Source organism: Streptomyces sp. NPDC057438 (genome assembly GCF_042802995.1).
In the GTDB taxonomy this organism is placed as follows: domain Bacteria; phylum Actinomycetota; class Actinomycetes; order Streptomycetales; family Streptomycetaceae; genus Streptomyces.
This window is the reverse complement of record NZ_JBHVDD010000032.1, coordinates 1-90,471: the sequence shown is the minus strand read 5'-3', so window position 1 is coordinate 90,471 and position 90,471 is coordinate 1. Positions and strand designations below refer to the sequence as shown.

At 72.3% G+C, this 90,471-nt stretch carries 74 protein-coding genes; 28 read left to right on the top strand and 46 right to left on the bottom strand.

The genetic code is table 11. The features are described from left to right. Nucleotides 1-44: 44 nt before the first annotated feature. Together ACFU5F_RS19720 and ACFU5F_RS19715 are read right to left on the bottom strand one after the other, a co-directional pair. Nucleotides 45-1,292, bottom strand: coding sequence for a cytochrome P450 (locus tag ACFU5F_RS19720; protein ID WP_383888676.1), 1,248 nt, complete (start codon nucleotides 1,290-1,292; stop codon nucleotides 45-47). Nucleotides 1,293-1,384: 92 nt separating this feature from the next. Further along, complete coding sequence (locus ACFU5F_RS19715; protein ID WP_383888674.1) at nucleotides 1,385-2,710, bottom strand: FAD-dependent oxidoreductase; 1,326 nt, start codon at nucleotides 2,708-2,710, stop codon at nucleotides 1,385-1,387. A gap of 488 nt (nucleotides 2,711-3,198) precedes the next feature. Here ACFU5F_RS19715 and ACFU5F_RS19710 point away from each other — a divergent pair, with 488 nt between their 5' ends. Both ACFU5F_RS19710 and ACFU5F_RS19705 read left to right on the top strand, forming a co-directional pair. Further along, a complete protein-coding gene (locus ACFU5F_RS19710; protein ID WP_383888671.1) occupies nucleotides 3,199-5,394 on the top strand; it encodes an MMPL family transporter in 2,196 nt (731 codons plus the stop codon). A gap of 111 nt (nucleotides 5,395-5,505) precedes the next feature. Next, nucleotides 5,506-6,066, top strand: a complete 561-nt coding sequence (locus tag ACFU5F_RS19705; RefSeq protein ID WP_383888669.1) for a TetR/AcrR family transcriptional regulator — start codon at nucleotides 5,506-5,508, stop codon at nucleotides 6,064-6,066. A gap of 66 nt (nucleotides 6,067-6,132) precedes the next feature. Here the strand turns inward: ACFU5F_RS19705 and ACFU5F_RS19700 are convergent, their stop codons facing one another. Beyond that, nucleotides 6,133-7,056 (bottom strand): LysR family transcriptional regulator, encoded by a 924-nt coding sequence (locus ACFU5F_RS19700; protein ID WP_383888666.1) that lies wholly within the window; start codon nucleotides 7,054-7,056, stop codon nucleotides 6,133-6,135. Nucleotides 7,057-7,126: 70 nt separating this feature from the next. Between ACFU5F_RS19700 and ACFU5F_RS19695 the strand changes: the two genes are divergently transcribed. Continuing rightward, nucleotides 7,127-8,167, top strand: coding sequence for a cyclase family protein (locus ACFU5F_RS19695; RefSeq protein ID WP_383888663.1), 1,041 nt, complete (start codon nucleotides 7,127-7,129; stop codon nucleotides 8,165-8,167). Nucleotides 8,168-8,176: 9 nt separating this feature from the next. After that, nucleotides 8,177-8,641, top strand: a complete 465-nt coding sequence (locus ACFU5F_RS19690; protein WP_383888660.1) for a GNAT family N-acetyltransferase — start codon at nucleotides 8,177-8,179, stop codon at nucleotides 8,639-8,641. On the opposite strand, the gene kstD is transcribed toward ACFU5F_RS19690, so the two are convergent. After that, entirely contained in the window at nucleotides 8,638-10,437 is a 1,800-nt protein-coding gene (gene kstD, locus ACFU5F_RS19685) for a 3-oxosteroid 1-dehydrogenase (RefSeq protein WP_383888657.1), read from the bottom strand. The genes ACFU5F_RS19690 and kstD overlap by 4 nt on opposite strands. A gap of 255 nt (nucleotides 10,438-10,692) precedes the next feature. Here kstD and ACFU5F_RS19680 point away from each other — a divergent pair, with 255 nt between their 5' ends. Then, on the top strand, nucleotides 10,693-11,595 hold the full coding sequence (locus tag ACFU5F_RS19680) for an alpha/beta fold hydrolase (protein ID WP_383888654.1): 903 nt from the start codon (nucleotides 10,693-10,695) through the stop codon (nucleotides 11,593-11,595). A gap of 81 nt (nucleotides 11,596-11,676) precedes the next feature. Here ACFU5F_RS19680 and fxsT read toward each other — a convergent pair whose 3' ends face one another. The 5 genes from fxsT to ACFU5F_RS19655 form a co-directional block, all read right to left on the bottom strand. Further along, entirely contained in the window at nucleotides 11,677-15,627 is a 3,951-nt protein-coding gene (gene fxsT / locus ACFU5F_RS19675) for an FxSxx-COOH system tetratricopeptide repeat protein (RefSeq protein WP_383888651.1), read from the bottom strand. Next, entirely contained in the window at nucleotides 15,624-16,955 is a 1,332-nt protein-coding gene (locus ACFU5F_RS19670) for a TIR-like protein FxsC (protein WP_383888649.1), read from the bottom strand. The genes fxsT and ACFU5F_RS19670 overlap by 4 nt, the downstream gene beginning before the upstream one ends. Before the next feature lie 97 nt (nucleotides 16,956-17,052). Next, the gene (locus ACFU5F_RS19665) at nucleotides 17,053-17,826 is read right to left on the bottom strand and encodes an AAC(3) family N-acetyltransferase (protein ID WP_383888646.1); all 774 of its coding nucleotides are present in this window, start codon (nucleotides 17,824-17,826) and stop codon (nucleotides 17,053-17,055) included. Next, the gene (fxsBH, locus tag ACFU5F_RS19660) at nucleotides 17,819-19,975 is read right to left on the bottom strand and encodes a radical SAM/SPASM protein FxsBH, inactivated beta-hydroxylase extension form (protein WP_383888643.1); all 2,157 of its coding nucleotides are present in this window, start codon (nucleotides 19,973-19,975) and stop codon (nucleotides 17,819-17,821) included. The genes ACFU5F_RS19665 and fxsBH overlap by 8 nt, the downstream gene beginning before the upstream one ends. A 97-nt stretch (nucleotides 19,976-20,072) precedes the next feature. Then, nucleotides 20,073-20,252 (bottom strand): hypothetical protein, encoded by a 180-nt coding sequence (locus ACFU5F_RS19655; protein WP_383888640.1) that lies wholly within the window; start codon nucleotides 20,250-20,252, stop codon nucleotides 20,073-20,075. A gap of 229 nt (nucleotides 20,253-20,481) precedes the next feature. Between ACFU5F_RS19655 and ACFU5F_RS19650 the strand changes: the two genes are divergently transcribed. Next, a complete protein-coding gene (locus ACFU5F_RS19650) occupies nucleotides 20,482-21,396 on the top strand; it encodes a DUF4231 domain-containing protein (protein WP_383888638.1) in 915 nt (304 codons plus the stop codon). A gap of 27 nt (nucleotides 21,397-21,423) precedes the next feature. On the opposite strand, the gene ACFU5F_RS19645 is transcribed toward ACFU5F_RS19650, so the two are convergent. From ACFU5F_RS19645 to ACFU5F_RS19625, 5 genes are all read right to left on the bottom strand, one after another. Further along, nucleotides 21,424-21,915: a hypothetical protein gene (locus tag ACFU5F_RS19645; protein WP_383888635.1), complete on the bottom strand. Its 492-nt coding sequence runs from the start codon at nucleotides 21,913-21,915 to the stop codon at nucleotides 21,424-21,426. Between the two features lie 322 nt (nucleotides 21,916-22,237). Continuing rightward, nucleotides 22,238-23,275 (bottom strand): rod shape-determining protein, encoded by a 1,038-nt coding sequence (locus ACFU5F_RS19640; RefSeq protein WP_383888690.1) that lies wholly within the window; start codon nucleotides 23,273-23,275, stop codon nucleotides 22,238-22,240. A gap of 262 nt (nucleotides 23,276-23,537) precedes the next feature. Next, the gene (locus ACFU5F_RS19635; RefSeq protein WP_383888631.1) at nucleotides 23,538-24,989 is read right to left on the bottom strand and encodes a carboxyl transferase domain-containing protein; all 1,452 of its coding nucleotides are present in this window, start codon (nucleotides 24,987-24,989) and stop codon (nucleotides 23,538-23,540) included. Next, the gene (locus ACFU5F_RS19630; RefSeq protein ID WP_383888628.1) at nucleotides 24,982-26,511 is read right to left on the bottom strand and encodes an acyl-CoA synthetase; all 1,530 of its coding nucleotides are present in this window, start codon (nucleotides 26,509-26,511) and stop codon (nucleotides 24,982-24,984) included. The genes ACFU5F_RS19635 and ACFU5F_RS19630 overlap by 8 nt, the downstream gene beginning before the upstream one ends. A gap of 214 nt (nucleotides 26,512-26,725) precedes the next feature. Further along, nucleotides 26,726-27,805, bottom strand: coding sequence for a MerR family transcriptional regulator (locus tag ACFU5F_RS19625; RefSeq protein ID WP_383888625.1), 1,080 nt, complete (start codon nucleotides 27,803-27,805; stop codon nucleotides 26,726-26,728). Between the two features lie 146 nt (nucleotides 27,806-27,951). On the opposite strand from ACFU5F_RS19625, the gene ACFU5F_RS19620 reads away from it, so the two are divergent. The 3 genes from ACFU5F_RS19620 to ACFU5F_RS19610 all read left to right on the top strand — a co-directional run bounded on the left by ACFU5F_RS19620 (nucleotide 27,952) and on the right by ACFU5F_RS19610 (nucleotide 32,411). Then, nucleotides 27,952-28,908 (top strand): DUF3152 domain-containing protein, encoded by a 957-nt coding sequence (locus ACFU5F_RS19620; protein ID WP_383888622.1) that lies wholly within the window; start codon nucleotides 27,952-27,954, stop codon nucleotides 28,906-28,908. A gap of 42 nt (nucleotides 28,909-28,950) precedes the next feature. After that, nucleotides 28,951-29,862 (top strand): RimK family alpha-L-glutamate ligase, encoded by a 912-nt coding sequence (locus ACFU5F_RS19615; protein ID WP_383888620.1) that lies wholly within the window; start codon nucleotides 28,951-28,953, stop codon nucleotides 29,860-29,862. Between the two features lie 149 nt (nucleotides 29,863-30,011). Beyond that, nucleotides 30,012-32,411 (top strand): ATP-binding protein, encoded by a 2,400-nt coding sequence (locus ACFU5F_RS19610; protein ID WP_383888617.1) that lies wholly within the window; start codon nucleotides 30,012-30,014, stop codon nucleotides 32,409-32,411. Here ACFU5F_RS19610 and ACFU5F_RS19605 read toward each other — a convergent pair. The 12 genes from ACFU5F_RS19605 to ACFU5F_RS19550 form a co-directional block, all read right to left on the bottom strand. After that, nucleotides 32,389-32,838, bottom strand: coding sequence for an ATP-binding protein (locus ACFU5F_RS19605; protein ID WP_383888614.1), 450 nt, complete (start codon nucleotides 32,836-32,838; stop codon nucleotides 32,389-32,391). The two genes, ACFU5F_RS19610 and ACFU5F_RS19605, sit on opposite strands and share 23 nt — an antisense overlap. Next, a complete protein-coding gene (locus tag ACFU5F_RS19600) occupies nucleotides 32,835-33,788 on the bottom strand; it encodes an MEDS domain-containing protein (protein ID WP_383888611.1) in 954 nt (317 codons plus the stop codon). The genes ACFU5F_RS19605 and ACFU5F_RS19600 overlap by 4 nt, the downstream gene beginning before the upstream one ends. Nucleotides 33,789-33,948: 160 nt before the next feature. Next, a complete protein-coding gene (locus ACFU5F_RS19595; protein WP_383888610.1) occupies nucleotides 33,949-34,584 on the bottom strand; it encodes a hypothetical protein in 636 nt (211 codons plus the stop codon). Continuing rightward, nucleotides 34,541-35,392 carry an FkbM family methyltransferase gene (locus tag ACFU5F_RS19590; RefSeq protein ID WP_383888608.1) on the bottom strand — a complete coding sequence of 284 codons (852 nt, stop codon included), beginning with the start codon at nucleotides 35,390-35,392 and terminating at the stop codon, nucleotides 34,541-34,543. Before ACFU5F_RS19590 ends, ACFU5F_RS19595 begins: the two co-directional genes overlap by 44 nt. Beyond that, nucleotides 35,389-35,646 carry a Trm112 family protein gene (locus ACFU5F_RS19585; protein ID WP_383888605.1) on the bottom strand — a complete coding sequence of 86 codons (258 nt, stop codon included), beginning with the start codon at nucleotides 35,644-35,646 and terminating at the stop codon, nucleotides 35,389-35,391. The genes ACFU5F_RS19590 and ACFU5F_RS19585 overlap by 4 nt, the downstream gene beginning before the upstream one ends. Continuing rightward, a complete protein-coding gene (locus ACFU5F_RS19580) occupies nucleotides 35,643-36,560 on the bottom strand; it encodes a hypothetical protein (protein ID WP_383888688.1) in 918 nt (305 codons plus the stop codon). Before ACFU5F_RS19580 ends, ACFU5F_RS19585 begins: the two co-directional genes overlap by 4 nt. 15 nt (nucleotides 36,561-36,575) lie before the next feature. Further along, nucleotides 36,576-37,334: a methyltransferase domain-containing protein gene (locus ACFU5F_RS19575; protein ID WP_383888602.1), complete on the bottom strand. Its 759-nt coding sequence runs from the start codon at nucleotides 37,332-37,334 to the stop codon at nucleotides 36,576-36,578. Beyond that, nucleotides 37,331-38,797: a condensation protein gene (locus tag ACFU5F_RS19570; RefSeq protein ID WP_383888601.1), complete on the bottom strand. Its 1,467-nt coding sequence runs from the start codon at nucleotides 38,795-38,797 to the stop codon at nucleotides 37,331-37,333. Before ACFU5F_RS19570 ends, ACFU5F_RS19575 begins: the two co-directional genes overlap by 4 nt. Continuing rightward, nucleotides 38,794-43,233 (bottom strand): alpha-(1->3)-arabinofuranosyltransferase, encoded by a 4,440-nt coding sequence (locus ACFU5F_RS19565; RefSeq protein WP_383888686.1) that lies wholly within the window; start codon nucleotides 43,231-43,233, stop codon nucleotides 38,794-38,796. Before ACFU5F_RS19565 ends, ACFU5F_RS19570 begins: the two co-directional genes overlap by 4 nt. Continuing rightward, entirely contained in the window at nucleotides 43,230-43,973 is a 744-nt protein-coding gene (locus ACFU5F_RS19560; protein WP_383888598.1) for a class I SAM-dependent methyltransferase, read from the bottom strand. The genes ACFU5F_RS19565 and ACFU5F_RS19560 overlap by 4 nt, the downstream gene beginning before the upstream one ends. Nucleotides 43,974-44,074: 101 nt before the next feature. Next, nucleotides 44,075-45,226, bottom strand: a complete 1,152-nt coding sequence (locus ACFU5F_RS19555) for a glycosyltransferase family 4 protein (protein ID WP_383888595.1) — start codon at nucleotides 45,224-45,226, stop codon at nucleotides 44,075-44,077. Between the two features lie 329 nt (nucleotides 45,227-45,555). Next, on the bottom strand, nucleotides 45,556-46,533 hold the full coding sequence (locus tag ACFU5F_RS19550; RefSeq protein WP_383888592.1) for a DUF3068 domain-containing protein: 978 nt from the start codon (nucleotides 46,531-46,533) through the stop codon (nucleotides 45,556-45,558). A gap of 210 nt (nucleotides 46,534-46,743) precedes the next feature. Between ACFU5F_RS19550 and ACFU5F_RS19545 the strand changes: the two genes are divergently transcribed. The 4 genes from ACFU5F_RS19545 (at nucleotide 46,744) to ACFU5F_RS19530 (ending at nucleotide 50,124) form a co-directional block, all read left to right on the top strand. Next, nucleotides 46,744-46,896 (top strand): hypothetical protein, encoded by a 153-nt coding sequence (locus ACFU5F_RS19545; RefSeq protein ID WP_383888589.1) that lies wholly within the window; start codon nucleotides 46,744-46,746, stop codon nucleotides 46,894-46,896. 3 nt (nucleotides 46,897-46,899) lie between these two features. Then, entirely contained in the window at nucleotides 46,900-48,141 is a 1,242-nt protein-coding gene (locus ACFU5F_RS19540; protein ID WP_383888586.1) for a helix-turn-helix domain-containing protein, read from the top strand. Between the two features lie 340 nt (nucleotides 48,142-48,481). Then, entirely contained in the window at nucleotides 48,482-49,255 is a 774-nt protein-coding gene (locus ACFU5F_RS19535; RefSeq protein ID WP_383888584.1) for an IclR family transcriptional regulator, read from the top strand. Next, complete coding sequence (locus ACFU5F_RS19530; protein WP_383888581.1) at nucleotides 49,252-50,124, top strand: SMP-30/gluconolactonase/LRE family protein; 873 nt, start codon at nucleotides 49,252-49,254, stop codon at nucleotides 50,122-50,124. Before ACFU5F_RS19535 ends, ACFU5F_RS19530 begins: the two co-directional genes overlap by 4 nt. Before the next feature lie 110 nt (nucleotides 50,125-50,234). On the opposite strand, the gene ACFU5F_RS19525 is transcribed toward ACFU5F_RS19530, so the two are convergent. The 3 genes from ACFU5F_RS19525 to ACFU5F_RS19515 are packed head-to-tail and all read right to left on the bottom strand — an operon-like array spanning nucleotide 50,235 to nucleotide 52,977. Next, nucleotides 50,235-51,626, bottom strand: coding sequence for an MAB_1171c family putative transporter (locus ACFU5F_RS19525; RefSeq protein ID WP_383888579.1), 1,392 nt, complete (start codon nucleotides 51,624-51,626; stop codon nucleotides 50,235-50,237). Beyond that, nucleotides 51,623-52,357 (bottom strand): toxin-antitoxin system, toxin component, encoded by a 735-nt coding sequence (locus ACFU5F_RS19520; protein WP_383888576.1) that lies wholly within the window; start codon nucleotides 52,355-52,357, stop codon nucleotides 51,623-51,625. The genes ACFU5F_RS19525 and ACFU5F_RS19520 overlap by 4 nt, the downstream gene beginning before the upstream one ends. Further along, nucleotides 52,354-52,977 carry a transcriptional regulator gene (locus ACFU5F_RS19515; protein ID WP_383888574.1) on the bottom strand — a complete coding sequence of 208 codons (624 nt, stop codon included), beginning with the start codon at nucleotides 52,975-52,977 and terminating at the stop codon, nucleotides 52,354-52,356. The genes ACFU5F_RS19520 and ACFU5F_RS19515 overlap by 4 nt, the downstream gene beginning before the upstream one ends. Before the next feature lie 222 nt (nucleotides 52,978-53,199). On the opposite strand from ACFU5F_RS19515, the gene ACFU5F_RS19510 reads away from it, so the two are divergent. Both ACFU5F_RS19510 and ACFU5F_RS19505 read left to right on the top strand, forming a co-directional pair. Continuing rightward, the gene (locus ACFU5F_RS19510) at nucleotides 53,200-54,714 is read left to right on the top strand and encodes an alpha-N-arabinofuranosidase (protein ID WP_383888571.1); all 1,515 of its coding nucleotides are present in this window, start codon (nucleotides 53,200-53,202) and stop codon (nucleotides 54,712-54,714) included. A gap of 116 nt (nucleotides 54,715-54,830) precedes the next feature. Beyond that, on the top strand, nucleotides 54,831-55,289 hold the full coding sequence (locus ACFU5F_RS19505) for an RrF2 family transcriptional regulator (protein WP_383888568.1): 459 nt from the start codon (nucleotides 54,831-54,833) through the stop codon (nucleotides 55,287-55,289). 66 nt (nucleotides 55,290-55,355) lie between these two features. Here the strand turns inward: ACFU5F_RS19505 and ACFU5F_RS19500 are convergent, their stop codons facing one another. Continuing rightward, nucleotides 55,356-55,874, bottom strand: coding sequence for an ATP-binding protein (locus ACFU5F_RS19500; RefSeq protein WP_383888565.1), 519 nt, complete (start codon nucleotides 55,872-55,874; stop codon nucleotides 55,356-55,358). 366 nt (nucleotides 55,875-56,240) lie between these two features. On the opposite strand from ACFU5F_RS19500, the gene ACFU5F_RS19495 reads away from it, so the two are divergent. Further along, on the top strand, nucleotides 56,241-56,555 hold the full coding sequence (locus tag ACFU5F_RS19495) for a hypothetical protein (RefSeq protein ID WP_383888562.1): 315 nt from the start codon (nucleotides 56,241-56,243) through the stop codon (nucleotides 56,553-56,555). A 23-nt stretch (nucleotides 56,556-56,578) separates the two neighbouring features. Here the strand turns inward: ACFU5F_RS19495 and ACFU5F_RS19490 are convergent, their stop codons facing one another. The 9 genes from ACFU5F_RS19490 to ACFU5F_RS19450 all read right to left on the bottom strand — a co-directional run bounded on the left by ACFU5F_RS19490 (nucleotide 56,579) and on the right by ACFU5F_RS19450 (nucleotide 68,656). Continuing rightward, nucleotides 56,579-57,841 carry an ABC transporter substrate-binding protein gene (locus tag ACFU5F_RS19490; RefSeq protein ID WP_383888559.1) on the bottom strand — a complete coding sequence of 421 codons (1,263 nt, stop codon included), beginning with the start codon at nucleotides 57,839-57,841 and terminating at the stop codon, nucleotides 56,579-56,581. Nucleotides 57,842-58,191: 350 nt separating this feature from the next. Further along, on the bottom strand, nucleotides 58,192-59,958 hold the full coding sequence (locus ACFU5F_RS19485; protein ID WP_383888556.1) for a pyridoxal phosphate-dependent aminotransferase: 1,767 nt from the start codon (nucleotides 59,956-59,958) through the stop codon (nucleotides 58,192-58,194). A gap of 206 nt (nucleotides 59,959-60,164) precedes the next feature. Beyond that, entirely contained in the window at nucleotides 60,165-61,310 is a 1,146-nt protein-coding gene (locus ACFU5F_RS19480; protein ID WP_383888553.1) for an aldose epimerase family protein, read from the bottom strand. Next, nucleotides 61,279-62,523 carry a multiple monosaccharide ABC transporter permease gene (gene mmsB / locus ACFU5F_RS19475; protein ID WP_383888550.1) on the bottom strand — a complete coding sequence of 415 codons (1,245 nt, stop codon included), beginning with the start codon at nucleotides 62,521-62,523 and terminating at the stop codon, nucleotides 61,279-61,281. Before mmsB ends, ACFU5F_RS19480 begins: the two co-directional genes overlap by 32 nt. Continuing rightward, the gene (gene mmsA, locus ACFU5F_RS19470) at nucleotides 62,520-64,070 is read right to left on the bottom strand and encodes a multiple monosaccharide ABC transporter ATP-binding protein (RefSeq protein WP_383888547.1); all 1,551 of its coding nucleotides are present in this window, start codon (nucleotides 64,068-64,070) and stop codon (nucleotides 62,520-62,522) included. The genes mmsB and mmsA overlap by 4 nt, the downstream gene beginning before the upstream one ends. Before the next feature lie 42 nt (nucleotides 64,071-64,112). After that, nucleotides 64,113-65,225 carry a multiple monosaccharide ABC transporter substrate-binding protein gene (gene chvE / locus ACFU5F_RS19465; protein WP_383888544.1) on the bottom strand — a complete coding sequence of 371 codons (1,113 nt, stop codon included), beginning with the start codon at nucleotides 65,223-65,225 and terminating at the stop codon, nucleotides 64,113-64,115. Nucleotides 65,226-65,361: 136 nt separating this feature from the next. Then, nucleotides 65,362-66,330 (bottom strand): hypothetical protein, encoded by a 969-nt coding sequence (locus ACFU5F_RS19460; RefSeq protein WP_383888541.1) that lies wholly within the window; start codon nucleotides 66,328-66,330, stop codon nucleotides 65,362-65,364. A 134-nt stretch (nucleotides 66,331-66,464) separates the two neighbouring features. Continuing rightward, on the bottom strand, nucleotides 66,465-67,502 hold the full coding sequence (locus ACFU5F_RS19455) for a zinc-binding dehydrogenase (protein WP_383888538.1): 1,038 nt from the start codon (nucleotides 67,500-67,502) through the stop codon (nucleotides 66,465-66,467). After that, nucleotides 67,499-68,656: a mandelate racemase/muconate lactonizing enzyme family protein gene (locus ACFU5F_RS19450; protein ID WP_037725160.1), complete on the bottom strand. Its 1,158-nt coding sequence runs from the start codon at nucleotides 68,654-68,656 to the stop codon at nucleotides 67,499-67,501. The genes ACFU5F_RS19455 and ACFU5F_RS19450 overlap by 4 nt, the downstream gene beginning before the upstream one ends. Before the next feature lie 429 nt (nucleotides 68,657-69,085). Here ACFU5F_RS19450 and ACFU5F_RS19445 point away from each other — a divergent pair, with 429 nt between their 5' ends. The 6 genes from ACFU5F_RS19445 (at nucleotide 69,086) to yjfF (ending at nucleotide 76,536) form a co-directional block, all read left to right on the top strand. Beyond that, a complete protein-coding gene (locus ACFU5F_RS19445) occupies nucleotides 69,086-69,949 on the top strand; it encodes a hypothetical protein (RefSeq protein WP_383888534.1) in 864 nt (287 codons plus the stop codon). Between the two features lie 425 nt (nucleotides 69,950-70,374). Beyond that, nucleotides 70,375-71,424, top strand: coding sequence for a LacI family DNA-binding transcriptional regulator (locus ACFU5F_RS19440; RefSeq protein WP_383888531.1), 1,050 nt, complete (start codon nucleotides 70,375-70,377; stop codon nucleotides 71,422-71,424). A gap of 141 nt (nucleotides 71,425-71,565) precedes the next feature. Beyond that, on the top strand, nucleotides 71,566-72,576 hold the full coding sequence (locus tag ACFU5F_RS19435; protein ID WP_383888528.1) for a substrate-binding domain-containing protein: 1,011 nt from the start codon (nucleotides 71,566-71,568) through the stop codon (nucleotides 72,574-72,576). A gap of 242 nt (nucleotides 72,577-72,818) precedes the next feature. Next, nucleotides 72,819-74,360, top strand: coding sequence for a sugar ABC transporter ATP-binding protein (locus ACFU5F_RS19430; protein WP_383888525.1), 1,542 nt, complete (start codon nucleotides 72,819-72,821; stop codon nucleotides 74,358-74,360). Between the two features lie 11 nt (nucleotides 74,361-74,371). Continuing rightward, nucleotides 74,372-75,502 (top strand): ABC transporter permease, encoded by a 1,131-nt coding sequence (locus ACFU5F_RS19425; RefSeq protein ID WP_383888685.1) that lies wholly within the window; start codon nucleotides 74,372-74,374, stop codon nucleotides 75,500-75,502. Continuing rightward, a complete protein-coding gene (yjfF, locus tag ACFU5F_RS19420) occupies nucleotides 75,502-76,536 on the top strand; it encodes a galactofuranose ABC transporter, permease protein YjfF (RefSeq protein ID WP_383888522.1) in 1,035 nt (344 codons plus the stop codon). Before ACFU5F_RS19425 ends, yjfF begins: the two co-directional genes overlap by 1 nt. A 92-nt stretch (nucleotides 76,537-76,628) precedes the next feature. Here the strand turns inward: yjfF and ACFU5F_RS19415 are convergent, their stop codons facing one another. Beyond that, entirely contained in the window at nucleotides 76,629-77,078 is a 450-nt protein-coding gene (locus ACFU5F_RS19415; protein ID WP_383888520.1) for a GNAT family N-acetyltransferase, read from the bottom strand. 40 nt (nucleotides 77,079-77,118) lie between these two features. After that, nucleotides 77,119-77,556: a MarR family winged helix-turn-helix transcriptional regulator gene (locus ACFU5F_RS19410; RefSeq protein ID WP_383888517.1), complete on the bottom strand. Its 438-nt coding sequence runs from the start codon at nucleotides 77,554-77,556 to the stop codon at nucleotides 77,119-77,121. Nucleotides 77,557-77,682: 126 nt separating this feature from the next. Here ACFU5F_RS19410 and ACFU5F_RS19405 point away from each other — a divergent pair, with 126 nt between their 5' ends. Beyond that, complete coding sequence (locus ACFU5F_RS19405) at nucleotides 77,683-78,705, top strand: NADP-dependent oxidoreductase (RefSeq protein ID WP_383888514.1); 1,023 nt, start codon at nucleotides 77,683-77,685, stop codon at nucleotides 78,703-78,705. Between the two features lie 123 nt (nucleotides 78,706-78,828). Here the strand turns inward: ACFU5F_RS19405 and ACFU5F_RS19400 are convergent, their stop codons facing one another. Then, entirely contained in the window at nucleotides 78,829-79,998 is a 1,170-nt protein-coding gene (locus tag ACFU5F_RS19400) for a serine hydrolase domain-containing protein (RefSeq protein ID WP_383888511.1), read from the bottom strand. Between the two features lie 188 nt (nucleotides 79,999-80,186). On the opposite strand from ACFU5F_RS19400, the gene ACFU5F_RS19395 reads away from it, so the two are divergent. The 3 genes from ACFU5F_RS19395 to ACFU5F_RS19385 all read left to right on the top strand — a co-directional run bounded on the left by ACFU5F_RS19395 (nucleotide 80,187) and on the right by ACFU5F_RS19385 (nucleotide 82,900). Further along, on the top strand, nucleotides 80,187-80,765 hold the full coding sequence (locus tag ACFU5F_RS19395) for a TetR/AcrR family transcriptional regulator (RefSeq protein ID WP_383888508.1): 579 nt from the start codon (nucleotides 80,187-80,189) through the stop codon (nucleotides 80,763-80,765). 45 nt (nucleotides 80,766-80,810) lie between these two features. Beyond that, on the top strand, nucleotides 80,811-82,004 hold the full coding sequence (locus tag ACFU5F_RS19390; RefSeq protein WP_383888505.1) for a GDSL-type esterase/lipase family protein: 1,194 nt from the start codon (nucleotides 80,811-80,813) through the stop codon (nucleotides 82,002-82,004). 68 nt (nucleotides 82,005-82,072) lie between these two features. After that, on the top strand, nucleotides 82,073-82,900 hold the full coding sequence (locus ACFU5F_RS19385; RefSeq protein WP_383888502.1) for an EI24 domain-containing protein: 828 nt from the start codon (nucleotides 82,073-82,075) through the stop codon (nucleotides 82,898-82,900). Nucleotides 82,901-82,934: 34 nt separating this feature from the next. Here the strand turns inward: ACFU5F_RS19385 and ACFU5F_RS19380 are convergent, their stop codons facing one another. Together ACFU5F_RS19380 and ACFU5F_RS19375 are read right to left on the bottom strand one after the other, a co-directional pair. Next, the gene (locus ACFU5F_RS19380) at nucleotides 82,935-84,254 is read right to left on the bottom strand and encodes a pyroglutamyl peptidase (protein WP_383888682.1); all 1,320 of its coding nucleotides are present in this window, start codon (nucleotides 84,252-84,254) and stop codon (nucleotides 82,935-82,937) included. 149 nt (nucleotides 84,255-84,403) lie between these two features. Beyond that, on the bottom strand, nucleotides 84,404-85,000 hold the full coding sequence (locus ACFU5F_RS19375) for a TetR/AcrR family transcriptional regulator (RefSeq protein ID WP_383888679.1): 597 nt from the start codon (nucleotides 84,998-85,000) through the stop codon (nucleotides 84,404-84,406). 112 nt (nucleotides 85,001-85,112) lie between these two features. On the opposite strand from ACFU5F_RS19375, the gene ACFU5F_RS19370 reads away from it, so the two are divergent. Further along, nucleotides 85,113-87,575: a glycoside hydrolase family 3 protein gene (locus tag ACFU5F_RS19370; protein ID WP_383888500.1), complete on the top strand. Its 2,463-nt coding sequence runs from the start codon at nucleotides 85,113-85,115 to the stop codon at nucleotides 87,573-87,575. 6 nt (nucleotides 87,576-87,581) lie between these two features. Here ACFU5F_RS19370 and ACFU5F_RS19365 read toward each other — a convergent pair whose 3' ends face one another. Continuing rightward, nucleotides 87,582-88,571, bottom strand: coding sequence for an aldose epimerase family protein (locus ACFU5F_RS19365; RefSeq protein ID WP_383888497.1), 990 nt, complete (start codon nucleotides 88,569-88,571; stop codon nucleotides 87,582-87,584). 33 nt (nucleotides 88,572-88,604) lie between these two features. Next, nucleotides 88,605-89,504 carry an SGNH/GDSL hydrolase family protein gene (locus ACFU5F_RS19360; protein ID WP_383888494.1) on the bottom strand — a complete coding sequence of 300 codons (900 nt, stop codon included), beginning with the start codon at nucleotides 89,502-89,504 and terminating at the stop codon, nucleotides 88,605-88,607. Nucleotides 89,505-89,778: 274 nt separating this feature from the next. Here ACFU5F_RS19360 and ACFU5F_RS19355 point away from each other — a divergent pair, with 274 nt between their 5' ends. Continuing rightward, nucleotides 89,779-90,273: a DUF3145 domain-containing protein gene (locus ACFU5F_RS19355; protein ID WP_383888491.1), complete on the top strand. Its 495-nt coding sequence runs from the start codon at nucleotides 89,779-89,781 to the stop codon at nucleotides 90,271-90,273. The last annotated feature ends 198 nt before the right edge of the window (nucleotides 90,274-90,471 follow it).

Below are 90,471 nucleotides of genomic sequence, written 5' to 3'. Positions count from 1 at the left end.
GGGGAGTTGCGTACCGCGTGGAGAAGGCGTCGTACGAGGCTCCGTCACCAGGTGACGGGCAACGCGGTGATGCCGTGGACGAGCATCCCGGACGGCCGGGGCAGCTCCTCCGGCGCCACGGCCAGCTTGAGTGTCGGGAAGCGCTTGATGAGCGTGCCGATCGCTATCTGGAGCTCCAGCCGGGCGAGGCCGGAGCCGATGCAGTAGTGCGGGCCGTGGCTGAAGGCGAAGTGCGGGTTCGTCGGCCGGTGGAAGTCGAGCCCGTCCGGGTCGCTGAACTGGTTCGCGTCCCGGTTGGCCGACGCCAGGCCCGGCAGCACGGCGCTGCCCGCCGGAATCAGCACGCCGCCGAGCTCGACGTCCTCCGTGGCGATCCGGAGCAGCGCCTCGTCGCCGGGCGGGTAGGCGCGCAGCATCTCCTCCATGGCGTTGCCGATCAGCTCCGGCTCGGCGCGCAGGGCGGCCAGTTGCTCGGGGTGCGTGAGCAGCGCGACCACGCTGTTCGCGATCTGGTTGACCGTCGTCTCGTGGCCGGCCACCAGCAGGCTGATGCCCAGGAAGATCAGCTCCTCGTGGCTGAGCCGGTCCCCGTCCTCGTCGTGGATCTGGACCAGCGCCGAGAGCAGGTCCTCACCGGGGTTCTCGCGCTTGGCCTCGACGAGTTCGGAGAGGTACGTGAACAGCCCGATCTGGGCCTCCAGCATCTCGTCCTTCGTCCGCGAGGTGGTGGCCAGGAAGGCGCTCGCCCAGGCGGCGAACTTCTCCCGGTCGTCGAAGGGCACGCCCAGCAGCTCGCAGATCACGATCACCGGGAGCGGGAAGGCCAGGGCCGGGATGAGGTCCAGCGGGCCCTCCTGCTCGGCCATCGCGTCCAGCAGGGCGTCCGTGTGCTCCTGGATCCGCGGGCGCAGGGCCGCGACCCGGCGGGCGGTGAACTCCCTGGAGACCAGCTTGCGCACCCGGGTGTGCTCGGGCGGGTCCATGTTGAGCAGGCTCTTGAACTTCTGCGGGGCTGCTGCCAGCCGGGGGGCGCCGTCCTCCAGCGTGGCGGCCCGGCTGAACCGCTGGTCCGACAGGACGGTGCGGACCTCGTCGTACGTGGTGACCAGGAAGGCCTGGTCGCCGCTGGGCATCCGCACCTTGGACACGGGGCAGGTCTCCCGCAGCTCCTTGTACACCGGGCAGGCCTGCATCGCGGAGGGCCGCTCGAAGGGGTAGGGGCGTACCGCCTCGTCGTCGTGGGCGGAGTGCGCGGGAGCCGTGTCGGGTGCTGTCTCGGGCTGTGCGGTCATGGTGGTGAGTCCTCTTCGTAGCACGTCGGGGTCAGGCTGCGGGGTCGGGCCGGAGCAAGGTCCGGAGCAAGGCGCGGGGCAGGGCGGCGGGGTCAGACCTCGGACGGGTCGGCCGCGAGGCGGGCGGCGGGCGCGGTGGGCGTCGTGGGCGCCACCCGCACGACGGTGCGGCCGGTGCGGTGCGCCTCCTGGAGCGGGTAGTAGATGCCCGCGACGATCCGCCGCTTCAGGGCGTCGTTGGAGCTCACCAGCCGGTAGGCGAGCCCCCGCAGCGCCACCGGCACGGTGCCGGAGAGCGCGAACGCGCGTTCCTGGCGCAGCTGCAGGTCACGGGAGCGGGCCACGGCCTGCTCCCGCTCGTGCTGGAAACGTTCGGTGGCCTTCAGCAGCGCCGGCCGCTGGTCGCCGGAGCCCCGCAGGACGGGAGCGACCAGGGGCGCGAGCATCACGGCGTCGGTGATGGCGTGGTTCACGCCTTGCCCGAGCACCGGTGTCAGCGTGTGCGCCGCGTCGCCGATGAGGACCAGGCCGGGCATGGACCAGCGGTGCACGACCGTGGTGAAGATGTCCAGCATGGAGGTGTCGGACCAGCTGGTGACGGACTCCCGCACCTCCTGGGAGATCTCGGGGGCGAGCTCGTCGATCCGCTCGTACAGCGCGGGCAGACCCTGCCCTCGCATCTCCCGCAGGCCGCCCTTGGGGATGTTGAAGCCGACCCGTACCAGGTCGGGCACGGTGGGGATGAACAGGCCGTGCCGGTTCCCCAGGATCCGCACCCGGTAGGTGTGCGGGTCCCAGACCTCGGGCACCGGCACCTTGAACCAGACGAAGTCCCGCTCCAGCGGGATCTTCTCGTACGGCAGGCCCGCCATCTGACGCACCTTGCTGAACCGGCCGTCCGCGCCCACCGTCAGCGCGGCCCGCACCTCGACGTCCCCCTCGGGGCCGCGGACCCGGACACCGGTCACGGCCTCGCCGTCCCGCAGCAGTTCCACCGCGGTGCTCCGCCGCAGCAGGGTGAACCCCGGAAGCGAGGCACCCTCCTCGGCCAGCGCCGTCAGCAGCGGCGGCTGCGGAAGCTCCATCGGGTAGCGGCACGGCTGGTCGAATCCGGAGAAGTCGGCGTCCAGCACCACCCGGCCGCCGTCCATGATCTGCATCCGGCGGGTTTCCAGGGTCTGGTCGCGGACCTTGTCCAGAATCCCCAGACGTTCCAGCAGCCACACCGAGTCGGGTGAGATCGACTCACCGCGGAAAGAGCGGTCGAAGTGGCCGCTCTGTTCCACGACGACGACCTCGACCGAGCGGCGGGCCAGTTCGAGGCCGAGTGTCATCCCCGCCGGTCCGCCGCCGATGATGCACACCTGGGTGCGCACCGCCGCGTTCCCGGCCGGCCTGGCCCTGTCAGATCCCGTCACGGGCTGTCCCTCCTGCACGTCGGCCCCTCGTCGGGGAGAAGTCGGCCTCACGGCCCAGGGGGAGGCCCGACGGCGTCGCGCGCCGTCGGCCGCCTCCCCGGCGGCTCCGCCCGGGGCCCCCGGGGCGGAGCCGCACCACGCCGTGGCGCGGATCGGCCGGACACGGGGCGGTCCCGGCCGAGGCTCGTCGTACGCGGCGCCGCCATGCTTCGGGCGCCTCCTAAAGCCGGTCTTGCGTCCTTCGCCGCCGCGCGGGCCCGACAGGGCCGCCGCACCAGGCCGACGAGGGCTGTCGCCGGGACTTCAGCGGAAATACAGCGCCGTGCCCGATCCTGGCCGTCGCGCGTGACGGTCGGCGGGAGCGTTCCGGCCGATGCGGATCACCGCGCCCGCCCGCGCGCCCCCCACCAGCCCGTCCCGGGCAGCCAGCGCATCCTCCACGGCCCTGCGGATCACGGCCCGCAGACGGGAGGAAGAAGGAAGGAATCATGTTCTCCGCTCTGGGCTCGGCCCTTCACCGCCGAAGGATCGCCGTACTCCTCCTGTCCCTCCTGGTCACCGCCCTGGCCACGGTCTACGGCGGCACCGTGGCGGAGAAACTCTCCAACGGCCTGTCCGACTACGACGATCCGGGCGGCGGCAACGTCGCCGCTCGCGAGATCATCGAACGGGCCACGGGCAGCGACCCCCAGCAGGGCCACGTCCTGCTGGTACGCACCGACGAGCGGATCGGGGCCACCACCGCCCCGCCGAAGGCGGTCACCGCCGCCGTGGAGCTGCTGCGGTCCCGCCCCGAGGTCGAGGCGGTGGTGGACTACACCTCCCCCGACGGCGCCGCGCTCATCGCCCGTGACGGCCGCAGCACCGTGGTCGTGGGTGCCGTGGGGTCGCTGACGGACGCCGAGAGCGTACGGGCCGAGGCGGCCCTGCAGAAGGCCATCGAGGACGACCCGGCCCTGCGCGGCCGCACCTGGCTCGGCGGCGCCACCCCCGGCCACGTCCAGGTCGCCGAGGTCTCGGACACCGACCTGACCCAGGCCGAACTCCTCGCCACCCCGGTGATCCTGGTGGTCCTCTTCGTGGTCTTCCGGGGCCTGGTCGCCGCCCTGATCCCGTTGCTGGGCGGCATCGTCTCGCTGCTGCTGACCATGGCGGGCCTGCGCGTCGCCACCGAGTTCATGAACGTCTCCACCGGCGCGATGAGCCTCGCCTTCGCCCTGGGGCTCGGCCTGTCCATCGACTTCGGCCTGCTGCTCGTCTCCCGCTACCGCGAGGAACTCGCGGAGCGGGGACCGGGCGCGGAGGCGGTACTGCGGACCGTCGCCACCGCGGGCCGCACCGTGCTGTTCAGCGCCCTCACGGTGGCCGCGGCGCTCGCCGCGCTGACCGCCTTCCCGCAGCCCTATCTGCGGTCCATGGGCCTGGCCGGCGTCATCACCGTGGTGTCCGCGGCCCTGTTCGCCCTCCTCGGTCTGCCCCCGCTGCTGGCCGTCCTGGGCAGGCGGGTCAACTCCCTCGCCCCGCGCCGCTGGCAGCGCACGGCCGGTGCCGCGCGCGCCACCGAAGGGCGCTGGTACCGCGTCGCGCAGACCGTGATGCGCCGCCCGGCGGTGTTCGCGCTCCTCGCCACGGCGGTGCTGCTGGTGATCGCCTCGCCGCTGCTGGGCGTCCGCTTCACCGGCGTGGACCCCACGCTGCTGCCCCAGGAGACCAGCGCGGGCAAGGTGGCCGCGGTGCTCGACGAGGAGTACGACTCCCGGGCCACCTCGCCCCTGCAGATCGTCCTGGAGACGGACGGCGCCCCGGACGCGTCCCGGCTCGGCGACTACACGGAACGGATCGGCGCCGTACCCGGTGTCGAGGCGGTGGGCACCCCCGTCGAACTGGACGACCGGCACTGGGAGATCGACGCCGTCCTCGCGGAGGACCCCCTGTCCGACACGTCCCTCGACGCCGTCGGCACCGTCCAGGACCTGGCTGCCCCGTACCCCGCCCGGTACACCGGCCGGACGGCGGACTTCCTGGCACAGCGTCAGAGCATCGCCGACAGCCTGCCCCTGGCCGGCGGCATCCTGGTCGGTGTCACCCTGTTGCTGCTTTTCGCCTTCTCCGGCTCGGTGGTGCTGCCGCTGAAGGCCCTGCTGATGAACCTGCTGTCCACCGGGGCCGCGTTCGGCTTCCTGGTGTGGGTGTTCCAGGACGGCAACCTCGGGTTCTCCGCGCAGACCGGGCTGGAGGCGACCACACCCGTCCTGGTCTTCGCGCTCGCCTTCGGACTGTCCACGGACTACAACGTCTTCCTGCTGAGCCGTATCAAGGAGGCCCGGGCGCAGGGCCTGGACAACCGTGAGGCGGTGGCCCAGGGGCTGTCCCGCACCGGCGGGATCGTGACCTCGGCGGCCGTCCTGTTCTGTGTGCCCGTGGGCGCGCTGGCGATGTCCCGCCTGGTGTTCATCCAGGAACTGGGCCTGGGCGCGGCGTTCGCCGTCCTCATCGACGCGACCGTGGTCCGGGCCTTCCTCGTCCCCTCCCTCATGGCCCTCCTCGGCGCCGCCAACTGGTGGGCCCCGTCCCCGCTGCGCGCTCTGCACCGCGCGCTCCGCCTCGACCGGATGGACCACGCCGACACCCCCGAGCCCGCCCCCGCGCCGGCTCCCGACAGGGCGTCCGCAACCGTCGGCTGACGAGAGCCGGGCGGTACGGCCCGGGCCCGGGTGCCGTCCGAGGCCCCGGGCCCGGGTGTCCCGTGATCACCGAAGTACGACGCGTCCACGACGACGAAAGGCCGCCCGCCCATGCCGAAGGTCAGCGAGGCCCACCGGGACGCCCGTCGCCGGCAGATCCTGGACGCCGCCCGTGCCGTGTTCGCCGAGAAGGGGTTCGTGCGGGCCTCCACCGGCGACATCGTGGCGCGGTCGCGGCTGTCCAGCGGCGCGATCTACAGCTACTTCCCGAGCAAGGACCACCTCGTCCGGGCCGTGTGCGAGGACACCATCGGCCGGGCGCTGGAGCAGGTCACCTCGCCGGACCTGTCCGCGTCGCCGCAACGCGTCCACGGCACCGGCGACGGGCGCGAACACGCGCGGCTGATGGCGCAGATCTGGGGCGAGGCGGCCGTCTCCCCGAGCCTGGCGGAACAGGTCCGCGGCCATCTGGCCACCGCCCACGAGAAGGCCGCCGGCCTCATCCGCGACGAACGCGGCGGGCACGGCCTCTGCGACGACGCGCACGCCACCGGCGCGGCGAACGTGCTCCTGGCCCTCCTCACCGGGTACACCCTGCGCCTGGCCATGGGCGACGAGGCGAACCCCGACGCGTACGTCCGGGCGATCCACACCCTCATCAGAACGCCCTGACGCCCCCGTTGGGCGGCCGGGCCGGCGCGGACACCGGTCGCGGCGGATCCGGCGTCGCCGACCCGGTCAGGGCGCGGGCGGCAACCCCAGCCGCACGGCGGCGAGTCGCAGGGCCTCGACCAGGGCCGACGTCCGGGGCTGCGGGCCGGACGGCGAGGCGGGCCAGACCGCGGCGATGCGGCGGTGGCCCGCGACCTGGACCGTCGGGAGGGCCACGGTCTCCGGCGGGGCGTCGGTGAGGGCGAGCGTGGGGACGACGGCCGCGCCCAGGCCCGCCCGGACCAGGGCGAGCGCGGTGGGGAACTCCAGGGCCGTGTGCGCGCGGCGCGGGGTGAAGGCGTACTGGGCGGAGATACGGTCCAGTGCCCGACCGCAGGCCGTGCCGGCCGGGGCGGCTACCCAGGGACGGTCGGCCAGATCCCTGACCGAGCGGGGCGACGGCGACCAGTCGGCGGGGGTGATCACCCGGTACGCGTCGTCGGCGACCGCCGCGGACGCCAGGTCGCGCCCCTGCTCGGCCGGGCCGGGATCGGCACCGTCGTACTCGACGACCAGCAGGTCCAGGCCGCCGGTGCGCAGGTCGCGCAGGGCCCCCGGGCCCTCCGCCTCCACCACCCGCGGTTCCAGACCCGGATGGGTGCGGGCGAGCGCGTCGAGGGCGGGGACGAGCAGGTGGCACACCGCGGAGGAGAACGCGGCGACCGTCACCGGCCCCGTCGAACGGCCCGTCAGCTCGGCGAGTTCCCGGCGGGCCTCGGCGAGCTCGTGCTCGATGCGTCCGGCCCGCGCCGCCAGCAGTCGCCCCGCCGGGGTCAGCCCCGCCCGGCGCCGCGAACGGTCCACCAGCGGCTGGCCCACCTCCCGCTCCAGCTGCGCCAGATGCTGTGACACGGCCGAGGGCGTCAGATGCAGCACCTTCGCCGCGTCCACCACTCCGCCGCGCAACGCCACCGCACGCAGGACGCGCAGCCGACGGGGGTCCAGTTCCATAAGCCGTACTGTAGCGCCGCTTCAGTAAGTCTTGCTTGTGGTGAAGTGGCACTGCAGGGAGGATGAGGGCATGAGTGAGTACGGCGATGACCAGGGCGGGAACGGCGGCGCACGGCACGGGGGCGACGGCCGGAGCACGCACGGCGAGCAGTGGCGGATCCGGTTCGACGCCGAGGTGACCTTCGGCAACGGCGGCGGGCTGCAGACCCGGGGCTTCCTGCTGGACGTGCCGGACCCGGAGATCGGCGACGGCGACCTGGCCGAGCTGTTCGTCCGGCATCTCGGGCTGCTCATGGTCGACAAGGTGCACGTCAGCGGCCGGGAAGCGGTACGGGAGCCGCACAAGGGCTCGCGGGGGGTGGCGGGCACCGCCGCCGGACCGGGGAGGTCCGCGCGGGGGACGGGCGGCCGCCGGGTCGTCGACCTCAGCCACTCCATCCGGCACGGCATGACCACCTACCCCGGCCTGCCCGGCCCGGAGATCGGCGACCACCTGAGCCGGGAGGCGTCACGCGCGGTGTACGCGCCCGGCACCGAGTTCGCCATCGGCCGTATCTCGATGGTGTCCAACACCGGCACCTACATCGACAGCCCCTTCCACCGCTTCGGCGGCGGACACGACCTCGCCGCCCTGCCGATCGACACGTTCACCGACCTCGACGGCGTCGTCGTCCGCGTCCAGGACACCGGGAGCCGGGCCGTGGGCCGCGAGGCGCTGCTGCCGTACGACCTCTCCGGGCGGGCGGTGCTGATCCACACCGGCTGGGACCGGCACTGGGGCACGGACCGCTACGGGCACGGCCACCCCTACCTCACCGCCGACGCCGTCGACCTGCTGGTCGGACAGGGCGCCGCCCTCGTCGGCATCGACTCCCTCAACATCGACGACACCGACGACGGCACCCGCCCCGTCCACACCGGCCTGCTCGCCGCCGGTATCCCGGTCGTGGAGCACCTGCGGGGCCTGGAGCAACTGCCCCCGCAGGGCTTCCGGTTCCACGCGGCGCCCCCGGCCGTCGAGGGCATGGGCACCTTCCCGGTACGGGCGTACGCGGTGCTGGACGACCCGTGCGGCGCGGATCGCGCGCAGGTCCCCTCACGGGAGTCCTAGGCTGACCGGGTGACCGATCTCGACATCAAGCGCGTGGACGGCACCGCCGGCGACGAGGAACTCGAAGCCTGGCGGTACGTCCACAATGCGATCATCCCCACGCACCCGCTCTCGCTCGACGACGTCCGGCAGCGGGCCGCGCGCAACGAGCTGGAACTCGCGTACGCCGACGGCGTGCTCGTCGGCAACTCCACGGTCCGCCCGCCCGACGGGGACCCGGCGACGGCCACCGTCATCGCGCGCGTGCTCGCCGAACACCGCGGGCGCGGATACGGCGGGCGGCTGTACGAGCGGGCGGTGCGGCGGGCGCGGGAACTGGACGCCCGGGTGATCGAGACCTGTGTCCTCGCGTCGAACGAGGACGGCCTGCGGTTCGCGCTCGGCCGCGGCTTCGTGGAGACCGAGCGCTACCTGCTCGACGGCGACACGATCCCGTACATCGACCTCCGCCTCGCGGAGGCGCCGGCCTCCTAGAGCTTCCCCGCGATGTCCAGCGCGGCCACGTACCCGAACGTCATCGCGGGCCCGATCGTCGACCCGGCGCCCGCGTAACTGCGGCCCATCACGGCGGCGCTGGCGTTGCCCGCCGCGTACAGGCCGGCGATCACCGAGCCGTCCGGGCGCAGGACGCGGGCACGGGCATCGGTGAGGAGGCCGCCCTTGGTGCCGAGGTCGCCCGGGACGATGCGCAGGGCGTAGTAGGGCGGCAGCCACAGGGGCGCAAGACAGGAGTTCGGGCGCACGGACGGGTCCGTGTAGTAGTGGTCGTAGGCGCTGTCGCCCCGCCCGAAGTCCGTGTCGTCCCCTTGCCGGGCAAGGGAGTTGAAGCGGTCGACGGTGGAACGGAGGGCGGCGGCGGGGACACCGATCGCGCCGGCCAGCGCGTCGACCGTCCACGCCTTGTGGACGGCCCCGGCGTCGTACCACTCGTCCGGGAACGGGAAGGTCGGCACGATGTCCTTGAACAGGTACCGGTTGCGGTAGTTCTGGTCGACGATCAGCCAGGCCGGGATGTGCGAGGCGGACGGCGTGTCCTTCTCGTACATGGTGTGGACGACATCGCTGTACGGCCCCGCCTCGTTGACGAACCGCGCACCGGCCCCGTTGACCAACAGCCCACCGGGCAGGGTGCGTTCGGCGAGACAGAACCAGGCCTGCCCCGGGGTGTCGATGGCCGGACCCCACCAGGCGTCGTCCATGAGCGCGAGATCGGCACCGGCCCGCCGGCCGGCCCGGATCCCGTCCCCGGTGTTCTCCTTCGCCCCCACCGTCCACCGCGTCCCCACGGGCTGCTCCTGGTACTGCGCCCGCATGGCCGCGTTGTGCTCGAAGCCACCGGAACCGATGATGACGCCGCGCCGGGCACGGACGAGTCCGGGGGAGCCGTTGCGGCTGACGACCACACCGGTCACGGCCCCGTTCTCCGTGGACAGGTCGGTCAGCGGGGTGTCGAGCCACACCGGGACATCGGCGCGGAGCAGCCCGGCCCGCAGCCCGCCCGCCAGTGCCTGCCCCATGGTGAGCGGCTTCTGCCCGAGCAGCGCGGCCTTCGTGCCCCGGGCGAGGCACTCGGTGGCGACGGCCAGCCCCTTCGCGCTCACGGTGGTCAGCGCGAGCCACTTGTAGTCGGCGCTGAACACCACCATCCCGGCCGGCGTGGCCAGATAGGCGGGATTCAGCCGGGCCAGCTCCTCGCCCAGCAGGTTCCCGTCGAACTGGTCCGGCTCGATGGACCGCCCGTTCGGCAACCCGCCCGGCAGCTCGGGGTAGTAGTCGCTGTACCCCTCCATCCACCGGAACCTCAGCGGGCTGTTGGCCATGACGAACGACAGCATGGCGGGCCCGTGGTCGAGGAACGCCTTCTGCCGGTCGGCGGGCACCTCGTCCCCGACCACGGCCGCGAGGTACCGCGCCGCCTTGGCCGGCGTGTCCGGCACCCCGGCGGCCTTGATCACACTGTTGTTGGGCAGCCAGATCCCGGCCCCCGACCGCGCCGCGGACCCGCCGAAGGTCGGTGCCTTCTCCACGACGACACAACTCAGCCCCTGCTTGGCCGCCGTGAGCGCGGCGGTCATCCCGGCGGCACCGGAGCCGACGACGACCACGTCGTAGGTGCCGAGGAGGGGCGGGGCGGCGGCGACGGCCGGACTTTCCACGACCACACCGGCCGCGACGGCGGCCCCCGCCCCCGCGGCCGTACCGAGCACCCGCCGCCGACTGGGGCCGACCCCCGCCCCCGTACGTCTCTCAGGATCCGCGCTCTTGGACATGCCGGACGCTCCAGCCTCACGAAGGGACGGTGGCCGTGCCGCCGCCCCGGCGGCGACGGTCCCGTGCGCCCCCGGGCGGTGTGCGGAGCCTCGAATCTGACGGGAAGGGGTGGTGAAGTCAAGGGTTTCACTGACGCCTCATCAGATGCCTTTGCTCCAGCCCCATTTGACCTGCATATTCGTTTCGCGGGGTAGGCGCGTGGGAAATCTTCCGGCAGCGTGGTCCCGGTCCGCGGACCGAGGGAGGGGGACGCTGTGCATGACCTCGTACGGACGCCGGACCATGTCCCGACGGCCGACGGGCGGCGGTTGCGGGTCGAGTGCGCGGGGGATCCGGACGGACGGCCGGTGTTCCTGCTGCACGGGATGCCGGGGAGCAGGGTGGGTCCGCGCCCCCGGTCCATCTTCCTCTACCACCGCGGCGCTCGGCTGATCAGTTACGACCGCCCCGGGTACGGCGGTTCGGACCGGCGGCCGGGACGGCGGGTCGCGGACGTCGTGGGGGACATCGAGGCGGTCGCCGACGCACTGGGTCTGGACCGCTTCGCCGTCGTCGGCCGTTCCGGCGGGGCCCCGCACGCGCTGGCCTGTGCCGCTCTGCTGCCGCACCGGGTGACCAGAGCGGCGGCCCTGGTGACCCTCGCGCCCCAGGACGCGGAAGGGCTCGACTGGTTCGCGGGGATGGCCCCGCACAACGTCCGCGAGTTCCGCTCCGTGCTCACCGACCCCCGCGGCTTCGTCGCCCAGCTGATCCCCCGGTCGGCCGCCATCCGCTCCGACCCCGCCCGGCTGCTCGACGAACTGCGCGGTGATCTCACGGACGAGGACCGGGCGATCGTCTCGGACGACGGCATCCGGTCGATGCTGCTGCGCAACTACCACGAGGCGCTGCGGACCTCTCCGTACGGCTGGATCGACGACGCGCTCGCACTGACCGGCCCCTGGGGGTTCGACCCGGCGGAGATCAAGGTGCCCGTCCTGCTCTGGCACGCCGGCAAGGACGTCTTCACCCCGTCCGCCCACTCCTCCTGGCTCGCCGACCGCATCCCCGGCGCGCTCACCGTCTACGAACCGGCCGCCGCCCACTTCGCCGCGATCCGAGCCCTGCCGGACGTCCTGAGCTGGCTCCTCACGGCCACGGCGCCGGCGGCGGCGTGAACGGGCGCCTCACGCGCTGCCCCGTGGCCCTGCCCGTCCCGGCGGCCCCGCACCCGCCGACGCCGCCGTCCCGCCACGCCGTCACACCGCCAGCGGCTCCAGGTCCCGGTACACCCGCCGCCGCTGCCCGACCAGGCGGGTGATCCCGTTGCCCTCACCCAGCTTCTGGCCGAGCCGGCGCAGCTCGGCGAGGGTCGCCTCGCGCAGACGCTGCGCCTCCTCCTCCCGGCCGAGGGAACGCAGCGTCAACGCGGAGTTGCTGATGACGGCGAGTGTCTCGGGGTGCTGGGGACCGAGGACGGACTTCAGGACATTGCGGGCCGGCTCCTCCAGGGCCCAGGCCTCCTCCGCGCGGCCCTTCTCCGCCAGCACGTTGGCGTGGTTCGCGCGGGCGAAGAGGGTGTGGGGATGCTCGTCGCCCAGCGTCGCCGCCATGCGCTCCGTCACCTGCTGGAACACCTCCTCGGCCTCCTCGGAGTCACCGCAGGCCCACAGATAGATGCCGAGGTTGTTGAGCGCGGCCTGCGTGTAGGGGTGCTCCCTGCCCGGCACCTTCACATAGTGCTCCAGCACACTCCTGACGGTCTCCCGCGCCCGGTCGGGCTCGTCGGCGGCGTACAGGTCGGCCGCCAGGTTCAGCTCGCAGGCGAGCGAGTCGGGGATCGGCTCGGGAAACTTGTCCCTGGTGTACTGCGTCCGGTACTGGGTGAGCGTGGCACGGGTCAGCCGGTGCGCGTCCACGAACTGGCCCGCCCGCCTCAGCGACACGGCGAGCGACTTGGCGCAGCTGAGCGTGCCGGGGAAGTCCTTGCCGAGAACCCGCTTGTGGATCTCGTACGCCTCGGACAGCACCGCCACCGAATCGGTGTACCGGCCGACCTCCCGCAGATCGCGGCCGAGCCCCTGGGCCGAGATCAGCGTGTAGGGGTGGTCGGGGCCGAGGACCTCCCGGCGGCGGGTGTAGGTGTCCTGGTCGACGTCGCGGGCCTCGTCGTAGTGACCCACCATGCGCAGGGCGAGCGCGAGGTTGTTCGCGGCGTTGAGCGTCCTGCCGTGCGACTCGTGGAAGATCTGGCTGAACCCCTGGTGGGCCTCACGGGCCAGCTTCACCGCCTTGGTGTACTCGCCCAGCGCGGCCAGGTCGCTGGCGAGGCTGGAGGTGGTGACGTAGGTGTGGGGATGGGTGGGGCCCAGCACCCTCAGCTGCCGCTCGCGCACCTCCTCGTCGATGTCGCGCGCCTCCACGAAACGCCCCTGTGTGCGCAGCACGTTGGCGAGCTGCCCGTGCAGGTACATGTACTGCATGTCGTCCTCGCCGAGCGTCTCCTTCCAGTACGTCAGCAGGTCCTCGGCCAGCCTCCGCGCTCCGGGGAAGTCGCCGCGCTTCCACAGATAGCGGACCCGGTCGATGAGCAGCCGACGCGGCTCGACCTCGTGACAGTCGCGCAGCTCGGAGGCGTTCAGATGCGGCCAGATGATGGCGAACCGGGGCCAGGTCTCGGCATCGTCGATGGGCTCGTCCCCGGGCGGACGGGCGCCGACGAGCATCGCGTGGACCACGTGCCGGGCCCGCCGCTGCTCCTTCTCGGTGAGCCGGGAGCGGATCACGGCCTGCACCAGCCGGTGGACCTGGATGCTGGTGCTCGCCTGGTCGACCTTGGCGAGGGCGAAGCGGCCGATCTCCCGGATGACCCGGCCCAGCATCAGGCTCTCCTGGAGGCTCGGGTCGACCTTCTTCAACTCGTCGAGCATCTCCCGGCTGTACAGCAGGTGGGAGGAGATCGGCTCGGGAGCCATGAAGGCGCACAGCTGCAGCAGCCGCACCGAGGCGGGGGAGCGCTCTCGCAGCCGGGTGATGGAGATGTTCCAGGTCGCCGCCACGGTCTCGGGATAGTCGGCGGGCTGGTTGAGATCGAGGACACCGGTGGTCTGCTCGTTCAGCTGCCGCAGATACTCCTCGATGGGCGTGGCGGTCTCGGCCAGCCAGGCCCCCGCCTGCTCCACGGCCAGTGGCAGGTCGCCCACCGCCTCCGCCACGCGGTCGGCCTCCTCGGCGCTCAGCCCGGGGGCGCGCCGGGAGAGGTGTTCGACGCTGTCGGGCCGGGGGAAGACGTCGACGGGCAGCGAGGTGCCCCGCTGCTCCCAGGTCTGGTTGCGGGAGGTGACGAGGATGTGCCCGCCGCCGCCCTGCGGGAAGAACCGGGTCAGCTCCTCGGGGCTGTCGGCGTTGTCGAAGACCAGGATCCAGCGCTTGGTCGGCACGCCCTCGGCGAGCATCCGTACCGTCTCCTGGCTGACCAGTGTCATGTCGTCGCCGCCGGGCGCGTGGATACGGGCGCCGAGTTCGGCGAGGGCGGAGGAGACGCCGTCGCCGTGCTCGGCGGAGATCCACCACACCAGGTCGTAGTCGGCCATGAAGCGGTGCACGTACTCCAGCGCGACCTGTGTCTTGCCGACACCGCCGAGACCGAACAGGGTCTTGGGCTGGCTCCCCACGGCCGACACCCCGCCGCGCAGCTGCTCGCGCAGCTCGTCGAGGATGCGGCTGCGGCCGGTGAACGTGGTGTTGCGCTGCGGCGCGTTCCACACGGCGGGAGCGCTCCCCGGGAAGCGGGGCTCCACGACACCGAGGTCGTCGGGCCGCTCCGGCAGCTTCAGCGCGCCGAGCAGGGCGGAGACGCACTGGGCGGCGTCGAACCGGTACAGGTCCACCGGTTCGTGGTCGACGTACACGTCGGGGAGGCGGACCTCGTCCACGCGCAGCGGCACCATGGTGGCGCGCGGCACCGCCAGGGCGGTGTCGGCCAGGGAGCGCCAGACCGACGGGGCGTGCCGGGACTTCTGGAAGGCGTGGGACAGCAGCAGGAGGGCCCGCGTGGCGGGGTCCAGACGTTCCGGCGGCCCGGTGGACACGTCGTGCAGGGTGACATTGCAGCCGGTCTGTCTGAGGACGGCCTCGACCCAGTCCGCCCACATCCGGTTCTCCGCCGCGTACACGAGGACGATGTCCGTCATCGGCTGCCGCCGGGTGAATGCCTCCAGACAGCGCTGCCGCACCGGTTCCGGCACCGGTGGCAGTGCGGTGACCTCGCCGTCGGAGATCACCTTCGTCAGCCGTTCGAAGGCGGACAGCAGGGAGTTCGCGATGTTGCTCTTGTCACCGACGGTCGCGAGCGTCTCCTCGTACGCGTAGAACGGGACGTACGGGATCTCCATCGCGCCCCAGTAGGCGTCCTGCTGTTCGGCGCCGAGTTCCTCGCCGTCGGAACCTCTGGGCAGCCCCTCGAACCGCAGCCGGGCCAGCGCCCGGCCCGCGTCGACCTTCCTCTTCTCGCCCTCGTCGATGCGCATCAGCACCGGCAGCACCCTGATCCGCCGCTTGTGCTGGCCGCCCTCGACGCTGCGGGCCACCGCCGCCGCCCCGTCCAGGGACTGACCGCTGAGCGTGAAGCAGTCGACGAGCACGTCGGGCATCTGGATGGTGCAGATGTCCGCGCTGTCCGACAGACCCGTGCGGCTGTCGATGAGGACGTAGTCGTAGGCCGCCTTCATGTCCTCGCGCAGGGCGTCCAGGAACTGGCCGCCGCCGAGCCGTTCGTAGAAGTTGTCCCACTCGAACGACGACACGGTCGCCGAGTACTCCCGGTTCCGCCGGCCGGCCGACAGGAAGTCGAGCGAGCCGCCCTCGGGGAAGGACAGCCCGAGCCGTTCGGGGCCGAGGGACACGGCGTGCTGCTCGACGCGGGCGAACTCCCGGTGCCAGGGGCCGGTGCGCGGGCCGCCGGTGGTCGCGGCCCAGCAGTATTCGGTGATCATGTCGAGGACGCCGGTGGTGGAGGCGAGGACGCTCTGGTCGAGGAACGGCTGGAAGAAGCGGTCGAGCCCCGGTGCCTCCAGGTCCCAGTCGACGGCGAGCACCCGCTTGCCGTTGGCGGCCAGGATCCAGGCCGCGTTGGCGAGGGCCATCGTGCGGCCCGTACCCCCCTTGTACGAGTAGAAGGTGATGATGCGTCCGTCCTTACGGGCCGTCATGCTTCTCCTCCGTGGTCGGAATCCGCATCGGGGTAGGCCGGATCGGCGAGGCTCAGCCGGGGCCTGGGTGGGACCGGGCCGGGGGGCGGGTGGGCCTTGGCGTGTCTGAGGAACTGCCGGGTCGCCTGGGCCACGACCACCGGCAGGATCTCGGTGAACTGCTTGAGGGTGGGTACGCCGTTGACCGCCGCCCAGCACTTGGCGCGGCGTCCCCTCTCCAGGATCACCGGCAGGGTGTCCTCCAGCTCCTCCTTCAGCCGCTCGCCCTGTTCGCCGCGGCACTGCAGGTCGAGACGGTTCCAGGGGACGATCGCGCCGACCCACGGGTGGGCGGCCGAGTCGAATGTCTTGAGCCGGTGGCGCCGCTCCCGGTCGAGCAGCGCCCAGCGGTCGAGCAGGAGGATCCCCGGATGGGGCTCGGGTTGCTGCCCCGCCCCGTCGGCCTCGGACTCGGCCGTGGTGAGGGCGTCGGTGCCGGGGTCCGGGAGATCGAAGTCCGACACGGTGATCCGGTAGTCGAGGGACCGGATCAGTTCCTCGGCCAGCGCGGAGAGCGGGCGCCGGGACTCACTGTGGTACGGGTTCCACTCCGTGGCGTCCTCGCCGTAGGGGACGGCGTCCCGGCCCTCCGGCACCGAACTCCGGCTGGGCGCCACCACGGTGAGGTGGATACGGCGCGGCCCCTCGCCGTGCGGCCGGAACGCGCTGTGCGTCGACTCGTACGGCCGGGGCCGGCTCGACGGCAGCGGGGTGTTCTCGGCGACCTGCACGATCCGCTGGGCGAGACCGAACACGATCTCCTCGTACTCGTCCCGCAGCCGCTTGAGCTTGATCAGCCCGTAGATGCCGTACGACGAGTAGCGCTCGCCGAACTTGGAGCGCTCGACCTGGATCTGCCGGACGGACTCGGGGAGGTTCTCCAGGTCCATGCTCGTCCACAGGACCGGGACGATGGCCGGGATGTCACCGAGGCCCGCGGTGCGGGCCTCGCGGATGCGTTCGTCGAAGGCGAACCACTCGCGCCCGCAGTTGTCGCTGGCGAAATAGCGGGGAGAGTACAGCGGGACGAACACCCGGCAGTGCGCGAGATTCTCACTGAGCCGGTCCGGCCAGCCCTCCCCGGACCGCATCTCCCGGTCCAGGAATCCCGCGGGCGTCCCCCGCGGATGAGCGGTGAGGGCCAGGACGTCCGCGCACAGATCCTTGTAGAGCAGGTGCACCCAGTGATCGGGGTCGCCGCTGTCGGGACCCGAGGACGGCGTGTGCGCGTAACTGAGAAAGAAGTACGGCCGATTGTCCGGAGCCCGCCCCCGCGCAGATGTGTCCACACGCCCCCCGCCTTTCGATGCCTCGTGCCCCCGCCCAGGCGCCCTCCAGCCGGAACCAACAATGTGCCCGATCAGCACCCCTGGCACATGGATCGGTTCACGTCATTTCAGAGCGATATCCGGACATCAGATGCTGTGCCGTATCGACAGCATCGCGCATTCCGAACGCAAACGTCGGTTTTCCCGCGAACTCCCTTTCCGCGAACAAAGCATGCGGTAGGCGAGCACCGATCACCCCGAAGTCACCGTCGTACAGGGAGAGATCCCGGTATTCGATCCAGTTGCCCTTGTCCTCCACCACACAGCGGTACGTGCGGGTGGGCGGCGGCGGGCTCATCCGGTACTCGGCGAGATGGAAGGCGGTGCACACCTCGAACCCGACCCGGAGCAGCAGGACCTGGGCGTCGGCCTGGTACAGCGCCGCCATCGGGGACCGCTCGCCGAGGTGGCAGTACGGATCGTGGCCGTCGAGCAACTCCTCGGCGCGGCGCCCGATCGCGGCGAAGGAGGTCTGCGGATGCGCGCTGCGCACCGCCCCGGGAGTGGTGCGCACGCACTCGGCGAGGGCGCCCATGGCGGGGCAGGGGGTGGCGTTCGGTTCGAACGGGGGCATCGACGCGCGGAGCTCGGCCCTCTCCCGCTCGGTCATCCCCTCGGTCCGGCGGTGGTACGCGGGGGAGGTGTCGGAGTTCTCCGGGGTGAACGCGGGGACGACGAGCGTGCCCTCGGGGCCGAGCGTGTCCAGCAGGACGTTCCGTACCTCGGTGGGGCTCAGTCCGGTGCCGTGCAACGACGAGTGGACCATCAGGACACCACCCGGCCGGATCCCGATGGCGGCGAGCATGCCGCGCAGTTCGGCCGTCTCAGCCATGTACCACCGCCAGTTCCGTACGCAGCTCGTCGACCAGATGGAGGCCGCTCGACGTGAGGTGGTGCCCCGAGGAGCGGACGAGTCCGTCGAGGACGTCCCGTGCCCGGCGCCGCAGCGACTCGGCGGTGTCGTGCGGAGCGTCGGCGAGGTGTCCCACGCACTCGCTCGCCTCGTCGAGCAGCCGGTCGGCGGAACTGCCCGGCACGCTGAGATCGGTGACCTCCCGCAGAGCGGCGAGCCTGGATCTGCGGCCCAGGAGCGGCAGTTGCCGCAGGAACGCGTCGGGCTCGAAGTCGACGGCCACCCCGAGCGCGCCGAACGCGTGCGTGCCGAGCCGCAGCCCCGAGCCCGGGACGAGAGGGGTGACCGTGGTGGCGACGAGCGCGTCGGCGTTCTTGCGCCAGCCCGGCTCCCGCGCGTCCAGTGCCTCGTGGGCCGCGCGCAGTCGCTTCGCGAAGAGCGCCAGGTCGCTCGGGGGCAGCGGGTCGGCGGCCCGTGCCTCGAAGCGGTCGCGGTGCGGATCGGCGTCGTCGAGGAGAAGCGTCGGCCCGTCGGTGAGTTCCACCGTCGTGAGCGGCCGCCATGCGACGGTGAGTTCCGTGCCGTCCTCCCCCGTGCCGCGCACCTCGAGACCGCTCGTCGTGATCAGGCACTCGACCCGTCCGGGGCCCGAGAGCCGCAGAGTGCCGAGGGTCGGCAGGTGGAGATCAGGACCGGGCTGTTGCCAGGCGAGGGTCGCCTCCGCACCCGCCGACACGAGGGCCGCGGTGACCGCCGCCATCAGCCGGGGGAGGTCGGCGGGGCTGTCCAGGCAGCTGCGCAGGACGGCCCGCAGGTACGGGTGGGCGAGGACGGTGTTGAGGTGTGCGGCGGTGGTGCCGTCGGCGTCCAGCCGGACCAGCATGCGCCAGGCCGCGTCCCAGTCGGGGGCGCCCGCATGCCTCGCGTTGACCCGGGCCAGCAGGTCCCGGTCCAACTGCAACTGAGCCAGCCGCAGTTCCTCGGCGTCGGTGACCGCGGGGTGGAGCGCGCGGTCGGTGATCCGCTCGGCGATCCCCTCCACCAGGGCCCGGAGGTCGCCGCAGAACACCGAGGGATTGTCGAAGCCCTTCTCGCTGCTGTACCGGTGGGCGTAGAGGCCGCCGCCGCAGGACTCCACCACCGGGCACCGCCGGCAGGTCTCGCTCACTCCGGCGATGCCCAGCTGGCGGGCGCGGACGCCGGGATGCTCCGCGAACTCCGCGAAGCCGTGCCGGAAGACGTCGTAGCCCGTCGCCGGAGCGCCCTCGTACGCCGTCTTGAGCGAGTCGGCCTGCTCGAAGGTGCCGTCGGTCTCGATCACGGCCAGGTCGGAGGGCGCGAGGCCCAGCGCCTCGGTGAGACTGGGGCCGCCGCGCAGGGTGCTGAGGACGGACTCGAAGGTGCGCACCGGCATGGGGCGTCCCTGTTCCTCCCACCGGTCGAAGACCTTCAGCAGCCAGTCGGCGTACGGTGTGGCCGGCCTGCCCGGCTCATGACCCGGCGGAGGGGTGTCCCAGGTGGAGTGCGGAAGCAGGTAGTCGATCCGGGGAGGATCGAGGGAAGCCAGCGCGTCGTGCACCGCGACCGGGTCGTTGGCCACGTCCACGGTGCACAGCAGTCCCTGGTACAGGTGTCGGTGCTCGGGAAGGCGGAGGAGTTCGATCGCCCGCAGGACCCGGTCGTAGCTGCTGCGGCCCCGACGGTCGAGCCGGTGCCGGTCGTTGGCCACACGGTCTCCGTCGAGCGAGATCCCGATCTTGACCTGGAATTCGTCGAAGATCCGCAAGTGGTCTCTGTTCAAGCGCACCGCGTTGGTGTGAATTCGCAGATCGAGGGCGGTGACCGGGGCGAGAGCGCGGGTGAGTTCCGCGCAGATTCGTCCGAGCCGGGCCGGTCCGGCAAGGAGGGGCTCGCCGCCGTGCAGAATGACCGTGACGGATTCCAGATTTCTCGCGACCACGTACTCGGTGAGGCGACGGGCGACCTGTCCGAGGGTTTCCTCGGAGATGACGGTCGGCCGTGAACGCCACGACTGATCGGATGCCTCATACACATAACAGTGGTCGCACGCCAGGTCGCACCGACTGTGGATCTTGAGCACCAGTTGCTGGATCGCGGGGTCCCTCACTTCGGCAGTGTAAGCCCTCGCGCCGCGCGGGGAAGACATGACGACGGGGCCCAACTTCCTTGATCAACAAGGAGGTTGAGGCCCCGGCCGACCCGTGTCAGATGCTGGAGGTGAAGCCTTGCCTGGCGAGGCGCAGGTCGCGAGCGTCCGTCACGCGCCCCGTGGAGCGCTGGGTGCGGGGCTCGTGCGCGCCGACCGTCGCGAGCGGGGCGAGCCTCGTGTGGGCCGACCGGGTGGTGTCCGATCCGCGCGTCGTCTTGGTGAAGGAAAGGTTCATCTCGTCGCTCCAGTTCGAAAAAGGGACGCTGTCATCGGTCCCTTGCTGACGAGGTCCTTTTGGTCGAGGCTCGGACATGAGAGGGGGACGACAGACTACAGACTTGCGCGTTTCTATCATGCGTCAGCAGGTGTTCGCTGCGCGATATGAGGGGTGGCGCTCTGGCGGGAATTCAAGATTGACGAGAGCATGACCATTCCGTCGACTTCGGCATCCGTACGAGGTGTGCATGGCTGCGACGCCCGGCCCCAGCACCACGGTGAGTGATCGAGATCTGTCCCCGTTGTTCCAGGTGTGCGATGAGAAGGCGGTGACCCATCAGGGGGAATCCTTCAAGGTCGTCCGTATGCAGCTCGTCGTCCTGCTGCTCGCCACCGCGACCGCCTCGCTGGCCGAGCGGGTGGGAAGCCGTGTGCCCTCGGCCGTCGCGGCCGTGCTGTACGCGCTGACGATCGGCATCGGTGTCTACGCCTCCCGGCGCCGCGCCCGCGTGCAGTGGCAGGCGCACCGGGCGGCGGCCGAGGTGGTCAAGTCGCTGGCCTGGCAGTTCATGGTGCATGGCGGGCCGTTCCCCTCACGGCTCGTCAACCCCGAGGCGATGTTCGCGGAACGGCTGGAGGAACGGCTCAGCGAGCTGCGCAAGGTGGGCTGGGACGACCCCCGTGAGGGCGTCACCGGACTCGGGCTCGGACAGATCACCCCGATGATGCGCGCGGTGCGGGCCAAGCCGTTCGCTGCCCGGCGCGACATCTATCTCCGTGACCGCGTCTCGGAACAGCTCACCTGGTATGGCAACAAGGCCGGGGACGCGCACCGCTCGTCGGTGCGGTGGTCGGGCATGACGACCTTTCTGACGCTGCTGGCGCTGCTCGCCGCCGTGCTCAGGGCCGCCGGGACGATCGAGGGCCGCTGGGACCCGACCGGAGTGCTGAGCGCCGCCGCCGCGGCGGGCGTGGCCTGGCAGGAGGTCCGGCGTCACCGGCCGCTGACGTACGCGCACAAGCTCGTCGAACAGGATCTGGACACCCTGCGCGTCGCCATGAGCACGACGGTGGGTGAGGACGGCTGGGCCGACGCGGTCGCCGAGGCGGAGCGGGTGGTCTCGCCCCAGCACACGGACTGGCTGGTGCGGTTCGGGACCTGATCGTGCGGTGGAGGCGCCGGCGCCGTGTCAGGCGCGGCGCACGCCCGGGCTCCACAGCACCGTCACCGGGACACCCATGAGGTGGGCGTAGTCGACGATATCGGCCGTGCCGCCGAGACCGCGGGGCGGATCGCCGTCCCAGACGGCGATCAGGCGGTCGGTGTGGTCGACGATGTGACGGCCCGCCGCGTAGTACGCCTCCTCGTGGGTGCGTTCGCGCGGCAGTTCCACGCGTTCGCCGCAGCACTTCAGGAGCCGGCGGTAGGCGGCCCTGACCTCCTCGTCCCCGAGGTGGGCCTCGTAGTCCATGCCGGGGATCACGGCGGTCAGCTGCAGCCCGTTCTCCAGGGCGATCTCCGCGAAGAGCTGGTCGGCGCCGGCGGCGAGGCTGCTCAGGGCCCGGGTGGTGGCGGGGCGGCCCCGTAACTCCGCCCGGATGCCCGAACGGACGGCCGGGAGGGCGGCTTCCGGGATCTCCCGGTGTCCGGTGATACCGATCCGGGTCACGTGGCCTGGCATCCGTGCGCTCACCTCCGTGGCCGCGTTCCTCCGAGTAACCCTAGCGTCGGGCGACTCCGGCGAGAACGGCACAAACAGGTGTTCGGTGGGGCGTCACGGGCTCACGGGGGCGACCACCGGGTGACCGCCGTGGCCCCGGCCGCCCTCCCGTGCTCCGGGTGCTGCCGCCCGCGGGGAATGTTCACGGAAATGCCGACGGGAAACCCGACGAGAAGGCGCACGGGAGGTTCGGAGAAGTGTTCGCCGGGTGTGCGCGGCGGTCGTGAGAGCAGGTCGACCACGAGGTGTCCGCGGAACGGGGTGCGCGGTCCCGGTCCCGCCGTCAGTCGCCCACCGGGTCCAGGCTGATGGGGGCGATGCGGCCGTCCAGCATGGCGCCGACGCCGAGCGCGGCGCAGACGTCGGGGCGTTCGGCGATGTGGACCGGCATCCCGGTGGCGTGGCGGAGCATCTGGTCGAATCCGGGGAGCAGGGCGCTGCCGCCGACCATCATGATGCCCCGGTCGGCGAGGTCGGCCACCAGGTCGGGCGGGCAGTCCCGCAGCACCTTGCCGATGCCGTCGACCACGGCGGTGAGCGGGGTCTGGATGGCGTCGCGCACGGCCGCGGTGTCCACCTGCACGGAGCGGGCGAGGCCGGTCGCCACGTCGAGGCCGTGGATCTCGGTGGAGGCGGGGCCGTGCGGGGTGAGCCCGTTGCCGGAGAGGGCGAGCTGCAGCGGCCGTACGGACTGACTGGGCAGTGTCAGTTCGTGGCGCAGCCGCAGGTGCTGCACGATCGCGTGGTCGATGGCCTCACCGCCGACGGGAATCCGTACGGCGCTGACGACCGAGCCGAGGGAGAGGACGGCCAGCTCGGTGGCCCCTGCCCCGCAGACCATGATCATGGTGGCCTCGGGCTGCTCGACGGGCAGGCCGCAGCCGACGGCCGCCGCGATGAGCGTGTCCACCAGCTCCACGCGACGGGCGCCGAGGCCCACCAGGGTCTCGATCGTGGCGCGCTGGGCGAGCGGGTCGGCGCCGTGCGGGGTGCAGGCGGCCGCGCGCAGCACGGGCTTGCGGCGCAGGGTGCGGCGGACCCGGTCGCCCAGCAGCTGACGCAGCATCCGCTGGGCCATCTCGATGTCGACCACCGTGCCGCCGGAGACGGGGCGGACGACCCGGATGTAGTCGGGCGTACGGCCCATCATCTTCTCGGCGAACTCCCCGACGGCGATCAGCGCGCCCGTCCGGATGTTCACGGCGGCCACGCTCGGCTGGTCCACCACCAGGCCCGCGCCCTTCACGTACACGCGGGTCCGCGCGGCTCCCAGGTCGACGCCGAAGTGGCAGCGGCGCAGCTGCTCCAGAGTGGCGGTCATCGCGGTCATTGCGGATCCTCCCGAGAGCACGGACCGAGCGGGCCCGCCGCCGGTCGGCGGTTCCCTGGTTCCCTTGCATCGTGCGCGGGGCCGGGCCGGGGTGCCCGCTGGGGTGGGCCGGGTGGGGTGCGGCCGGACGGGTGGTCCGGTGACGGCGGGTCAGGCGGGAGCGGCCCGACGGACGCGGGGAAAGGACGGGCGAGGCGGGGGCTCGACCGGGTGGTGAAGGGGCTCGATCGGTCGGGCGGGCCGGGGGCGGCCGTCAGCCGGGTGGGCGCGCCGTCGCGGGTTCGGCCCCCTCCCGTGGTACCTCCCCCACGATCCCTCGGACGACCCCCAGCTCCACCAGGTCCTGGGGACGCACCCGCAGTGCGTCCGCCGTCGCCCGCACCAGTTCCCGCGGCCGCTTGAGGATCGCGGCGGCCGGTTCCGGCGCGATCACCGAGAAGTAGCTGTCCGGGGTGGCCCAGGTGTGGTCGGGGGCGGCGAGGGCGAGGGCGCCGCCGGAGCCGCCCTCGCCGATGAGGAGGGTGGTGAGGGGAGTGCGGGCGGTGGCGACGGCGGTGAACAGGTCGGCGATGGCGGGGCCCGCCCCCTGCCGTTCGGCTTCGGCGTCGTTCGCGGCGCCGGGGGTGTCGACGAGGGTCAGGACGGGGATGCCGAGGCGGTCGGCGAGGCGGATCAGGCGGGCGGCGGTGCGGTAGCCCGCCGGGCGGGTCGGGGTGCCGCACTGGGCCGCGTAGGCGACGGTCCGGCCCTCGTGTGTGCCGAAGCCGCACAGCATGCCGGGGTCGGTGCCGCCCGTGCGGTCCCCGCCGACGGCCGTGCGGCGGGAGAAGTAGGCGTCCAGGTACGCCTCGGCGCGGGGGCGTCGGGGGTGGCGGGCGCGCTGTACGGCTTCCCAGCCGGTGGCGGGCAGGGGCGTCTCGTGGGGTGTGGGGGACGGCCCGGCGGGAGGCTGTGGTGCGTCGGGGCCGGTCGCGCGGTCGACGGCTCCCGGGGTCGGGAGGGCGTGCGGTGGGGGAGCGGGGGTCGTGGAGGGGCTGGTCAGGAGGGTCAGCCAGAGGGTGAGCGTGGCGCGGAGGTCCTCCGGGCGCACGATCGCGTCGGCCGAGCCCGCCGCCACCTGGGACTCGGCCGTGTACGCCACCGGGTCCGCGCCGGGCGGGCGGACCCGGGAGCCGGCGAAGCCGACCTGGGCGCCGGGGAGGGCGAGGACGATGTCGGCGCCGGCGCCCAGGGTGGCCCAGCCGCCGCCCGTCGTGGGATCGCGGAGCACCGCGATCCGGGGCAGCCCGGCCACGCTCGTCAGCGCCGACTCCCGTGCCACACGCTGGAGTTGGGCGAGGGCACGCATCCCCTCCTGCATCCGGCTGCCGCCCGTCGCGACCAGGGAGACGACCGGGAGGCGGTGCGCACGGGCGTACGCGTGCGCCGCCACCAGACGGTCGCCGGTGCGTTCGCCGAGCGACCCGCCGAGGAACCCGAACTCGAAGGAGATCAGCACGGCCGCCGTACCGCCGATCACCGCCCGCCCGCACACCACCGACTCCGTCTCCCCGGTGCGCTCGGCGGCACGGGCGCGGGAGGCGTCGTAACCCTGCCAGGCGAGGGGACCGTCGGGGGCGTACTCCCCTTCGGGCGGGGGGAGTTCGGTGAAGTCGTCCGTCAGGGAGGCGATGGCCTCGCGGGCCGGGACGCGCCGGTCACTCATGCGTCTTCAGCGCCCGCTTCATGATCTTGCCCATGTCGTTGCGAGGCAGGGAGGAGAGGTAGTGGACCCGTCGGGGACGCTTGTGGGGCGACAGGTGGGCGGCCACATGGCTCGCCAACTCGCCCGCCGGAGGCGGGGACTGGGGGTCCGCCGGGACGATCCAGGCGACCACGCGCTCGCCGAGATCGGGGTCCGGTTCGCCGGTGACGGCGGCTTCCCGTACCCCCGGGTGCTCCAGCAGGGCGTTCTCGATCTCGCCCGCGCCGATCTTGTAGCCGCCGCTCTTGATGAGGTCGGTGGCCTTGCGGCCGACGATGCGCACATAGCCGTCCGGGTCGCGCACGGCCATGTCGCCGGTGCGGAACCAGCCGTCGGGGGCGAACGCGGCGGCGGTCGCGTCGGGGCGGTTGAGGTACTCGGTGAAGAGGTTGGGGCCGCGCACCTGGATCTCGCCCACCGACTCGCCGTCGTACGCGGTGAGCGGGGTGCCGTCCTCCTCGACCAGCCGCAGCTCCACACCCGGCAGCGGGAGTCCGACGGTGCCGGCGCGGGCCTCGCCGTCCGCGCGGACGCTCGTGTTCATGAGGGTCTCCGTCATGCCGTACCGCTCGATCACCCGGCGTCCGGTGGCCGCCGCGATCCGTTCGTGGTCGTGCACCGGCAGCGCGGCCGAGCCGGAGACGAGGAGGCGGGCGCCACCGAGCGCCTTCGCCAGTTCCGGGTCGGCGGGCAGGGCCTCCGCGAGGCGGTGGTACATCGTGGGGACGCCGAACAGCATCGTCGCGCCGGCCGACAGCTCCCGGGCCACCGCGGCCGTGTCGAACCTGCCCAGATGACGGACCGCGCCGCCGCGCCGCAGCGGGCCCAGGACGCCCAGGATCAGACCGTGGACGTGGAAGAGGGGGAGGGCGTGGACGAGGACGTCGTCGGCGGTCCACTGCCAGGCGTCGGCCAGCGCGTCCAGGGTGGTCGTGATGGCGCGGCGGGGGATGACGGCCCCCTTGGGCGGGCCGGTGGTGCCCGAGGTGTACACGACGAGGGCGGCGGACTCCTCGCCGGCCGAGTCCCCGGTGGGGGCCGTCCCGGCTCCGCCGCCGCGCGCACCGGCCTCGTCACCGACCGTGGCACGGGACTCGTCACCGACCGTGGCTCCGGAACCGGCATCGACCTCGACATCGATGCGGGTCAACTCGCCCAGTGGCGGCGGCAGTTCGTCATCCGGTGCGGCGAGGACGAGTGAGGGTGCGCTGTCGCCGAGGATGTGCCCCAGCTCCTTCTCCCCGGACTTCGGGTTCAGGGGCACGGCGGGGACGCCGGCCCGCAGTGCCGCCACCACGGCCACGGCGGTCTCCATCGTGGGCGTCGCCCAGACGGCCACCCGGCCGGCGTCCTTGAGCCGGGCGGCCAGGGTGTCGGTCACGGCCGCGAGTTCCCCGTACGTCAGGGATCGGTCGCCGAAGCGCAGGGCGGGGCGTCCGGGGGTCCGGGCTTCGCCGGTGAGGGCCGGGAAGAGAGGGGGCACGTCTCGTACTCCTTGGTTGTCGCCGTCCGAGGTACCGTTACCGCACATCTGACTACCCGAACCCCGGAACCACCAGTACCAGCCACCCCACCCGTCCACCGATGCGGCAGGGTGGCACGGCGGCCGCGGACGTCCCGCGGCCGGACGCCGTCGTCCTGGACTCCACGGACTGAGCGAGCCTCCGCGCCGCCCACCCCTGGGTGCGGGACCTCTCCTACGTGCCGGCCCCGTCCCGCACCACGTCCGCCACCACGCAGCTCACGTTGTCGGGGCCGCCCGCGCCGTTCGCCTCGGTGACGAGCGCGTGTGCCGCGGCATCCGGGTCCTGGGCGGTGGACAGGATGTGCCGGATGTCGGGGTCGGGAACGACCGTCGACAGGCCGTCGGAGCACAGGAGCCACCGGTCGCCGGGGTGGGCGTCGTGGAGACGCAGGTCGGGGGTGGACGCGGTGTCACTGTTGGTCAACGCCTTGAGCAGCAGGGCGGGTTGGGGATGGGTGGACGCCTCCTCCGGGGTCAGCCGGCCCTCGTCGATCATCGACTGGACGACGGTGTGGTCGTGGGTGATCCGGAACAGCTCCCCTTCGCGCAGCAGATACGCGCGGGAGTCGCCGATGTGCACGAGGGCGAGCCGGGAACCGGTCCAGAGCATCGCGGTCAGGGTCGTGCCGTCGTCCCCGTTCCCCGCGATGCCACGCACGGCGGCGCTCGCGCCCCGCACCGCCTCCTCCAGCAGGTTCAGCACACTGCCCGCCGGCAGGGTGTCACGGTCCAGGACCTTCAGCGCCTCCACGGCGGCCGTGCTCGCGGGGGCCCCGGCCGGGCCGAAGCCGTCGGCGACGGCGAGGACCCGGGAGCCCGCGTAGGCGGTGTCCTGGTTGGCGGCGCGGACCAGGCCGGTGTCGGAGAGCGCGGCGTAACGGAGTTCCAGCATGTCGGTGTCCTCCTCGGACTCGCACGGGTGGGTGAGGTGGTCCACGAGGAAGGCCGCCAGGTCGCGCCGGGTCGCCGTCTCGGCCTCGACCCCGGCCCAGTACGCCCGGATCTCCCGGGCCGCGGGGCCCGGCTCCAGCGCGCACACCGTACGGATCCGGGCCAGCGGCATGCCGAGCCGGCGCAGCCAGGCCACCAGCCGGGCCTGCTCCAACTGCTCGGCGGCGTAGTAGCGGTAGCCGGTGTCCGGGTCGACCCGGGCGGGCCGCAGGAGTTCCAGCTCGTCGTAGAGCCGCAGCGCCTTCGGTGACAGTCGGCTGGCCTTCGCGAAGGCACCGATCGTCAGCGTCTTCCTTTTCATGTCCCTCCCTCGTGCCGCTCTCGATGCTGGGGCTTCACCGAAGGGCAAGGTCAAGCGATTCGCTCTCCACCGTGCCGATCATCCGTTATCTTTTCGTGACCAGGTCGGCCACATCCGATCACATACCGATCACACTCTGAAGGAACATGACCGCGCACAAGGCATCACGTCGCTCCCGCACCCGCCGCCGGAGGAGGAAGGCGCCCGAGTCGCGCGGCAGAGGGCCGCTGTGGGGCGGCCTCGGGGCCGTGGCGGTCGTCGGTGTCGCCGGGTTCGCCGCGGTGGGCTGGATGAGCGCTGGCACGGGCGAGTCGGCCGGTGAGGCGGGGGCCGCCTCGTCCGCCGAGCCCTCGCCCGAGCGCCCCCGCCGCTCCTCGAGCCCGAGCGCGAGCCCCAGCGCGAGCGGCGGCGCCGGCGCCGGTGAGGGCGCTCCCGGCAGCAGCCCGTCCTCCTCGCCCAGTTCGTCGCCGAGCCAGTCGGCGTCGGCATCCGCGTCCGCGTCCGCGTCCGCGTCGTCCAGTGGTGCGTCGGTCACCATCCCCCGGACCGGGCCCGGCACGTTCACCACGGCCGGAGGCGGCAGCGGCAAGGTCGGCAAGGGCACCCCCCTGCGCTACCGGGTCGAGGTCGAGAAGGGGCTGTCGCTGTCGCCCGCCGAGGTCGCCGAGGAGGTGGAGGACATCCTCGCCGACCCGCGCGGCTGGACGACGGACGGTGAGTCGGCCTTCCAGCGGGTCCCCGGCGGCGCCACCGACTTCGTCGTCAAGGTCGCCACCCCCGGCACCGTGGACGACGTCTGCGGCCGGTTCGGGCTGAACACCCGCGGCGAGTTCAACTGCAACGTCGGCGACGACGTCATGGTCAACCTCGAACGCTGGGAACTGGCGACCCCCGTCTACGCCGACGACGTCGAGGCCTACCGCGCCCTGATCATCAACCATGAGGTGGGCCACTTCCTCGGCCAGGGCCATGTCACCTGCCCCGGCAAGGGCAAGCCGGCCCCGGCGATGATGCAGCAGATCAAGGGCATGAAGGGCTGCGTCCCCAACGTCTGGCCGTACGACGACCGGGGCCGTCTCATCACGGGGCCGTCCGTACCCTGAGGGACACGCACAGGAACGGACCCACGAGATCGGAGCGCCCCCGTGGCCCGCACAGCCGCCCCCCGCCCCCGCACAGCCGCCCCCCGTATCGCCCTCGCCACCTACGACCCCGGGCCGGAGACGAGCCACGACCGGGATCTGCCGGTGCTGGTGCGGGCGCTGCGGGACGCCGGGGCCGACGCGGCGGCCGTGCACTGGGACGACCCTGCGGCCGACTGGGCCGGGTACGACCTCGTCGTCATCCGGTCCACCTGGGACTACAGCTGGCGCGCGGCCGAGTTCGTGGCCTGGGCGGAAAAGGCCGACGAGGCCGGCCGGCTCGCCAACCCGGCCGACGTCGTGCGCTGGAACACCGACAAGCGGTACCTCGGTGACCTCGCCGCCGCCGGGGTGCCCGTCGTGCCGACGGCCTATCTCGCGCCGGGCGACCCCCTGGAGCTTCCGGAGACACACCAGTACGTCGTCAAGCCGACCTCCGGCGCGGGCGCCCGTTTCGCCGCCCGGTACACCCCCGGCCAGCGGGACACCGCCGTACGGCATGTCGGGCGGATGCACGCCGAAGGGCTCACCGCGATGGTGCAGCCCTTCGTGACCAGCATCGACACCGAGGGGGAGCGGGCCCTGCAGTTCTTCGGGGGCCGATTGCTGCACGCCAGCCGCAAGGGCGCGGTGCTCGCGCCCGGCACGGCCTACGACGCCGACAAGACCGCCCACCCGGACCTTGCGCCCTGGACCCCGACCGAGGACGAACTCGCCGTCGCCGAGCGGGCGTTGGCGGCCGTACCGGGGGCGCCCGAGCTGCTGTACGCGCGCGTCGACCTCGTCACCGGCGAGGACGGGCGGCCCTGCGTGATGGAGCTGGAACTCGTCGAACCCAACCTCTTCCTGTGGCTGCACCCGGAGTCGCTGCCCCGTGCGGTCGAGGCGATCCTGGCGGCGGCGACCGTCGGCTGAACTCCGGTCCCCCACCCGGTCCCGTCTCCCGGACCCGCGAGCCCGCCTCACCCGAAGAGGCGGGAAATCCGCGAAGCGCGCGTCCCGCCCGTGCCCGCTGCCTACCCTTCGGGGTTACAACAGCGCGTACGGGAACCACAACTGAGAGCGTGACCAGCATCGTGGGCGGATCGGAGTCGCGGCGCACGTCCGGTTTCCCGGCGGAGCTGACGAGCTTCGTGGGGCGACGGGACGAGGCCGCCGATGTCAGACGGTTGTTGACGGCGGGCAGACTGCTGACCCTGACGGGACCGGGCGGGGTGGGCAAGACCCGGCTCGCCGGGCATGTGGCGGGAGAGGTCGCCCGGGCCTTCCCGGACGGCGTGTGGCTCGTGCCCCTGGCCGCGCTGAGCGACGAGGCGTTCGTCCCGCACGCCGTGAACGACGCGCTCGGCGTCCGCAACGAGACGGTACGGCCCCCACTGGAGATCCTCGTCGACCACCTGCGCGAGCGGCGGTTATTGATCGTCCTCGACAACTGCGAGCATCTGCTGCGCAGTTGCGCCGTCCTCGCCCAGGCCGTGCTGGCGGCCACCGAGGGCGTACGGATCCTCGCCACCAGCAGACACCGGCTCGGTCTGGCCGGGGAACACCTCTTCGAGGTGCCGCCGCTGCCCGCCCCCGCCACGGAGGAACTGACCCCGTCGGCGGTCGAGTCCTTCCCGGCCCTCAGGCTGTTCGCCGACCGGGCGGCCGCCGTGGTCCCCGGCTTCACCGTCGGGGAGGCGAACCAGCAGGCGGTGGCCCGCCTCTGCCGGCGCCTCGACGGACTGCCGCTCGCCATCGAACTGGCGGCGGTCCGGGTGCGCGCCCTGGGCGTCGACCAGCTCGTCGAACGCCTCGACGACCGCTACCAGCTCCTCACCTGCGGCAGCCCGACCTCCGCTCCCCGCCACCGCACCCTGCGCTCCGCAGTCGACTGGAGCCATGAACTGTGCACCCCGCAGGAGCAGTTGGTGTGGGCATGGCTGTCCGTGTTCGTCGGCGGCTTCGATCTGGCCGCCGCCGAGGCCGTCTGCGCCGGGGACGACGGCACCGGGGACAGGATCGCCCCGTGCGCCGTGCTGGACGCCGTCGCCGGGCTCGTCGACAAGTCGGTGCTCGTCCGGGAGGAACACGCCGGGCAGGTCCGCTACCGGCTGCTGGTCTCCCTGCGCGACTACGGACTGGAGAAGCTGCACGACCTGGGCGAGGCGACCGAGACCCGGCGGCGCCACCGCGACCACTTCGCCCGCCTCGGCGCCGAGTACGAGCAGGCCTGGTTCGGGCCCGACCAGGCGGAGATCACCGAACGCATCCGTATCGACCAGGACAACTTCCGTGCCGCGCTGGACTTCTGTCTCACCACCCCGGGCGAGGCCCAGCACGGGCTGCGGCTCGCCGCCGGCCTGTGGTTCCACTGGGTCGCGGGCGGCATCTGGGGCGAGGGCCGGCACTGGATGGACGGCGCCCTGCGGGCCGGGGCCCGGCCCGACGCCGGCCTGACCCGCGCCATGTGGGCGGGTGCCCTGACCTCGCTGGTGCACAGCCGCTCCGCCGCCGTCCTCGCCGGCCTGGACCCGTTACGGAGCGCCGCCGACGACGACGCGGAACTCCCGGTGCCCGCGCCCCCGCCCGTGCCGGCCGGCGCTCTTGTCCCGGGCCGGGCCCGCGCCTCCACCGTCTTCGTCGTCCTCACCCGCGTCGAACTGGCCTGCTCCCTCGTCAGCCGGGGCCGCGCCGCGGAGGCCATCCCGCTGTGCGCCGAGGCCGTCGCCCTGTGCGAGGCGCACGGGGAACAGTGGGCCCGTTCCTGGGCGCTGCGCACCCTCGCCCTCGCCCACTGGTCGGCCGGACAGTACGAGCGCGCCGCCGAGCACGCCCGCGCCTGCCTGCGACTCCCGTACACCGTGCGCCAGCACCAGAGTCTCGCCCGCACCCTCGACCTGCTCGCCGCCGCCGAGGCCCTGGCGGGCCACGCCGAGCGGGCGGGCGTGCTGCGCGGGGCCGTCGACCGCATCTGGCACGACATCGGCGGCAACCCCATGGACGCCCTGCGCCCCGGCCGCCCCCGCGCCGCCGAGCAGCACGCCCGTCGCGCCCTCGGCGACCACGCCTACACCCTGGCCCACCGCAGGGGCGGCCGTCTGACCGCGGAACAGGCGGTGGCGTACGCGCTCGGTGAGGCGGGGAGGGGCCGGGTGCCCGGCGCGCGCGAGAGGGAGGGGCCCGCCCCGGTCCCCCGTACGCGCGCCGCCTCGACCGGGGGTGCGGGTGCCGCCCCGGCCACCGGTCCCGTCGGCACGTCCTGGGCCCCGGGCGCCGGGTCCGCCGACCCGGTCCCCCTCACCCGCCGTGAACTCCAGGTCGCCGCCCTCGTCGCCCAGGGCCGTACCAACAAACAGATCGCCGACCACCTGGTCATCGCCCGCCGCACCGCCGAGGGGCACGTCGAGCGCATCCTCGTGAAGCTGGGCTTCCACAACCGCAGTCAGGTCGCGGCCTGGTTCAGCGCGCGGGCGGGGCTGTAGCGGGAGCCGGCAGGGGCACGGACAGGGTGGTCAGGGTGCCCCGTTCGGTGCCGCGCACCCGGACACGGCCGGCTCCGGCGCCCGGGGCCGTGATCAGCGCCTCGGCGAGCCGCGGCCCGCGCCCCGCTGGCCGCCCTGCCGCGGGGCCGGGCCCGTACCCCGTCACCTCGCAGCGCAACTCGCCAGCCCCGGCGTGGAGTTCGACGAATCCGGCGCCGTCCCCGCGGACTCCGCTGCCGTCTCCGTGGACTCTGCTGCCGCCCCCGTGCTCCACGGCGTCCGCCGCGAGCTCCGTCACGGCCTGGACGAGGGCGCCCCGCACGGCGGCGCAGAGGCCGGCCCGGACGCCGGCCTCCTCGACGAGCGAGCGCAGCAGGGGGAGACCCGCCGCGTCGAACTCCGTCCGCAGCAGCGGAGCCCCTCTCACCCGGTGTCTCCCACGGCTCCGGCTCCGGCCCCGGCCCCGCTCGGATCCCCGTCCGCCTCCACGCTGACCAGCAGCTGGGGCACCTCGCCGGCGCCCAGCTGCTCCAGCACCAGCCCCAGCAGCTCGCCGCAGCGCACGGTGACCTCGCTGCCGGCCGGGAGGGACGCGGCGAGGCTGATCAGCTGCCAGGCGCAGTGGGCCTCCATGAAGCACAGGTCACGCAGGTCGAGGACGAGGTGGCTGGGGCCGGCGTCGTCACGGCGTTCCACTGCCTCGCGCAGGGCCTCGACGAACTCGGTACGCGTGCTCAGCTCGGCGCTGCCGGCGATCCGCTCGCCCTCGGGGGTCTCGGTGGCCTCCAGGGAGTCGAGGCGTTCCATGACCCGCAGCGGGTGGACCTTGCCGACGCGGGCCGTCAGGTCGTCGTCGAAGTGCCGCCGGTCGTACCAGCAGATGGCGGTGAACAGCGGATCCGCGAACAGCGGGGCCACGGACGCCTCGTAGTCCAGCAGCCGGTCGTGCCCGAGGTTCATCCGGGGCGCCCAGCTCATGTCCGCGGTGACCCGCAACCCCGTCCAGCCCTCGTGGCAGGCACGGTCGACCTCGGAGGCGTAGGTGTCGATCGTGCGCTGCTCCCGGAAGCGGCCGTCGGGGGCGTAGATCTCCGTGTTGCGCTTGAGCGACAGCTGACCCCCGGCCCGCGCGGCCACGACCTGCCCGCTGCCCCGGTCCAACAGGGCGACCACCTCGTCGTCGCTCAGGTCGTCCGGGTCCATGACGAGCAGGACCTTCTCCCCGCGCGCCAGGCTGGTCCGGGTGTACGCGGTGAACACCTTCCAGGGGGACTCCCCGGTGGCTTCCCCCGGCGTCCCCGGTCCCATGCACGCGTGGTCCCCCAGCCGCAGCCGCTCGACGGGCACGGTTCGCTCCGCGGGGTGCCGGGTCGTCATGGGGCCGCCCTTCCGTGAGATCACCACTCTGCTCTGCACGGACAGTAGGCCCAGCGGTGCCCCTCACGGCCGGATGATCGCCAATCTTCCGATCGGGGAGCTTTGGTGAGCGATCGCGGCGAAAATCGACCGGTGGTGCACGTGAACTGATGAGACGCGATCAGGCCCGGTCAGGTGGCTGCGGGACGGTGGCGATCCGCTGCAGCAGCCCCCACGTGAACTCCGCGACGCACTCCCGCCGCACCCCCTGCCCGTCGGGGGCGTGGAACCGCAGTCCCCAGCGCGTGGGCGCCGTCCCCTCCAGCGGTCGCGCCGGCGCGAACGCCCGCGCGACCTCGTCCACCGTGCAGGACCACGGCGTCAGATCCTCCAGCGCGCGCAACTCGGGCCCGGCCACCCCCGGCGCCCGCACCAGCCACTCGTTCCACACCGCCCCGTTCGGCGCGAGCAGCACCTCGAAGCGGAGACCGGCCCACAACGGCACCGGCCACAGCCATGCCTCGCAGTCCAGGTCGCCGATCTTCTGGACGGTGACGGACTCCGGCGGGCCGAGGACCGACCGGTAGCGGGAGGCCGAGCCCCGCGTCCGGGGCGAGCGCACCATCGCCTGCCACCGCCGGTTCGCCTCCCGCATGTCCGCGACGGAGACGCCCAGCTCACGGCGGGCGTCCTCGACCAGGTGCGGGTTGTGGTCGGCCATGCGGCGGAGCATGACGAGCTGGAAGTCCAGCGGGGTGAACGGACCGGAGGGCCTATCGGGGCCGGGGCGGCGCTTCGCGGAGGACATGGGGTCCATCGTGGCCCACGGCACCGGAGGTGGCCCGGCGGTCATCGGCCCGCTCACCCGGGCGGCGCCCGTCCGGCAGGAACAGCACCGAGTTGACGTACCGCCCGGCGAGCGGCAGGACACGCCGGAGCAGCCCCTGGGACGCCCGGTGCGACGTACGCGCCTGGTGGGCCTCCAGGGTGGCCGGGACGAGGGGGAGCCAGGTCCCGGCGGGCAGGACCCAGCCGGCGTAGCCGAGGCCGGCCAGGAGGTCGACGACCGGGGCGATCGGCTGGATACGGGCCTCCAGTTCGACGAACAGGGCGGGGCGGTCCCGGGCCAGCAGGCCCGACGCGCCGCGCAGGACGGCCAGTTCGTTGCCGTCGACGTCGATCTTGACGAAGCCGACGTCCGTCAGGCCGAGCCCGTCGAGGGTGACGCAGGCGACGTCCAGTGCACGGGCGTGGATGTCCCGGCGGACCAGGGAGGACACCCCCCGGCCGCCGTCGTCGCCGGACGGCAGCCAGAGGCGGGCCGTGCCCGGCCCGTCCGAGGCGGCGGCCTGGACGACCCGGACGTTGGCCGGAGCCGACGCGGCGAGCAGCCGGGCGAGCCGGGGCGCTGGCTCCACGGTCACCACCCGCGCGGCCCGTGCGGCCAGCCGGTGCGTCCAGGGGCCGTACCAGCCGCCGACGTCCACCGCCGTACCGCAGTCCGGCGGGCACAGGTCGTCGAGCCGGTTCAGCTCCGGCTCGAACCGCGGGTAGACGGACCGGGCGGCCGCGGCGACCAGTCGGTCCGGGAGGAGCGGCGCCAGCCGAGCGGCGAGTGTGGTCATGAACCCGTCCTCCTGAGCAGCAGTGCGGAGAGTTTCTCGTGTTCGTCCTCGGTCACCTGCTCGCCCGACGACGGCAGCAGCTGCGGAATGCCGTCGATGATCGGGTAACGGCGGTGCAGCCGGGGGTTGTAGAGCGACTCCGGCGCCCGGGCGCCGGTGGTGCCGGTCCGCTCCTCCTCGTGGACCACCAGGTGCAGCGGCCCCTTGTCCAGCGGGCACGCCAGGATCTGGAGCAACGGGTCGTCGGGATTCATGGAGGGGTCAACTCCTTGGCCGGTGAGGGGTCGTGGGGCGCCGGGGGCGCGGGGGCGTCGTGCTTGGGCATGCTCAGGAGTACGGCGACCGCCAGCACCGTGCCGGACAGCCGCAGGGCCAGACGCAGCGGATCGTCGGGCAGCGACTCGCCGAACGACAGCGTCCCGAGCACCGCCGTGAACAGGGAGGTCACCGTCGTACAGACCGGCACGATCAGCGAGGCCCGGCAGCGCTGCAGCGCCGCCTGTGACATCACCAGACCGAACGCGCCGGTGACGAGCAGGAGATACGGGTACGGGGAGCGCAGCAGGCCCGCCACCGCTTCCCCGAATCCGTCGGTGGTCAGACGGCTGGACACACCCTTGATCGCGAGCGAGCTGACGCCGTACAGCAGGCCCACGGCCACGCCGTACTCGACGCCCGTGGTCGGCAGCCGGTGCCGGTGTCGGGCGCGCCGCTCGGCGGACCGGTAGAGCCCCACCCCCGCCGCCAGCGCGGGCAGGCAGATCGTCAGGACCAGCGCGTACGGCGCCCCGCGGCCGACGGTGTCGGCGCTCTCGTCCAGCGACAGCACCACCATCAGCAGCGCGGCGAGGATGGCCCCGAGGGCGTACCGCTCCCGGCCCGTGGTCCGCTCGCCGAGCAGCCGCGCCGAGAGCAGGACCAGCAGGACCAGCCCCGACACGAAGATGCCCTGGGCGGCGGCGATCGGCAGGGTCCGGTACACGGCCAGCTGGGCGGCGAACCCGGCGGCCAGCGACAGCGAACCCGCGATCCACAGCGGGCTGCCGACGACCTGCCGCAGCAGCTTCACCGGGGCGCGGACCGTGACCTGCGGCATGGCGGTGAGCGCACGCTTCTCCAGGACGAACCCGGTGCTGTAGAGCGCGTTCGCCAGCAGGGCCGCGGCCACTCCCCACCACATCGCCTACGTCCTTCGCGCGTGCAGCAGCAGGATCGACGCCAGCGACGGGGCGGCGCAGGCCAGGCGGTCCAGTGGCCGCAGCGGACGCGGTACGCCGTGGAAGGGCGCCCCGCGCAGCGTGACGATCTCGAAGCCGGACGCGGCCACGAACTCCCGCAGCGCGCGGGCGGTGTAGAGCCGCAGATGACCCACCACCTCCGTCCCCGGGCGGCCGTGGATGCCGCGCAGGCTCACCTCCGAGAACACCGGCTGCACGCCCGCGAGCAGCAGGGCTCGGTTGTACCAGGCGGCGAGATTGGGGGTCGACAGCATGAGGTGGCCGCCGGGGCGCAGGACGCGACGGATCTCGTCGAGGGCGGCGTCCGGGTCGACGAGGTGCTCGATGACCTCGCTGAACAGGACGGCGTCGGCGGACTCCGCCCGCAACGGCAGTCCGCCGTCGGTGAGTTCGCCGCGGATCGCGTACGGGATGCGGGTGCGGGCCCGCTCGAGGGCGTCCTGGGACCAGTCGACGCCGACGATGCGGTGGCCGGCGAGCAGCGGGGCGGCGGTGGCGGCGGCCGTGCCGTCGCCGCAGCCGACGTCGAGGACGGTGCGGGGGCCCGTCGTGGCCGCCGGGCCGAGGGCGGCGGCCAGCATACGGGCCTGGGCGAGGCTGCGGGGGGTGCCGGAGGCGACGGGGACGGACGGGTCCTCGTAGAAGTCCCGCAGTCCCCGCACGGGCGGCTCGGCCGAGGTGGTGGGCGAGGTGGCCGGTGTCACCGGGCGTCCTCCTGCGTCGCGTGGAGGTAGTGCTCGAAGAGGTCGCGCAGGTGGGCTCCGTCGCCGTGGCTGAGCAGGGCGCGGGACCAGCGCAGGGCCACGTGCAGGCGGCCCGCGGTGGAGGCGGTCGTGACGGTGAGGCCGCGCGGCATGCGGGCCGGGGCCGAGAACCACACGGCGTGGGCACGGCCGGCCCCCTCGCCGAAGTCGAGGGCGTAGGGGATGCGGCCGATGTTGCTGAGCAGGGTGGTCGACGTCCAGGGGCCCGCGGCTCTGCGCAGGCCCCGGGTGAGGGCGGCCCGCCAGGCGACGGGGACCACCGGCGCCGTCAACAGGGATGCGGCGTGTCCGAGTTGGGGCCTCGGGAGGGACTTCAGAGCGCGGGTGCGTTCGGCCGTCCGGCGCAGGAGGACGGGCAGCGGTGTGTGGTCGGCGCGCAACTCGTCGTGGGAGAAGGGGACTTCGACCAGGCGGGTGCCGTTGCCTATCGCCATGTCCGTGTCCCTCGTACGGTCGTCCACGGGCATGGTGATGCGCAGGGGGCGGGGGTGGGCTCCGTGTTCCCGGTTCCAGTGGGCGAGCGTCAGGGCGGTGGTGACCATGAGCTGGTCGTTCACGGTGTAGGGGGCGCCCTTCGGGCGGCGGGGCACGGGCAGTTCGGTGACGAGCAGGCCGTTGCCGGGTGAGGGTTCGGGGGTGCCGGAGGCGACCCGGGCGGGGCGGGCCCAGGGGGAGGGGGCGTCCGTCTCGGGAGGGGCCGGTTCGTCGTCGGCGGCGGGGGAGGGGCGGACCGGCGGGGCCGTGGGGGCGTTGTCCTCGCCGCCGTAGAGCTGGGCCGCGGTGGCGAGGATCCGCAGACAGGCGGGACCGTCGAGCGCGGTGTGGTTGATGGTGAGGAAGAGGACGGTGCCTTTCGGGGCCCCGGGGGCGGGGGCCTCCGGGTGCCGGGTCGGGGTCGGGGTCGGGGTCGGGGTCGCCGGCACGGTGACGTGACGGCCCGTGGTGGGGCCGCCCGCCGTGAGGCCGACCGCGTCGGTCGCCTCGCTTCCCACCGCGGGCCCCGCTCCCTCCACCACCTCCAGGCGGATCGGCGGCGACAGCGTCAGCGGGGGCGCCTCGACCAGGGCCCTGGTCCGCGCGTCCCGCAACGCGTGCGGGCCGGCGGGCAGGAAGGCCACCACCTCGACCTCCGGCCCCTCGGTCAGCTCCCACTCGTAGCGGCGGCTGTACCACCGCCCCGGCGCCTCCCGCATGAGGATGCGGGGGTGGGCGCGCAGGGCGGTGACGAAGGCCGTGCGGAGCCGGCCGGGGTCGAGCCGGCCGGGAAGGTGGACCTCGATGTGGACGGTCTCGGGCTCCTGTTCCTGGGCGCAGTGCCGGGACACCTCGTCGACCACCGGGAAGGGGATACGGACGGGCCCGTGGGCGGCGTCGTCCCGCGGGGGGTGGTCCAGCGTCGTCATACGGGCCCTCCCTTGCCGGTACCGCCGCTTCCCGCGGGGCCGCCGTCCTCCGGCGACGGCTCGGACCTCGGCGGCGCCTCGGACTTCGGCTTGGTGAACGCGATGCGCCGGGTCGGGGTGTCCGGGTCCTCCTGCGGGGAGCCCGGCCCGCGCGCCGAGATCGTCGGACCGGCCACCGACCCGCCGCCTCCGGCCCCGCCGTTCAGCGTCCTGTCCACCCGCCTGCGCTGCGGCAACGGTTCCGTCGGCGCCTGCGCCCCCGGCGGAACAGCGAACCGCCGCGTCGTGCCGGGCCGGTCGGGGGCGGTCTCCATCCCGGCCCCCAGACTCACCAGCCCGGCGAACAGGCCGGTCAGCGCGAGGAGTTGGGCGACATGGCCGAACGCGCCCTCGCCCGCCGCGACCGGCTCGCCCGCCCCGAGCGCGGCGGCGACACCGGCGCCCGCCAGGGCGAGGAGGGCGATCGGGACGAGCAGGCCGTGCCGCTTCCGCGCGAGCAGGGCCAGCAGTGGGACGAGGAGGGCGAGGAAGCCCGCGACGACGATGCCGACGAGGGTGAGGGCGACCACGCCGAGCCAGGGACCGGGGCCGGGCGGCGCCGGCTGCGGCTCGTCGGGGTTGGCCTCCCGGCGGCGCCACAGGGCCAGCCCGAGCAGGGCCGCGAGGCCCACACCGGCACCGATCAGCCCGGCCTCGTACGTCACGGACGGCTCGTACGACAGCTTGACGGTGCCGCCCGCGCCGCCGGGGACGCGCCACCCCTGCTGCCAGCCGTCCAGCCGTACCGGGGTCAGCTCACGGCCGCCCAGCGTGGCCTTCCAGCCGTCGTTGAAGTTCTCGTACGTCGTCAGATAGGAGGCCGCGCCGTCGCCGACGGTGACCTCGCGGCGGTCGCCGAGCCAGTCCCGTATGCCCAACTCCCGCCCTCCGGCGGCGGGTTCGGCGAGCGAACCCCGGGTGAGGGTCACGGCGGTGACGGCCAGGGCGCCGGTGTCCTCGGACTCGAAGGTGTGCCGGTCGTCCGCGCCGAGTTCCAGCGCGCCCCCGGCCTTGCCGTTCTGGCAGAGCGTCAGATCGACCGGCCGCCGCTCCGTCAGGTCCCGTACCGTGCCCCGGGCGCTCGTCTCGTACAGCGTCCCGTCGACCTCGACCGCCGGGCCCTGGCCGCACGGCAGCTCGAAGTCCCGGGCCGGGGCGGGCTGCGGGGTGCGGAACTGGTCGAGGGCCGGGATGTACGCCTCCGTCAGACCGACCGGGAGCTGCAGGTCCTCGTCGGCGACGGGGTTGTGGACGGTCAGCGGGGCCGTCTCGGTGACGGTGATGTCGAGTCGGTCGGTGGTGATCGGGTCGAAGCGGACCCAGCCGTTCTCGTCGACACCGGCGATGGCGGCACCGTCCGGGGAACTGATCTCGACCTGGGTCGGCCGCGCCGACAGGCCGCCCGCCGGGGCCAGGACGAGCGAGCCGACCGGCCACTTGTCACCCCAGCTGAGATGGATCGTGGGGTCGTCGCCCGCGATCCACGCCGTGGTCAGGTCGCCGTCGGTCAGGTTGCGCGGCGAGAGCCCGGCCCCGAGGGAGGCGGTGGACTCGGCGCTCGCCCTGATCTGGGTCTGCTGCTCGGGGGCGGCCTTGTACAGCAGCTTGTCGAGTTCGTCGCCCGGCACGGGCACGGCCGTCGCCTTCACCTCGTACGTCCCCGCGGTGGCGGTGCCGAAGGTGCGGTGCAGTCCCGGTTCCGTGCCCGTGGGGGAGAGGCCGGTCGGGTCGGCCCCGCGCGACAGCGAGACCACCTCGGCCGAGGCGGCCGCGCTGCCGGGGTCCTGGGCGTCCGTCGGCAGCCGCAGCATCCGGGTGACCTTGACCGCGGGGAGGTCGATCTCGGAGAATCCGGCGCCGACGAGTCCGGTGTGCCGCTCCGCCGAGTCGAGGATCGTGATCTTCAGCCAGTTCGTGTCGCCGGGAGCGGCGTCGACGGTCTGGGTCGAGCCGTCGGCCTGGAGGTTCGTGGAGCGGGAGCCCCGCTCGGTCTCCACCCTGATCCGGGTCGGTGCCGACCGCACCCCGTCCTGCGGCAGCGGTGTGACCTCGAAGGACGACGGGATGTCCTGGCTGCCGTCGAAGTCGATCCGCAGCCACTGCCCGTTGGCCGACCCGGCCGAGCCCTCCGCCCAGGCGGTGCCACGGTCGCCGTCGAAGGCGTTCACCGGGTCGTACTGCGGCAGATGGAACAGCCAGTTGCCGCTGGTCGAGGCGGTCACCGCCTTGGCGCCGCGCAGCTCGGCCACCGTCTGGTGGCCGAGGCCCGACACCGGCAGGATCTGCTTCGGCTGCGCCCCGGGGTCCTGGACGCTCCCGCTCGGGTTCCGCTCGTTCGCCGTGTAGGTGTACGACGTGTTGGCGTTGACCAGGCCGAAGCGGGTGTCCGCGCGGCGCAGCCCGTCCCCGACCACCTGCACGGCCGGGGTGCCGAGCCCCGGGTGGTTGTCGCCGGTCAGCACGGTGGCCCGGTCGCGCAGCTCCGGGTCGGCGGCCAGCGGCAGCAGCGACTCGGGGCCGCCGGAGACGACGGCCGTGTCGGCGATCGCCTTCAGCCCCGCCTGCCCGGGACGCGGCACGTCCCCGGCCGGGCGGTAGATCTCCACGGCCCGCTGGCGCGCGTACAGCCCCTCGACCTGCAGCGGGGTGCCCTCGGCGATCCGGCCGCCGGTCATCACCGGCCCGAGCCCGGTCACCCGCTCGTACCCGGACTGCTCCAGAGTCCGTTTCACGGTCGTGGTCGGCACCGCGCCGATCTGGTCGGGGTCCAGGTCGTTGCGTACGACGACGTAGTACAGGCCCGCCCGGCTCAGGTAGTCGCCGAGGCCGGGGACCTCGGCGCCCGTCAGCAGTGCCTGCTCGACGGCGTCCATCGCGCGCCGGTTGCCGGGGGTGCCGAAGGGGACGTAGTCGCGCTGCGCCCAGCGGGAGTCGGCGAGGACGTCCAGGGGCTGGTCGACGGTGGTGCCCCAGGTGTGGATGCCGTGCGCGGTGGCCGGCACGACCAGTGCGCGGGAGTCCGGCGAGTACTTCTCCAGCCAGTCGGCCGTCGCCTGCCAGTACGTGGGCAGCTTCTTGAACGAACCCGGCTGCAGCACCGACCCGTTGAGGTACGGCCACAGCAGACCCGGTACGACGAGGACGGCCGCGACCAGCGGGGCGAACCGCCGCCCGCGCACCGGCCGGGCACCCCGCGCCTGCGCGGCCACGCCCACCAGGTGCGCGAGCCCGAGGACGAGCGCGAGCGCCAGCCCCGTCTGGAACTTGTAGATGTTCCGGAAGGGCACCAGGCCCCCGTTCAGCCAGTCCTGGACCACCCCGTGGAAGGGCGCCCCGAACGCGCCGCCGTACCCGGCGAGGGTGAACAGCGCGACCACCAGCACGGTCAGCACCAGCCACCGGCGCTCGGGCATGTCCCGCCGCGCCAGCCCGGCCAGGCCCAGCCCCGCCGCCAGCGCCGACGACAGGATCACCACGACGGATGCGGCGACGGACCACCCGGCCGGCAGCCAGGGCTCACCGAAGTGCAGATAGCCCACCCAGTTCCCGGCGCCCCGCAGCGCCTCGGTGGCGGACATGGTGGCCGTCGTGGTCTGCGAACTCTCCACGTACGGCAGGAAGTTCTCCCCGTAGAAGCCGAGCAGCAGCAGCGGGACCACCCACCACGCGGTCGCCAGCAGCACCCCCGGCACCCACCAGGCGATCAGCCCGCGCTGCCGGGGCCCCGGCCTCCGGGTGAGCAGATACAGCCCGACCGGCAGCAGCGAGGCCAGGGTCGCGGACGCGTTGACCCCGCCCATGAACGGGATGACGAGCGCCGACCGCAGGGCCGCCACCCGGGCGCTGTACCGCTCGTTCGTCAGCGGCAGCAGGACCCACGGCAGGAACGCCCCCGGCAGCGCGGCGGCCGAGGTCGACCCCACGACCGTCGTGAACACGGGCCACAGCGCGTAGGCACCGGCGGCGAGCAGCCTCGACGCGGAGCTTCCGACCCCCAGCCGCTCCGCGAGCCGCAGCACACCCCAGAAGGCCACCGACACGATCAGGGACAGCCACAGCCGCTCCGCCAGCCACACCGGCAGCCCGACCAGGTCGGTCAGCCCGTAGTACGGCAGCATCGGCCACAGGTAGCCGACGTACTGGTCCTGGATGCCGCCGAACCCGCCCCGGTCGTGCCACAGTTGGCCGAGGTCGGAGAGGAACTGCCAGGGATCGGTGGTGACCCCGAGCTTGGTGTCGAAGGTCTGCCGCCCCGGCTGCGCCGCGACCAGCAGCACGAACACCACGGCCCAGAATCCCAGCAGCCAGCGCCGCGACCGAGGGCCCTCGGGGGGTCCCTCGGTCGTGCCCGCGGGCCGCACCGGCGCGGGGGGTGGAGCCTGGACCGTGCTCGTCATGGTGGACACCGCCGGAGGATGAGGAGGAGGTTCCAGGTGGCGAACTCACGCAGTCCCGGCGCCTTCACGACGGTCTCCGCGAGAAACGGCCAGTAGCGGGAGCGCGCCGACACGACCGTCACGTCGTCCCGGCCGCGCACCTGCCGCAGAGTGCGTCCGATGTGCACGGCGAAGAGGTTCTCGCCGAGGGTGTGCTTGGCGTCCTTGCCCGTACGGCGCCGGTAGCGGGCCCGCGCCCGTTCGGCTCCCAGGTAGTGCCAGGGCGCCCACTCGTGCCCGCCCCAGGGGGAGAGCCAGTTCGTGAACGAGACGTAGATCAGCCCGCCGGGCCGGGTGACCCGCGCGAGTTCGCTGAGGAAGGTCGGCGGGTCGGCGACGTGCTCCAGCACGTTGGAGGTGAAGGTGACGTCCGCGACCCCGTCGGCCAGGGGGAGGAGGTACCCGTCGGCGACGACGGCCCCGTCCGGCGGCTTCGTCCCCAACTCCCGCAGGTCCGGCTCGAAGAGGTACGCCTGGGCGCCCCGCCGCCGGAACTCCTCGGTGAAGTACCCGCTGCCACCACCGACATCGACGACGGTCAGTCCGGCGACGGGCCCGCCGCCGTACGCCTCGACCTGGTCGACGGCGTCCCGGGCGAGGAGGGAGTAGCAGTGCTCGGGATCGTCCTGCTCGCGCATGAAGGCCCGGAAGAGGGTGACGGAGCGGCGCAGCGAGGGGTCCTTGTGACCGCCGGTACTCATGGGGCGCGGGGCTGTGACATTTTCGGCTCCGCCGCGTGGGCGCGACCGGCCCCCACGCATCCGCGGCCGCCAACGATGCGTCGAGGCACCCCTTTTGGCGCTCAAGGCGTCCAACCCCGCACCGCCTCCGCCGCCACCGCCCGGAACTGCCGGACCGTGTGCCCCCACCGGTAGTGCGCGGCGCGCTCCCGCGCCGCCTTCCCCATCAGCACCCGCCGGTCGGTCGACAACGCCAGCGCGCACCACGCCGCGGCGAAGGAGGACTCCCCCCGGGCGAGCACACCCGTCTCCCCGTCCACGACGGAGTCCCGCAGCCCGGGCACGTCGAAGGCCACCGACGGTGTCTCCCGTACGGCCGCCTCCGTGACGACCAGCCCCCACCCCTCCACGGCCGACGGATGCAGCAGCAGCCAAGCCGCGCACAGCAGTCGGTGCTTCTCCTCCTCGGACACGTGCCCGGCGAACTCGACCCCCGGTCCGGCCATCGCCCGCAGCCGCGCCCGCTCGGGTCCGTCCCCGACGATCACGAGCCGTCCGCCCGTGACCGGCCGCACCCGTTCCCACAGCCGCAGCAGCAGATCGATCCGCTTGTACTCGACCAGCCGGCCCACGGCCACGAACAGCGGTTCGGCCGACCGTTCGGCGCGCGGCCCCGGTTCCTCGACCCCGTTGTGCACGACCCGTATCCGGTCCCGTTCCACACCGATCGAGCGGAGCGCGGTCGCCGTCGACGAGGAGACGGCGACCAGCAGGTTCCGGCGCTGCGCGGCCGTCAGCGACCAGTGTTCGAGGCGGCGGCCGAGCCGCGCGGCCGGTGCCAGCGCGCCGCCGAACCGCAACTGCCACAGATCCGTGTGCACATGGTTGACCAGGCACATCGTCGGACCGTGGTGCCAGAGCGGGGCGAGGTAGGGCATGCCGTTGCACACCTCGACCAGCAGGTCGCAGTCGCCGACCTGACGGGCGAAGGCCGATCTGGCGCGCAGATGGTGGCTCAGATCGCCGCCGGCCGACACGACCCGGTAGTCGCGGTAGGCCGCGGGGCCGCCGCACAGCAGGGTGACCTGGTGACCGAGCCGGGTCAGGCCGTCGGCGAGCCGGTCGACGAGGAGCTCGGAGCCCCCCGCCGCCGGATTACCGAGGTCACGGCGGGCGAGAAAGACGATCCGGCGCGGCTGTGGGGGACTTGCCGACCGGTGCCGGTCGAGGTGCGGAAACACCTCGACCAGCGAGAACGGCACGTGCTGGGGCATGGGTGCTCCAACTCGTCTCGGGGTGCGGAACTCAGCGGGGAGAAGGACGTTCGCCGTGGGGGATGTTCCGGTGGGGCGTGGGGTCCGGGTGGGTCGTACGGGTGGCGCGTGCCTCGGAGGTGCTCGGACGCAGGGGGGCCGGGAGCAGAGGGATCGGAGGGACGAGGGTCGGGGCGTGAGTGGATCGGAAGTACCGGGGGTGTCCGGAGTCGCTGTGGGCGAGGTGTGGGTGGGCTGTGCTCAGGTGGGGTGGACAGTTTTCGCCCAGCGGTTCGAAGCTGCTACTCACCGGCGTGACAATTTTCGGGGTTTATTCAACTGACGCCCTGTCACATCGTGATCTCTTCCTGGGACGACTCGGGCGTATCGGGGCGCCGCCTGCCACGTGCGACCAGAACGGCACCGGCCACGGCGAGGACGAAACCGACCACAGCGGCACCGATCGGCACCGTCCGCCCCACCAGCCGCAGCAGTCCGCTGTCCTTCTCCGCCTGGTCCACCGCGAACTTCTGCGTCGCCGGGGTGAACGCGAGCTTCCGGCTGTCGAGCAGCACCGCCGCGTCCTCGGTGCCGCCCGGCGCCCGCAGGGTCCGGCGCGGCCCGGTCTGGGCGTAGAGCACGCGTCCCGTGCTCTGGTCGACGACCAGTTCGAGACCGTGGTTGGCGTACCACTCCTCGGCGAGCACCTGCGGCCGGGCCGGCTCGTCGACGAGGGCGCCGGGGACCAGCCGGGTGCCGGTCTTCGTGGCCGGGACCTTCGCCGTGAACCGCAGTCCCTCGTAGCCCCGGATCTTCTTGCGGCCCTCGTAGTGGAGCGTCACCGTCGCTCCGAGCGTGTTGTCCCACCAGCGGTAGGAGCGTTGCTGCACGTCGAAGGGGAACTTCAGGTAGGCCTCGCCCTCGATGTACGGCTTCTCGTCGCAGCAGTGCACGGGCCGGTTGGTCCTGCGGTCGCTGACCCAGCGGTGCGGGGAGAAGTCCAGCGCGTCGTGCGGGTCGGCCGCCGGCAGCGACTTCTCGGTGTCGACCGAGGTGATCACGTCCCACACGGCGGCCCCGCTGCGCTCACTTTCGGCCACATCGCCCCGTACCCGCTGGGTGACGGTGATCTCCTGGCCCGGCACGGTCTTCACCTGCTCCACGTCGAAGACGCTGCCGGTGCCGGAGTAGACGGCGGTGGTGTCGATGTCGATCGGGTTCACGGCGGCCCTCGGCTCCACGTACCACGCGAGCAGGGGCGCGAGGACCAGCAGGAACGTGCCGAGGCCCAGCAGGACCAGTGAGAGTGGTGAAGCTGTACGGCGCATCCGGGCACTCCAGGGGGCGTTGGGAGGTGCGACTCGGGTAGGCGTGCGGAAAGTGCGACGCCTGGGGGGAATGTGCGCGTGCGGATGGGGGCTACGTATGGGCCGGGAACCGTAGGCGGAGTCTTGACGCAGTGTCAATGCATTGCTGACACTGAGTCCGCGGGGTGCCCTGGGTGGGGACGACCTGTCGACCGAGAGGCTGCCCCTGCGATGCCCAGACTGCTCGCCGCCGCACTGACCATGGTGGCCGCCGCCGCTCTCGCCGCGGGGGCCGCGTTCGGTGTCGTGGCCCTGCTCGAGGCCACCCCGGACCAGCCGAACACCCCGCTCATCACCTACGAGAACGCCGGTCAGGAGCGCTGAGGGGTGACCGGAGGACCGGGAACCGTCACCGTCCGCTCGGCCTGGCACGACGTGCCGCGGCTGCAGGTGCGCGAGTTCGCCGCGATCGCCATGGCCGAGGCCCCGGCCCTCGCCGAGGAGATCCTGCGCGAGATCCGCCGCGAGTACCCCCATCTGCCCGTCGTCCTCGACGACTCCGGCGAGCCGATGGCCCTCATCGGCATCCGCCGCGCGATCGAGGTCTTCGTCCAGCACCTGGAGACCGCCGAGGGCCGCCCGCGGGTGCCTCCCGGCGTCTTCCAGGAGTTCGGCCGCGGCGAGGGCCTGAACGGCCGCAGCCTGGATTCGCTGCAGGCGATCTACCGCCTCGGCGTACGCCTGGCCTGGCGCCGTTTCGCGGAGATCGGCCAGCGCGTGGAGATCCCGCCGCCCGCGATGTACGAGCTGGTCGACGCCGGGTACGAGTACCTGGACGGTCTGGTGGACCAGTCGGTGCGCGGCTACGCGGAGGCGGCGGCCCGGCAGGCCGGTGAACGGCTGCGACTGCAACGCCGGCTGATGGAACTCCTGCTCGCCGAGCACCACCGCGGCGACCCGGCGGACGCGCTCACCGAACGCGCGGCCCGGATCGGCTGGACCCTCCCGGAGAAGGTCGCCGTCGGAGTCCTGTTACGGCCGGCCCGCGAGGCCATGGCGCCCGCCGTGGGCCAGGGCGTCCTGCTGGACATGGAGTACGAGCAGCCCCGCATGGTCGTCCCCGAACCCGACGCGGCGGGCCGTCCCGAACTCCTGCACCGCGCCCTGACCGGCTGGTCGGGCGCGATCGGACCGCCGGTGCCGCTGGCCGACGCGGCGAAATCGCTGCGCTGGGCGGAGGCCGCCGTCCGTCTCATGGAACGCCGGCTGCTCCCCGGCGGCGAGGTCCTGCACTGCACCGAGCACACCGAGGCCCTCGTCCTCCTCCAGCCCGAGGAGCTGATCGACGACCTCGCCCTGCGCTGCCTCGCCCCCCTCGCCCACTGCGGCCCCACGCACGGCCGCCGGCTCGCCGAGACCCTCCTGGCCTGGCTGGAGACCCGGGGCGGCGCCCCCGAGATCGCCGCCCGCCTGGGTGTGCACCCGCAAACCGTCCGCTACCGCCTCCGTCAGATACGGGAGCTGTGGGGCGACGAGATCGACGATTCCGACCGCCGCTTCGAGCTGGAGCTGGTGCTTCGGGCGCAGCGGCTGCGGGGGGAGCTGGGGGATCCGCGCGGGCGGCGGTGATGGGGGGCGCCTGAGGGCTCGGGGGTGCGTGTCTCGTCGGCGGGTGCGGGTGGGTGGGGGCTGGTCGCGCAGTTCCCCGCGCCCCTGACAAACAGGGCTGCGCCCCATGCTGTTCAGGCCCGCAGGGTCTGGGTATTCAGGGGCGCGGGGAACTGCGCGAGAAGCCCCACCGGACCCGCGCCCGACATTGCACCCCCCGTTCCTCCCCCTCGCTCGATCGTCCGTGGTTATTGCCCGGTCCACGCACTATGACTAGCCTGTGTTCGTCATGCCGATCGACCGTTGAAATTTCGAACACCGCCGCAGTCAGAACCGACAGACAGAGGGAAGGGGGCCGGCCGTGGGACGCCTCGTACCTGCCGTGACCCGGGCGCTCGACATATTGGAGCTCTTCCTGGACGGGGACGGCACACTCTCCGCCCCCGACATCGTGCGCAGGCTCCAACTGCCCCGCACCACCGTGCACGAGCTGGTCACCACGCTCGCCGCCAGGGGATACATCGTCCAGGTCCAGGGCCAGCCGGGACGCTACCGCCTCGGAGTCCGCCCGTACCAGCTCGGCAGCCGTTACGCCGAGCAGCTGGACCTCGCCGCCGAGGGGCAGCAGGTGGCCAGGTCCGTCGCCGAGACCTGCGACGAGACGGTGCACGTGGCGATCCTGGAGTACACGGACGTCATCTACATCGCCAAGGTCGACTCCACGCACGCCGTCCGCATGGTCTCCGCCGCGGGCCGCCGCCTCCCGGCGCACTGCACCTCCGTCGGCAAGATGCTCCTCGCCTCCCTTCCCGAGGCCGAGCTGAACGCCCGGATCCCGGACGACGCCGACCTGCTCGCCATGACCCCCAACAGCATCACCGACCCGGCCGCCCTGCGCGAGACCCTGGCCCGGATCCGTGAGCGGGGTCTCGCCGTGGAGAACCGCGAGTCCAACCCGGACGTCTCCTGCGTCGCCGCGCCGGTCCGCGACCGCACGGGCAGGGTCGTCGCCGCGATCTCCATCTCCGTCCCCATGATCCGCTGGAGCGACGAGCGCCGGATCGAGCTGGAGCAGCTCGCCGCCAAGGGCGCCGCGGAACTGTCCGAGCGCCTCGGCCACCGGAGCGTGGCATGAGCGCGAACACGGGGTACGAGATCGCCGTACGGGAGTACGCGGCCCTCGGCGAGGGCCCCACCTGGGACGCCGAGGCCCAGCGTCTGATCTGGATCGACATCCTCGGGTCGCGCGTGTACACGTACGACCCGGCCTCGGGCCGCCGCACGGTCCTCGTGACCGAGCAGCACGTCGGCGCGGTCAAGCCGCGCGCCGGGGGCGGCCTCGTCCTGAACCTCCGGGACGGCGTCGGCCTCACCGATCCCGACGGCGCCTTCCGGTGGCTGCACCACGAGCCGGTGCCGGGCCGCCGCGCCAACGACGCGGCCGTGGCACCCGACGGCTCCCTCTTCGCCGGCACCATGCGCTACGACGAGGCCCCGGGCGGCGGCACCCTGGCCCGCTTCACGGCCGACGGGCTCACCACGACCGTCCTCGACGACGTCGCCGTCAGCAACGGCACCGGCTGGAGCCCGGACGGACGGCTGATGTACTACATCGACTCGCCGACCCGCCGCATCGACGTCTTCGACTACCCGGACACGGGCGCGCCGGAGGGCCGGCTGCCCGTGAACCGGCGTCCCTTCGTGACCGTCGAGGACGGAGACGGCTTCCCCGACGGCCTCACCGTCGACGCCGAGGGCTGTGTCTGGGTCGCCCTCTGGGAGGGCGGTGCCGTCCGCCGCTACACCCCGGACGGCACCCTGGACCGCGTGGTCCCCCTCCCCACCCCCCGCCCCACCGCCTGTGCCTTCGGCGGCCCCGACCTCACCGACCTCTACATCACGACGGCCCGCACGGGCACGGACACCCCGCACCCCCTGTCCGGCTCCCTGCTGGTCGTACCGGGCGCGGGCAAGGGCCTGGCCCAGCCGGTGTTCGCGGGCTGATCCCGCGGCGAAAGCACGGCACGACGTGGTCGCCCGCCGCGAGGAGGGCGACCACGGCCGTTCAACGGGCGGATCGCACCGGACCCCGTCACTCGCGTACGGCCGCACCGTCACTCGCGTACGGGCACGCCGCTCTCCGTGTCGGCGGCGGCTGTGGAGGCGGCGGCGAGCGCCCGTACCGCCTCGATCACGGCGGGTTCACGCAGCACCCGTGACACGGCCTCGATGTCCTGGAGCAGGTCGGTGAAGTCCGTCGCGACCGTGACCTCCGGGAAGGCCGCCCGGCCGGGCGTACCGCCGGCGTCCCCCACCACCGCAGGACCGTCCGGACCCGCCGCGAGCGCGGGGAAGACGAGCGGGCCCGACACGAGCGTGACCGTCGCCCCGCCGCCGGGCGCCCGCCTCCGCGCGGCCACCGCGTCCTGGACGGTCACGGCGGCGGCGAGGGCCTTGGCCCGGCCCGGCTCGTGCCCGAGCTCCAGCGCGGCGTCGTACGCGCGGCGCCGCAGGTCGTCGTCGAGGTGGCGGGTCAGCCGGAGCAGGGCGTCCCGGATGAACGTCTCCCGGCGGGTGAGGCGCAGCTCCGGGGTGGCGCGCAGCGCGAAGGGGACCCGGGAGTCGTCGACCGTGCGGGTCAGCAGGTACAGGGGCCGCAGCCGCCGGTGGAGGGCCCGCACCCGCCAGCGGTCCCGCAGGTACTGGCCGCCGTGCGGAACGATGAAGCCCACCGCGATGCAGATGGCGGCCAGGGCGGCGACCGGCGGCGCCACGTGCGTGCTCAGCCAGTCCAGGTCGTGCCCCGTCCAGCGGGCGACCACCGCCGTGAACTTCGCGGCGTCGAACACCAGGTTGAGCGCGCAGCCCAGCCCCAGCGCCCGCAGGCCCCCGCGCAGCCACCGGTCGAGGCCGTCCGCGCGTACCCAGTTGCGGATCAGCCGGTAGGTGATCACGCAGGCCGCCGTGTGCGCGCCGAGGTAGAGCAGGATCTCCTCGCGCATGAAGGGCGTGGTCGCGTAGTACGTGTCGAGGTCGCGCAGCCGCTCGCGGGGCACGTCCGCGAGTGCGAACAGCACCCACAGGACGACGATCACCGCCGTGTAGACGGCGGCGACCCACCGCATGAGGCGGCGGGTCGCCGGGGAGCGGTCGGCCGGGCCGTTGCGCCAGGCGACGATCAGCAGCAGACAGCACGCGCAGAACGCGGTGATCAGGGAGTACACCCAGGGCGCGGCGATGTTCGGCACGCCCACGACCCGGTTGGTCCACGCGATGACCGACGGCACCGCGAACACGAAGACGCAGGCCGCGAGCAGCAGCAGCCCGCCGACCGCCCGCAGCAGGGAGTCCCGCCACAGCTTCACGATGCCGGGCAGCTTGATCATCAGCGCGGCGGTCAGTACGGCCGTGGGGATCCAGAAGGAGATGTACAGATCACCGAAGAAGTCGGCGGGACCGCTGGAGCCGAGCGCCCCGGTGGTCGCCGGTACGGCCGCCCCCGTCATCTGCGGTGCCTGCGATAGCCCAGGGTCGCCTGGATGGCCTGCCCCACGGGGTCGGCCGGGCCGCCCGGATCCGCCGCTCCGGCCGGGCCGTCCTGTCCGGTGTCCACCCAGGGGCGGAGGGTGGTGGCGAGCCGGTGCCCGAAGTCCTCGGCCTCCTGCTCCTCCGACTCGTGGGAGCCGTGCCGCGCGGCGATGGGAGTCCCTCCCTGTCCCAGGGCCGCCGACAACTCCGGGGAGAGTGTCGGCAGCGCGGTCGCGCGCGTGTCGGGCCCGCTCGGCGCGTCCGGCGTGCCCGCCTCACCGGAGGGCGTGAGCGAGGCGTCCGGGCCCGGCAGCGGATGATGGCAGTGTCCGGCGTGCATGTGCCACAACTCGTGTCCCAGGATGACCAGTTGCTGCACGGTCTCGGCCCGCTCCTCGACGATCACCAGGTCGAAGTCGGGGAACTCCATCCACAGTCCGGTCACCCCTATCCCGTCCGGGAACCGCTCGAACCGCAGTTTCACCGGCCGGCCGCCCCGCCGCGCGCTCATCTCCTCGCACAGCGCCGCGCCCAACTCCCGTACACCGACGGGCCCGTCGAGCCGCTCCCGGACCGCCCTGCCGAGCCCCGCGGTCAGTTTCCGCATCTCGGCGCCGGACCGGGACGGCAGCAGCGCGGCCCGCACCCTGCCGACGGCCCCGCCCAGAGCGGTGAACCCACGCGTGCCCCGGCCCCCGCCGCGGCTCATCGACGGGCCTCCTCGTCGTCGACTCCGAGCAGTCCTTCGAGCATGACGGCGAGTGCCTCCTGCTTGCGGGGGGTCAGCCGATGGCCGCGCAGCGCGAGCGTGACCACCCCGTGCCGGGTGGCGAACTCGACCAGGGGCCCGTCGCCGTCCGTGCCGTCGTCAAGTCCCCCGAGCAGGCGCACCAGTTCCCGGTTCAGCACGGCCGGGGCGGGGTCGGTGAAGAACCGGACGCCCTCCCGGGCGCCGAAGAACTCCGCGAGTTCGGTCAGGTCGGACACGTTCGGCGTCTTGCGGCCCAGCAGCAGCTGCCGGGCCCACTCGGGACTGATGGAGAGCCGCTCCGCGACCTCCCGGCAGACCTCACCGGCCCGCTTGCCGCTCCGCGCGGCATACGTCTCGTGCAGCGCCCGCACTCGCCCCCGCACGCGGTCGTCGACCCGGTCGGGCACGGGCTCGCCCCCGTCGAGCAACGTCCGCACCACGTCCTCGGCGAGACCGGTGCGCCGCGCCAGCGCCGGTACGTCGAGAAGCCGGTCCCGGTCACCTCCGTTCCCGGCGATACGGGCGTCGAGGCGGGTCAGGGTCTCGGCGAGGCTGAGGCTGTCTGGCAGGGCGGGCACGGGCCGACCCTACGTGCCCGCGGACGACGGGACCACGGGAATCCAACGATCGTTGAATTTCGACCAACGATGGTTGCGCCGCCCGGTGCCGGCACCCGGCGGACGACGAGGCGGCCGCCACCGCCCCTGTACCCCATTGACTCGCCCCGGCTTCGACCATAGCGTCCCGTTCGGCTCAACGATCACCATCCGCAATACCGAACAGCGAAGGGGTCGCCCCGAATGACCCGCACCGCCCGCTTCACCCTCGACCCCGCGTTCAAGGTCGGCCAGGTCGACCCCCGCCTCTTCGGCTCCTTCGTCGAGCACCTCGGCCGCTGCGTCTACACCGGCATCTTCGAACCGGACCACGCCACCGCGGACGAGGCGGGCCTGCGCACCGACGTCCTGGACCTGGTCCGGGAGCTGGGCGTCACCACGATCCGCTACCCCGGCGGCAACTTCGTCTCCGGCTACAAGTGGGAGGACTCCGTCGGCCCCGCCGAGGACCGCCCCCGCCGCCTCGACCTCGCCTGGCGCTCCACCGAGACCAACCGCTTCGGCCTCTCCGAGTACATCGCCTTCCTGAAGAAGGTCGGCCCCCAGGCCGAACCGATGATGGCCCTCAACCTCGGCACCCGGGGCGTCGCCGAGGCCCTGGAACTCCAGGAGTACGCCAACCACCCCGCCGGCACCGCCCTGTCCGACCTCCGCGTCGCGCACGGCGACAAGGACCCCTTCGGCATCACACTCTGGTGTCTCGGCAACGAGATGGACGGGCCCTGGCAGACCGGCCACAAGACGGCGACCGAGTACGGCCGTGTCGCCGCCGAGACCGCCCGCGCGATGCGCCAGATCGACCCGGACGTCGAACTCGTCGCCTGCGGCTCCTCCAGCCAGTCCATGCCGACGTTCGCCGCGTGGGAGGCGACGGTCCTGGAGGAGACGTACGACCTCGTCGACTACATCTCCCTGCACGCCTACTACCAGCCCGAGGACGGTGACATCGACTCCTTCCTCGCCTCCGCCGTCGACATGGAGTCCTTCATCGAGAACGTGGTCGCCACCGCCGACCACGTGGGCGCGAAGCTCAAGTCCAAGAAGAAGATCAACCTCTCCTTCGACGAGTGGAACGTCTGGTACATCTCGAAGTGGCACGAGATCGAGGACTCCGGCACCCGGGACTGGGCGGAGGCCCCCCGCCTGCTGGAGGACAACTACAGCGTCACCGACGCCGTCGTCTTCGGCTCGCTCCTCATCGCCCTCCTCCGGCACGCCGACCGCGTCACCGTCGCCTGCCTCGCGCAGCTCGTCAACGTGATCGCCCCGATCATGACCGAGCCGGGCGGCCCGGCCTGGCGGCAGACGACGTTCTTCCCGTTCGCGCAGGCCGCGCGGTACGGGCGGGGCGAGGTGCTCGACGTCCGGGTGGACTCGCCGACGTACGGGACGAAGAAGTACGGCGAGACGGATCTGCTGCACGCCACGGCGGTGCGGGCCGAGGACGGATCGGTGACCGTGTTCGCGGTCAACCGGGGCCGTACGGCGGCGCTGCCGCTGGAAGTCGCCCTGAACGGGATGGGGTTGAGCCGGGTCGTCGAGCACAGCGTGCTGGCCGACGCGGATCCGGACGCGCGGAACACGTTGGCGGAGCCCGAGCGGGTCGCTCCGCGGGTGGTGGATGGAGCGGTGCTTCGGGAGGGTGTGCTGAGCGTGGTTCTCGAGCCGCTGTCGTGGAATGTGATCCGGCTCGGCTGAGAGCGCGGCGGCTGTCCGCTGCCGGGTGCGGCCGGTTCGTGGGTGCTCGCGCAGTTCCCCGCGCCCCTTCGGGGCGTGGGTCGGCCGGGCGTCCGGCGTGGCCGACAATGGGGGCCATGAGGATCTCGGCACGGGCGGACTACGCCGTACGCGCGGTACTGGAAGTCGCCGTACGGCAGGACGGCGGCCCGGTGAAGGCGGAAGTCATCGCGACCGTCCAGGAGATTCCGCACAAGTTCCTGGAGGGCATCCTCGGCGACCTGCGCCGGGGCGGCCTGGTCACCAGCAGGCGAGGCGGCAGCGGCGGGTACCTGCTGGCACGCGAGCCCGCCGCCATCACCGTCGCCGACGTGATCCGCGCCGTCGACGGCCCGATCGTGTCGGTGCGCGGCGAACGCCCCACCGGCCTCACCTACACCGGTTCCGCCGAACCGCTGCTGCCGCTGTGGATCGCCCTGCGGGCCAACGTCCGCCGCATCCTGGAGGGCGTCACGGTGGCCGACATCGCGGCCGGGGCCCTCCCCGAGCCGGTGAAGGGCCTGGCGGCGGAGCCGGCGGCCTGGGAGAACCCGTGACCGCGCGTCGCCGTGCCGGGGCGGCCCCCGACCGCCGGGCAGATCTCCCGGTGGCGGCCCGCGCCCTCACGCCAGCCGCATCGCCAGCGTCACCTCGGCCCCCGCGCCCCTGCGGGCCGTCCGCACCGTCAGGCGGTCCGTGACCAGGTGGGCGAGCCAGAGGCCGCGCCCGGGGCAGGTGCCCGTGAGACCGGGGAGGAGTTCGGGGATGGCGGGAGTGAAGCCGGGGCCGCTGTCGGTGATGCGGCACTCCAGTTCGTGGGGGAGGCGGCGCAGTTCGAGGCGGCCCTGACCGCCGGCGTGCTCGACCGCGTTGGTGGCGATCTCGCTGACCGCGAGGGTGAACTCGCCGAGGCGGACGCCGCCGAGGCCCGCCGCCGCGGCCGTGTCCTCCACCTGGGCGCGTACCTGGGGCAGGTTCTCGCCCGTGAAGTGCCGTTGCAGCAGGACCGTCCCGGGCGACGCCGTCGTGGCGCGGCCGGGGGCCTCGCGGCCCGGGCCGCCGATCGTTCCTGTACCGCTGTCCGTCTCCCCGCCCGGCATCACGGCCGCCTCCTCTCGATGGGACTCGATGGGTACGAGCACGGGTGTTGGGCGTCAAAGGTGAACTGCCGCACCCTGCCCACGCTAGTCGCGCTCGTTCGATGTGTACCCAGGAGACCGAGAGGGCATCGTGCCTGGTCAAAACCGTGCGTATTCGACCGGATCGTGATTGGTTCCGCCCGACCTCGGCTGATCGGTTTGCGTTCCTCGATCGGCCGGGGCCGGCCCGCGGCGTCGGCGCGCCGGTGTCCTCGGTACCGATGCCCATGCGCCCGGTCGGCCGTGGGTCCCGATCCGCAGGGAAATGGGTGCCAGGCCCGATGGTGACACCGGGAGGCCGCGTGTGACCGTGGCCGTACCACCCGCTCACCGGTCCGCAAGGGAGGAGCCCTGACCCAGCCCGGATCCATGACCCAGCCCGGATCCATGACCCAGCCCGACACCGAACCGCCGCGCGCGTACCGGCGGCGGCGCGGCCGTGCCTGGGCCCTCCTGGCCGGCTCGCTGGTGATGCTGGTCATGGGCATGGTGCTGCCGCAGGGCCTGCTCCTTGCGTCCGGCCTGGTCACGGCGGGGATGGCGACGCACCTGCTGGCGCCGCCGGATCACCCCGAGCGCCCGGACGTGTCCAACCCTCCCTGCCTCTGCGAGGTCCCCGATCGCCGCGGCGCCGCCGGTGACGCCCGCGCCGACCGGGCCGGTTCCGCGCCCACGGGCCCCTGACCTCCGCCGTCCACCGCCCGCTGCTACTTCTGCGTCACCCGCGCGATCGACTCCAGCACCTCCCGCGGGTTCCCGTCGGGCGTCACGGCTCCGCCGATGCGCTTGCGGACGGTCGCGGCGACCTCGGACCAGTTCGTCTCCGCGACGGGGTAGAGGCGGAGGTTCTGGAGGGTGTCGAGGCCGCTCCACAGAGCCCGGTGGGCCTTGTCCGCGCGCATCGCGTCGGCGGCGGAGGTGGTGACGGGGAGCAGTTCGTACTGGGCGGCCTGCTCGGTCACGTACTTGTCGGTGTAGAGGAAGTCGAGGAACTTCCCGATGGCGGCGCGGTGGTCGTCGTTGCGGAAGGCGACGACCCAGTCCGCGGTGCCCATCGTGGGGGTCTCCTTGCCGTCGCGGCTCGGCAGCGGCACCGCGCCGTAGGGCACGGAGTCGGAGGAGTCCGCGATCTGGCGGATCAGTGACAGCGGAGCGTTGACCATGGCGGCGTCACCGGTGAGGAAGGCGTCGACGGCCTCGCCGCGGTTCAGTTCGCCGGGCGCGACCGGGCCGGTGAGGCCCTCGCCGACCAGGTTCTCCTTCAGCCAGGTCAGCGTCGCCACATTGGCGGGGGAGGCGATGTCGTAGCGGTTCGTGGAGTCGGTGTAGCCGCCGTCACCGGCCAGCAGCCACATCAGGGTCTCGGCCTCCGCCTCCTCCGGTCCGAGCGGTACGGCGATCGGGTACTTCACCCCTTGCGCCTTCAACACCTGTGCCGCCGACTGGAGTTGGTCCCAGGTCTTCGGCGGCTTCAGGCCCGCCCGCGCGAACAGGTCCTTGTTGTAGTAGAGCAGGCGGGTGCTCGCGGTGAACGGCAGTCCGTACTGCGCCCGGTCCATCTCCCCGGCGTTCGCGAGGCTGCGGACGAACGAGGCCTGGGCCTGGACCGACAGCACCTCGTCCGCGCTGTAGAGCAGGTCCCGCGCGGCGTACTCGGAGTAGCTGTCCGTCTGCACGATGTCGGGCGCCTCGCCCCGCTTGACCAGCTTCGCGACCTTCTCCTCGACCTCGTCCGGGCCGTAGACCCGCACGTCCACGTCGATGCCGGGGTGTTCGGCGCCGAACGCCAGGGTGACCCGGTCCCAGTAGCCCTCGGAGTTCTTGCGCACGCTGTCGCCGTAGTTGGTCGCGACGACGGTCAGGGAGACCGTCCTCGACTCGGCGTCCGCGCCGCCGCCGCAGCCGGACAGCACGGCCGCCAGCCCCAGCGCGGTCGTGACCGCCACGATCGTCCGGGCGTTGTGGCGCACGGTCCACCCACCTCCAGCTCTCGGCCGCACCCGGGACAGGCGGGTACGGAGTTGCGACGGGGCTTGATCGTAGGGTGCGCACCGGTGCGCAGGGCACCGCGGGTGTTGCGTTCCGGTTCCGACGGCGTGACGGAGTGGCGTCATGACCGGCGACGCGACCGGGCGTCGTGACCGTGACGCGGCACCGCCGACAGGAAGTACGGAACCGGCATCCCCGTCGTTCAGCCGACCGGCCGCACCGTCACCATCCCCCCGACAGGGCGACGCCCCCGACAGGCCCACTACGGGCTCTGTCGGGGGCGTCGCCCCATGGGGTCTGTCAGGTGGGGTCCGTCAGGGGGTGGTCCGGCTCACCCCACCTGGTTGTAGACCGCGCCGGCCGCGGGCCACCCCTGGGGCTCCTCCAGGGGCTCCGGCTGGGTGCGGCCGCGTACCTGGGCGGCGGTGAGGCCCTGGGCCGCGCCCATGGTGCGGCGGTTCTGGGCGGCGGTCGCGAGGCCGGGCATCCCCGTCTGGGCGACGGGCTGCAGACCGGGCATGCCGGTCTGGGCGACGGGCTGCAGACCGGGCATGCCGGTCTGGGCGACGGGCTGCAGACCCGGGACCGGCATGGCGGCGGCCGGGGCGGCGGGCATCGGGGCCTGAGCGGGAACCGGCATCGGCATCGGGGCCGGAGCGGGCGCCGGGGCCGGGAACTGCATCGGCGCGGCGGGAGCCGGAGCGGGAGCGGGAGCCGGAGCGGGGGCGGCGAACTGCATGGACGCGGCGGCGGGAACGGGCGTCGGGGCGGGAGCGGGAGCGGGCGCTGGCGCCGGCGCCGGCGCCGGCGCGGGGGAGGCGAACTGCATGGAGGACGCGGGCGCCGGGGCCGGCATGCTCATGGCCTGCGCGGCGAGGTTGTGCATGCCAGTGCCGTTCGTCTCGCTCATCAGCCGGTCCACGGCCGCCGTACCCGAGCTGTAGCTGGTCCCGGTGCCCAGCTCGGGTACGGCGGCTCCCCTCCTGGACCCGTAGAGAACCGACTCCAGGCCGGACACCAGGCGACGCACGTCCACCTGGGGCCGGACCACGAGTCGCAGGAAGCGACTGGACGAGCCGACCTTGTTGCCGCACTCGCGGACCAGGATCCGGTGCTCGGTGAGGAGCCGGTCGCGGACCACGGTGCCCTCGGCGCCCACGGGCAGGCGCACGAAGAGGAAGTTCCCCTGCGACGGGTAGACCGTCAGCCCGGGGAGGGCGGAGAGCTGGCGGGCCATGTCCAGCCGGTCGCGGCGGACCTGGTGCAGGCTCTCCATGTACTCGGCACCGTGGTTCTTCAGCATGAACACCACGTGCTCGGCGAAGGAGTTGAGGTTCCACTTCGGCAGCATCGAGCGGACCTTGCCGGCGAGTGCCGGGTTGGCGACCAGGTAGCCGAAGCGGATGCCGTGCAGGCCGAAGTTCTTGCCGAGGCTGCGCAGCACGACCACGTTGGGCCGCATGACCGCGTCCTGGACCGTGGACGGCTCGTTCTCGGCGTCGGCGAACTCCAGGAACGACTCGTCGATGACGATCAGGTCGAGGTCGGCCATCGCGTCCATGAACTGCACCAGCGCGTGCCGGTGCAGGAAACCGCCGTCGGGGTTGTTCGGGTTGCAGATGACGGCGACCCGGGTGCCGCGGGCCCGGATGAACTCGGCGTACTGCGCGAGGTCCAGGGCGAAGCCGCTGGACTCCTGCAGCGGGAACATGTCGACCCGCTTGCCGGTCTCCATCGGCTGGTCGGTCCAGCGGCCGAAGGTGGGGACGGGGACGGCGAGGGACTCACGGACCATCAGATGGTCGAGCCAGGTGATGAGTTCGGTCGAACCGTTGCCCATCGCCACGCACTGCGGCGGGAGTTGGAGCAGGTTGCACAGCTCGGCCGTGATGGTGTCGGCGCTGCTCGGGTAGTACGTGATGATGTCGCGCAGCCTGCCCGCCATGTCGTCGAACATGGCGGGAGTGGGGAAGTAGGGGTTGCACGGGATACAGAAGTCCACCGGCCCCGTCCCGTCGCCGCCCTCACGCGTCAGCGCAGCCATCGAGGGGCTGTGCGCCGCGGTGCTGCGGAACAACGACGTGACGTTGTCGGACATGGAACCTCCGTAGGGGGCGGGCCCGTTGGGGACGACCGGGCCCGACGACTAAGGGCGGCCCGTGCGGGGGAGCACGGGCCGCCCCTACATACGGAGGCCGGGACGGCTGCGTTCAGCCGCCGAGATCTCGGTAAGAATATGTGAGGTGTCTGTGAAGAATCGTGGCGGGGTCGTCGGCAGGCGGGCCCTCGGCGGGCGGACCGCCGTCAGCCGAACGCGTGGACGGTCGTGGACCGGTAGGTCTCCCCGGGGCGCAGCACCGTCGACGGGTACGACGGCTGGTTGGGCGAGTCGGGGAAGTGCTGGGTCTCCAGACACAGGGCGTCCCCCTGCCGGTAGATCCTCCCGGAGCCTCCCACGAGCGTGCCGTCCAGGAAGTTCCCGGAGTAGAACTGCAGCCCCGGTTCGGTCGTCGAGATCCGCAGGGTGCGGCCGGACGCCGGGTCCGTGAGGGTGGCGGCCCACTGCGGCTCGGTGGTGACCCCTTTGTCCAGGACCCAGTTGTGGTCGAACCCCTTGGCGTGGAGCAGCTGCGGATCGGCCTCGCGGAGGTCGTCGCCGACCGCCTTGCCCGTGCGGAAGTCGAAGGGGGTGCCCGCGACCGGGGCCGGTTCGCCGGTGGGGATCAGCCCGGGGCCGACCGGGGTGTAGTGGGCGGCGGCGATCGTCAGCTCGTGGTCGAGGACCGAGCCGCTGCCCTCGCCCGCGAGGTTCCAGTAGACGTGGTTCGTGAGGTTGACGACCGTGGTCCGGTCGGTGGTGGCCTCGTAGTCGATCCGCCACTCGCCCCGCTCGGTGAGGGTGTAGGTCACCTTCACGTCGAGGGTGCCCGGGTAGCCCATCTCGCCGTCGGCGCTCGTGCGGGTCAGGCGCAGCCCCACGTCGGTGCCGTCCGTGAACGGCTCGACGTCCCACACGGCCCGGTCGAAGCCGTCCGTCCCGCCGTGCAGACTGTTCTCGCCGTCGTTCGCGGGGAGTTCGTACGTCTCGCCGTCCAGCGTGAAGCGGCCCGCGCCGATCCGGTTGCCGTACCGGCCGATCAGTGCGCCGAAGTAGGGCGACCCGGCGGCGTAGTCCTCCACGGTGCCGAGGTTCAGGGAGATGTTCGCGTACCGGCCGTCGCGGTCCGGGGTCTCCAACGACTGCACGATCCCGCCGTACGACAGGACCTTCAGCCGGGTGCCGCCGTTCTCCAGCGACCAGCGGTGGATCTCGGTGCCGTCGGAGAGCTTGCCGAAGAGTTCCTTCACGGGTGACGTCCCGCCTTTCTCCCATGGGAAAGGGGCCCCGCCGCTTCGGCGAGGCCCCCTTGCGGTGCGGTCAGTTGCCGCCCTTGCGCTTGTTCCACACATCGAAGCCGACGGCCGCCAGCAGGACGAGGCCCTTGATGACCTGCTGCCAGTCGGTGCCGATGCCGACGAGGTTCATACCGTTGTTGAGGACACCGAGGACGACACCACCGATGATCGCACCGAGGACGGTGCCGACGCCGCCGCTCATCGACGCGCCGCCGATGAACGAGGCCGCGATGGCCTCCAGCTCGAAGTTGAGGCCCGCCTTCGGGGACGCCGCGTTGAAGCGGGCGGCGAAGACCAGACCGGCCAGCGCGGCCATCATGCCCATGTTCAGGAAGATCAGGAAGGTGACCTTCTTGTCCTTCACACCGGACAGCTTGGCGGCGGGCAGGTTGCCGCCGATGGCGTAGATGTGACGGCCGATGATCGCGTTGCGCATCACGTAACCGAAGCCGACGACCAGCGCGCCGAGGATCAGCAGGACGATCGGGGCGCCCTTGTAGCTGGCGAGCAGCATGGTGACGGTGAGCAGGGCCGCGGAGATCGCGACGAGCTTGAGGACGAACAGGTTCATCGGCGGCACGTCGAGCGCGAACTCCTGCTGCCGGCGCCGGTCGCGGAACTCCTGGAGGACCACGAAGGCGATGACGGCGAAGCCCAGCAGCAGCGTCAGGTTGTGGTAGTTGGTCTCCGGGCCGACCTCGGGGAGGAAGCCGTTGGCGACCTTCTGCAGGCCCTCCGGGAACGGGCCGAGGGTCTGTCCCTTGAGGAAGATCTCGGTGAGACCGCGGAAGACGAGCATGCCCGCGAGGGTCACGATGAACGACGGTATGCCGAGATACGCGATGAAGAAGCCCTGCGCGGCACCCGCCGCGGCGCCCACGGCCAGACACAGCAGCACGGCCAGCGGCCACGGCAGGTCGTTGTCGACCATGAACACGGCCGCCATCGAGCCGATGAACGCGGTCAGGGAGCCCACGGACAGGTCGATGTGGCCCGCGATGATGACCAGCATCATGCCGATCGCGAGGATCAGGATGTAGCTGTTCTGCAGCACCAGGTTCGACACGTTGCGCGGCAGCAGCAGGTCGCCGTCGGTCCACACGGCGAACAGCGCCACGATCAGGCCGAGGGCGATCAGCATGCCGTACTGCCGCATGTTGCGGCGCATGCCGTCCAGTACCAGCTGGAGCAGGCCGCCGCCCGCCGCCGTCCCGCTTCTGCCGGGCGGCGCGGGGGCCGGGCTCTTGGCGGTCACATCCGTGCTCATCGGGTTACCTCTTTGTCCTTCGTCATCTGACGCATCAGCGATTCCTGCGTGGCCTCGGCACGCGAGAACTCACCCGTCAGCCGTCCTGCGGCCATCGTGTAGATGCGGTCGCACATTCCGAGCAGTTCCGGCAGCTCGGAGGAGATGAAGACGACCGCCTTGCCCTCGGCCGCCAGCTTGTCGATGACCGTGTAGATCTCGTACTTGGCGCCCACGTCGATCCCGCGGGTCGGCTCGTCCAGGATCAGCACATCGGGACCCGCGAAGATCCACTTGCTGAGGACGACCTTCTGCTGGTTGCCGCCGGAGAGCTTGCCCACCGGTTCGAAGACGGTCGGCGCCTTGATGTTCATGGAGGTGCGGAAGCGCTCGGCGACCTTCCGCTCCTCGTGCTCGTCGACCACGCCGGCCTTGGCGACCTTGCCCAGCGCACTGAGCGAGATGTTGCGGTTGATGGTGTCGATGAGGTTGAGGCCGTAGTGCTTGCGGTCCTCGGTGACGTAGGCGATGCCGTTGTCGACCGCCTCGGGGACGGTCCGGGTACGGATCGGCTTGCCGTCCTTGAGGACCGTGCCGCCGCTGTGGCGGCCGTAGGTGCGGCCGAAGACACTCATCGCCAGTTCGGTACGGCCCGCGCCCATGAGGCCGGCGATACCGACGATCTCACCGCGCCGCACCTGGATGGACACGTCGTCGACGACCTTGCGCTGCTGGTCGATCGGGTGGTGCACGGTCCAGTTGCGGATCTCCAGAGCGGGCGAGGCGCCCTGCTCCGGCTCGTGCGGGGTGCGCTCCGGGAAGCGGTGCTCCAGGTCGCGCCCCACCATGCCGCTGATGATCCGGTCCTCGGTGGTCTCCGCGGCCTTCACGTCGAGGGTCTCGATGGTCTGGCCGTCGCGGATGATCGTCACCGAGTCGGCGACCTTGCGGATCTCGTTCAGCTTGTGGGAGATGATGATCGAGGTGATGCCCTGCTTCTTCAACTCCAGGATGAGATCCAGGAGTTTGTCGCTGTCCTCGTCGTTCAGGGCGGCCGTCGGCTCGTCCAGGATGAGGAGCTTCACCTTCTTGGAGAGCGCCTTGGCGATCTCCACGAGCTGCTGCTTGCCCACGCCGATGTCGGCGACGCGGGTGTCCGGGTGGTCGGAGAGCCCCACCCTGCGCAGCAGTTCGGTGCCGTGCCGCAGCGTCTCCCGCCAGTCGATGAACCCGCCCTTGGCGTGCTCGTTGCCGAGGAAGATGTTCTCCGCGAGGGAGAGGTACGGCGACAGCGCCAGCTCCTGGTGGATGATGACGATGCCGCGCTGCTCGCTGGCCCTGATGTCCTTGAACTCGCAGGGCTCACCCTCGAAGAGGATGTCGCCCTCGTAGCTGCCGTGCGGGTGGACGCCGGAGAGGACCTTCATGAGGGTCGACTTGCCGGCGCCGTTCTCGCCGCAGATGGCATGGACCTCGCCCTGCTGGACGGTCAGTGTGACGTCCGACAGCGCTTTGACGCCGGGAAAGGTCTTGACGATCGAGCGCATTTCCAGGACGGGTCCCGCCATGGTCGTGCCTTCCAATCAGTGGTCGGTCGGGGAGCCGTCGTACTACTTGAGGTCGCTCTCCTTGATGTAGCCGGAGTCGACGACGGTCTCCTTGTAGTTCGCCTTGTCGACGCTGACCGGCTCCAGCAGGTAGGCGGGGACGACCTTCGAGCCGTTGTCGTAGGTCTTGGTGTCGTTGACCTCGGGCTTCTTGTCGTTCAGCAGCGCGTCGACCATGTTCGAGGCGACCTTGGCCAGCTCACGGGTGTCCTTGTAGACGGTCATCGACTGGTCACCGGCGATGATCGACTTCACCGAGGCGACCTCGGCGTCCTGGCCCGTGACGATCGGCAGCGGCTTGCTCTTGGAGCCGTAGTCGTCCGACTTCAGCGCGGACAGGATGCCGATGGAGATGCCGTCGTACGGGGAGAGGACGGCGTCCACGCGGTCGCTCTTGTACGCCGAGGTCAGGATGTCGTCCATGCGCTTCTGGGCGGTGCCGCCGTCCCAGCGCAGGGTGGTGACCTGGTTGAGCTGGGTCTGGCCGGACTTGACGACGAGCTGCTTCTTGTCGATGTAGGGCTGCAGGACGTTCATGGCGCCCTGGAAGAAGTAGCGGGTGTTGTTGTCGTCGTTGGAGCCGGCGAACAGCTCGACGTTGAACGGGCCCTTCTTGGAGCCGTCCTTGAGGCCCAGCTTCTCGACGATGTAGCCGCCCTGGAGCTCGCCGACCTTCTCGTTGTCGAAGGAGGCGTAGTAGTCCACGTTCTTCGTGCCGAGGATCAGGCGGTCGTAGGAGATGACCGGGATGTCGGCGTCGGCGGCCTGCTGCAGCACGTTGTTCATCGACTTGTTGTCGATGGCGGCGACGATGAGGGCCTTCACACCCTGCGTGATCAGGTTCTCGATCTGGCCGACCTGCTGGTCCGGGTCGTCCTCGCCGTAGACCAGCTTGGTCTTGTAGCCCATCTTCTCGAGGTTGGTCACGACGTTCTTGCCGTCGGCGATCCAGCGCTCGGAGGACTTGGTCGGCATCGCGATGCCGATGGTGGCGCCCTCGGTGCTGCCGCCCTTGTCCTCGCTGCCACCCTCACCGCTCTGACCACAGGCGGTCAGGGTGAGGGCGAGGGAGGCGGTGGAGGCTATGGCGGCGAGTGCGGCTCGGCGAGTGCGCATGATCATCATCCTTGATGTCTTGAAGGCTCTGTACGTTCTGGCGGGGACGGCACTTCATGAGCCGAAAGGAGCCAGAGGAGATGTGGGGGATTCTGTGTGACTGCGTCTTCTTCTGTGAAGCCCGTTGTCCGCTTCGTTATGAGGGATTTCCGAACCGCTTCAGATCTCCGGGCAAACGGGTACCGAGCGGCGCCATGTCGCCGTCCGCTCCGTGCCGCGCGAGGAGGTCCAGGGCCAGTCGGCCGCGCCGTACGCGTTCCTTCGCCGTGGACAGGGTGAGGTCCCGCATGTGGTGCCCGTAGGGGTAGATCCCGGGGGCCTTCGACAGGCCGAACTTCAGATAGATCGGTGCGCCGCGCCGGATCAGCTCGGCGACCTCGTACATCCTCACATAGCCGCCGAGGTCGTCGGGTGCCTCGATGTACATGTCCATCGGAGCGCCCGACACCCGCCGGATCTCGGTGAGGTGATCGAGCGTCAGATCGCTGGGCACGTTGATCGAGTCGCCGCCCAGGTTCTCGTACACGGCGTACGCGGTCGGGTTGACCGGGCCGATCAGCGCCGACACCTTGAAGGTCGTGTCGACCGGGATGATCCCCTCCAGCCGCGCCCGGTGCAGCGTCCACAGCACACCCTCGTCGGCGACGAGCAGGCACTTCACACCCAGCTCGGTCGCGCGCACGGCGTCCTCGACGCACCCGGCGACCGCGTCGTGGCCCCGGGCCCGCAGACCGGCGCCCTTGGAGTCGGTGCGGGTGGAGCCGCCGATGTCCCAGGTGCCGCGGGGGCCGGTGAACAGGCAGAGCTCGATGTCACGCTCGGCCGTCGCCTCCACCATCTCGGTGATCTCGGCGTCGGTGAGCATCCACACGCCGCTGCCCTGGCTGATCCGGTGGATCGGCACGTCGAGCCGCGAGGCCTCCTTGAGGACCACGCCGAGCGCCTCGGGCCCCTCCACGGAGGGCACCTCGGTGCGCCAGCGGCCACCGCCGGGGAAGGAGTGCGGGGAGGCGTCGGAAGGGTCGAGGGCGGGTGCGTTCAGCCCGAGGGCGGCGAGGGCCTGCTCGCCGGGTCGGCGCGGCGCCGGAGCGGTGGTGTCGGTCACAAGCTGTCCTTCTGGCTGCGTGGGATTCGGTATTTCGGACAAGGTTCGCGGCTCTCGGTGCACAAAAACATCGTGGGAGTGCGCCGGTACGAGGTCGTCAGGTACCCCGTACCGGCGCACGGCTCAGGGGTGTGTCATGGCCGCAGCAGGACCTTTCCGACGGTCGGGTCACCGGACCCCACCAGCTCGATGGCCTGCGAGAACTGCTCCAGGGGCAGCTCGTGCGTGACGAGCGGCAGCGGGTCCAGCAGCCCGGCTCCGAAGACCCGCACGGTGTGCGCCCAGGCGTCCGGCGCCGCGCCGAACACCGTGTGCACCTCCAGCTGCCTCACGACCAGGTCGGTCGGGTCGAGCCCGTCCGCGCCCGCCGCCGGGATGCCCGTCAGGACCAGCCGCCCGCCGCGCCGCAGCAGGGCGGCGGCCGTGGTCGCCGCGTCCGCGGACCCGGCGGTCTCGATGACGACGTCGAAGTCGCCCGGCAGCTCCTGGTCCTTGGTGCGGAAGTCCGTGGCGCCGAACCGCTTCGACAGCTCCGCCCGGTCCGGCCGGGTGCCCACGACGAGCAGCTCGGCCGGGGACGCCGCCTTCAGGAACTGAACGGCGAACATGCCGAGCGTTCCCGTGCCCACCACGGCCACCCGCTCGCCCGGGACGGCGTTCGCCTTGAGCGCGGCGGCCGCGATGCACGCGGCCGGCTCCAGCAGCGCCGCCGCCGACAGATCCGCGTCGTCCGGGAGAACGTGCAGCAGACGCGCGGGCAGGGTCAGGGTCGTGGCCATCGCGCCGGGCTGGGTGAACCCGGTCTCCTCGTACCCCGCCGAGCACAGCGTGGTCTCGCCCGCGTGGCAGCGGTCGCACACCTGGCAGTTCCGGAAGCCCTCGCCCACGACCTTGCGGCCTACAAGGCTTGAAGGGACACCGTCACCGACGGCCGTGACCGTCCCGGACCACTCGTGGCCCGGCGTGAGCGGGTAACGGACGTACCCCTCCGGCCGGTTGCCCTGGAAGACCTCGCGGTCGCTGCCGCAGATCCCGGAGGCGTGCACCCGCACGAGAGCCTCGCCGGCCGCCGGCTGCCGGGGCTCGTGCGGCACCAGCCGGTGCTCGCCCGGTGCCTCGATGACGACGGCTGCCGGGGAGCCGGCGTCGGCCGCGTCGGGCGTGGCGGTCACTCGCTGCCCTTGGGCTTGCGCTGCTCCCAGCCCTCGGCCCACAGGTCGAAGCGGGCCTGCTGCTGCGGGAACTCCGCCGCCGCGTCCACATCGAGCTCGACGCCGAGGCCGGGCTTGTCGGACAGGTGGAAGTAGCCGTCCACGACCTCCGGGGCCCCGGAGACGACCTTCTTGATCTCCGCGTCCGCGAAGTCGTTGAAGTGCTCCAGGATCTTGAAGTTCGGGGAGGTGAAGCCGACCTGGAGCGAGGCCGCGGTCAGCACCGGGCCGCCCACGTTGTGCGGCGCCACCAGCGTGTAGTGGGTCTCGGCGGTGGCGGCCAGCTTGCGGGTCTCCCAGATGCCGCCGATGTGGCCGACGTCGGGCTGGATGATGTCCACGGCCTGGCTCTCGAAGAGCTCCCGGAACTCGATCCGGTCGTGGATGCGCTCACCCGTGGCCACCGGGATGTCGACCTTGGCGGCGACCTTCTCCAGCGCCTTCAGGTTCTCCGGCGGGCACGGCTCCTCCAGCCACGCGGGCTTGAAGGGCGCCAGGTCCTTGGCGAGACGGACGGCGGTGGAGGGCGAGAACCGGCCGTGCATCTCCAGCATCAGCTCGGCGTCCGGGCCGATGGCGTCGCGTACGGCCTCGATCAGCGAGACGGCGTACAGGCTCTGCTCGTGGTCCAGCTCGAAGTGGCCGGTGCCGAAGGGGTCGATCTTGAGCGCCTTGTAGCCGCGCTCCATGACGCCCTGCGCCGCCTTGTGGTAAGCCTCGGGCGTGCGCTCGGTCGTGTACCAGCCGTTGGCGTACGCCTTGACCTTGTCGGTGACCTTGCCGCCGAGCAGCTGCCAGACCGGCACGCCGAGGGCCTTGCCCTTGATGTCCCAGCAGGCCATCTCGATGACGGCGATGCCCGACATCACGATCTCGCCGGCCCGGCCGTAGTCGCCGTACTTCATCCGCTTGACGAGGTCCTCGACAGCGAACGGGTCCGAGCCGAGAATGTGGTTGGTCTTCGCCTCGTGCAGATAGCCGAGCAGCGCGTCGGTGTGGCCCAGCATGCGGGTCTCGCCGACGCCGGTGAGCCCCTCGTCGGTGTGCACCTGTACGTAGGTCAGGTTCCGCCACGGCGTCCCGACCACGTGCGTGCTGATTCCCGTGATGCGCACGGTACTCCCTGTCCTTTGTGGTCTGTGTCTGTTCGAAATTTCGTCGCTCGTTCGAAATGCTGGTCGCGACAGTAAGGACGACCCGGTCTGGGTGTCAATGGGGTGAACCCACAACGGTTGCGTGTCGAGGGGCCCGAGGATCCGGACGGCGGGCGGACGGCCCCGGCCGTCCGCCTCCGGCGTGCCTGGTCCACGAGGTTCCTACACAACTTTCACGGGCCCACCCGGGAACGTCACCGCTGCGGAACATAATCTTCCGGCGTCATGGATTACTGCCACCCGTGCCAACGGCACCTCAATGGCGCCTTCTCCTGCTCGGGGTGCGGCGCGTCGGCCGAAGAGTGCCGCACCCACCCGGACGCCCTGTCCGCCGGGGACGGCACGGCCGCGGACCAACACGAGACTTCCTTCGCGCACGGGGCCCCCTTCGTGGACGAGACCCCCCTCGGGCACGCGCCCGCCTCGGAGGCCGCTCCGGCGAGTCCCGGCGGACGCCGGTGCCGGTCCCGGGGCCGCGGTGTGCGGGCCGACGAGAGTGCCCCGGCCGTGGAGGAGCACGCCGACGGCGGCGCCGCGTTCGGGGAGGCTGCCGAGAGCGGCACCGCGGAGCCCGGCGGCCGCCGGTCCCGCTCCCGGGGCCGCGGTGCGCGGGCCGGGCGGGAAGCTCCTGCCGTGGACCGACTCGACGGCGACGCGCCCGAGTTCGGGCCGGACGGCGCGGGTGACGCCCCGGAGGGCGGCTCGCGTCGGGGACGGTCCCGGGGTCGCGGTCGCGGCGCACGGGCCGGACGGCGGGACCGCAAGGCCGCCGCGCACCGGCGGCGGCGCCGGCGGGTGCTGATCGCCGGGGTCGGTCTGCTGCTCGCCGCCGGCGGGCTGAGCCTCGCCGAACTCGGCATGGAGGCACCGCCGAGGGAGCCGCGTGCGGCCTCCGTCGACGACGTCTCCGACGCCTCCCCGGCGGCCTCGGCGGACGGCGCCGCGAAGGCCGGGGGCGGCGCGGGGGACGGGCCGGCCGACGCGGCGAAGGACAGGAAGAAGCCGGACAAGTCGGCCTCCCCGTCCGCCTCCGAGTCCGGGCGATCCGTGGACGAGGACGCCGATGAGAACGGCGACCGCCCCGAGGACCGGTCGGCGTCCAAGGCGACGGCGAACCCCGCCCCCTCGGTCGCGAAGCCGGCCCCGGGCCCCGCGGAGACCGATGAGCCGACCGATGAGCCGACCGCGGACGAACCCGCCCCGCAGCCCAGTCCTTCGGCGACCTGCAAGCAATTCCTGTGGTGGTGCTCGTAGGAAGAACGGGCAGGTCAGAGCCCCCGGAGCGGAGACCGTGCCGGGGGCTGCGGCATGCTCCGGCCGCCCCCTGCCCCACTCCTCCCGGCCGCCGCGTTATCCAACCGTGACGCCTTCCCTGGCGCATCCCTCTTGACCGCCATGAATTGTTAGCGCTCACAATGACGTCCGCATTCACCAGTCGACGCCCCAGGGCATCCGAGGAGGTACGAGCGTCGTGCCGGCACCGTCCCCACTCGCACCACCGGCGGCCGACCTGGGGTTTTCAGGGACCCCGGCGTGATGCCGACGGCGCGGAACCATCCGCCCGCCGCACAGGGCCCGTCCGAGGCGCGGGAACCGTCGCCGCCACCGGACTTACCCGCAGTACCGAACCACCCGCAGCACAGGACCTGTCCACCGTCGACCGCCGAGGAGGTGCGGCCGTGACCCACTCGCAGCTCAGGCCGCCCACCATGGCCGACGTGGCGCGCCAGGCGGGTGTCTCGCACCAGACCGTCTCCCGGGTCCTGGGGGACCACCCCAACGTCCGGGACGAGACCCGGACCAGGGTGCAGCGCGCGATCGAGGAGATGGGCTACCGTCGCAACTCCTCCGCACGGGCCCTGGTGACCCGGCGCACCCAGACGCTGGGCGTGGTCGCCTCCAACACCACGCTCTACGGGCCGGCCAGCACGCTGTTCGCGCTGGAGGAGGCGGCCCTGGCCGAGGGGTACCTCGTCTCGACGGTCAGTCTGCGCGAGCTGACCGTGGAGACGCTCTCCGAAGCCGTCGACCGCCTCAGCGACGGCGGCGTGGACGGAGTGATCGCTCTCGCCCCGCAGCGGTCGGCGGTCGCGGCCCTGGCCGAACTGCGGCTCCCCTTCCCGGTGGTGGCCGTGGGCACCGGCTCCGGCTCGGAGGTCCCCAGCGTCAACGTGGACCAGGAGCTGGGCGCGCGGCTGGCCACCGGCCATCTGCTCGCCGCGGGGCACCGCAAGGTCTGGCACCTCGCCGGACCCGAGGACTGGCAGGAGGCGGCGGACCGGACGGTCGGCTGGCGGGCCGCCCTCGAAGAGGCGGGCATCGAACCGCCGCAGCCGTTGCGCGGGGACTGGAGCCCGCTGTCGGGCTACCGGGCGGGCCAGGAACTGGCCGGCTGGGTGGGCCGGGGGCTGACCGCGGTCTTCGTCGCCAACGACCAGATGGCGCTGGGGGTGTTGCGCGCGCTGCGGGAGGCGGGCGTACGCACGCCCCAGGACGTGGCGGTGGTCGGCTTCGACGACATCCCGGAGTCGGAGTTCTTCGCCCCACCGCTCACCACCGTCCGGCAGGACTTCACGACGGTGGGCCGGCGGAGCATCGCCCTGCTGCTCGACCTGATCGAGGGCCGGTCCTCCGCCGGACGGTCCAGGATCGCCATCGAACCGCAGCTCGTCGTCCGCGCCAGCACCTTCCCGTACCTGCCCGCGGGGGCGGGCACTCCGCCCGGCTGACGCGGCACCGAACAACCGAACGCTTTTCATCCATCAGTGTGGCCGACATTTCGAACAATGATCGACAGGTTGGACGCAGTGCGGCCGGTCCACCACGAGTACCAACGGTCCTTCCCGGACCGGCTCTTCAAAGGAGAAGACATGCTCAACAGAAGAAACTTCCTCACCGCGGCGGTCGGCGTGGTGGCCGCGACGGGTCTGACGGCCTGCGCCAAGGAGGACAGCTCCACCGGTGACTCCGGCTCGAGCGGTGGCGGCAGCAAGAAGATCACCCTCGGCTTCTCCCAGGTCGGCTCCGAGAGCGGCTGGCGCAGCGCCAACACCGACTCGGTGAAGTCGGCGGCCAAGGAGGCGGGTTACAAGCTCCAGTTCTCCGACGCGCAGCAGAAGCAGGAGAACCAGATCTCCGCGATCCGCAGCTTCATCACCCAGGGCGTGGACGTCATCGCCTTCTCCCCGGTGGTCGTCACCGGCTGGGACGCGGTGCTGAAGGAGGCCAAGGCCAAGAAGATCCCGGTCGTCCTGACCGACCGCTCCGTCGAGACCTCCGACGAGTCCCTGTTCGTCACCCTGGTCGGCTCCGACTTCACCGACGAGGGCCGCCGCGCCGCCAAGATCCTGGAGAAGGTCCTGGAGAAGGCCGGCCACAAGGGCAAGGTGAAGATCGCCCAGCTGGAGGGCACCACCGGTGCCGCCCCCGCGATCGAGCGCGCCAAGGGCTTCAAGGAGGTCATGGACGCCGAGCACAAGGACGACTGGGAGATCGTCGTCAGCCAGACCGGTGAGTTCACCCGCGCCGGCGGCAAGCAGGTCATGGCGGCCTTCCTGCAGTCCAACCCGGACATCGACGTGCTGTTCGCGCACAACGACGACATGGGCATCGGTGCCATCCAGGCCATCGAGGCGGCCGGCAAGAAGCCCGGCAAGGACATCCTGATCGTCACGGTCGACGGCGTGAAGGACGGCTTCATCGCCATGTCCGAGGGCAAGATCAACGCCATCGTCGAGTGCAACCCGCTGCTCGGCCCCCAGCTGATGGAGGTCGTGGAGAAGGTCAAGAACGGCGAGAAGGTCGATCGCTGGATCAAGACCAAGGAGAGCGACTTCATGCAGGACCAGGCCAAGGACGCCCTCCCCACCCGCAAGTACTGACCGCACCCACCGGCAGGGAGCCTCCGGCCGACCGACATCCCGGTCGGCCGGGCCCCCTGAGGGCCTGCGGCGACGCGATCGCATGAGGCGCGCGGCCGTGACCGCGCCCCGTGTGCGGGCTCCCGGCCCGAAGGTCACGGGCCGGCGCGGACCGCCCCCCTTCCGGGGCGGACGAACGCACCACAGCCCACGTAAGTGAATTCCCCCACCGGGCAACGCCGGTGGTCCTCGCTAGGAGACTTATGGCAGAGCCGCGGCCCGTCCTGGAGATGACGGGCATAGTCAAAGAATTCCCGGGGGTACGGGCTCTGTCGGGCGTCGACTTCCGGCTCTTCCCCGGCGAGATACACGCTCTGATGGGCGAGAACGGCGCCGGCAAGTCCACCCTCATCAAGGTGCTCACCGGGGTCTACTCCCTGGACGGCGGAGAGATCACCCTCGACGGCGAGTCCGTCGGGTTCGCCAGCCCGCTGCAGGCGCAGCAGGCCGGGATCAACACCGTCTACCAGGAGGTCAACCTCTGCCCCAACCTCTCGGTGGCGGAGAACATCTTCATCGGCCGCGAGCCCACCCGCTTCGGCCGCATCCAGTGGAAGCGCCTGCGCCAGGAGGCCGCGGAGCTGGTCGACCGGCTCGGCCTCGACATCGACGTGACGGCCCCGCTGTCCTCGTACCCGCTGGCCGTGCAGCAACTGGTCGCGATCGTACGGTCGGTGGGCACCGGCGGCGAGGAGGGCAAGGGCACCAAGGTCCTCGTCCTCGACGAGCCGACGTCCAGTCTCGACCGCGACGAGGTCCTCGAACTCTTCCGGCTGATGCGGCGGTTGAAGGACGACGGCGTCGCCATCCTCTTCGTCTCGCACTTCCTCGACCAGATCTACGAGATCTGCGACCGCATGACCGTCCTGCGCAACGGCACCCTCGTCGGCGAGCACATGGTCAGCGAACTCGACCAGGTCGGCCTGATCCAGCTGATGATCGGCAAGGACCTGGACCAGCTGGAGGAACTGCACGAGCAGCAGCTGCACGCCGACGTCGGAGAGACCCTGCTGCACGCCGAGGGCCTCGGCCGCACCGGCGGTATCGCCCCCTTCGACCTGGACATCAAGAAGGGCGAGGTCGTGGGCCTCGCCGGACTGCTCGGCTCCGGCCGCACCGAACTCGCCCGGCTGCTCTTCGGCGCCGACCAGCCCGACAGCGGCAAGGTCACCGTGGGCGGCAGGCAGGTCCCGATGAACGCCCCGAACGACGCCATCGGCGCCGGGGTCGCGTTCTGCTCGGAGAACCGCAAGACCGAGGGCCTGGTTCCCGATCTGACGGTCCGGGAGAACATCATCCTGGCCCTCCAGGCGTCCCGCGGCTGGACCCGTCCCATCCCGGCCGCCCAGCGCGACGAACTCGTCGCCAAGTACATCCGGGCCCTCGACATCCGGCCCGCCAACCCCGAGGCCCGCGTGGGGCAGTTGAGCGGCGGCAACCAGCAGAAGGTACTGCTCGCCCGCTGGCTGATCACCCAGCCGAAGCTGCTGATCCTCGACGAGCCCACCCGCGGCATCGACGTCGGAGCCAAGGCCGAGATCCAGAAGCTCGTGGTGTCCCTCTCCGAGGACGGCATGTCCGTGCTCTACATCGCGGCCGAGCTGGAGGAGGTCCTGCGCCTCAGCCACACCATCGGCGTGCTGCGCGACCGCAAGCTGGTGGCGAAGCTGACCAACGGACCGGAGATCACCACCAGCCGGATCCTGGAGACCATCGCGAGTGGAGAACACGGAGACAACCAGTGAGCACCCCACCCGTGGCGACGACGGCCACGACCGGCACGGCATCCCGCTGGCGGGCGCTGACGCACCACCACCTGTTCTGGCCCGTCGCGGTCCTGGTGGCGCTGCTGCTCATCAACGTCCCCTTCACCCCCGACTTCTTCTCGATCAGGATGACCGACGGGCACCTCTACGGCAGCCTCGTCTCGATCGTGCTCTTCGGCTCGCCCCTGATCCTGGTGGCGGTCGGCATGACCCTGGTCATCGCCACCGGCGGCATCGACCTCTCGGTCGGCGCGGTCGTCGCCATCACCGGCGCCCTGACCTGCTCGTACATCAGTGACCAGGCCGACCAGAACACCCTGTCGGCGGTCTTCCTGGCCATGGGCATCGGCCTGGTGGCGGCGGTGGTCTGCGGGCTGTGGAACGGCTTCCTGGTGGCCCGGATGGGCATCCAGCCCATCATCGCGACCCTGATCATCATGGTCGCCGGCCGGGGCGTCGCCCAGCTGATCACCGACGGCCAGATCATCACCATCAACAGCGAGCCGTACAAGCTGATCGGCGGCGGCTACTGGCTGACGCTGCCCTTCTCCATCTTCGTCGTCGCGGCGGTCGTCGCCATCACGGTCGCCCTGACCCGCAGGACCGCCCTCGGCCTCCTCGTCGAGTCGGTCGGCGGCAACGCCGAGGCCAGCCGTCTGGTCGGCATCCGCTCCATGCGCATCAAGATCATGGTCTACGTCTTCTGCGCCCTCTGCGCGGGCATCGCGGGCCTGATGATCAGCTCCAACACCTCGGCGGCCGACGGCAACAACGCCGGTCTGTGGATCGAGCTGGACGCGATCCTCGCCGTGGTGATCGGCGGCACCTCGCTGCTGGGCGGCCGGTTCTCCATCGGCGGCACGGTCGTCGGCGCCCTGGTCATCCAGACCCTCACCACGACGATCTACACGATCGGCGTCCCCACCCAGACCAACCTGGTCTTCAAGGCCGCCGTCGTCATCGTCGTCTGCCTGCTCCAGTCCCCGAAGTTCCGCGCGAAGGTCTTCGGCGCCCGGTCCGGCTCCAAGCCCGGCGCGACCGGCGGCAGCACGTCGCCCGCGGCCCCGGCGAAGTCCGCCACCGCGCCCGCCGACGCGGCCCCGAAGATGGAGGTGTCGTGATGACCGCGACCACCAAGACCCCGCCGCCCCAGGACACCCTCGCGGCACCGACGTCCTCCTCCAAGGTCTCGGCGCTCCTCGCCGACCGGCGGCTGCCCGTCCTGGTGACCGCGGTCCTCTTCCTCGCGATGTACATCACGGGCCTGAGCCGCTACCAGAACTACGGCTTCGGCGAACCGCAGGTCTTCCTCAACCTGTTCATCGACAACGGCTACCTGCTGGTGGCCGCCGTCGGCGCGACCTTCGTGATCCTCTCCGGAGGCATCGACCTGTCCGTGGGCTCGGTCATCGGCTTCACCACGATGTTCACGGCCTGGCTGGTGGAGCGCCAGGGCCTGCCGATCCTGCTGGTCATCCCCATGGCCCTGGCCGTGGGCGCCCTCGGCGGCTTCCTGATGGGCTACGTGATCCAGAACTTCGAGATCCAGCCCTTCATCGTGACCCTCGCCGGCCTCTTCCTCTTCCGGGGCCTGTGCCTGGTCATCAGCAAGGAGTCCATCGCCATCGGCGACGAGACGGTCAGCAGCCTGGCGCAGGCGCAGGCGCAGCTGGGCCTCGGCTTCCTGTCCATCGGCGCGATCGTCGCGCTGGTGGTGCTGGCGGCGGCGTTCTACATCCTCCACTACAGCCGCTTCGGCCGGCGGGTGTACGCCATCGGCGGCAACGAGCAGTCCGCGATGCTGATGGGCCTCCCGCAGGGCGGTACCAAGATCGCCGTGTACACGGTGTCCGGCTTCTGCTCGGCGCTGGCGGGCCTGCTCTTCACCCTCTACATCCAGTCCGGCGACCCGCTCCACGCCACCGGCATGGAACTGGACGCGATCGCCGCGGTCGTCATCGGCGGCACGCTGCTCACGGGCGGCTCCGGCTATGTCATCGGCACCCTGTTCGGCGTCCTCGTCCTGGGCCTGATCAAGAGCATCATCCAGTTCGAGGGCACCCTCAGCTCCTGGTGGACGAAGATCGCCACGGGTGTGCTGCTGTGCGCGTTCATCCTGATCCAGCGGGCGATGACGGCACGCAAGAAGACCTGAGAGCGTCACCCGAACCGAAGGGGACGCCCGCCCGGGAACGGGCGGGCGTCCCCTGTTCTTTCGGGTCTCTGCCCGGTCGGCTGCCCGGTCGGCTACGCGCCGCGGCTCCGCGAACCCCCGCCCATCACCCGGTACATGCCGATCGAGCCGTGCGCGGCGGTGTCGGCGAAGCCGAACTTCTCGTAGAGGAAGCGGGCCGGACCGTCCGCGATCAGGGAGACGTACGCGGTGGCGGGTGCCCGGCGCTCCAGTTCCTCCGTGAGCGCGGCCATGATGCGCCTGCCGAGGCCGCGGCCCTGGTGGGCGGGGTGCACACAGATGTCGACGATCTGGAACGCCGTACCGCCGTCCCCGATGACCCGCCCCATGCCGATGGGCCGCCCCTCGTGCCGGAGCACCACCCCGTGCCAGGTGTGGGGCAGCGCGGACGCGACCGCTTCGGGAGCCTTGTCGGAGAGGCCCGCATCGGTACGCAGACGGCGGAAGACCTCGACCGAGGGCACGCCCACGCTCAGTTCGTAAGGGTCATTTTGGCTCTGCATGCATTACATGCTAGCGGGCGGCATGCGAGACCGGGCGGCCCTACGCCCCGACCATCCGCCGCAGGAGATCCCGCAACACCTCCCGCTCGGCCGCGCTCAGCCCCGCCAGCGGCTCCCGGGCGAAGTCCAGGGAGTCCCGCAGGCTGCCGGCCACCCGGCGGCCCTCCGCCGTCGCCGCCGCCAGCTTCACGCGGCGGTCGCCGGGGTCGGGGCGGCGTTCCACCAGGCCCCGGGTCTCCAGCCGGTCCACGATGCCGGTCACGTTCGAGGGCTCGCAGCGGAGCTTCTGGGCCAGACGGCGCATGGGGAGCGGTTCCAGGGAAAGGAGGCCGAGGAGCCGGGCCTGCGCGCCGGTGAGCGCGTGCTCGGCGGCGGCGTCCTCGTACTCCTCGTGGTAGCGGGCCACCACCGTGCCGATGAGTTCGACGACCTCCATGGTCAAGGGGTCGACGCGGGGGGTCGTCTTCTGCGTGGGCATGGGGTCGAGGTTACCTCTTTACTTGACAACATGAAATATTCAGGAGCATGGTTGTTTCAGACAGTGAAGTAACCGTGCGGTATGCACCACCGCTCGCACCACGCACCCGCAGGAAGGCACACCCCCATGTCCGACACCCCCGCCCTCCCCGCCACCAGCCGCGAATGGCACCTGCTGAGCCGCCCCGTCGGCTGGCCCAAGGACGAGGACTTCGCCCTGGTCGAGGCGGAGATCCGGCAGCCCGGCGCGGGTGAGGTCCTCGTACGGAACACGTACCTCTCCGTGGACCCGTACATGCGTGGCCGCATGAGCGACGCGAAGTCGTACGTCGCCCCGTTCGAGCTGGGCAAGGTCATGCAGGGCGGCGCCGTGGGCGAGGTCGTCGCCTCGGCGGCGGACGGCATCGCCGTCGGCGACCACGTGCTGCACTTCGGCGGCTGGCGCGAGTACGCCACGATCGACGCCAAGCAGGCGGTGAAGGTCGACCCGGACGCCGCGCCGCTCTCCACCTACCTCGGTGTCCTCGGCATGACCGGTCTCACCGCCTACGCGGGCCTGCTGCGGGTCGGCGCCTTCAAGGAGGGCGACGCGGTGTTCGTCTCCGGCGCCGCCGGCGCGGTCGGCAGCCAGGTCGGCCAGATAGCCAAGCTCAAGGGCGCCTCCCGCGTCATCGGCTCGGCCGGCTCCGACGAGAAGGTCAAGCTGCTCGTGGAGGAGTACGGCTTCGACGCCGCCTTCAACTACAAGAACGGCCCCGTGTGGGAGCAGCTCAAGGAGGCCGCCCCCGACGGCATCGACGTCTACTTCGACAACGTCGGCGGCGAGCACCTGGAGGCCGCGATCGGCGCGCTCAACCTGCGGGGCCGGGCCGTGATCTGCGGCATGATCTCCCAGTACAACTCGACCGAGGTGACCCCCGGCCCGCGCAACATGGTCAAGATCCTGCAGAACCGTCTGCGCGTCGAGGGTGTCCTCGTCGGTGACCACTACGACTTCCAGCCCCAGTTCGTCCAGGAGGTCGGCCCCTGGGTCGCCTCGGGCGCGCTCAAGTACCGCGAGACCGTCGTCGAGGGCATCGAGAACAACCTGGAGGCCTTCCTCGGCGTCCTGCGCGGCGACAACACCGGCAAGATGATCGTCAAGCTCTGAGCCCCTCCCCGTGACGGACGCCCGCTCGCGTTCGTTGCACATGACGGAGTCCGCACCCCTGGACGTGGGGTGCGGACTCCGTTCTCGTGTGCGGGGCCGGGCCGAGGGCCGGACGCGTGGCCCTCAGAGCGCCAGCGCCGCCGTGTGCACGGCCCGGACGAACCCCGCGTTCTCCGGCGCCGCCCCGCCCGGGAAGGCCATCCGGCGGCGGGTGTAGCCGTAGGCGAGGCCGGCGCGGGGGTCGGCGAAGGCCTGGGAGCCGCCGGCGCCGCTGTGGCCGAAGGTACCGGCGCCGAGGAAAGGGTGCACGAGTTCGGCGGTCGCCTGGAACCCGAGGCCGAACGCCTTGGGGGCGCGGGCCACCAGATCGTGGCCGACGGAGTGGATCTGGCCGAACTCACCGACGGTGTCGGGCTTCAGCAGCGGCGGACGGCCGTCCACCGTGCTGATGGCCGCCGCGTACATCCCGGCGAGCCCGCGCGCCGAGCCGACACCGCCCGCCGACGACTGCCCGCTCGCCCGCACGATCCGCGCGTTGGGGAAGTCCGTCAGCTCGCCCGGCTCCGGCACCTGGGAGTTGAACGCGATCGACGCCAGCGTGTGCGGCCCGCTCGGTACGGCGTCCAGCTCGGCCTGCTGTGCGGGCGTCGGCGTCATCGGCAGCACGCTCCGGAACCGTGGCTCGTGCTCGGCGGGCAGCCCCAGGTACAGATCGAGCCCGTACGGGGCCCGGACCCGCTCCTCGTACACCTCCTGCAGCGTGCGCCCCGTCGCCCGCCGTACGACCTCTCCGGTGAGCGCGCCGATCACGAGCGCGTGGTACCCGAAGGCCGTGCCCGGCCGCCAGAACGGGCGCTGGACGGCGAGGCGTTCGGCGATGACACGGTCGTCCGCCAGCTCCTCCAGCGTGAACCCGGCATCGGTGCCGACGAGCCCCGCGCGGTGCGCCAGCAGCTCCCGCAGGGTCACCGCCCCCTTGCCCTCGGCCGCGAACTCCGGCCAGTAGTGGGCGACTTCCCGGTCCAGCTCCAGCACACCGTCCTGGACGAGGAGCGCGACGACGAGATGCGCGGCGCCCTTGGTCGAGGAGAACACCCCGTACAGCGTGTCGCCGCCGGTCTCCGCGGGCCCCGCCCACAGATCCACGACCCGCCGCCCGTGCACATACGCGGTCAACTGCCCCTCGTAATCGGCCCGTTCACCGCCCACGAACACGGCGAACGCCTCACGCACCGCCTCGAAGCCCTCGGCCACCGTCCCCTGGACACCGACCGCCCGGGTCCCCTCACCCATACCCACTCCCTCTCCTCGACGCCACCCATCCCCCACCCGCTCCCCAACGCCCGCCCTACCTGCACGAATTCCCCCCGGATGCTGATCCTAAGAATCAATGGCTCTTGCCTAAACAGTTTAGGCAATTGCATAATCCATACAGTCGGCGTCGGTGGATGTCGTCGGTACAGGTCGAGTGAAGGACGGTCATGGCACGCGTGGGTCTCACCCCGGAGCGGCTCGCGCGGGCGGGGGCGGAGTTGGCCGATGAGATCGGGTTCGGGGCGGTGACCGTGTCCGAGCTGGCCCGGCGGTTCGACGTGAAGGTCGCGAGTCTCTATTCACATGTGCGCAACTCCCAGGACCTCAGGACCCGGATCGCCCTGCTCGCCCTGGAGGAGATGGCCGACCGGGGCGCCGCCGCGCTCGCCGGACGGGCAGGGAAGGACGCGCTGGCGGCGCTGGGGAACGTGTACCGCGACTACGCCCGCGCACACCCCGGCCGCTACGCGGCGGCCCAGCTGAGACTGGACCCGGAGGCCGCCGCGGCCAGTGCGGGCGGCAGGCACGCGCAGATGACACGGGCGATCCTGCGCGGCTACGACCTCACCGAACCGGACCAGACCCACGCCGTCCGGCTCCTCGGCAGCGTCTTCCACGGGTACGTCAGCCTGGAGTCGGCCGGCGGCTTCAGCCACAGCGCCCCCGACGCGCAGGAGAGCTGGGACCGGATCCTCGACGCCCTCGACGCCCTGCTGCGCAACTGGCCGGTCCCGCCCCCCGGTTGATCCACGCAGTGCCGCCCCCCACCCCACCGATCGTCAGGTAAGGACATGCCCGCGAACCCCGAGAACCCCAGCAGCCCCCACTGGATCACCACCCCCCTCACCGCCGACCTCGTGCACGGCGCCCTGGAGCTGGAACGCACCGAGCACGGGCTGCTGCCCCACCGGTTGCCGGCCCGGGCCCGCGCCCAGTGCACCGATCCGCAGCTGGCCGTGGTCGAGTCCCAGCCCTCCGGCGTACGCCTCGTCCTGCGCACCCGCGCCACCGCGATCGAACTGGACGCCCTGCGCACCAAGCGGGCCTACGTGGGCGCCCCGCCCCGCCCGGACGGCCTGTACGACCTCCTCGTCGACGGCCGGCTGACCGCCCGCGCGAGCGTGCCGGACGGCAACACCATCACCCTCGACATGACCACCGGCCGGTCCGAGCACCGCCCCGGCCCACCCGGCACCGTACGCTTCACCGACCTCCCCGAGGGCCTGAAGACGGTCGAGATCTGGCTCCCGCACAACGAGACGACCGAACTCCTCGCCCTGCGCACCGACGCCCCCGTCGAGCCCGCCCCGGACCGGGGCCGCAGGGTCTGGCTGCACCACGGCAGCTCGATCAGCCACGGCTCCGACGCCGCCGGCCCCACCGAGATCTGGCCCGCCCACGCCGCCGGCCTCGCCGGCGTCGACCTCGTCAACCTGGGCCTCGGCGGCAGCGCCCTCCTCGACCCCTTCACCGCCCGCGCCATCCGGAACACCCCCGCCGACCTGATCAGCGTCAAGATCGGCATCAACCTGGTGAACCACGACGTGATGCGGCTGCGCGCCTTCGCCCCCGCCGTGCACGGCTTCCTCGACACGATCCGCGACGGCCACCCCACCGCGCCCCTCCTCGTCGTCTCCCCGATCCTCTGCCCCATCCACGAGGACACCCCCGGCCCCAGCGCCCCCGACTTCACCGACCTCGCCGAGGGCCGGCTCCGCTTCCGCGCGATGGGCGACCCGGACGACCCCACCCCCGGCAGGCTCACCCTGAAAGTGATCCGCGAGGAACTCGCGGCGATCGTGGCCCAACGCTCCCCGGAGGACCCGAACCTCCACCACCTCGACGGCCTCACCCTGTACGGCGAGTCCGACACCGCCGGCCTCCCGCTCCCGGACGACCTGCACCCGGACGCCGAGACCCACCGCCTCATCGGCGAACGGTTCGCGAAGCTGGCCTTCGGACGGGAAGGTGCCTTCGCCCCCTGAGCACCCCGGACCCCGCGCCCGCGCTCCCACCGCGGACCGCCCGCATCCCGCTGGGTAAAATTTGCCCCATGCGCGATCTAGGGGTGGGTTTCCAGTATCTGGTGCAGGGCCAACGCTGGGTGGCCAGGCACGGCAGGCAGTACGGCTTCGGTCTGATCCCGGGCCTGATCACACTCGTCCTCTACCTGGGCGCCCTGGTCGCGCTCGGCGTCTGGGGCCCGGACTTCGTCACCTGGGCCACCCCCTTCGCGGACGACTGGTCCAGCCCCTGGGCCGGCCTCTTCCGCGGCCTCCTCACCGCCGTGCTGTTCGCCCTCGCCCTGGCCCTCGCGGTGATCACCTTCACCGCGGTGACCCTCCTCATCGGCCAGCCCTTCTACGAGAACCTCTCGGAGAGGGTCGACCGGGACGTCTCCCCGGACGGCACCGCACCGGAGTCCGGCCTGCCGCTGTGGCGGGAGCTGTGGATCTCGGGCCGGGACAGCCTCCGGATCGTCGTCCGGGCGCTCGTGTGGGCCCTGCTGCTGTTCGGCCTCGGCTTCGTCCCGTTCGTCGGCCAGACGGTCGTCCCCGTGATCGGCTTCATGGTGACCGGCTTCTTCCTCACCGAGGAGCTGACCGCCGTGGCCCTCCAGCGCCGCCGCGTCGAACTCCGCGCCCGGCTCGCCCTCCTGCACTCCCGCAAGATGCTGATCTGGGGCTTCGGCACCCCGCTGGGCCTCGCCTTCCTGGTGCCGTTCGTCGCCGTCTTCCTGATGCCGGGCGCGGTCGCGGGCGCCACCCTCATGGCCCGCGACCTGCTGGGTGAGGAGACGACCGACGAGGCCGAGCGCAACCGGGTCCCCGCGCAGAACGGTCAGCACGGCATGTTCCGCAAGCCCGAGGTCGGCGCCTGAGGCAGCCCCTCGGCGCCGGCACCCGGACCCTGCGTCAGTACCGCGTTCCCCCGGCCGCACCGGAACCGGCCGCACCGGAACCCGAGGCTGTGGCCTCCACCGCGACCGTCACGATCGCCCGCACCTGCGCGATGATGTCCAGCCGGTTCCGCACGAACACGGGATCGGTCACCGTCCCGGTCGCCGGGTCCGTGTTGCCGGCCCCGAACTGCAGCACGGGCGTGTGCACATGCCCGCCCGGCAGCGAGGCGCCGAGTCCCAGCCGGTCGCGCAGCAGCGTCGCCCGGTAGGCGATCTCGTTGGAGAGGTAGTCGCCGCCGCCCCCGGCCCGCGCGGTCGAGCCGGGCGTCGGCCCGTCCGGCCGTACGACCGCCGTCGTACCGCCCGCGGGGATCTCGGTGACGCTCGTGTTGTCGTACACCGGGAAGCGGCCCGTCTCCGCGGCGACGACGTCCGTGTACGGCAGGGTCGTGGTCGTCCACTGGGGCTGGGTGGCGGGGTCGGTCACCGGCACGGTCCCGGTGCGGCCGATGTTGTCGTTGTCGGCGAAGCCGCCGCGCCAGGCCCCGTTGGTCCGCTCGACGTCGAAACGCCCCACCCGGCCCTGGCTGACGGTCGCGAAGAGGTCGACCTGCGGCAGCCGCCCCCGCAGGGTGCGCTCGACCGTGCCGTCCGCGAAGTCCTGCCAGCGGACCGGGAAGACGGCGGTCTCGATGCGCGCGGGGCCGTCGGCGGTCCGGATCACCGTGCCGTCGAGGGCGAGGGCCGTGGCCCCGGACGGGTTGGAGATCCGCACGTCCCGGTCCAGCGTGAACGGATCGAACCCGGTGACGAGGACCCGCTTCATCCCCTTGCCGCCCCGGGGGTAGGTCAAAGAGTCCTGCCCCCGCGACGCCCGCTCCAACGCGCCGAGCAGGTCCGCCCTCTGACGGTCCGACAAGCCGAACTCCGGTTCCCAGCCGCGCACTTCCCGCGTCATCCCCAACCGCGCCCAGTACAGGGGCCGGTCGTCGTCCCGGCTGAGATCACCGCCCGCGGGCCCGCGCCCCTGCGCCCGGTCCACGGCCCGTGCCCACAACCGCGCACCCTCGCGTACGGCGATCCGCTCGGCCTGGGCGTACGACCGCGCCCCGGCCAGCGCCCGCCCGAACTCCGGTGCCACGGCGTCGAATCCGGACCTCCGCAGGATTTCCTGAGGGACGGCCCGGTCCAGCCGCTGTTCCTCGACGGTGCGGGCCGCCGCCGCGGCGGCCGAGGGGGAGGGGGCGGCGGGAGAGGCGGACGCGGGGGTGCAGAGACCGGCCAGCAGGGCCGTCAGGCCGATCGTCGCGCCGCGTGCCCGCCGGGAAGTCAGGGGGAATATCAAGGGACTCGGGGTCCTTCCGTCGCTGTCGTGCCGTGGGGGTGTCGCTCCGGACGGCGGCAGTATCGCGTGACGGGAGGGGTGTACGCCACGGGCACCTTCGGCCACCGTGACAGGCCCGGCGGTGCGCGCGGCCGGACTCAGCCCACGTCCTCGCCCAGCAGCGCCAGGAAGTCACCGAAGGCCCCCGGCATGTCCACGGAGCCCGGATCCAGCAGCCACTGGTACTGCAGGCCGTCCATCACGGCGACCAGCAGCGGCGCCGCCCGCTCCGGTGTGAGACCGCTCGGCAGCCGGTCGCCGTACTCGGCGCGCAGCACCTCCGCCATGGCCCCCCGCACGCGCCCGTACCGCTGCGTGAAGAACTCCCGCGCGGGATGGCCCTCGGTCACGCTCTCGCCCAGCAGCGCGGAGAAGGTCTGGACGATGCCGGGCCGCATGGCGTTGTACTCGACGAGGGAGCCCAGCAGATCGAGCCGCAGCGTGCTGTCGGGCAGGGCGTCCCAGCGGTCCCGTTCCTCCAGGACGGCGACGAGCAGCGCGTCCTTGGTGGGGAAGTAGTGCAGCAGGCCCTGCTGGGTCAGTCCGACGCGCTCGGCGACCGCCGCCATGCTCGCACCCCGGTAACCGCGCTCGGCGATCACCTCCAGGGTCGCCAGCACGATCTCCGCGCGCCGCTCCTCGCCCCTGACGCCCCTGGTCCTGCTGGTGCCGCTCATGGCGTCACCGTACGGCATCCGGTCCCGCCGGCGGAGAGGAAAAGTCACGGCAGGATCACGGAACCTACCGCTCTACAGGTGATCGATGCACGATGAAGGTGACGATCGGACTCGACGAGGAGGCACCGCGATGGCGGCAACCCCGGGCACCCGCCCCACCCCGGCCGACGAGGCGCGCGAAGCGGCCGTGGACAAGGCCCTGGCCGGACTGGACCTCGACGCCAAGGCGAGGCTGCTCTCCGGACAGGACATGTGGACCCTGCCCGCGCTCCCCGAGATCGGCCTCGCCTCCCTCGTCATGTCCGACGGCCCCATCGGGGTACGCGGGGTGCGCTGGACCGCCGACGACCCGTCCGTCGCGCTGCCGTCCCCGACCGCCCTCGCGGCCACCTGGGACCCCGAACTCGCCCGCCGCACAGGGGTGTTGCTGGCCCAGGAGGCCCGCCGCAAGGGCGTCCACGTCCTCCTCGCCCCCACGGTCAACCTGCACCGTTCGCCGCTGGGCGGTCGCCACTTCGAGGCGTACAGCGAGGACCCGTACCTCACCGGGGAGATCGGCTCGGGCTATGTGACCGGCGTCCAGGCCGGCGGGGTCGGCACGACCGTCAAGCACTTCGTCGCCAACGACGCCGAGACCGACCGCTTCACCGTGAACAACCTGGTCTCCGCCCGCGCCCTGCGCGAGCTGTACCTGGCCCCCTTCGAGGCGATCGTGGCGAACGCCCGTCCCTGGGGCATCATGACCGCCTACAACCAGGTCAACGGCTCCACGATGACCGAGCACCGCTACCTCGTGAACGAGGTCCTGCGCGGCGAGTGGGGCTTCGACGGCTTCAACGTCTCCGACTGGCTGGCCGCCCGCTCCACGACCGGCGCCCTCGCCGGCGGACTCGACGTCGCCATGCCCGGCCCGGTGACCGTCTACGGCGCGCCCCTGGCGGCCGCCGTCCGCGCCGGCGAGGTCGCGGTGTCCGTCCTCGACGAGGCGGTCCGCCGGGTCCTGCGCCTGGCCGCCCGCGTCGGCATCCTGGAGGGCGCCGCCCCGGTCGTCACCGAACCGCCCGCCCCCGTCGACGGCGAGGCCCTGGCCCGCGAGATCGCCCGCCGCTCCTTCGTCCTGGTCCGCAACGACGTACGGGACGGCCGGGCGGCCCTGCCCCTGGAGCAGGGGGCGAAGGTCGCCCTCATCGGGGCCGCGGCCCGCGACGCCCGGGTCCTCGGCGGCGGCTCCGCCACGGTCTTCCCCACCCGAGTCGTCTCCCCCCTCGACGGCCTGACCGCCGCGCTCCCCGAGGGCGCGCTCACCTACTCCGTGGGCGCGGACCCCAACGAGGAACTGGCCGTCGCCGACAAGGGATTCACGCTCCAGGCCGTCTGCCGTGACACCTCGGGCACGGTCATCGGCACCCGCTCCGCCCCCAACGGCCACATCCAGTGGATGGGGTCGGACCTGCCCGACGGTGTCACCCACCGCACCCTGCACACCGTCGAGGTGACCGGCACCCTCACCCCGCGCGAGACCGGCACGCACACCTTCGGCATCAAGGGCCTCGGCGCCTACACCCTCACCGTCGACGGCACCACCCACTTCGACGGGGTCCGGACCACCGACACGGACGACCCCTTCGTGTCGTTCTTCGGCGCCCCCGTCCCCCTGGCCCGGGTCGAACTGACCGAGGGCACCCCGGTGCAGGTGTCACTCACCCATGTCGTGGAGCCGGCCCCCGACGCCCCCATCACGATGCTCGCCTTCTCGCTCTGCCACCAGGGACCGCAGCGCGACCCCGACGACCTGATCGCCGAGGCCGTCGAGGCCGCCCGCGCGGCCGACACGGCCGTCGTCGTGGTCGCCACCACCGAACGGGTCGAGTCCGAGGGCTTCGACCGCAAGGACCTCCGCCTCCCCGGCCGCCAGGACGACCTGGTCCGCGCGGTGGCCGCGGCCAACCCCGCGACGGTCGTGGTCGTCAACGCGGGCTCCCCGGTGGAACTCCCCTGGCGCGAGGACGTCGCCGCCGTCCTCCTCACCTGGTTCCCCGGCCAGGAGGGCGGCGCCGCCCTCGCCGACGTCCTCACCGGCGCCCACGAGCCCGGCGGCCGCCTCCCCACCACCTGGGGCTCCCTCCCGGACGCCCCCGTCACCCGGGTCACCCCGACCGCCGGCGAACTCACCTACGACGAGGACGTCCTCATCGGCTACCGCGCCTGGGACAAGCACTCCGCGACACCCTCGTACCCCTTCGGCCACGGCCTCGGCTACACCGACTGGACGTACGAGTCCCTCGACGTCTCCGGCACGACGGCGACGGTACGCGTCCGCAACACGGGCACCCGCGAGGGCCGCGAGACCGTCCAGCTCTACGTGGCGCCCGCCACCCCGGACGAGAACCGCCCGACCCGCTGGCTGGCGGGCTTCGCGACGGTCGAGGCGGCCCCGGGCGAGACGAGGGAGGTGACCGTCCCACTCCCGCCCCGGGCCTTCGAGATCTGGGACGAGACGACCGGCTCATGGACGTACGTGCGGGGTTCGTACGAGCTGGCGGCAGGCCGCTCCCTGGCCGACCGCCGGGTCACGGCCCCGCTGGAGGTGTAGGGCGGCCTACGAACGCACCCCGAACCCGTAGACCGTCTCCGACCGGTAGACGCCGCCCGGCCGCAGCTCCGTACTCGGGAACCGCGGCCGGTTCGGCGAGTCCGGAAAGTGCTGCGTCTCCAGCGCGACCCCGGCCCCGGGCCCGAAGGGCCCCTCCAGGTGATCCGCCGTGTAGAGCTGCATCCCCGGCTCGGTCGTCGCCACGCTCAGCACCCGCCCCGACTCCGGCTCCCACAGCTCGGCCACCGCCTCCGCGCCCTGCGAGACCCCCTTGTCGAGCACGAAGTTGTGGTCGTACCCGCTCCCCACCTTCCGGCCCGAGCGGAAGTCGAACCGCGTCCCCCTGACCTCCGCCGGCTCGCCGGCCGGAATCCGATCCGCGTCCACCGGCGTCACCCGGGAGGCGGCGATCCTCAGCTCGTGCCCACCGGCGCTTCCCGAGGCGGCCCCGCCCAGGTTCCAGTACGAGTGATTGGTCAGGTTCACCACCGTCGGCGCGTCCGTGACCGCCTCGTACGCGATCCGCAGCGCGCTCCCGTCCTCCGCCAGCGTGTACGTGGCGGACACCTCCAGACGCCCGGGAAAACCCTCCTCGCCGTCCGGACTCACCCGCGTCAGCCGGACCCCGGCCCCGCCCGCGACCCCCTCGGCCTCCCACACCCGCTTGTCGAAGCCGCGGGAGCCACCGTGCAGCGAGTTCGGCGGGTCGTTGCGCTCCAGCGCGTACACCCGCCCGTCGAGGGTGAACCGGCCCCCTGCGATCCGGTTGGCGTACCGTCCCACGAGCGCCCCGTAGAACGGCCCTTGACGACGGAGGTACCCGTCGAGGCCGGGGAAGCCCAACACCACGTCCGCCGACCGCCCGTGACGGTCCGGCACCTCCACCGACTGCACGATCCCGCCGTACGTCAGGACCCGCACCCGGGTGCCGCCCCGCTCCAGCGTCCAGCGGTGCACGGGCGCGCCGTCCGGAAGCGTGCCGAAGTGTTCACTCATGAGCGAAACCCTAGGTCACGGCAGAATCGCAGGTCACGCGCCCTTCCTGCTGATGATCCGGTAGGCGATCTCGGCCAGCCGCGCCTGTCCGTCCACGCTCGGGTGGAACCAGTCCCACTGGCTGAGCTGGGTCTGTCCGAAGCGGTAGTCGAAGACGGCGCCCCCGTCGTGACGGCAGTGGCGGTCCTTCTCGCACACCTCGCGCAGCACGTCGTTGTACGCCTCCACCCGGTCCTGGACGGCGTCGCGCCGCTCGCCCGCCGCCGTGGTGAGGAGGTCGGGGTCGGCCAGCATGGACGGGCAGATGCCCAGCTTCCAGACCTGCTTGCCGACCGGGCTCGAACGGCCCTCGGACCACAGCCGCTTCAGGTCCGGCACACTCGCCACGAACACCTGCGCCTTCGGCAGGCTGTCCCGCAGGGTGGCCATCGCGTCCTCGAAGTCGGCGCGGAAGTCGGCGACCGGGGTCATGGCGGCCGCGGTCGCCCGGCACGCGTCGTTCGCGCCGATCATCACCGTGACCAGCTCCGGCTCACGGGCGACCGCCCGCGCCATCTGACTCGGCAGATCGGCCATCCGGGCCCCGGTCACCGCGTAGTTCCAGCTCTGCCGCGCCGCCCCGGACTTACCCAGCAGCCGTACGGCCAGACTGTCGACGGAGGCCTTCGTCCCCGTCGCCCAGGACACCTCGGGGCAGTCGGAGAGCACCTGGCACGCGTCGAAGCCCCGGGTGATGGAGTCCCCGACGGCGGCCAGCGACCCGGGGGTGCTGTCCCAGGCGGGGGTGGGCGAGGCGGAGGGCTTCGCCCGCGGTCCCGTCCCTTCGGGGCCGGGGGAGTCGCCACCGGTGGCATCACACCCCGACACGCCGAGCAGGACCGCCGCCAAGGCCGCGCCGAACACCGCCCTCGAACGGTGGCGTCGCTTCCGCATCCCCTGGTCCCCTCGGTCGGTCCGCACGTACAAGCTCCCACCATGACAACGCGCGGGAGTTCCCGGGAACGGCAGGCCGTGGGTCCGATGCGACAGAAGGCGGAACCGTTCCATCCGCACAGGCGTCCCCCCGGGTGAAACAGCTCCGCATCCTGGCGCCTGCTCCGACGGTACGTCACACTCCTTGCCCCGCCGCACGGTAGCCTCGCCACGTGGCCGCCCGGCCACCGCTGATCCGCCGAATCGCAAACCGTCCTGCTCTGTGGAGGCCCAGGTGACGACACGTGGAGTCCTGTACGTGCACTCCGCGCCGCGTGCGCTGTGCCCGCACGTGGAGTGGGCCGTCGCGGGCGTTCTGGGGACCCGCGTGAACCTCGACTGGATCCGCCAGCCGGCCGCCCCCGGCACCTGGCGCTCCGAGTTCTCCTGGCAGGGCCGGGCCGGCACCGCCTCCACGCTCGCCTCCGCACTGCGCGGCTGGCACCTCCTGCGCTTCGAGGTCACCGCCGAGCCCTGCGCCACCGCCGAGGGCGAGCGTTACAGCTGCACCCCCGAGCTCGGCATCTTCCACGCCGTCACCGGGATCCACGGCGACATCCTCATCCCCGAGGACCGTCTCCGGGCCGCCCTGACCCGCTCCCAGCGCGGCGAGACCGACCTGGAGGCCGAGATCGCCAAGCTCCTCGGCAAGCCCTGGGACGACGAGCTGGAGCCGTTCAGATACGCGGGCGAGGGCGCCCCGGTCCGCTGGCTCCACCAGGTGGTGTGACGGCGCCCTTCCAGGAGCCGGGATTCTGTGGGTCTCGGCTTTCAGGGGGCGCGGGGCTGTGTCTGCGTGCGGCTCCGCCGCGTGGGCGCGAGAAGCCCCCCCCCCCCCCCCCCCCCCCCCCCCAACCCCCCGGCCCCCGGGCGCCGCCTGGCGCCGCGCGCGCCCGCGCCCCCCCGCGCCACACAAACAGCCGGGAGC

Coding starts and splice junctions, on each gene's coding strand:
- ACFU5F_RS19650 (WP_383888638.1), top strand. CDS start 20,482: ATGGCTGCGACGCCCGGCCCCAGCACCACGGTGAGTGATCGAGATCTG.
- ACFU5F_RS19705 (WP_383888669.1), top strand. CDS start 5,506: ATGCCGAAGGTCAGCGAGGCCCACCGGGACGCCCGTCGCCGGCAGATC.
- ACFU5F_RS19620 (WP_383888622.1), top strand. CDS start 27,952: ATGACCGCGCACAAGGCATCACGTCGCTCCCGCACCCGCCGCCGGAGG.
- ACFU5F_RS19410 (WP_383888517.1), bottom strand. CDS start 77,556: ATGCCCACGCAGAAGACGACCCCCCGCGTCGACCCCTTGACCATGGAG.
- ACFU5F_RS19665 (WP_383888646.1), bottom strand. CDS start 17,826: ATGGCTGAGACGGCCGAACTGCGCGGCATGCTCGCCGCCATCGGGATC.
- ACFU5F_RS19510 (WP_383888571.1), top strand. CDS start 53,200: ATGACCCGCACCGCCCGCTTCACCCTCGACCCCGCGTTCAAGGTCGGC.
- mmsA (WP_383888547.1), bottom strand. CDS start 64,070: ATGGCGGGACCCGTCCTGGAAATGCGCTCGATCGTCAAGACCTTTCCC.
- yjfF (WP_383888522.1), top strand. CDS start 75,502: ATGACCGCGACCACCAAGACCCCGCCGCCCCAGGACACCCTCGCGGCA.
- ACFU5F_RS19625 (WP_383888625.1), bottom strand. CDS start 27,805: ATGAAAAGGAAGACGCTGACGATCGGTGCCTTCGCGAAGGCCAGCCGA.
- ACFU5F_RS19655 (WP_383888640.1), bottom strand. CDS start 20,252: ATGAACCTTTCCTTCACCAAGACGACGCGCGGATCGGACACCACCCGG.
- ACFU5F_RS19415 (WP_383888520.1), bottom strand. CDS start 77,078: ATGCAGAGCCAAAATGACCCTTACGAACTGAGCGTGGGCGTGCCCTCG.
- ACFU5F_RS19405 (WP_383888514.1), top strand. CDS start 77,683: ATGTCCGACACCCCCGCCCTCCCCGCCACCAGCCGCGAATGGCACCTG.
- ACFU5F_RS19595 (WP_383888610.1), bottom strand. CDS start 34,584: ATGGACCCCATGTCCTCCGCGAAGCGCCGCCCCGGCCCCGATAGGCCC.
- ACFU5F_RS19635 (WP_383888631.1), bottom strand. CDS start 24,989: ATGAGTGACCGGCGCGTCCCGGCCCGCGAGGCCATCGCCTCCCTGACG.
- ACFU5F_RS19495 (WP_383888562.1), top strand. CDS start 56,241: ATGACCCAGCCCGGATCCATGACCCAGCCCGACACCGAACCGCCGCGC.
- ACFU5F_RS19360 (WP_383888494.1), bottom strand. CDS start 89,504: ATGCGGAAGCGACGCCACCGTTCGAGGGCGGTGTTCGGCGCGGCCTTG.
- ACFU5F_RS19645 (WP_383888635.1), bottom strand. CDS start 21,915: ATGCCAGGCCACGTGACCCGGATCGGTATCACCGGACACCGGGAGATC.
- ACFU5F_RS19370 (WP_383888500.1), top strand. CDS start 85,113: ATGGCGGCAACCCCGGGCACCCGCCCCACCCCGGCCGACGAGGCGCGC.
- ACFU5F_RS19710 (WP_383888671.1), top strand. CDS start 3,199: ATGTTCTCCGCTCTGGGCTCGGCCCTTCACCGCCGAAGGATCGCCGTA.
- ACFU5F_RS19365 (WP_383888497.1), bottom strand. CDS start 88,571: ATGAGTGAACACTTCGGCACGCTTCCGGACGGCGCGCCCGTGCACCGC.
- fxsT (WP_383888651.1), bottom strand. CDS start 15,627: ATGACGGCCCGTAAGGACGGACGCATCATCACCTTCTACTCGTACAAG.
- ACFU5F_RS19480 (WP_383888553.1), bottom strand. CDS start 61,310: ATGTGTGGAACAAGCGCAAGGGCGGCAACTGACCGCACCGCAAGGGGG.
- ACFU5F_RS19560 (WP_383888598.1), bottom strand. CDS start 43,973: ATGAGTACCGGCGGTCACAAGGACCCCTCGCTGCGCCGCTCCGTCACC.
- kstD (WP_383888657.1), bottom strand. CDS start 10,437: ATGTCCAAGAGCGCGGATCCTGAGAGACGTACGGGGGCGGGGGTCGGC.
- ACFU5F_RS19390 (WP_383888505.1), top strand. CDS start 80,811: ATGCCCGCGAACCCCGAGAACCCCAGCAGCCCCCACTGGATCACCACC.
- ACFU5F_RS19505 (WP_383888568.1), top strand. CDS start 54,831: ATGAGGATCTCGGCACGGGCGGACTACGCCGTACGCGCGGTACTGGAA.
- ACFU5F_RS19485 (WP_383888556.1), bottom strand. CDS start 59,958: ATGTCCGACAACGTCACGTCGTTGTTCCGCAGCACCGCGGCGCACAGC.
- ACFU5F_RS19435 (WP_383888528.1), top strand. CDS start 71,566: ATGCTCAACAGAAGAAACTTCCTCACCGCGGCGGTCGGCGTGGTGGCC.
- ACFU5F_RS19550 (WP_383888592.1), bottom strand. CDS start 46,533: ATGCGCCGTACAGCTTCACCACTCTCACTGGTCCTGCTGGGCCTCGGC.
- ACFU5F_RS19395 (WP_383888508.1), top strand. CDS start 80,187: ATGGCACGCGTGGGTCTCACCCCGGAGCGGCTCGCGCGGGCGGGGGCG.
- mmsB (WP_383888550.1), bottom strand. CDS start 62,523: ATGAGCACGGATGTGACCGCCAAGAGCCCGGCCCCCGCGCCGCCCGGC.
- ACFU5F_RS19525 (WP_383888579.1), bottom strand. CDS start 51,626: ATGACGGGGGCGGCCGTACCGGCGACCACCGGGGCGCTCGGCTCCAGC.
- ACFU5F_RS19700 (WP_383888666.1), bottom strand. CDS start 7,056: ATGGAACTGGACCCCCGTCGGCTGCGCGTCCTGCGTGCGGTGGCGTTG.
- ACFU5F_RS19570 (WP_383888601.1), bottom strand. CDS start 38,797: ATGACGACGCTGGACCACCCCCCGCGGGACGACGCCGCCCACGGGCCC.
- ACFU5F_RS19640 (WP_383888690.1), bottom strand. CDS start 23,275: ATGACCGCCACTCTGGAGCAGCTGCGCCGCTGCCACTTCGGCGTCGAC.
- ACFU5F_RS19520 (WP_383888576.1), bottom strand. CDS start 52,357: ATGAGCCGCGGCGGGGGCCGGGGCACGCGTGGGTTCACCGCTCTGGGC.
- ACFU5F_RS19720 (WP_383888676.1), bottom strand. CDS start 1,292: ATGACCGCACAGCCCGAGACAGCACCCGACACGGCTCCCGCGCACTCC.
- ACFU5F_RS19530 (WP_383888581.1), top strand. CDS start 49,252: ATGAGCGCGAACACGGGGTACGAGATCGCCGTACGGGAGTACGCGGCC.
- ACFU5F_RS19545 (WP_383888589.1), top strand. CDS start 46,744: ATGCCCAGACTGCTCGCCGCCGCACTGACCATGGTGGCCGCCGCCGCT.
- ACFU5F_RS19385 (WP_383888502.1), top strand. CDS start 82,073: ATGCGCGATCTAGGGGTGGGTTTCCAGTATCTGGTGCAGGGCCAACGC.
- ACFU5F_RS19430 (WP_383888525.1), top strand. CDS start 72,819: ATGGCAGAGCCGCGGCCCGTCCTGGAGATGACGGGCATAGTCAAAGAA.
- chvE (WP_383888544.1), bottom strand. CDS start 65,225: ATGCGCACTCGCCGAGCCGCACTCGCCGCCATAGCCTCCACCGCCTCC.
- ACFU5F_RS19400 (WP_383888511.1), bottom strand. CDS start 79,998: ATGGGTGAGGGGACCCGGGCGGTCGGTGTCCAGGGGACGGTGGCCGAG.
- ACFU5F_RS19585 (WP_383888605.1), bottom strand. CDS start 35,646: ATGAATCCCGACGACCCGTTGCTCCAGATCCTGGCGTGCCCGCTGGAC.
- ACFU5F_RS19375 (WP_383888679.1), bottom strand. CDS start 85,000: ATGCCGTACGGTGACGCCATGAGCGGCACCAGCAGGACCAGGGGCGTC.
- ACFU5F_RS19695 (WP_383888663.1), top strand. CDS start 7,127: ATGAGTGAGTACGGCGATGACCAGGGCGGGAACGGCGGCGCACGGCAC.
- ACFU5F_RS19590 (WP_383888608.1), bottom strand. CDS start 35,392: ATGACCACACTCGCCGCTCGGCTGGCGCCGCTCCTCCCGGACCGACTG.
- ACFU5F_RS19555 (WP_383888595.1), bottom strand. CDS start 45,226: ATGCCCCAGCACGTGCCGTTCTCGCTGGTCGAGGTGTTTCCGCACCTC.
- ACFU5F_RS19565 (WP_383888686.1), bottom strand. CDS start 43,233: ATGACGAGCACGGTCCAGGCTCCACCCCCCGCGCCGGTGCGGCCCGCG.
- ACFU5F_RS19600 (WP_383888611.1), bottom strand. CDS start 33,788: ATGACGACCCGGCACCCCGCGGAGCGAACCGTGCCCGTCGAGCGGCTG.